The 106,865-nt window shown below is 62.8% G+C and carries 129 protein-coding genes, 2 tRNA genes and 3 pseudogenes (1 of these 134 cut by a window edge); 62 read left to right on the forward strand and 72 right to left on the reverse strand.

All coding sequences use genetic code 11. The features are described 5' to 3' along the window. Positions 1-22 precede the first annotated feature (22 nt). Genes NKI95_RS03485 through NKI95_RS03495 form a run of 3 tightly spaced genes read right to left on the reverse strand, consistent with a single transcriptional unit; the run spans position 23 to position 2,636 of the window. Complete coding sequence (locus NKI95_RS03485; RefSeq protein ID WP_352714234.1) at positions 23-919, reverse strand: HlyC/CorC family transporter; 897 nt, start codon at positions 917-919, stop codon at positions 23-25. Then, the gene (aroB, locus tag NKI95_RS03490; RefSeq protein WP_352714235.1) at positions 916-2,037 is read right to left on the reverse strand and encodes a 3-dehydroquinate synthase; all 1,122 of its coding nucleotides are present in this window, start codon (positions 2,035-2,037) and stop codon (positions 916-918) included. The genes NKI95_RS03485 and aroB overlap by 4 nt, the downstream gene beginning before the upstream one ends. After that, a complete protein-coding gene (locus NKI95_RS03495; protein ID WP_352714236.1) occupies positions 2,034-2,636 on the reverse strand; it encodes a shikimate kinase in 603 nt (200 codons plus the stop codon). Before NKI95_RS03495 ends, aroB begins: the two co-directional genes overlap by 4 nt. Before the next feature lie 162 nt (positions 2,637-2,798). Here NKI95_RS03495 and NKI95_RS03500 point away from each other — a divergent pair, with 162 nt between their 5' ends. From NKI95_RS03500 to NKI95_RS03520, 5 genes are all read left to right on the forward strand, one after another. Continuing rightward, positions 2,799-2,948 (forward strand): hypothetical protein, encoded by a 150-nt coding sequence (locus tag NKI95_RS03500; protein ID WP_023677884.1) that lies wholly within the window; start codon positions 2,799-2,801, stop codon positions 2,946-2,948. Further along, on the forward strand, positions 2,945-3,862 hold the full coding sequence (locus NKI95_RS03505) for a site-specific tyrosine recombinase XerD (RefSeq protein WP_352714237.1): 918 nt from the start codon (positions 2,945-2,947) through the stop codon (positions 3,860-3,862). The genes NKI95_RS03500 and NKI95_RS03505 overlap by 4 nt, the downstream gene beginning before the upstream one ends. A gap of 99 nt (positions 3,863-3,961) precedes the next feature. Then, positions 3,962-4,912: an acetyl-CoA carboxylase carboxyltransferase subunit alpha gene (locus tag NKI95_RS03510; RefSeq protein ID WP_292664002.1), complete on the forward strand. Its 951-nt coding sequence runs from the start codon at positions 3,962-3,964 to the stop codon at positions 4,910-4,912. 211 nt (positions 4,913-5,123) lie between these two features. Next, positions 5,124-6,449 carry a L,D-transpeptidase family protein gene (locus tag NKI95_RS03515; RefSeq protein WP_352714239.1) on the forward strand — a complete coding sequence of 442 codons (1,326 nt, stop codon included), beginning with the start codon at positions 5,124-5,126 and terminating at the stop codon, positions 6,447-6,449. 5 nt (positions 6,450-6,454) lie between these two features. Next, positions 6,455-6,724 carry a sulfurtransferase TusA family protein gene (locus tag NKI95_RS03520; RefSeq protein ID WP_352714241.1) on the forward strand — a complete coding sequence of 90 codons (270 nt, stop codon included), beginning with the start codon at positions 6,455-6,457 and terminating at the stop codon, positions 6,722-6,724. 166 nt (positions 6,725-6,890) lie between these two features. Here the strand turns inward: NKI95_RS03520 and NKI95_RS03525 are convergent, their stop codons facing one another. Then, positions 6,891-8,027, reverse strand: coding sequence for a CobW family GTP-binding protein (locus NKI95_RS03525; RefSeq protein ID WP_352714243.1), 1,137 nt, complete (start codon positions 8,025-8,027; stop codon positions 6,891-6,893). A gap of 4 nt (positions 8,028-8,031) precedes the next feature. Next, positions 8,032-9,210: a D-alanyl-D-alanine carboxypeptidase family protein gene (locus tag NKI95_RS03530; protein WP_352714582.1), complete on the reverse strand. Its 1,179-nt coding sequence runs from the start codon at positions 9,208-9,210 to the stop codon at positions 8,032-8,034. A gap of 270 nt (positions 9,211-9,480) precedes the next feature. Here NKI95_RS03530 and NKI95_RS03535 point away from each other — a divergent pair, with 270 nt between their 5' ends. Further along, a complete protein-coding gene (locus NKI95_RS03535; RefSeq protein ID WP_352714245.1) occupies positions 9,481-10,644 on the forward strand; it encodes a M20 aminoacylase family protein in 1,164 nt (387 codons plus the stop codon). Between the two features lie 9 nt (positions 10,645-10,653). Here the strand turns inward: NKI95_RS03535 and NKI95_RS03540 are convergent, their stop codons facing one another. The 4 genes from NKI95_RS03540 to NKI95_RS03555 all read right to left on the reverse strand — a co-directional run bounded on the left by NKI95_RS03540 (position 10,654) and on the right by NKI95_RS03555 (position 12,308). Continuing rightward, positions 10,654-10,953 carry a hypothetical protein gene (locus tag NKI95_RS03540; RefSeq protein ID WP_292659131.1) on the reverse strand — a complete coding sequence of 100 codons (300 nt, stop codon included), beginning with the start codon at positions 10,951-10,953 and terminating at the stop codon, positions 10,654-10,656. A gap of 124 nt (positions 10,954-11,077) precedes the next feature. Next, complete coding sequence (locus tag NKI95_RS03545; RefSeq protein WP_502896926.1) at positions 11,078-11,602, reverse strand: hypothetical protein; 525 nt, start codon at positions 11,600-11,602, stop codon at positions 11,078-11,080. A gap of 127 nt (positions 11,603-11,729) precedes the next feature. Further along, the gene (locus tag NKI95_RS03550) at positions 11,730-12,056 is read right to left on the reverse strand and encodes a DUF1330 domain-containing protein (RefSeq protein WP_023677873.1); all 327 of its coding nucleotides are present in this window, start codon (positions 12,054-12,056) and stop codon (positions 11,730-11,732) included. 3 nt (positions 12,057-12,059) lie between these two features. Further along, entirely contained in the window at positions 12,060-12,308 is a 249-nt protein-coding gene (locus NKI95_RS03555) for a hypothetical protein (protein WP_352714247.1), read from the reverse strand. Positions 12,309-12,394: 86 nt separating this feature from the next. On the opposite strand from NKI95_RS03555, the gene NKI95_RS03560 reads away from it, so the two are divergent. The 4 genes from NKI95_RS03560 to NKI95_RS03575 all read left to right on the forward strand — a co-directional run bounded on the left by NKI95_RS03560 (position 12,395) and on the right by NKI95_RS03575 (position 15,998). Beyond that, the gene (locus NKI95_RS03560; RefSeq protein ID WP_352714249.1) at positions 12,395-13,087 is read left to right on the forward strand and encodes a winged helix-turn-helix transcriptional regulator; all 693 of its coding nucleotides are present in this window, start codon (positions 12,395-12,397) and stop codon (positions 13,085-13,087) included. A gap of 47 nt (positions 13,088-13,134) precedes the next feature. Further along, positions 13,135-13,211: transfer RNA gene (locus NKI95_RS03565), tRNA-Arg, on the forward strand. 257 nt (positions 13,212-13,468) lie between these two features. Continuing rightward, positions 13,469-14,521 (forward strand): hypothetical protein, encoded by a 1,053-nt coding sequence (locus NKI95_RS03570; protein ID WP_352714251.1) that lies wholly within the window; start codon positions 13,469-13,471, stop codon positions 14,519-14,521. Position 14,522: 1 nt separating this feature from the next. Continuing rightward, on the forward strand, positions 14,523-15,998 hold the full coding sequence (locus NKI95_RS03575; RefSeq protein ID WP_352714253.1) for an FAD-dependent oxidoreductase: 1,476 nt from the start codon (positions 14,523-14,525) through the stop codon (positions 15,996-15,998). Between the two features lie 24 nt (positions 15,999-16,022). Here the strand turns inward: NKI95_RS03575 and NKI95_RS03580 are convergent, their stop codons facing one another. Together NKI95_RS03580 and NKI95_RS03585 are read right to left on the reverse strand one after the other, a co-directional pair. Further along, entirely contained in the window at positions 16,023-16,487 is a 465-nt protein-coding gene (locus tag NKI95_RS03580; protein ID WP_352714255.1) for a YbhB/YbcL family Raf kinase inhibitor-like protein, read from the reverse strand. A 48-nt stretch (positions 16,488-16,535) separates the two neighbouring features. Further along, a complete protein-coding gene (locus tag NKI95_RS03585) occupies positions 16,536-16,973 on the reverse strand; it encodes a DUF2267 domain-containing protein (RefSeq protein WP_352714257.1) in 438 nt (145 codons plus the stop codon). Positions 16,974-17,161: 188 nt separating this feature from the next. Between NKI95_RS03585 and NKI95_RS03590 the strand changes: the two genes are divergently transcribed. Then, positions 17,162-17,719: an Hsp20/alpha crystallin family protein gene (locus NKI95_RS03590; RefSeq protein WP_352714259.1), complete on the forward strand. Its 558-nt coding sequence runs from the start codon at positions 17,162-17,164 to the stop codon at positions 17,717-17,719. Between the two features lie 89 nt (positions 17,720-17,808). On the opposite strand, the gene NKI95_RS03595 is transcribed toward NKI95_RS03590, so the two are convergent. After that, positions 17,809-18,219 (reverse strand): CBS domain-containing protein, encoded by a 411-nt coding sequence (locus NKI95_RS03595; RefSeq protein WP_352458287.1) that lies wholly within the window; start codon positions 18,217-18,219, stop codon positions 17,809-17,811. Between the two features lie 305 nt (positions 18,220-18,524). On the opposite strand from NKI95_RS03595, the gene NKI95_RS03600 reads away from it, so the two are divergent. The 3 genes from NKI95_RS03600 to NKI95_RS03610 all read left to right on the forward strand — a co-directional run bounded on the left by NKI95_RS03600 (position 18,525) and on the right by NKI95_RS03610 (position 20,551). Continuing rightward, positions 18,525-19,241 carry a phosphoribosyltransferase gene (locus tag NKI95_RS03600; RefSeq protein WP_352714261.1) on the forward strand — a complete coding sequence of 239 codons (717 nt, stop codon included), beginning with the start codon at positions 18,525-18,527 and terminating at the stop codon, positions 19,239-19,241. 11 nt (positions 19,242-19,252) lie between these two features. Beyond that, positions 19,253-19,930: a dienelactone hydrolase family protein gene (locus NKI95_RS03605; protein WP_352714263.1), complete on the forward strand. Its 678-nt coding sequence runs from the start codon at positions 19,253-19,255 to the stop codon at positions 19,928-19,930. 120 nt (positions 19,931-20,050) lie between these two features. Then, positions 20,051-20,551, forward strand: a complete 501-nt coding sequence (locus NKI95_RS03610) for a DUF6496 domain-containing protein (RefSeq protein WP_023678569.1) — start codon at positions 20,051-20,053, stop codon at positions 20,549-20,551. Between the two features lie 113 nt (positions 20,552-20,664). On the opposite strand, the pseudogene NKI95_RS03615 reads toward NKI95_RS03610, so the two are convergent. From NKI95_RS03615 to betI, 4 genes and pseudogenes are all read right to left on the reverse strand, one after another. Continuing rightward, a pseudogene (locus NKI95_RS03615) lies at positions 20,665-20,826 on the reverse strand (aspartate aminotransferase family protein); the annotation flags it as partial. Positions 20,827-20,853: 27 nt separating this feature from the next. Then, on the reverse strand, positions 20,854-22,152 hold the full coding sequence (locus tag NKI95_RS03620) for a flavin monoamine oxidase family protein (protein WP_352714264.1): 1,299 nt from the start codon (positions 22,150-22,152) through the stop codon (positions 20,854-20,856). Then, a complete protein-coding gene (locus tag NKI95_RS03625) occupies positions 22,152-22,376 on the reverse strand; it encodes a hypothetical protein (RefSeq protein WP_352714266.1) in 225 nt (74 codons plus the stop codon). The genes NKI95_RS03620 and NKI95_RS03625 overlap by 1 nt, the downstream gene beginning before the upstream one ends. A gap of 26 nt (positions 22,377-22,402) precedes the next feature. Continuing rightward, complete coding sequence (gene betI, locus NKI95_RS03630) at positions 22,403-23,098, reverse strand: transcriptional regulator BetI (protein WP_352714584.1); 696 nt, start codon at positions 23,096-23,098, stop codon at positions 22,403-22,405. Between the two features lie 221 nt (positions 23,099-23,319). Between betI and NKI95_RS03635 the strand changes: the two are divergent. After that, positions 23,320-23,448 (forward strand): annotated as a pseudogene (locus NKI95_RS03635) (aminomethyl transferase family protein); the annotation flags it as partial. Positions 23,449-23,450: 2 nt separating this feature from the next. Beyond that, positions 23,451-23,708 carry a hypothetical protein gene (locus NKI95_RS03640; protein ID WP_352714267.1) on the forward strand — a complete coding sequence of 86 codons (258 nt, stop codon included), beginning with the start codon at positions 23,451-23,453 and terminating at the stop codon, positions 23,706-23,708. A 215-nt stretch (positions 23,709-23,923) separates the two neighbouring features. Here NKI95_RS03640 and NKI95_RS03645 read toward each other — a convergent pair whose 3' ends face one another. From NKI95_RS03645 to NKI95_RS03660, 4 genes are all read right to left on the reverse strand, one after another. Next, a complete protein-coding gene (locus NKI95_RS03645) occupies positions 23,924-24,982 on the reverse strand; it encodes a dipeptidase (RefSeq protein WP_352714268.1) in 1,059 nt (352 codons plus the stop codon). Positions 24,983-25,168: 186 nt separating this feature from the next. Next, a complete protein-coding gene (locus tag NKI95_RS03650) occupies positions 25,169-25,468 on the reverse strand; it encodes a GNAT family N-acetyltransferase (RefSeq protein WP_254816591.1) in 300 nt (99 codons plus the stop codon). Continuing rightward, entirely contained in the window at positions 25,461-26,096 is a 636-nt protein-coding gene (locus tag NKI95_RS03655; RefSeq protein ID WP_352714270.1) for an alpha/beta hydrolase, read from the reverse strand. The genes NKI95_RS03650 and NKI95_RS03655 overlap by 8 nt, the downstream gene beginning before the upstream one ends. A 10-nt stretch (positions 26,097-26,106) precedes the next feature. Further along, positions 26,107-27,039: a VOC family protein gene (locus NKI95_RS03660; protein ID WP_352714272.1), complete on the reverse strand. Its 933-nt coding sequence runs from the start codon at positions 27,037-27,039 to the stop codon at positions 26,107-26,109. A 223-nt stretch (positions 27,040-27,262) separates the two neighbouring features. On the opposite strand from NKI95_RS03660, the gene NKI95_RS03665 reads away from it, so the two are divergent. Then, complete coding sequence (locus NKI95_RS03665) at positions 27,263-28,840, forward strand: alkaline phosphatase family protein (protein WP_352714274.1); 1,578 nt, start codon at positions 27,263-27,265, stop codon at positions 28,838-28,840. A gap of 53 nt (positions 28,841-28,893) precedes the next feature. On the opposite strand, the gene NKI95_RS03670 is transcribed toward NKI95_RS03665, so the two are convergent. After that, positions 28,894-30,237 carry a PRC-barrel domain-containing protein gene (locus NKI95_RS03670; protein WP_352714275.1) on the reverse strand — a complete coding sequence of 448 codons (1,344 nt, stop codon included), beginning with the start codon at positions 30,235-30,237 and terminating at the stop codon, positions 28,894-28,896. A 252-nt stretch (positions 30,238-30,489) separates the two neighbouring features. Between NKI95_RS03670 and NKI95_RS03675 the strand changes: the two genes are divergently transcribed. Continuing rightward, positions 30,490-31,410 (forward strand): diacylglycerol/lipid kinase family protein, encoded by a 921-nt coding sequence (locus tag NKI95_RS03675; RefSeq protein WP_352714276.1) that lies wholly within the window; start codon positions 30,490-30,492, stop codon positions 31,408-31,410. Between the two features lie 59 nt (positions 31,411-31,469). Here NKI95_RS03675 and NKI95_RS03680 read toward each other — a convergent pair whose 3' ends face one another. Further along, a complete protein-coding gene (locus tag NKI95_RS03680; RefSeq protein ID WP_352468959.1) occupies positions 31,470-31,643 on the reverse strand; it encodes a hypothetical protein in 174 nt (57 codons plus the stop codon). 146 nt (positions 31,644-31,789) lie between these two features. Between NKI95_RS03680 and NKI95_RS03685 the strand changes: the two genes are divergently transcribed. Beyond that, positions 31,790-33,316 carry a sensor histidine kinase gene (locus tag NKI95_RS03685; RefSeq protein ID WP_352714277.1) on the forward strand — a complete coding sequence of 509 codons (1,527 nt, stop codon included), beginning with the start codon at positions 31,790-31,792 and terminating at the stop codon, positions 33,314-33,316. Between the two features lie 56 nt (positions 33,317-33,372). Here NKI95_RS03685 and NKI95_RS03690 read toward each other — a convergent pair whose 3' ends face one another. Both NKI95_RS03690 and NKI95_RS03695 read right to left on the reverse strand, forming a co-directional pair. Further along, entirely contained in the window at positions 33,373-33,852 is a 480-nt protein-coding gene (locus NKI95_RS03690) for a hypothetical protein (protein ID WP_352714278.1), read from the reverse strand. Positions 33,853-33,862: 10 nt separating this feature from the next. Then, positions 33,863-34,189 carry an ElaB/YgaM/YqjD family protein gene (locus NKI95_RS03695; protein ID WP_023678546.1) on the reverse strand — a complete coding sequence of 109 codons (327 nt, stop codon included), beginning with the start codon at positions 34,187-34,189 and terminating at the stop codon, positions 33,863-33,865. 227 nt (positions 34,190-34,416) lie between these two features. Between NKI95_RS03695 and NKI95_RS03700 the strand changes: the two genes are divergently transcribed. Next, positions 34,417-34,797: a response regulator gene (locus tag NKI95_RS03700; RefSeq protein WP_352714279.1), complete on the forward strand. Its 381-nt coding sequence runs from the start codon at positions 34,417-34,419 to the stop codon at positions 34,795-34,797. A gap of 30 nt (positions 34,798-34,827) precedes the next feature. Here the strand turns inward: NKI95_RS03700 and NKI95_RS03705 are convergent, their stop codons facing one another. After that, positions 34,828-35,379 (reverse strand): sigma-70 family RNA polymerase sigma factor, encoded by a 552-nt coding sequence (locus NKI95_RS03705; RefSeq protein WP_023678544.1) that lies wholly within the window; start codon positions 35,377-35,379, stop codon positions 34,828-34,830. Between the two features lie 3 nt (positions 35,380-35,382). Beyond that, positions 35,383-35,586: a NepR family anti-sigma factor gene (locus tag NKI95_RS03710; protein ID WP_023720919.1), complete on the reverse strand. Its 204-nt coding sequence runs from the start codon at positions 35,584-35,586 to the stop codon at positions 35,383-35,385. A 215-nt stretch (positions 35,587-35,801) separates the two neighbouring features. Here NKI95_RS03710 and NKI95_RS03715 point away from each other — a divergent pair, with 215 nt between their 5' ends. The 6 genes from NKI95_RS03715 (at position 35,802) to NKI95_RS03740 (ending at position 39,306) form a co-directional block, all read left to right on the forward strand. After that, positions 35,802-36,596 carry a response regulator gene (locus tag NKI95_RS03715; RefSeq protein ID WP_023678542.1) on the forward strand — a complete coding sequence of 265 codons (795 nt, stop codon included), beginning with the start codon at positions 35,802-35,804 and terminating at the stop codon, positions 36,594-36,596. Positions 36,597-36,837: 241 nt separating this feature from the next. Next, positions 36,838-37,002 (forward strand): DUF1328 domain-containing protein, encoded by a 165-nt coding sequence (locus NKI95_RS03720; protein WP_023678541.1) that lies wholly within the window; start codon positions 36,838-36,840, stop codon positions 37,000-37,002. Between the two features lie 191 nt (positions 37,003-37,193). Next, positions 37,194-38,228 carry a sensor histidine kinase gene (locus tag NKI95_RS03725; protein WP_352451150.1) on the forward strand — a complete coding sequence of 345 codons (1,035 nt, stop codon included), beginning with the start codon at positions 37,194-37,196 and terminating at the stop codon, positions 38,226-38,228. A 139-nt stretch (positions 38,229-38,367) separates the two neighbouring features. Continuing rightward, positions 38,368-38,538 carry a hypothetical protein gene (locus NKI95_RS03730; protein WP_352468954.1) on the forward strand — a complete coding sequence of 57 codons (171 nt, stop codon included), beginning with the start codon at positions 38,368-38,370 and terminating at the stop codon, positions 38,536-38,538. A 113-nt stretch (positions 38,539-38,651) separates the two neighbouring features. After that, entirely contained in the window at positions 38,652-38,978 is a 327-nt protein-coding gene (locus NKI95_RS03735) for a hypothetical protein (protein ID WP_352714281.1), read from the forward strand. A gap of 82 nt (positions 38,979-39,060) precedes the next feature. Next, entirely contained in the window at positions 39,061-39,306 is a 246-nt protein-coding gene (locus NKI95_RS03740; protein WP_006328050.1) for a YMGG-like glycine zipper-containing protein, read from the forward strand. Between the two features lie 99 nt (positions 39,307-39,405). On the opposite strand, the gene NKI95_RS03745 is transcribed toward NKI95_RS03740, so the two are convergent. From NKI95_RS03745 to xylF, 4 genes are all read right to left on the reverse strand, one after another. Next, positions 39,406-41,028 (reverse strand): CHASE domain-containing protein, encoded by a 1,623-nt coding sequence (locus tag NKI95_RS03745; RefSeq protein WP_352714283.1) that lies wholly within the window; start codon positions 41,026-41,028, stop codon positions 39,406-39,408. Positions 41,029-41,157: 129 nt separating this feature from the next. Beyond that, positions 41,158-41,952: an ATP-binding cassette domain-containing protein gene (locus tag NKI95_RS03750; protein ID WP_352714285.1), complete on the reverse strand. Its 795-nt coding sequence runs from the start codon at positions 41,950-41,952 to the stop codon at positions 41,158-41,160. A 77-nt stretch (positions 41,953-42,029) separates the two neighbouring features. After that, a complete protein-coding gene (locus tag NKI95_RS03755) occupies positions 42,030-43,397 on the reverse strand; it encodes a sugar ABC transporter permease (RefSeq protein ID WP_352714286.1) in 1,368 nt (455 codons plus the stop codon). A gap of 142 nt (positions 43,398-43,539) precedes the next feature. Then, complete coding sequence (gene xylF / locus NKI95_RS03760; protein WP_352714288.1) at positions 43,540-44,580, reverse strand: D-xylose ABC transporter substrate-binding protein; 1,041 nt, start codon at positions 44,578-44,580, stop codon at positions 43,540-43,542. A 286-nt stretch (positions 44,581-44,866) separates the two neighbouring features. On the opposite strand from xylF, the gene NKI95_RS03765 reads away from it, so the two are divergent. After that, positions 44,867-46,111: an ROK family protein gene (locus NKI95_RS03765; RefSeq protein WP_352714290.1), complete on the forward strand. Its 1,245-nt coding sequence runs from the start codon at positions 44,867-44,869 to the stop codon at positions 46,109-46,111. 9 nt (positions 46,112-46,120) lie between these two features. Here the strand turns inward: NKI95_RS03765 and phoB are convergent, their stop codons facing one another. The 6 genes from phoB to pstS are packed head-to-tail and all read right to left on the reverse strand — an operon-like array spanning position 46,121 to position 51,332. Further along, complete coding sequence (phoB, locus tag NKI95_RS03770; RefSeq protein WP_031212149.1) at positions 46,121-46,810, reverse strand: phosphate regulon transcriptional regulator PhoB; 690 nt, start codon at positions 46,808-46,810, stop codon at positions 46,121-46,123. Between the two features lie 16 nt (positions 46,811-46,826). Further along, entirely contained in the window at positions 46,827-47,534 is a 708-nt protein-coding gene (gene phoU / locus NKI95_RS03775; protein ID WP_254816572.1) for a phosphate signaling complex protein PhoU, read from the reverse strand. A gap of 32 nt (positions 47,535-47,566) precedes the next feature. Next, positions 47,567-48,370, reverse strand: coding sequence for a phosphate ABC transporter ATP-binding protein PstB (gene pstB / locus NKI95_RS03780; protein WP_352468947.1), 804 nt, complete (start codon positions 48,368-48,370; stop codon positions 47,567-47,569). Then, positions 48,367-49,218 carry a phosphate ABC transporter permease PstA gene (pstA, locus tag NKI95_RS03785; RefSeq protein WP_023678532.1) on the reverse strand — a complete coding sequence of 284 codons (852 nt, stop codon included), beginning with the start codon at positions 49,216-49,218 and terminating at the stop codon, positions 48,367-48,369. Before pstA ends, pstB begins: the two co-directional genes overlap by 4 nt. A gap of 3 nt (positions 49,219-49,221) precedes the next feature. Further along, positions 49,222-50,211 (reverse strand): phosphate ABC transporter permease subunit PstC, encoded by a 990-nt coding sequence (pstC, locus tag NKI95_RS03790; RefSeq protein ID WP_352714292.1) that lies wholly within the window; start codon positions 50,209-50,211, stop codon positions 49,222-49,224. Positions 50,212-50,270: 59 nt separating this feature from the next. Beyond that, positions 50,271-51,332, reverse strand: coding sequence for a phosphate ABC transporter substrate-binding protein PstS (gene pstS, locus NKI95_RS03795; protein ID WP_352517601.1), 1,062 nt, complete (start codon positions 51,330-51,332; stop codon positions 50,271-50,273). A gap of 649 nt (positions 51,333-51,981) precedes the next feature. Here pstS and NKI95_RS03800 point away from each other — a divergent pair. Then, positions 51,982-52,335 carry a hypothetical protein gene (locus NKI95_RS03800; RefSeq protein WP_352714294.1) on the forward strand — a complete coding sequence of 118 codons (354 nt, stop codon included), beginning with the start codon at positions 51,982-51,984 and terminating at the stop codon, positions 52,333-52,335. 88 nt (positions 52,336-52,423) lie between these two features. Here the strand turns inward: NKI95_RS03800 and NKI95_RS03805 are convergent, their stop codons facing one another. Further along, positions 52,424-53,395 carry a DUF2865 domain-containing protein gene (locus tag NKI95_RS03805; protein WP_352714296.1) on the reverse strand — a complete coding sequence of 324 codons (972 nt, stop codon included), beginning with the start codon at positions 53,393-53,395 and terminating at the stop codon, positions 52,424-52,426. Between the two features lie 333 nt (positions 53,396-53,728). Between NKI95_RS03805 and NKI95_RS03810 the strand changes: the two genes are divergently transcribed. Further along, the gene (locus NKI95_RS03810) at positions 53,729-53,944 is read left to right on the forward strand and encodes a hypothetical protein (protein ID WP_254816566.1); all 216 of its coding nucleotides are present in this window, start codon (positions 53,729-53,731) and stop codon (positions 53,942-53,944) included. Between the two features lie 137 nt (positions 53,945-54,081). Here NKI95_RS03810 and tolA read toward each other — a convergent pair whose 3' ends face one another. From tolA to NKI95_RS03830, 4 genes are all read right to left on the reverse strand, one after another. Beyond that, entirely contained in the window at positions 54,082-54,468 is a 387-nt protein-coding gene (tolA, locus tag NKI95_RS03815; protein ID WP_352714585.1) for a cell envelope integrity protein TolA, read from the reverse strand. Positions 54,469-54,850: 382 nt separating this feature from the next. Then, a complete protein-coding gene (locus NKI95_RS03820) occupies positions 54,851-55,714 on the reverse strand; it encodes a glutathione S-transferase family protein (protein WP_352714298.1) in 864 nt (287 codons plus the stop codon). A gap of 27 nt (positions 55,715-55,741) precedes the next feature. Further along, positions 55,742-56,323 carry a VOC family protein gene (locus tag NKI95_RS03825; protein WP_292655582.1) on the reverse strand — a complete coding sequence of 194 codons (582 nt, stop codon included), beginning with the start codon at positions 56,321-56,323 and terminating at the stop codon, positions 55,742-55,744. A 399-nt stretch (positions 56,324-56,722) separates the two neighbouring features. Then, positions 56,723-57,163, reverse strand: a complete 441-nt coding sequence (locus NKI95_RS03830) for an SRPBCC family protein (protein ID WP_023678521.1) — start codon at positions 57,161-57,163, stop codon at positions 56,723-56,725. Between the two features lie 115 nt (positions 57,164-57,278). On the opposite strand from NKI95_RS03830, the gene NKI95_RS03835 reads away from it, so the two are divergent. Further along, positions 57,279-58,346 (forward strand): adenylate/guanylate cyclase domain-containing protein, encoded by a 1,068-nt coding sequence (locus NKI95_RS03835; RefSeq protein WP_352714300.1) that lies wholly within the window; start codon positions 57,279-57,281, stop codon positions 58,344-58,346. A 443-nt stretch (positions 58,347-58,789) separates the two neighbouring features. Here NKI95_RS03835 and NKI95_RS03840 read toward each other — a convergent pair. The 3 genes from NKI95_RS03840 to NKI95_RS03850 all read right to left on the reverse strand — a co-directional run bounded on the left by NKI95_RS03840 (position 58,790) and on the right by NKI95_RS03850 (position 59,742). Beyond that, positions 58,790-58,864: transfer RNA gene (locus NKI95_RS03840), tRNA-Glu, on the reverse strand. A 90-nt stretch (positions 58,865-58,954) separates the two neighbouring features. Beyond that, the gene (locus tag NKI95_RS03845; protein ID WP_352714302.1) at positions 58,955-59,362 is read right to left on the reverse strand and encodes a VOC family protein; all 408 of its coding nucleotides are present in this window, start codon (positions 59,360-59,362) and stop codon (positions 58,955-58,957) included. Continuing rightward, positions 59,359-59,742, reverse strand: coding sequence for a fimbrial protein (locus tag NKI95_RS03850; RefSeq protein WP_352714304.1), 384 nt, complete (start codon positions 59,740-59,742; stop codon positions 59,359-59,361). The genes NKI95_RS03845 and NKI95_RS03850 overlap by 4 nt, the downstream gene beginning before the upstream one ends. Before the next feature lie 26 nt (positions 59,743-59,768). Between NKI95_RS03850 and NKI95_RS03855 the strand changes: the two genes are divergently transcribed. The 3 genes from NKI95_RS03855 to NKI95_RS03865 all read left to right on the forward strand — a co-directional run bounded on the left by NKI95_RS03855 (position 59,769) and on the right by NKI95_RS03865 (position 62,879). After that, positions 59,769-60,809 carry an RluA family pseudouridine synthase gene (locus tag NKI95_RS03855; RefSeq protein WP_352714306.1) on the forward strand — a complete coding sequence of 347 codons (1,041 nt, stop codon included), beginning with the start codon at positions 59,769-59,771 and terminating at the stop codon, positions 60,807-60,809. Between the two features lie 187 nt (positions 60,810-60,996). After that, a complete protein-coding gene (rpoH, locus tag NKI95_RS03860) occupies positions 60,997-61,908 on the forward strand; it encodes an RNA polymerase sigma factor RpoH (RefSeq protein ID WP_023678514.1) in 912 nt (303 codons plus the stop codon). A gap of 455 nt (positions 61,909-62,363) precedes the next feature. Next, complete coding sequence (locus NKI95_RS03865) at positions 62,364-62,879, forward strand: hypothetical protein (protein WP_352714308.1); 516 nt, start codon at positions 62,364-62,366, stop codon at positions 62,877-62,879. A gap of 190 nt (positions 62,880-63,069) precedes the next feature. Here NKI95_RS03865 and NKI95_RS03870 read toward each other — a convergent pair whose 3' ends face one another. From NKI95_RS03870 to NKI95_RS03885, 4 genes are all read right to left on the reverse strand, one after another. Then, positions 63,070-63,942, reverse strand: coding sequence for an MBL fold metallo-hydrolase (locus tag NKI95_RS03870; protein ID WP_352714310.1), 873 nt, complete (start codon positions 63,940-63,942; stop codon positions 63,070-63,072). Positions 63,943-64,093: 151 nt separating this feature from the next. Next, the gene (locus NKI95_RS03875) at positions 64,094-64,753 is read right to left on the reverse strand and encodes a peroxiredoxin (RefSeq protein WP_352714312.1); all 660 of its coding nucleotides are present in this window, start codon (positions 64,751-64,753) and stop codon (positions 64,094-64,096) included. 174 nt (positions 64,754-64,927) lie between these two features. Further along, the gene (locus NKI95_RS03880) at positions 64,928-65,293 is read right to left on the reverse strand and encodes a cell division protein ZapA (protein ID WP_292655609.1); all 366 of its coding nucleotides are present in this window, start codon (positions 65,291-65,293) and stop codon (positions 64,928-64,930) included. Between the two features lie 4 nt (positions 65,294-65,297). Further along, on the reverse strand, positions 65,298-65,570 hold the full coding sequence (locus NKI95_RS03885) for a DUF4164 domain-containing protein (protein WP_006200774.1): 273 nt from the start codon (positions 65,568-65,570) through the stop codon (positions 65,298-65,300). Positions 65,571-65,830: 260 nt separating this feature from the next. On the opposite strand from NKI95_RS03885, the gene tkt reads away from it, so the two are divergent. From tkt to NKI95_RS03900, 3 genes are all read left to right on the forward strand, one after another. Continuing rightward, on the forward strand, positions 65,831-67,822 hold the full coding sequence (gene tkt, locus NKI95_RS03890) for a transketolase (protein ID WP_352714313.1): 1,992 nt from the start codon (positions 65,831-65,833) through the stop codon (positions 67,820-67,822). A 158-nt stretch (positions 67,823-67,980) separates the two neighbouring features. Further along, the gene (gap, locus tag NKI95_RS03895; protein WP_352714315.1) at positions 67,981-68,991 is read left to right on the forward strand and encodes a type I glyceraldehyde-3-phosphate dehydrogenase; all 1,011 of its coding nucleotides are present in this window, start codon (positions 67,981-67,983) and stop codon (positions 68,989-68,991) included. A gap of 218 nt (positions 68,992-69,209) precedes the next feature. Continuing rightward, on the forward strand, positions 69,210-71,087 hold the full coding sequence (locus NKI95_RS03900) for a potassium/proton antiporter (protein WP_352714317.1): 1,878 nt from the start codon (positions 69,210-69,212) through the stop codon (positions 71,085-71,087). Between the two features lie 168 nt (positions 71,088-71,255). On the opposite strand, the gene NKI95_RS03905 is transcribed toward NKI95_RS03900, so the two are convergent. Next, a complete protein-coding gene (locus NKI95_RS03905; protein ID WP_352714319.1) occupies positions 71,256-72,173 on the reverse strand; it encodes a polyprenyl synthetase family protein in 918 nt (305 codons plus the stop codon). 79 nt (positions 72,174-72,252) lie between these two features. Here NKI95_RS03905 and NKI95_RS03910 point away from each other — a divergent pair, with 79 nt between their 5' ends. The 3 genes from NKI95_RS03910 to NKI95_RS03920 all read left to right on the forward strand — a co-directional run bounded on the left by NKI95_RS03910 (position 72,253) and on the right by NKI95_RS03920 (position 73,934). After that, the gene (locus NKI95_RS03910; RefSeq protein WP_352540340.1) at positions 72,253-73,011 is read left to right on the forward strand and encodes a biosynthetic peptidoglycan transglycosylase; all 759 of its coding nucleotides are present in this window, start codon (positions 72,253-72,255) and stop codon (positions 73,009-73,011) included. 139 nt (positions 73,012-73,150) lie between these two features. Next, positions 73,151-73,333: a 50S ribosomal protein L32 gene (gene rpmF, locus NKI95_RS03915; protein ID WP_006203806.1), complete on the forward strand. Its 183-nt coding sequence runs from the start codon at positions 73,151-73,153 to the stop codon at positions 73,331-73,333. Positions 73,334-73,532: 199 nt separating this feature from the next. After that, entirely contained in the window at positions 73,533-73,934 is a 402-nt protein-coding gene (locus tag NKI95_RS03920; protein ID WP_023720966.1) for a hypothetical protein, read from the forward strand. 10 nt (positions 73,935-73,944) lie between these two features. On the opposite strand, the gene NKI95_RS03925 is transcribed toward NKI95_RS03920, so the two are convergent. From NKI95_RS03925 to NKI95_RS03935, 3 genes are all read right to left on the reverse strand, one after another. After that, the gene (locus NKI95_RS03925; RefSeq protein ID WP_352714321.1) at positions 73,945-74,376 is read right to left on the reverse strand and encodes a GlcG/HbpS family heme-binding protein; all 432 of its coding nucleotides are present in this window, start codon (positions 74,374-74,376) and stop codon (positions 73,945-73,947) included. Between the two features lie 94 nt (positions 74,377-74,470). Beyond that, the gene (locus tag NKI95_RS03930; protein WP_023678501.1) at positions 74,471-74,701 is read right to left on the reverse strand and encodes a hypothetical protein; all 231 of its coding nucleotides are present in this window, start codon (positions 74,699-74,701) and stop codon (positions 74,471-74,473) included. 76 nt (positions 74,702-74,777) lie between these two features. Further along, on the reverse strand, positions 74,778-75,302 hold the full coding sequence (locus NKI95_RS03935) for a winged helix-turn-helix transcriptional regulator (RefSeq protein ID WP_352714323.1): 525 nt from the start codon (positions 75,300-75,302) through the stop codon (positions 74,778-74,780). A gap of 97 nt (positions 75,303-75,399) precedes the next feature. Between NKI95_RS03935 and NKI95_RS03940 the strand changes: the two genes are divergently transcribed. Both NKI95_RS03940 and NKI95_RS03945 read left to right on the forward strand, forming a co-directional pair. Then, positions 75,400-76,251 (forward strand): alpha/beta fold hydrolase, encoded by an 852-nt coding sequence (locus tag NKI95_RS03940; RefSeq protein WP_352714325.1) that lies wholly within the window; start codon positions 75,400-75,402, stop codon positions 76,249-76,251. Positions 76,252-76,312: 61 nt separating this feature from the next. Further along, positions 76,313-76,969: a glutathione S-transferase family protein gene (locus NKI95_RS03945; RefSeq protein WP_352714327.1), complete on the forward strand. Its 657-nt coding sequence runs from the start codon at positions 76,313-76,315 to the stop codon at positions 76,967-76,969. Positions 76,970-77,111: 142 nt separating this feature from the next. Here the strand turns inward: NKI95_RS03945 and NKI95_RS03950 are convergent, their stop codons facing one another. From NKI95_RS03950 to NKI95_RS03960, 3 genes are all read right to left on the reverse strand, one after another. After that, positions 77,112-77,399 carry an ArsR/SmtB family transcription factor gene (locus NKI95_RS03950; protein WP_023678497.1) on the reverse strand — a complete coding sequence of 96 codons (288 nt, stop codon included), beginning with the start codon at positions 77,397-77,399 and terminating at the stop codon, positions 77,112-77,114. A gap of 31 nt (positions 77,400-77,430) precedes the next feature. Then, complete coding sequence (locus NKI95_RS03955; RefSeq protein WP_352465767.1) at positions 77,431-78,678, reverse strand: MFS transporter; 1,248 nt, start codon at positions 78,676-78,678, stop codon at positions 77,431-77,433. Positions 78,679-78,774: 96 nt separating this feature from the next. Beyond that, a complete protein-coding gene (locus NKI95_RS03960; RefSeq protein ID WP_023678495.1) occupies positions 78,775-78,969 on the reverse strand; it encodes a DUF1192 domain-containing protein in 195 nt (64 codons plus the stop codon). 124 nt (positions 78,970-79,093) lie between these two features. Here NKI95_RS03960 and NKI95_RS03965 point away from each other — a divergent pair, with 124 nt between their 5' ends. The 3 genes from NKI95_RS03965 to NKI95_RS03975 all read left to right on the forward strand — a co-directional run bounded on the left by NKI95_RS03965 (position 79,094) and on the right by NKI95_RS03975 (position 81,438). Beyond that, positions 79,094-80,104, forward strand: coding sequence for an NAD(P)H-quinone oxidoreductase (locus tag NKI95_RS03965; RefSeq protein WP_352714328.1), 1,011 nt, complete (start codon positions 79,094-79,096; stop codon positions 80,102-80,104). 146 nt (positions 80,105-80,250) lie between these two features. Next, positions 80,251-80,391 (forward strand): DUF1127 domain-containing protein, encoded by a 141-nt coding sequence (locus NKI95_RS03970; RefSeq protein ID WP_023720976.1) that lies wholly within the window; start codon positions 80,251-80,253, stop codon positions 80,389-80,391. Between the two features lie 351 nt (positions 80,392-80,742). Beyond that, complete coding sequence (locus NKI95_RS03975; RefSeq protein ID WP_352714330.1) at positions 80,743-81,438, forward strand: DUF1013 domain-containing protein; 696 nt, start codon at positions 80,743-80,745, stop codon at positions 81,436-81,438. Positions 81,439-81,498: 60 nt separating this feature from the next. Here NKI95_RS03975 and NKI95_RS03980 read toward each other — a convergent pair whose 3' ends face one another. The 3 genes from NKI95_RS03980 to NKI95_RS03990 all read right to left on the reverse strand — a co-directional run bounded on the left by NKI95_RS03980 (position 81,499) and on the right by NKI95_RS03990 (position 82,953). Beyond that, positions 81,499-82,218: a helix-turn-helix transcriptional regulator gene (locus NKI95_RS03980; protein WP_023678491.1), complete on the reverse strand. Its 720-nt coding sequence runs from the start codon at positions 82,216-82,218 to the stop codon at positions 81,499-81,501. An 18-nt stretch (positions 82,219-82,236) separates the two neighbouring features. After that, positions 82,237-82,644, reverse strand: coding sequence for a hypothetical protein (locus NKI95_RS03985; protein WP_352714332.1), 408 nt, complete (start codon positions 82,642-82,644; stop codon positions 82,237-82,239). A 141-nt stretch (positions 82,645-82,785) separates the two neighbouring features. Then, on the reverse strand, positions 82,786-82,953 hold the full coding sequence (locus NKI95_RS03990; protein ID WP_254816537.1) for a hypothetical protein: 168 nt from the start codon (positions 82,951-82,953) through the stop codon (positions 82,786-82,788). Positions 82,954-83,156: 203 nt separating this feature from the next. On the opposite strand from NKI95_RS03990, the gene NKI95_RS03995 reads away from it, so the two are divergent. Beyond that, entirely contained in the window at positions 83,157-83,318 is a 162-nt protein-coding gene (locus NKI95_RS03995) for a hypothetical protein (protein WP_008873884.1), read from the forward strand. Between the two features lie 14 nt (positions 83,319-83,332). Here NKI95_RS03995 and NKI95_RS04000 read toward each other — a convergent pair whose 3' ends face one another. From NKI95_RS04000 to NKI95_RS04030, 7 genes are all read right to left on the reverse strand, one after another. Beyond that, positions 83,333-84,064, reverse strand: a complete 732-nt coding sequence (locus tag NKI95_RS04000) for an SGNH/GDSL hydrolase family protein (RefSeq protein ID WP_352714334.1) — start codon at positions 84,062-84,064, stop codon at positions 83,333-83,335. Between the two features lie 86 nt (positions 84,065-84,150). Further along, complete coding sequence (locus NKI95_RS04005; protein ID WP_352714336.1) at positions 84,151-84,888, reverse strand: DUF899 domain-containing protein; 738 nt, start codon at positions 84,886-84,888, stop codon at positions 84,151-84,153. Between the two features lie 151 nt (positions 84,889-85,039). Beyond that, complete coding sequence (locus NKI95_RS04010) at positions 85,040-86,065, reverse strand: class I fructose-bisphosphate aldolase (protein ID WP_352714338.1); 1,026 nt, start codon at positions 86,063-86,065, stop codon at positions 85,040-85,042. 140 nt (positions 86,066-86,205) lie between these two features. Beyond that, positions 86,206-87,402, reverse strand: a complete 1,197-nt coding sequence (locus NKI95_RS04015) for a phosphoglycerate kinase (RefSeq protein WP_352714587.1) — start codon at positions 87,400-87,402, stop codon at positions 86,206-86,208. 162 nt (positions 87,403-87,564) lie between these two features. Further along, positions 87,565-88,419 carry a lytic transglycosylase domain-containing protein gene (locus NKI95_RS04020; RefSeq protein ID WP_352714340.1) on the reverse strand — a complete coding sequence of 285 codons (855 nt, stop codon included), beginning with the start codon at positions 88,417-88,419 and terminating at the stop codon, positions 87,565-87,567. A gap of 4 nt (positions 88,420-88,423) precedes the next feature. Continuing rightward, positions 88,424-89,677, reverse strand: coding sequence for a flavodoxin-dependent (E)-4-hydroxy-3-methylbut-2-enyl-diphosphate synthase (gene ispG, locus NKI95_RS04025; protein ID WP_352714342.1), 1,254 nt, complete (start codon positions 89,675-89,677; stop codon positions 88,424-88,426). Positions 89,678-89,877: 200 nt separating this feature from the next. Then, a complete protein-coding gene (locus tag NKI95_RS04030) occupies positions 89,878-90,057 on the reverse strand; it encodes a YdcH family protein (RefSeq protein WP_023678481.1) in 180 nt (59 codons plus the stop codon). A 240-nt stretch (positions 90,058-90,297) separates the two neighbouring features. Here NKI95_RS04030 and NKI95_RS04035 point away from each other — a divergent pair, with 240 nt between their 5' ends. After that, positions 90,298-90,501, forward strand: coding sequence for a YdcH family protein (locus NKI95_RS04035; protein ID WP_352465789.1), 204 nt, complete (start codon positions 90,298-90,300; stop codon positions 90,499-90,501). 33 nt (positions 90,502-90,534) lie between these two features. Here the strand turns inward: NKI95_RS04035 and NKI95_RS04040 are convergent, their stop codons facing one another. Beyond that, the gene (locus NKI95_RS04040) at positions 90,535-91,338 is read right to left on the reverse strand and encodes an IclR family transcriptional regulator (RefSeq protein ID WP_352714344.1); all 804 of its coding nucleotides are present in this window, start codon (positions 91,336-91,338) and stop codon (positions 90,535-90,537) included. Between the two features lie 127 nt (positions 91,339-91,465). Between NKI95_RS04040 and NKI95_RS04045 the strand changes: the two genes are divergently transcribed. The 12 genes from NKI95_RS04045 to NKI95_RS04100 all read left to right on the forward strand — a co-directional run bounded on the left by NKI95_RS04045 (position 91,466) and on the right by NKI95_RS04100 (position 100,840). Beyond that, positions 91,466-92,347, forward strand: a complete 882-nt coding sequence (locus NKI95_RS04045) for a transporter substrate-binding protein (RefSeq protein ID WP_352465757.1) — start codon at positions 91,466-91,468, stop codon at positions 92,345-92,347. 66 nt (positions 92,348-92,413) lie between these two features. Beyond that, a complete protein-coding gene (locus NKI95_RS04050; RefSeq protein ID WP_352714346.1) occupies positions 92,414-93,079 on the forward strand; it encodes an amino acid ABC transporter permease in 666 nt (221 codons plus the stop codon). A 1-nt stretch (position 93,080) separates the two neighbouring features. Next, positions 93,081-93,731 carry an amino acid ABC transporter permease gene (locus tag NKI95_RS04055; protein WP_292655692.1) on the forward strand — a complete coding sequence of 217 codons (651 nt, stop codon included), beginning with the start codon at positions 93,081-93,083 and terminating at the stop codon, positions 93,729-93,731. A gap of 4 nt (positions 93,732-93,735) precedes the next feature. Next, on the forward strand, positions 93,736-94,530 hold the full coding sequence (locus NKI95_RS04060; protein WP_352465755.1) for an amino acid ABC transporter ATP-binding protein: 795 nt from the start codon (positions 93,736-93,738) through the stop codon (positions 94,528-94,530). A 34-nt stretch (positions 94,531-94,564) separates the two neighbouring features. Continuing rightward, the gene (locus NKI95_RS04065) at positions 94,565-95,026 is read left to right on the forward strand and encodes a RidA family protein (protein WP_292655697.1); all 462 of its coding nucleotides are present in this window, start codon (positions 94,565-94,567) and stop codon (positions 95,024-95,026) included. 26 nt (positions 95,027-95,052) lie between these two features. Then, positions 95,053-96,258 carry an aminotransferase class V-fold PLP-dependent enzyme gene (locus tag NKI95_RS04070; protein ID WP_352714348.1) on the forward strand — a complete coding sequence of 402 codons (1,206 nt, stop codon included), beginning with the start codon at positions 95,053-95,055 and terminating at the stop codon, positions 96,256-96,258. A 162-nt stretch (positions 96,259-96,420) separates the two neighbouring features. Further along, complete coding sequence (locus tag NKI95_RS04075; RefSeq protein WP_352714350.1) at positions 96,421-97,368, forward strand: metallophosphoesterase family protein; 948 nt, start codon at positions 96,421-96,423, stop codon at positions 97,366-97,368. An 11-nt stretch (positions 97,369-97,379) separates the two neighbouring features. Next, positions 97,380-97,727, forward strand: a complete 348-nt coding sequence (locus NKI95_RS04080; protein ID WP_352714352.1) for a cupredoxin domain-containing protein — start codon at positions 97,380-97,382, stop codon at positions 97,725-97,727. A 25-nt stretch (positions 97,728-97,752) separates the two neighbouring features. Beyond that, on the forward strand, positions 97,753-98,313 hold the full coding sequence (locus NKI95_RS04085) for a sigma-70 family RNA polymerase sigma factor (protein ID WP_352714354.1): 561 nt from the start codon (positions 97,753-97,755) through the stop codon (positions 98,311-98,313). Further along, positions 98,310-99,143 carry an anti-sigma factor family protein gene (locus NKI95_RS04090; protein ID WP_352714356.1) on the forward strand — a complete coding sequence of 278 codons (834 nt, stop codon included), beginning with the start codon at positions 98,310-98,312 and terminating at the stop codon, positions 99,141-99,143. Before NKI95_RS04085 ends, NKI95_RS04090 begins: the two co-directional genes overlap by 4 nt. A gap of 126 nt (positions 99,144-99,269) precedes the next feature. Beyond that, a complete protein-coding gene (gene purE, locus NKI95_RS04095) occupies positions 99,270-99,767 on the forward strand; it encodes a 5-(carboxyamino)imidazole ribonucleotide mutase (protein ID WP_352714357.1) in 498 nt (165 codons plus the stop codon). Then, positions 99,764-100,840, forward strand: coding sequence for a 5-(carboxyamino)imidazole ribonucleotide synthase (locus tag NKI95_RS04100; RefSeq protein WP_352714359.1), 1,077 nt, complete (start codon positions 99,764-99,766; stop codon positions 100,838-100,840). The genes purE and NKI95_RS04100 overlap by 4 nt, the downstream gene beginning before the upstream one ends. A 92-nt stretch (positions 100,841-100,932) precedes the next feature. Here NKI95_RS04100 and NKI95_RS04105 read toward each other — a convergent pair whose 3' ends face one another. Beyond that, on the reverse strand, positions 100,933-101,340 hold the full coding sequence (locus NKI95_RS04105; RefSeq protein WP_502909104.1) for a lysozyme inhibitor LprI family protein: 408 nt from the start codon (positions 101,338-101,340) through the stop codon (positions 100,933-100,935). A 265-nt stretch (positions 101,341-101,605) separates the two neighbouring features. On the opposite strand from NKI95_RS04105, the gene ykgO reads away from it, so the two are divergent. Further along, complete coding sequence (gene ykgO / locus NKI95_RS04110; RefSeq protein WP_006327841.1) at positions 101,606-101,731, forward strand: type B 50S ribosomal protein L36; 126 nt, start codon at positions 101,606-101,608, stop codon at positions 101,729-101,731. A 95-nt stretch (positions 101,732-101,826) separates the two neighbouring features. Beyond that, entirely contained in the window at positions 101,827-102,426 is a 600-nt protein-coding gene (locus NKI95_RS04115; protein ID WP_352714361.1) for a tetratricopeptide repeat protein, read from the forward strand. Positions 102,427-102,536: 110 nt separating this feature from the next. Here NKI95_RS04115 and NKI95_RS04120 read toward each other — a convergent pair whose 3' ends face one another. The 5 genes and pseudogenes from NKI95_RS04120 to NKI95_RS04140 all read right to left on the reverse strand — a co-directional run bounded on the left by NKI95_RS04120 (position 102,537) and on the right by NKI95_RS04140 (position 105,698). Continuing rightward, complete coding sequence (locus tag NKI95_RS04120; RefSeq protein ID WP_352714590.1) at positions 102,537-103,169, reverse strand: NAD(P)H-dependent flavin oxidoreductase; 633 nt, start codon at positions 103,167-103,169, stop codon at positions 102,537-102,539. A gap of 68 nt (positions 103,170-103,237) precedes the next feature. Next, positions 103,238-103,474: pseudogene (locus NKI95_RS04125) on the reverse strand (hypothetical protein); the annotation flags it as partial. Then, on the reverse strand, positions 103,383-103,619 hold the full coding sequence (locus NKI95_RS04130; protein ID WP_352714363.1) for a nitronate monooxygenase: 237 nt from the start codon (positions 103,617-103,619) through the stop codon (positions 103,383-103,385). The pseudogene NKI95_RS04125 and the gene NKI95_RS04130, both read right to left, overlap by 92 nt. A 205-nt stretch (positions 103,620-103,824) precedes the next feature. Further along, positions 103,825-105,255 (reverse strand): pyruvate kinase, encoded by a 1,431-nt coding sequence (gene pyk / locus NKI95_RS04135; protein ID WP_352714365.1) that lies wholly within the window; start codon positions 105,253-105,255, stop codon positions 103,825-103,827. Then, entirely contained in the window at positions 105,252-105,698 is a 447-nt protein-coding gene (locus NKI95_RS04140; RefSeq protein ID WP_502909107.1) for a DUF1036 domain-containing protein, read from the reverse strand. Before NKI95_RS04140 ends, pyk begins: the two co-directional genes overlap by 4 nt. A gap of 285 nt (positions 105,699-105,983) precedes the next feature. On the opposite strand from NKI95_RS04140, the gene NKI95_RS04145 reads away from it, so the two are divergent. Next, positions 105,984-106,781 (forward strand): N-formylglutamate amidohydrolase, encoded by a 798-nt coding sequence (locus tag NKI95_RS04145; RefSeq protein WP_352714367.1) that lies wholly within the window; start codon positions 105,984-105,986, stop codon positions 106,779-106,781. A gap of 26 nt (positions 106,782-106,807) precedes the next feature. Beyond that, positions 106,808-106,865, forward strand: the 5' end (the start) of a protein-coding gene (locus NKI95_RS04150; protein WP_352714369.1) for a DUF1244 domain-containing protein. The gene runs 251 nt beyond the window's last position; only the first 58 of its 309 coding nucleotides appear in the window; the start codon lies at positions 106,808-106,810; its stop codon lies beyond the right edge, outside the window.

A 106,865-nucleotide genomic window follows, 5' to 3' on the forward strand; every position in this document is an offset into this window, starting at 1 on the left:
AGTTGCCATGGGGCGCGCACTGTCATTCGCCAAGCATCGCCGGCTTGATCCTCAACCGCGCGATCCGGTTCTTGTCGCGCTTCATGACGACGAAGCGCTTGCCGTGAAACGTAAAGGCCTGCTTTTCGTCCGGGATCGACTGCGCCTCGTGGATGACAAGGCCGGCAATGGTGGTGGCTTCCTCGTCCGGCAGGTGCCAGTCGAGCGCCCGGTTGAGGTCGCGGATCGACACCGTGCCGTCGACGACGACGGAGCCGTCGGCCTCCTGCTTGACGCCCTGGATGTCGATGTCGTGCTCGTCAGCGATCTCGCCGACGATCTCCTCGATGATGTCCTCCAGCGTCACCAGTCCCTCGACCTCGCCATATTCGTCGACGACGATGGCGAAATGCGCCTTGCGGCGCAGGAAGGCGTTGAGCTGCTCCTGCAGCGTCGTGGTGTCAGGCACGAACCACGGTTTCGACGCGATCTTCATCACGTCGATCCTGGAAAAATCATTGCCGACCTCGTTCAGCGCGCGCAGCAGATCCTTCGCGTGCAGCACGCCGACAATGTTGTCGAGCGAGCCCTTCCACAACGGCATGCGGGTGTGCGGGCTCTGCAGGATCTCGCGAACCACCGCTTCGGGCGGGTCGTCGGCGTTGACCGAGCGCATATTGGTGCGGTGGACCATGACGTCGGAGACTTCGAGCTCCTCGAGGTCGAACAGGCCGCCGATGCGGGCGCGGTCCTCGCGCACCACCTGGCCGTCGCGGCGGAAATCGTCGACGGCGCCGCGCAATTCCTCATGCGCCGAGCGCTGCGGCTCGATGCGCTGCAGCTCGTAGCCGAAGGCGGCGAGCAGGCGCCGGCGCAAGACGAAGCCCAGCAGACCGAGGCCGGCGAGCACGGCAGCCGCGATCCAGCCGGCCTGGCTCATCCCGGATGGTTCTCCCTGAGGAACGCCAGCACTTCCGAGGCCGGCACATCCCTGGCGATGAAGGCCTGGCCGACGCCGCGCGTCAGGATGAAGGTCAGCGCGCCGCGCGACACCTTCTTGTCCTGGGTGATGAAGGAGAACAGCGTCTCGGCATCGGGCAGTTCGCCTGGAATGTTGGCCATGCGCCAGGGCAGGCCGACGGCGCGAAGATGCGCCTCGACACGCGCCGCATCGTCGGGGCTCGCCAAATTGAGCCTTGACGAAAAGCGGTGGGCCAGCGCCATGCCGATGGCGACGCCCTCGCCATGCACGAGCCTTGCGCCGTCATAGCCGGTCGCCGCCTCCAGCGCGTGACCGAAGGTGTGGCCGAGATTGAGCAGGGCGCGGTCGCCGGTCTCGAACTCGTCGCGGGCAACGACGTCGGCCTTGGCGCGACAGGCCTCGGCAATGGCCTCTCCCCGCTCCGGCCCGCCGGCAAACACTTGGCGCCAGTTTTCTTCCAGCCAGGCGAAGAACTGCGGCCGGTCGATCAGCCCGTATTTTGCCAGTTCGGCGTAGCCGGCGCGAAACTCGCGGATCGGCAGCGTGTCGAGCACTTCGGTGTCGGCCAGCACCAGCCTGGGCTGGTGGAACACCCCGACCAGGTTCTTGCCGCGCTTGCTGTTGATGCCGGTCTTGCCGCCGACGGAGGAATCGACCTGCGCCAGCAGCGAGGTCGGAACCTGCACGAAGTTCATGCCGCGCCGCGCGATGCCGGCGGCAAAGCCGGCGAGGTCGCCGACGACGCCGCCGCCGAGCGCGATGACGACGTCGCCGCGCTCCAGCTTGGCGGCCAGCACGCCGTCGACCACCTCTTCGAGATGCGCAAAGCTCTTGGTCTTTTCGCCTGGCGGCAGCGTGATGACGGCATGTTGGATGCCTCCGCTTGCCAGGCCGGCCGCAAGCGTTGCGAGATGCGCGGCCGCGACGTTTTCGTCGGTGATGACCGCCGCCCGCGTCCCCGGCAGACGGCGCGAAATCTCGGCGCCGGCGCGTGCCAGCAGGCCGGGACCGATCAAAATGTCGTAGGCACGCTCGCCAAGCCCGACTTCGACAGAGACCGCTGCATCAGCGCTCACGACCGCACCTCGTCAATGTCGGCAACGCCAAGGTGGCCGCGCAGCGCGTCCACCACTTCGGCGGCAATGATCTCCTTGCGGTCGTCGCGGGTCGGCACGGTGACGTCGGCCGCGGCATAAACCGGGTAGCGTTCCGCCATCAGCCGTTCGAGCACGGCGCGCGGTTCGGCGCTTTTCAGCAGCGGCCGATTCTGCTTCTTGGAAACGCGCTCCATCAACAGGTCGATCTCTGCCTTCAGCCAAACCGAAACGCCATGGCTGGCGATCGCCTCGCGCGTCTGCGCGTTCATGAAGGCGCCGCCGCCGGTCGACAGCACCTGCGGCCCGTGCTCCAGCACACGCAGGATGACGCGCTGCTCCAGCGCCCGGAACTCCGCCTCGCCATAGCGCTCGAACAGGTCCGGGACGCTCATGCGCGAAACAGTTTCGATTTCCTGGTCGCTGTCGATGAAGGGCAGCGCCAGCATCGCCGCCACCTTGCGGCCGATCGCCGTCTTGCCGGCGCCCATCAGCCCGACAAAGACGATGGAACGGCCGCCCAGCCGGCCGAGCAGCGCGGCATGGCTCTCGCCCGGAGGATTTGCTGGTAGCGCGTTCATGTTTCTACGGCCTCTTTGCCGGCGTATCGACATCAAAAGCCTGTTTGCGTCAAGCGCGACGCAACCGGGACCTGTTATGGGCTTGGTCCTTGAATTGGCCGGATTGGCGTCTCATAAGGGCACAGGGTTGGAAATGCAGAATAAGACGACGGGCGAAAATTAATGCCAACACTGTTTCGCTTTGTCGTGACGCTCGCGATTCTTGCCGGCATTGTCTATGGCGCAATGTTCGCCCTGGTCATGTTCGTCGAGCCGAGAAAGGCGGAAATGAGCGTGCGTATCCCTCCGGAAAAGCTCAATCCCAAAAAATGAACAGCGCCGCCCGCATCGAAGCCTTCCTGGAGATGATGAGCGCCGAGCGCGGCGCTGCCGAAAACACGCTTTCCTCCTATCGCCGCGACCTCGAGGACGCTTCCGCCGGGATCGGCGGCGGGCTTGCCGCTGCCACCAGCGCCGCCATCCGTGCTTATCTCGACGACATCGCCGCGCGCGGCTTTGCCGCCACTTCGCAGGCGCGCAAATTGTCGGCGATCCGGCAGTTCTTCAAGTTCCTCTACGCCGAGGGTCTGCGCGGTGACGATCCGACCGGCACGCTGGACAGTCCGAGGAAAGGCCGGCCGCTGCCGAAGACGATGAGCGAGGCCGACACCGGCCGGCTGCTCGACCGCGCCGCGCAGGAGGCGATGGACCCCTCCATGCATGACGGCGACAGGCTCGCGGCGCTGCGCCTCCACGCGCTGGTCGAGGTGCTCTACGCCACCGGCTTGCGCGTTTCGGAGCTGGTCGGCCTTCCCGTGACGGTGGCGCAGCGCGACGACCGCTTCTTCATGGTCCGCGGCAAGGGCAACAAGGAGCGCATGGTGCCGCTGTCGGCCAAGGCGCGCACGGCGATGCGGACCTGGCTCGCCGCACGGGCGGCGGTGCCGGCTTTTGCCGACAGCCCCTTCCTGTTTCCGGCCGCCTCGGACAGCGGCTATCTTTCGAGACAGGTCTTTGCCCGCGAGCTGAAAGGGCTTGCCGCGCGGGCCGGCATTGCCACGGCGAAGATATCGCCGCATGTGCTGCGCCATGCTTTCGCCAGCCATCTGCTGCAAAACGGCGCCGATCTCAGGGCCGTGCAGCAGTTGCTCGGCCATGCCGATATTTCAACGACACAGATCTACACGCATGTGCTGGAAGAGCGGCTGGTGCGCCTGGTTAACGATCATCATCCGCTTGCCGACTAGGCGTCATGTCGCTATGTGAGAACGACGTTCCACCGCGCCCAGCCTGCATTTTCAGGCTTGCGTCAGTCATTGCCTTCCGACTTGCCGGTCCGCCCAAGAATGTACAATTACCTCGATTTCGAAAAGCCTGTGCAGGATCTCGAAGGCAAGATCCTCGAGCTGAAGAAGCTTGCCGAGAACGGCGAGGCGGTCGATGTCGGCGATGAGATCGCCCGTCTCGAGAAGCGCTCGCGCGATGCGCTGCGCGACGCTTACAAGGCGCTGACGCCGTGGCAGAAGGTGCAGGTGGCGCGCCATCCGGACAGGCCGCATTGCATCGACTACATCAAGGGCCTGCTTACCGATTTCACGCCGCTCGCCGGCGACCGCAATTTCGGCGAGGACCAGGCGATCGTCGGCGGCTTCGCCCGCTTCCGTGGCGAGCCGGTGGCGATCATCGGCCAGGAGAAGGGTTCCGACACGGCAAGCCGGCTGAAGCATAATTTCGGCTCGGTGCGGCCGGAGGGCTACCGCAAGGCGGTGCGGCTGATGGAACTCGCCGACCGCTTCCAGATCCCGCTGCTGACGCTGGTCGACACTGCCGGCGCCTATCCCGGCGTCAACGCCGAAGAGCGCGGCCAGGCGGAAGCCATCGCCCGCTCGACTTCCGCCTGCCTTGGCCTGAAGGTGCCGTCGATCTCGGTGGTGATCGGCGAAGGCGGCTCGGGCGGCGCCATAGCGATCGCCACCGCCAACCGCGTCTACATGCTCGAACACGCCATCTATTCGGTGATCTCGCCGGAGGGCGCCGCCTCGATCCTGTGGCGCGACACCACGCGGTCCAGGGATGCTGCGACCAATATGAAGATCACGGCGCAGGACCTGCTGGAGCTGAAGATCATCGACGCCATCGTTGCCGAGCCGCTCGGCGGCGCCCATCGCGGCCCCGAGACGGTTATCGCCGCCACCGGCGACCTCATCGCCAGGACGATGAAGGAATTTTCCGGCGCCAACACCGACTTCCGCGAGCATCGTCGCGAGAAATACCTGGCGATGGGCCGCAATCTGTAATCAACGCAGGCACGCGGCCTGAAATGTGACGGCGTGGAGCAATTTCGCCACAAAAATGCCGCTGCATTCGGCTCAGTGAGCTTGCCGTAAGGGGACGCTCCAGCATGCTTGCGGTAAGGAATTTTCAAGGTTAACGGGCTTAGGGTCCGTCAGTGGTCAGTTTAGCAGCTGCGGCATCCGCGGCGCAGAGATGAAGACGATAGCGATATCCATGTTAGCCAAGCTTGCCCGCACCGGAGTTCTGATCGCTGCGATCGGCGTCGCCGGCTGCAACGATGCTTCGATGAAGGATTTTGCGCCGCAAGCCAACAAGCCGCTGCCGGACAAGATCCTGACCGAAATGAAGGCCAAGGGCATGGTCCGCACCTCTTCGGTGATGGCCCGCATCTTCAAGGAAGAAGGCAAGCTCGAAATCTGGAAGGCCAAGACCAACGGCCGCTACGACCTGGTCGCCAGCTATGACATCTGCAAATGGTCGGGCAAGCTCGGGCCGAAGTTCACCGAAGGCGACCGCCAGGCGCCGGAAGGCTTTTACACGGTCCGCCCGGCACAGATGAACCCGCGGTCGAATTATCACCTGTCCTTCAACATCGGCTACCCGAACGCCTATGACCGCGCCAATGGCCGCACCGGTTCCAACCTGATGGTCCATGGCGCCTGCTCGTCGTCTGGCTGCTATTCGATGACCGACGCGCAGATCGAGCAGATTTACGCTTTCGGCCGCGACGCCTTCCAGGGCGGCCAGACCGAGTTCCAGATCCAGGCTTTTCCGTTCCGCATGACCGCCGCCAATATGGCGCGCTACCGCAACGACCCGAACTACGAATTCTGGAAGATGCTGAAGGTCGGCTACGACAATTTCGAAGTCACCAAGGTGCCGCCGAAAGTCGACGTCTGCGAGAAACGCTACGTCTTCAACCAGGTTGCGGCCGACGGCTCGGCCTTCAATCCGACCGGCCCTTGCCCTGCGACCACCCAGCCCGATTCGCTGAAGAGCGCCATCAACGCCTATCAAAGCACCTATGAGGCGGCCTTCAACGGCGCCGTCAAGGCCAGCGTGCCGGCGCCCAAGCCGACCATCGCCGGGATCAAGGAAGCCAGCATCGTTTCCGACTGGTCGAAACGGCGTGCCCGCGGCGAACGCGTGCCGATCGAGCCGCCGTCGCTCAACGCGGACGGCACGGTGACCGAAACGGCGCGCATGGGCCGCGTCGATTCGCCGGCGGGCCGCAAGATGGCGGCGCTCGACGCCGAAAAGGCCGCCAAGCAGAAGGCCGAGGAACAAAGGCTAGCCGCCATAGAAGCGGCGAAGGCCGCGAAAGAGGCAGCCAAGGCGCAGGCCCTGGCCGAGAAGGAAGCTGCCAAAGCCCAGGCACTGGCCGAAAAGGAAGCTGCCAAGACCGCCGCCGAGATGCCTGTCGCCACCGCCACCGTAGCGCCATCGGAGGCCGCTCCGGCAGTCGAAACGCAGGCTGCGGACGCCGAAAGCACGGCGACAAGGTTGAAGAAAAAGCTGCTCGGCATGTTTGGCGGCTGAGCTTCATGCTTGAACAAGAAGATGGGGGCCAAGAAGACAGGCCCTCAACCAACTCCGCCGCCGTCTACGACCTCAAAGGCCTGAACTGCCCGTTGCCCGTGCTCAAGGCAAAAAAGCGCCTGTCCGCAATGCAGCCGGGCAGCCGGCTCTGGCTCGAAACCACCGACCCGCTCGCCGTCATCGACATTCCCGCCTTCTGCGCCGAGAGCGGCCATCGGCTGGTCGAAACGACGGCGATATCGGGCGGCCACCGCTTCCTGGTCGAGCGCGGCTGAGCGGGGGTAATCTCCCCCCTCGAGGGGAGATGTCGCCGAAGGCGACAGAGGGGGTCGCCTCGCGTAAAGCGCCAACCTTGATCTGCCGCAGGAGGCCGCGTCCGGCCGCGCCGACCCCCCTCTGGCCTGCCGGCCATCTCCCCCTCGAGGGGGGAGATCGGCAGCTTCACCCACGCCCGGCAATAGCCAGGGGATTGCTTTCCAGTGCTGCGCGATCCGGGGTGTCGATCGACGGCCGGTTGGTGAAGGCGGCGAACAGCCGGCGGACATAGTCTTCCGGCATGTCGAGCGTGATCAGCACCAGTCTGGTGCCGCGCTGGCCGTCCGGCCAGGCCGGCAGTTGCACCGGCGGATGCAGGATCTTCTGCACGCCATGGATAACCAGCGGCCGCGACGGATCTTCTGCAAGTTCGATGACGCCTTTCATCCGCAACAGGCGCTCGCCATGCGCCGAGCGCAGCAGATCGAGGAACATCTCGATTGCCGAAAACGGCACCGGCCCGTCATGAACCAGCGAATACGAACGCACGCGGGAATCGTGCCTATGGCCATGACCATGGTGATGGTGATCGCCACGGTCATGCCCGTCGTGATCGTGCCCGCTGTGGTCATGCCCGCTGTGGTCATGGTCGTGGCCGGCTTCTTCGCCGAGCCAACGCTGCACATCGACCGATTTGGTGGCCGGATTGTAGAGGCCGCTATCGAACAGGGTCGCCGCGCTTGCCTGGCTCGCGTCGAGCACCACGGCGCCCCGGTTGAGGTGACTGAGCCGCGCCCGCAACGCCTCGACATCGCCTGCATCCGTGGCCAGGTCGGCCTTGCTGAGCACGATGCGATCGGCGACGGCCACCTGCTTCACCGCCTCGACATGCACATCGAGCGTCGCATTGCCGTTGACGGCGTCGACCAGGGTGATGACGCCGTCGAGCCGGAAGGCCTGGACCAGCGCCGGATGCGCCATGATCGACTGCAGCACGGGGGCGGGATCGGCGAGCCCGGTGGTCTCGACGACGACGCGGGCAAGCCGGTCGATGCGGCCGGTTTGCAGGCGGTCGACGAGGTCGGCCAGCGTGTCGACCAACTCGCCGCGCACCGTGCAGCAGAGGCAGCCGTCGGAGAGCTGGATGATGCCGTCGGAGGCCTGCTCGACCAGGAGATGGTCGATCGCCACCTCGCCGAACTCGTTGATGATGACGGCGGTGTCGGCGAGTGCCGGATCCCGGAGCAGCCGGTTGAGCAGCGTCGTCTTACCGGCGCCGAGAAAGCCGGTGAGCACCGAAACGGGGATCGGGAAGCCGACCATGCGGCTAGTTCAGCGCTTTGGCCGGCTGCTGGACCTGCGCGGCGGTGGTGGATCCCGCCACGGCCGGCTCGGCGCCGGCCGGCGGCGCCCGGTCCGGCCGCCATGTCGGCAGCGGCACGTCGGCATATTCCTGCCCGGAGGCGTCGAGCATCGCCTTCGGCTTCGGTCCCGTGGCGCCGCCGAGGCCGACGGCGATCAGCGTCGGCACATGGTCGAGCTTTTCCTGATAGGGCGATTTCGGCACGTCCTTGCCCTTGTCGCCGACGGCGGGTGCTGCTTCCGATTGCTCCTCGGCCGGCTTCTTCTTGCAAATCTCGTCATTCATGTCGTTGGCCGACACGGTGTCGCCATAGGCAGGCAGCGCCGCGACCGTCAGCCAGCTCGGCGCCGGCGTTGCAAAGCCCTGGTCGAGCAGTTTTGCCGCCGCCTCGGCGCGGGTGACGGCCGATTGTTCGCCGAGCACTACGGCGACCAGTGTGCGGCCGTTGCGGGTCGCCGAGCCGATCATGTTGAAACCGGACGAGCAGACGAAACCCGTCTTCATGCCGTCGGCACCCGGATAGCGGCCGATCAGCAGGTTGTAGTTGGAGATCGCCTTCTTGCCGACGGCGAGGCCTTCGATCGAGAACCAGGGAGCATATTGCGGGAATTCCTTGCGGATCGCCATCACCAGCAAAGCGAGATCGCGCGCTGTCGTATACTGGTCCGGCGAATAGAGCCCGTTCGGATTGACGAAATGCGACCCGCTCATGCCGAGCCTCCGCGCCTCGGCGTTCATGCGTTCGGCGAAAGCCGCTTGCGAACCGCCGATATTCTCGCCGACCGCCATGGCGATATCGTTGGCCGATTTGACCAGCATCATCTTCAGCGCATTGTCCAGCCGCATCACCGAGCCCGGCTTGAAGCCCATCTTGCTCGGCGGCTCGCCGGCCGAATGTTTCGTCACCTTGATCGGCGAATCGAGCTGGACCTCGCCCGCGGCAATCGCCCGAAACGCCACATAGGCGGTCATCAGCTTGGTCAGCGATGCCGGGTACCAGCGCCTGAACGCCTCCTGATGCTGCAGGATCTTGCCGCTGTTCAGGTCGAACAGGATGGTCGGATTGGCCAAGGCAGGCCCGGCCAGCGCCGCAAGCACCACCGCGCCCGCCACCAACAGTTTGAGGAAATGCCTGTAGCGCATCATGAAAACCGAAATAGCCTCTTGCCGCAGTCGCACCTGGCTCCGTAAGATTTCGTTACACGATCGCCAGGATAATGGTCCGGCCCTCTGTTCCCGGAGCACAGTCGCGGTGCTATTTACTCTATGTGACGTCAACATGGCAAAGTGCTGCCGATCACAATGTGGAAGCAGCAGCACAATGCAAAGCTGCGTGCATGGTTGCAAGGCAGCAGGCACAATTGCAAAGCAGCAGGCCAAGACCGCCTGCTCCAACAGCGAAATGGAACCATCATGCCGATCCTGAACCGAGCCGCCGAAATGCAGGACGAGGTGGCCGGCTGGCGCCGCCATTTGCACCAGACGCCGGAGCTGAATTTCGACGTCTTCAAGACCGCCGCCTTCGTCACCGAGAAGCTGAAGGCTTTCGGCTGCGACGACATCGTGACGGGTTTGGGCAAGACCGGCGTCGTCGGCATCATCCGCGGCCGCCACGGCGAAGGCTCGACCATCGGCCTGCGCGCCGACATGGATGCCCTGCCGCTCAACGAGATCACCGGCAAATCCTATGCCTCGACCGTCCCCGGCAAGATGCACGCCTGTGGCCATGACGGCCACACCGCGATGCTGTTGGGTGCCGCCAAATACCTCGCCGAAACGCGCAATTTCGCCGGCTCCGTCGCGGTCATCTTCCAGCCGGCCGAAGAGGGCGGCGGCGGCGGCAACGAGATGGTCAAGGACGGCATGATGGAGCGCTTCGGCATCTCCAAGGTGTTCGGCATGCACAACATGCCGGGCCTGCCGGTCGGCCAGTTCGCCATCAGGCCGGGCCCGATCATGGCGGCGACCGCCGAATTCACCATCACCGTCAAGGGCCGGGGCGGCCACGCGGCGATGCCGCACGGCACCATCGATCCGATCGTCATCACCAGCCAGCTTGTCGGCGCATTGCAGACGATCGCCTCGCGCAGCACCGATCCGGTCGAGGCGGTGGTCGTCTCGGTGACGAAATTCCATGCCGGCGACGCCTATAACGTCATTCCCGAGAGCGCCGAGATCGCCGGCACGGTACGCACGCTGAAGAAGGAGGTTGCCAAGAAGGCCGAAGAGCGCATCCGCGCGCTTTGCCAAGGCCTGGGTGCTGCCTTCGGTGCGACGATCGAGGTCGACTACAATGCCAATTACCCCGTCACCTTCAACCATCCGGAAGAAACGGTCTTTGCCAGCGACATCGCGGCCGACGTCGCCGGCGACAGTCATGTGCACCGCGCGATCCAGCCGGTGATGGGCGGCGAGGATTTCTCCTACATGCTGGAAGCGCGGCCGGGCGCCTTCATCTTCATCGGCAATGGCGATACCGCCGGCCTGCACAACCCGGCCTACGACTTCAACGACGAGGTCATCCCGCACGGCATGAGCTATTGGGTGAAGCTGGCGGAGACGGCGCTGGCGGCGTAGCGATTCGGGTCACGGCCCGCTCTTCGGATCCTCGACCTCCAGCGCCTCCATGACTGGCGCCAGTTCACTGTCTTCGATCGGGACCGCATTCTGCGGTTCGTCGCCGGTTCTCGCCTTTTTCAACGCTGCCTCGATCGCCTCCTGGATGTTGCCGAGCTCGTCTTCGCGAACCTCGTGGCCATAGCCGGCAGCGTCGGCATCCTGTTCGAATTGCTGCGCCAGGACGGCGACGCTCACCTCGCTCTCGGCCGGCAAATTGCCGACATTCTCCTGCAGCCAGGTTTCAAAGAACTCTTTGGTGGCGCTCATGCGGTGTCTCCTTCGGGACACTAAAGCGCGCCGGCATCCCGAAGGTTCCGCTATCCCGATCGCTTTGGGGCCTGCCGCCACATTCCAACGGCCAGGCGGCGTTGGCGCCGCCTGGCTCGGCTGCTTACTGGCTGGCAGCAGTCGTCGGTTCGCACGACACGTTCGGGTTCATGTCGGCGAACGCGCCGGTCGGGTTGCCTTTCCAGGCCCAGACATGCAGCTCGTAGAACGGGCCGAGGCCATAGCGATTGGGCGCGCTGTTGAAGTTGAACAGATGCCCATCGAGCGAGGCAGGGCCTTTCGAGGTGATGTATTCGACCGCGATCAGTTTTAGCGTGCCGTCGGCCATCGGCTCGTACATCACCGCTTCCGGCTTGGCGACATCGACAGCGTCGTCCTTGAGGTAGCCGGGATTGACGTAATGGATGCCCATGGCGCCGCCGGTGATGCCGCTGGCGCAAGGAATGGGCGCATAGCCCTCGGCGGTCGCCGCCGCCACATTCTCGAAGCGGCTGTTGGCGGCTCGCACCTTGTCGGCCAGCGGATTGGGACCGGACGCGGGCGCTGCCTGATGCGCCTGCGCCAATGCGGTGCAGGCGGACAGCAGCGCCGCGGCAGCGAGGAACTTGTTGCGAAAGTTGATTGTCATGGTCATTCCATTCTTCTTGAAAAGCACAGCCCGGCCGGCCGCCGGAAGTAAGGGGGTCCGGCAGGTGGGCGCTGTGGCTGTTGTTGCTGGGAGATCCCTATCCCGATGCGACGAATGCCCGGAAGGATCATCCCTTCGGCAGATACGGGATCGTTCCGGCCAGATCGGAGTTGTCGATCAGCTGGAAACGGCTGTCGCTGCCGCCCTGACGGGCCGAAACGAAGGGTGCGTAGGCAGGATCGTCGGTGAAGGCGCGCGCCGCTGCCTCGGTCGGGAACGCCATCAAGGCAATCAGCGTCGTGTCGAGCGGCTTGCCTTCGAGCGTCTTCACATTGCCGCTGCGCGACAGATATCTGCCGCCGTGCTTGTGAACGAGGTCGTGGACCGACGCGGCATAGGCCGGCATCCACTTCGGGTCCCTCACCTTGATGTCTGCGATAACGTAAGCGGTCATGGGTTATGTCTCCTGGTCGTGCACAGGGGTATCCCGTGCAGCGGCAGAGGGGTCGCATGGCAAGGCCGGCGCCTGCCAGTCCGCGATCTGTACTGGTGTGGCGAATCCGAAATTCGCATTCACTTTGGAGCAACGCAGCGAGCGAATTTCGGATTCAAAAGCCACACCAGCAAGTGCTTGGATTTCCAGTGTGGTTTTGGATTTGAAGTTCCTGACGCTGATGCCACCAGAAAGCAGGAACTTCAAATCCACCACACTGGGCCGGTACAGTTTCTGTACTCGCCGTGCCGCGGGGAAAGGCCTATTGTCCCGGCGGAGTTTGAGGGGAAGGCAACATCATGACCCAGTCCGGATACAAGCAGTTCTGCCCGTTATCGATGGCCGCGGAGGTGCTGTGCACCCGCTGGACCATGGTTCTGCTTCGCGAATTGGTGGCGGGCTCGACCCGTTTCAACGATCTGCGCCGCGGCGTCCCCAAAATGTCGCCGACCCTTCTGTCGCAACGCCTCAAGGAGCTCGAGCTGGCCGGGATCGTCGAGCGCAAGGAGGTGCGCGGCGAGAAAGGCATCTTCGAATACCGGATGACAGAGGCCGGCCGGGATCTGCGTTCCGTCGTCGAGGCGATGGGCTTTTGGGGGCAGAAATGGGTCGAGTCGCGGCTGTCGCTGAAGAACCTCGATCCGTCGCTGCTGATGTGGGACATGCGGCGCAACCTCAACGCGTCGCCGCTCCCCGACGGCCGCACCGTGATACAATTTCTATACCAGGAGCTCCCCGCTTCCAAACGGTCGTGGTGGCTGATCGTCGAGAAGCACGGCGAGGTCGACCTCTGCTGGTACGATCCGGGCTTCGATGTCGATCTCTACGTCTCGACCGACCTGCACACCATGACCGAAATCTGGATGGGGCTGATCACCGTCGAGAAGGCAGGGGCGAAAGTTATGTTGACGGGAGACCAGGATATCGCCCGTAAGATGCAGGCCTGGCTGGGCCTGAGCCCGTTCGCTGTCGAACCCAAGCGAGCAGCCTAGCTGCCTCTTGGCGAAACGATCCGAAGCGGTTATGTGTCGGGCGCGATGGTCCCGTAGCTCAGTAGGATAGAGCGGCAGATTCCTAATCTGTAGGTCACAGGTTCGATTCCTGTCGGGATCACCATGCTTTTTCAATGAGTTGCCTGACAGTGCATCGCTACAGCCGCGAGACACGGCAAAAAATGCACTGTCACCGTATTCTCGGCCAGTCCGGGCATGAGTTCGGGCCACGTGGTCCCGGCACCGTCCAAGCCGATTCGCAAACTCATGATCAGGCGGAGGATTCCCGGTCGCGCCGGTGAAAGCGGCCAAGGAACCTGCCGCCGATCAGATCGTTTCGCGATATCTGGCCAGGTCAACCGGAGGAGGCAGATATGCCGCATGCTCGCAATCGCATGGAACCGAACATCGGCACAGTCTGCCGTGGACTCGGGACTTGCCGCGATGCTGCGTGACGTCGACTATGTCCTGCGAAAACTCGACTGGATGCGCGCCGAAGGCATCTGGCCCAACGGCTTGCGGTATCTGTGGACCGATGCATTCGGGGTCGTGCTCTACGTCTCGCTTTACATAGGAACTGGCGAAGAGCGCTGGCTGGACGCGGCCGAGCGGCTGGTGGCCGATGTCGAGCGTGTGCTCGGCCGCCGGCGCGGACTGAGGATCGGCGAAGCGGCCGATCGCAACGGCCAGTATTTCCACTATCTGGCGATGTGGCTGTTCGCCTTGGCGCGTCTCGGCGATCTGAAGCCGGAATACCGCAAGCGCGGCATTGCGCTGGCGCGCGACATTCACCCGGCCTTTGTGGCCCCTGGCCGCGGCGTGATCTGGAAGATGCAGGAGGATTTGAGCGGTCCTTACCCCGGCTACGGCCTCGGCAGCATGGATGCCTATGACGGCTACGTCTCTTACCGGATGCTCGATGACGACGCACTGGCGCCCGAGATCGCGCAGATGCGTGACCTGATGCAGCGCGATTGGCGCACCCTCGACATCGAGCAGGACCTCGGCCTCGGCATGATGCTGTGGCTCGCCCATTTCTTTCCCGACGAACCGTGGGCCGACGCCCAGACGAGGCGTTCGCTGCGAACCCTGGAAACGATGTGGGTCGACCCGCCCGGCTATTTCAGCCGCGCGCCATGGCTGCGCGATACCAAGTTCGCCTTCACCAATTACGGCGTTTCGCTCGGCCTGCAGGCCGCCGGTATCTGGCCGGCGCGTGTCGATAGGCTGAACGCCTTCTTCGAGGAATGGCGCTCGGGCGATGAATACGACCGCGAGGCGATCACCTGGGTGATGGCCTGCACCTCGCATCTTCCCGGTGCTTTTCTGACCCGGGGTGGCGAGACAATGATTGAAAGCGACCAAGCTCGGGAACGTTCCTCCGCCGGCGCGGTTGTCGATGGAAGTGCATCGAGACGCAAGGGACGCGGTTGAAATGGCCATTCTCTTGGGAAAACCGGGAAGCTGTTGGGTGGCGGCAGCCACCTCCACGAACTATCCCCAGCTCGAAGGTTCGATCCGTGCGGACGCCGTTGTCGTGGGTGCTGGAATTGTCGGGCTGACGACGGCGCTTCGGCTTTGCGAGGCGGGCCGGTCGGTGGTCGTCCTCGAAGGCCTGCGCACGGGCGGACAGGTGACCGGCCGCTCGACGGCCAAGATCACCACGCAGCATGCGCTGATCTATCGTCATCTCATCGACAGCGTTGGCCGGGACCTGGCGCAGACCTATGCCGATGCGAATTCCGCCGGCGCCCGACAAATCCGCGATTGGGTTAACAACTGCGCCATCGTCTGCGATTTCGAGAGCAAGGACGCCTATACGTACACCTGCGATGAAAGCCGGCGCGCGAAGGTCGCGGCCGAGGCGGAGGCCGCGCGCCAGGTCGGGCTGGAGGCCGAGGTTCTCGAACGCGCACCGCTGCCTTTCGAAACGGCCGCGGCATTACGGTTCCCCGACCAGGCGCAGTTCAATCCGGCGATGTATCTGGTTGGCCTGGCGGAAGCGGTGACGGCCCGCGGCGGTCGGATCTTCGAAAACAGCCGCGCCACCTCGATCGACGAGGCAAGCCGCTGGCGCGTCGTCACAGATGGCGGCGCCGTTGATGCCGGGCACGTCGTCGTCGCCACCAACATGACGGTGAAGAGCCCCATGGGCATGGCGAACCGGACGCAACCGCGCTGCCACACCGTGATGGCCTTTCGGCTCGATGATCCCCTCCCTGTCGACGGCATGTTCATCGGCATCGACGACCCGACGCATTCCATCCGCACGGGCCGTGATGCCGAAGGTCCGCTGCTGGTCGTGCTTGGCCCCAAATTCAACACCGGCTGGGATGGCGACGTGGCGAAGCGGTTTGTCGAACTGGAAAAATGGGCAAGAAAGAACGTTCCGGTCGGCGACGTCGCGTGGCGCTGGTGCAACGAGGATTATGATACGGCCGACAGGATCCCATATGCCGGCGAACCCGATCCCGCCAAGGCCGCCGGCTTCCACATTGCCACGGGCTTCAACGCCTGGGGCATCACCAACGGGACGGCCGTGGGCACGATGATCGCCGACCTGATTTGCGACCGCCCGAGCCCACTGCAAAAACTCTACGATCCCGCGCGGCCCTATCCCGAGGGCTTCCACAAGAATGGCCGCAGCCAATCGATCGTCTCGAGCACCCACGACATTGCGCCCGGCATGGGTGGCGTGATCGTCAGGGGAGACGAAAAGATTGCGGCGTGGAGAGACACCGAAGGCGCACTCCAGGCGGTTTCGGCGACATGCACCCACAAGGGCTGCACCGTGACCTGGAACAATGCGGACCACACCTGGGATTGTCCCTGCCACGGCTCGATCTTCGCCGCCGACGGTTCGGTCATCCACGGCCCTGCCCGAAAACCGCTTGCCCAGATTACATTGTGAAGGCGGCGACCGGCACGGCCCGCGTCACGCCGGCCGTTCGTAGGTTCCGACCAACTCCGTCTCCTCCAATGCGTGTTTCTGGGCTTGCTTCCAGACCTGATGCACGCCCGCCTGCCCCGGAACGCTGAGGCTCGGCACATCGAGCGCGGCCAGCAGAAAGTGGTAATGGTGGACGCCATGCCCTGCAGGCGGCTGCGGACCATCATAATAGGCATTGCCGAAATCGTTGGTGCCTTGCCTGGATGGACCGGGCTTGCCGTCTTCGGCCTCGGCGAGTCCGCCGGCATCCGGCGGGATATTGAACACCGCCCAGTGCCCGAAAATCCCGCTTGGCGCATCGGGATCCCGCACGACAAGAACAAGGCTCTTGGTACCATCCGGGACATCGGACCACTTCAGCGGCGGCGAGACGTTCTGGCCGTCACGCGCATATTTTTCGGGAATTCTTCCGCCTGCCCGGAACGCCGGGCTGATAAGGGTGAGTGGCATTGCTATCTCCCCAAGAAGGTTGCGACCGAGAAACCCGCGCGGCGCCGTTCACGCCGCTTGCTGAGCTTCAGCGACGCGTCTTATCTCTCCTGGCAGGGATTCCCAGACCTTGTGCATCTGTCCTTCTCCGACGTGATGGGCGAGCACCTTGGACACGACCCTGAATGCATCCTTGGAATCGACCGGACGGGCAAATTCCAGCTCCGCCTTGATCTTGGCCAGAAACTCATCGAGCGACCGCATCTTCTCGGGAGCTTTGGAAGGCTGATATTGGTCATAGAAGGCGCCGCGCACCAGAATCGGCAGCTGCGAGCCAAGGTGGGCTGCAAGATCCGGTTGCATACGGTCGCGCAGGGCGTGCAGCACCGCGCCGAGAACGTGCCAGGCGACCTGCCGATCCGGTCCAATCTCGTCCATGATCTCGTCGAGCCAGATGTTCGTGGTCTGCAGTGTCTTGTCGAATACGTCGAGTCCGGTGGCGTTCATCGAAATCCTCCTTCCATTCAAATCCGACTAGGCTGATATGACCAAACAGCCGTGCCTGCCCGTTGTTCCCCGATGCGCATGTCCTGGTGCGCATTCATTGTCGGAGGTTTCGTCATGAGGGGATTCGGGCCGGCTTTTTGCCGCTGTTTTTTCGACCGCCTTTCTTGGCCGACGCTCGGAACATCCTCATGGGTGGACGAGTTTTGTTTGCCGTCGCCGATCACATGGCGACGAGTGATGCAGACACGAAAAACAGGAGAAAAACCATGGCACATCACGATTTGGCGCCCAGGACGCCATCGCGCAGCCTCTACCCGTCCGCGCGAGACCCACTCACGTCATTCCACCGGCAGATCGATCGCCTGTTCGACGACTTCTTTGCGCCAATGGCCGAAGCGACTACGGCCAGCGATCTTTGGCCGAGCGTCGACGTATATGAAACAGACCAAGCCTATAAGGTCACCGCCGAATTGCCGGGGCTCGAGCAGAAGGATGTTGAGCTCAAGCTGCGCGACAACACCCTCTCCATTACGGGCGAGAAGCGTTCGGAGCACAAGGAAAGCGACCGCGGCCACACCTACAGCGAACGCAGTTATGGCCGGTTTCAGCGGACGATCCCCCTGGAGGCGGAGATCGATGCCGACAAGGTGCAGGCCACTTTCAGGAACGGCGTTTTGACTGTCGAGCTTCCGAAGAATCCCGCTGCAAAGGACAAGACACGCCGCATAGAAGTGAAAGCGCGATAGTAGCCAAACTGAAGGCTGCCTGAGCAGGCTGCGTTCACCCCCGAGGGAGGGAGAACGGCGAGCACGGCGGCAACCGCTCAGGCGAGCGTCTAGCGCCGGGGATCGTCCGTTGCCTCGGAAACGCCTTCGAGAGCGATTTTGGCGGCTTCCTTATCGGTCCGGCCGAGGTCGGCCAGGGCAATGACGCCGACGAGGCGCTTGTCGTGGTTGATCACCGGAAGACGACGCACCTGATGCTTGGCCATGATCTTCGCCGCATCGGTGATATCGGCGTCGTCGAAGCACCAATAGACATGCTCGGACATGACCTCGCGAACGGTCGTGTTGCCGGCTGAGCGCTCCTCGGCGACACCGCGCATCACGATGTCGCGGTCTGTCACCATGCCGACCAGCCTGTCATTCTCGCCGACCGGAAGGGCGCCGAGATTGTCGGCCCGCATTTTCCGGGCGGCATCCCTGATTGTAGTGTTCGGGCCGACCAGTTCGGTCCGACGGCTCATGATCTCCTGAACTTGCATGGGACATTCCTCTCTCTGATTGCTGAGGCAACAAGCCGCCAGACGCGCCTGTTGCCGCGCATCGCGAAATCGCCGGACGAGGCATGTACGGATCGCTATCTTCGATCTTCCCGATCCGCGCTAACCCGTGCCGGTGCCGGCACCTCGCGATCGAAACTATTCTTGGAACGTCCAGGCAGCGAGCGAGTTCCAAAATGGTACCGGTGCCGCAGCCATCCCACGGCATGTGGCCGCAGGCTGGTGACAAAACATCTACCGGGAAAACAGATGCACGCGGATTGAAGGTCATGGCTATCATCTTTTCAGATCGCCGCGAGGCCGGGCGGCGACTCGCCGGGGAGCTCGTTCGCTTTGCCGGCCGCGACGACGTGATCGTATTGGCGCTGCCCCGAGGCGGCGTGCCGGTCGGCTACGAGGTCGCGCGGGCACTCAAGGCACCGCTCGACGTCTTCGTCGTGCGCAAGCTCGGCGTCCCCGGTCACGAGGAACTGGCCATGGGGGCGATTGCGCCCTCAGGCGTACGTGTCCTGAACGACGAAATCGTCAGCGGTCTCGCGATCCCGCCACATGTCATCGACGCGGTCGCCGCAAAGGAGGAAAAAGAGCTTCTGCGCCGCGAGCACCTCTATAGGGACGGGCGCCCCCCACCGCAGTTGAATGGACGGACCATTATCCTCGTGGATGACGGGCTTGCGACCGGATCGACCATGCGGGCCGGGATCAAGGCGCTGCGAAAAAACCACGCCGCCCATATTGTCGCGGCCGTTCCCGTCGGTAGCCCCGACACTTGCGACGCGATGCGGGCGGACGCCGACGAGGTCGTTTGCGCGACGACACCAGAGCCGTTGCTGGGTGTCGGGCGCTGGTACGTGGATTTCTCACAAACGAGCGATGAAGAGGTCCGCGCGCTCCTCGCCAGCTGCGTGCCCAAGCCTGCCGCTTCCGAAGAAGAATTGGCTGGGCGTGCGAGCGCGGGTCCGGCGCCTGGCACCAGATCGACATAGCGGAGGTGGATATGGACCAGGATAGCGAGCACGTCGTGCATGTTCCCGCGGGGCCTGTCACGCTTGAGGGCAATCTTTCGTTGCCCCCGGATGCTCGTGGCCTTGTGCTCTTCGCCCACGGCAGCGGAAGCAGCCGCCACAGCCCGCGCAACCGCCACGTCGCCGAACAGCTGAACGAGGCGAACCTCGCCACCTTCCTCATCGACCTGTTGACGGCCGAAGAGGAGCGGATCGACCAGGTCACGGCCGAGTTGCGCTTCAATATCGGGCTGCTCGCCGACCGGCTGGTCGGCGTCACGGATTGGCTCGGCGCCTCGCCGGACACGTCGGGGTTGCGTCTTGGCTATTTCGGCGCGAGCACGGGCGCCGGTGCCGCCCTGGTGGCGGCGGCCGAACGGCCCGACCAGGCCGCAGCCGTGGTTTCGCGTGGTGGCCGGCCCGATCTTGCAGCGCTCGCCCTGCCGCGCGTCCGTGCGCCGACCTTGCTCGTCGTCGGAGGCGCGGACACGCAAGTGATCGCGCTCAACCGCTCGGCGCTGGCGGCGCTCCGCAGCGAGAAGGAGCTCGCCATCGTCCCTGGCGCGACACATCTGTTCGAGGAGCCCGGCGCCCTGGACGAAGTCGCGGATCTCGCTACCCAATGGTTCTTGCGCCATCTGATTTCGGACAGATCGGCGTCGACGTCCTGACAGCCGGGGCGTGGCTCACCGGTCCCGGGATCATTTGCGTCCTCAACGCGTTATGATCCTCATAAGACTGCGCAGCTGCAACCCGAATGGCTGTCGCAACCCGTATGTGGGAGAAAGACAATGCCGGACAAGAAAACCATCGAGAAGGCCCGAAAGGACAAGCGCGAGGGCAAATCGCCGAGCACGCAGGCCGGCGAGTTCGTGCACGAGGAGATCGACAAAATCCGCCGCGGCGAGCACGGCGCGCGCTCGACCCAGCAGGCCATCGCCATCGGGCTTTCCGAGGCGAGACGCGCAGGCGTAGACCTGCCCCCGCCCAAAAAGGGCAAGGTGAAGGAGAGCACGCGCAAAAGCGCCGAATACGCCTATGAGGCCGGCCAGGGCGAACGCACGCCGAAACGCCGCCCGCGGGTCTCGAAAGCCGTCTCCAAGGTGCTCGAGCACGAGCCGAAGAGCACGGCATCGCACGAGGCGCTGGCGCAGCAGGCCAAGCGTGCGGCTTCGCGCCGGACGGCTGAGGAGCGCTCGGCCGCCGCAAAGAAGGCCGCCGAGACGAAAGGCGCCAGCGGAAGGAAGGCGGCGGCGCAGAAGGCCGCCAGAACGCGGGCACACCACGCATAGTTCAAGACGGCAGTTCGCCTCCAGGAAACCCGATATGGACGCCACGGGCCGCCGCCAGCAAAGGCAAGACGTCGACAAGGCCGCCGGCGATAAACGCCTATTCCTCCCAGACCCCCTTCCCGGCGCAGATCGTCCATCGTGCGCGAAATGCCTTCGCGCAAGATCGACACCATGTCGTCGATCTGCTCGCGCGTGATGATCAATGGCGGCGACATCACGCACATGTTGATCAGTGGCCGGACCAGCAGGCCGAGCTCGTGGCAATGCGCGTCGATGCCGGTCGGTAGCTCGATCCCTCTCGCTTATGACCCTGAGGCTCTGGTCGCGATGGCGGATTGAATTTTTAGCGCAGCAACGCGGCCGCCGACGATGGCGCCCTCGACGTAGCCCGGAAATGATAGCGACAGCTCCGACGAGGCAAAATGGATCGGCGGCGCGCCGGCGCGGATGATGCGTTCGGCGTTGGTTGCCGTCGCATCGACGATAAGATCGCTGTAGCCGCCACCGCTCCAGCGATCGTCCGTCCAGTCACGATAGCTGAGATCGGAGAAGCCGGCCGCCTCGGCGCCGAGCGCTTCCTCCAGTTTTGACGTCACCCTAGCGCGCAGTGCCGCCTCGCCCAGATCGCGCCAGCGCCGGGCCAGCGGCCCGCCGATGAAGACGACAAGTGCTGGATGAGAGTCGTCATTGCTGGCATCGCAGGCAAAAATCCCGTGCGGGTCGCGCCACATCACCATGCCGCTCAAGCCCCTGTCGCGCCAGAAAGCCTTGGGATAGCGCACCAGTATTTTGATCACCGCGCCGCTTCGCCAGACGCCGAGGGCTCTCTCCAGCGCAGCCGGCAGCGGCGGCACGAAATCCAATTTCGAGGCCATCATCGGCGGTACGGCGACCAGTACCGCTCGTGCCTCGATCGCGCCGGCAGGCGAAACGACGCGAACCCCTCCCGGCCCGTCCTCAATGGCCTCGACAGCTGTATTCAGCCGCAGTCGATCGCCGAGATCCCGCGCAAGATCATCCGCCAGCGAATGCATGGTTTCGCGCACGAAATACTGCAGCTCCGACACCTCGTTGGTGACGCGGCGATCATTGTCGATCAGGTACCACAGCGGCAGCCTTTCCATTGCCAGGCACCACAGGCCCTCGATCATCGACCGAAAGGCGGCCTTGGCATCGTCGGGATCGGCCTGGCGATCGAGCCATGCCGCGACCGTCAAGCCGGTAATGGCCGGGTCGTTCGGTGCGATCGCATTCATCCGCTCGCGTATTCGCATCGCGGTGCCGTAAGTACGCCCGGCTTGCGCCTCGCTCATTCGCGGCTGCGTGACGAATTCGCCTGCGACATGGGTCTCGACCAATGTCTTGCCGCGCGCTCGCACCAGCGCCATCAATTCCGGCATGTCTTCGCACAGGAACTGGCCGCCGCTGTCGATCCGCTCGCCGAGCCCGTTCTGCACGGCTTCGACGCGTCCGCCGACACGGTCGCGGGCTTCGAGCACCACGACATCGATGCCGGCCTGGTTCAATTCACGCGCGGCCGACAGGCCGGTGAAGCCGGCGCCGACGATGGCCACATCGGCTCGTTCGATCTTGAACTTCATTAGCCGGCCTTGATCTTCTCGAATTCCGCGACCATCCGCTGCTTGAACTCCGGCGCCACCAGCTGCGGATGGAAGCCGGGATCCTCGTAACAGGACCAGTTAAACACGACGAGGTCCTTGTCCGCCGCCAGCGCCGCGGCCGAAGCCGCCAGCCCCGTCGCCGAAGCCGCCGGTGCTGCAGCCAATGCCACTGTCAGTGTCGGGCGTCGGGTCATTGTCTTCATTGCTGTTCCATCCTCTTTTTGATTGTTCACGCCGGCTTGGCACCGCTGGCTGCAGATTTCGGATAGTGCTTGGGGAATGCCGCGGACAGGAATTCGTTCGCGGCCTGCAGTGCCGTCTCGCGTGTGGTGTCTTCGGTGCCCATCATCAAACGCAGCCACAGACCATCCAGCATGGCGCTGAGCGCCAGCGCCATGACTTGTGGTTCATAGGCATAGAAGCCGCTCTGCTTGAGCGCCGCGCAAAGATCGATGAAGATGTTCTGGTAGACGGCATCGCGTGCGCTGCTCAGCGCCTGATATTTCGGCCGCGATTTGGCCTCGCCCCAGAAGGCACACCAGGCAGCCAGCTTGCGCTTGTTGCAGATCGAGCGGTCGAAATCGGCCGCGACCAATGCCTGCAACTGGCGGGCGGGATCATCGCCGGCCTTTTGCAAGGCGCTGCGCCAATGCGCCGAATACTCGTCATACATGTATTGCAAAGTGGCAACGAGCAGCTTCTCCTTGCTCTCGAAATGGAAATTGACGATGCCGCGCGACAAGCCGGCGCCGTCGGCGACGTCGGCCATAGTCGTTTCCGAATAGCCGCGCTTGGCCAATGAATCGATTGTCGCTTCGATCAGTTGAAGCTGCCTTGTCTCTTTCGACGCCTTGCGGCCGCGCTTTTCGGAATCGCTTTTTCGCGCCGGTTCGAGGAGGGCTTCGCGCGCCTCTGTTGTCTTCATCGGGTGATGGTCTCCAGCATCGCCGGCTAGCCGACCGGCTTCGGCCGCGAAGATCAGTGGGACGGTGCTCGCCACTGTCAAGCACCTTCTGCAGGGCTGCCCGGGTTCGAATGTTCTCGTCGAGATAGGCGTCCTTGGAAAAAACGATGTCGAAGGCACCGTTGGCAAAAGGTGGCGATCCCGGCGTTGCGTGGACCAGATCGGCGCCCCCGCCTGCAGCGGACCTTTGGGTCGAGATCTATGCCAGGCGCGAGCTGCGGTATCACCAGCTGTTGAAGCGTGCCAAACTGGTGCCGCGGCCGTTCGCCAGGCTCGACCGCCGCACCGCCAATCCGCCTGCGGATTTTTAGAGATGACTGACGACACCGACAGTCGCGAAATCGATGCCGAGGCCGCCGAGCAGTGGCAGCTGGTCAACACGCCGCTCGGCGAAAAATGGTCGGGCCGAACCCGCTATGCCGCGGCCATGTTCTTCTACAAGCGCGGCGAGATGGACGCCGAAACGCTGGAAGTCTACCGCATCTGTGCGCGGCTGGATTCCACCGATCCGCTGCCGATCATCCGCGACCGCGGCGTCGGCCAGGACTGGCTGAAGCGCATGGGCGCTTAGTAATTCCCGCCTAGGCCTGTTGAGATTCAGGTCAGGCCGAGTCGAAAACGATGGTTTCCGAGAACCGGAGCGGAGCGTACTTAAGTACGTGAGCACCGGCCTACGCCGGCCGTAGCCTTAACTGCCACGACCGCTCATGAGTGCTTCGGCCGGCGAAGGCCGGAAGCGCAGGAAGCCATCGTTTGCAGGCCGGCCTCACCTGAATATCGACAGGCCTAGCCGATGGTCTTTTCCAGCATGCCGAGCCAATTGCAATAGGCGATCTTCTCGATCAGCGCGCGCCCGAAGCCGCGTGCCGCGAATGCGTCGAGCAGTTTTGGCAGTCCGGCAACATCGCCTATCACGGCCGGGATCATGGCACCGTCGAAATCCGAGCCGAGGCCGACGCCGTCTTCGCCCAGCGCCTGCAGCAGCGAATCGACATGGCGCACCATGATGTCGAGGCTGGTGTCGGCGTTCATCCTGCCGTCCTCACGCAGGAACCCGGTGGCGAAGTTCAGCCCGACCATGCCGCCCGAATCGCGGATCGCGCCAAGCTGCCATTCGGTGAGGTTGCGCGAATGGCCGCAGATCGCATGCACGTTGGAATGGGTCGCGACCAGCGGTGCGTCGCTGATCTCGACGACGTCGCGAAAACCTTTTTCGTTGAGATGCGAAAGATCGATCATGATCTTCAGCTGGTTGCAGGCTTTCACAAGCGCCTTGCCGGCATCGGTCAGCCCTGGCCCTGTATCGGGCGATGACGGGAAGCGGAACGGCACGCCGTGGCCGAAGGCATTGGGACGGCTCCAGACGATACCGAGCGAGCGCAGGCCGGCTGCGTGGAGAACGTCGAGCAGGGTGAGCTCAGGGTCGATCGCCTCAACCCCTTCGATATGGAACACCGCCGCGATCGAGCCTTGCGCCATCGCCTTCCTCACATCGCCGGCGCTGCGGCAGACGGTAAGCGCCGAAGCCCGCTCCAGCCTAAACAGGATCGAGGCCATCGCTACGGTGGAGTTGAGCGCATCGGCGCGCGGAACCTCGGGCGGCAAGGGCTCGCTGTCGCTCGGCGCCAGCGGCACCGCGCTGCGTTTGGATTTCTCGACAGGCGGCGGGAAGATCGCGAACATGCCACCGGCAAATCCGCCTTTCTTCGCGCGCGGCAGGTCGATATGGCCACCCGGCGTCCCCTCGACGAACAGCTTTTCGACGTCCGCATCTTTCGACTGGTAGAGCCTGAGCAGCGTGTCGTTGTGGCCGTCGAAGACGGGAACGAGATCGGATTCGGTCATGGAGGGCCATTCGGTTGAAGTGGTCGGGCCGCAGACGGCGAGCCGTTGCTGGCAATACTTAGGCAAGACTGGCGCTCTGCGCAAATCCCGCATGTTTGCCCTTGTGTTTGTACGCCCCCAATGGCCGAAGGGGCACGCGGTAAAGCCGCGCACCCTTTCTCCTGTCATTCATCGAGGGGCTGCCTCTTACCGCTTCAGCACGTCCGCCCATTCCGGATGGCGGCGGAACTGAGCATTGGCGAACGGGCAAAGCGGGATGATCGTCTTGCCCGCCGCACGTGCATCCTCGACGGCACGGGTGACCAGGCGAAGCCCCGCGCCCTGGCCGCGAAATGCATCCGGCACTTCGGTATGGTCGATGATGATCTGGTGCTCACCGATCTTGGTGAAGGTCATCTCCGCCTCGGCGCCGCCCGGCCCACGCAGGAAGTAGCGGCCCTTCGAGCCGCGGTCCTCCAGTTCGATCTCCGGCAATAGGTCAGACATGGCTTGCGGTCCTTTCATCCGGCGCCACGGCGAACAACCGCCGCGCCGCCTCGATCTCGCTCGGCCGCACCTCATGGCCGCCGTCATGCCACTCGACTGTGACATCGGCGCCATCGGCGCGCAAATAGGCTTCGAGCCGCGCCGTCAAATCAGGCGGACAGATCGGGTCCCGCCTGCCGGCGGTGACCAGGATGCGGCTGCCGCCAAGGCTGCCCTTGACCTCCGGCTCGAACGGGATCAACGGATGCATCAGCACCGTTGCGTCGAACAGCGACGGCTCGGCAAACAGCACCGAGGCCAGGATGTTGGCGCCGTTGGAGTAACCGAGGCCGAGCACCGAAGATGGCCTTGCCGTCTCGACATGTGCCTTGACGAAGCCGGCCATCTTCTCTGTCGCTCGCGTGAGGTCGCCCATGTCGTAAACGCCCTCGCCGGTCCGGCGGAAGAAGCGTGCGGCGCCTTGTTCCGAGACATCGCCGCGCGGAGCGACGACCGTCGCTTGCGGCGCGAGATCGCGTCCAAGCGACAGAAGCTGGGCCTCGTCGCCACCGGTGCCATGGAAGACGAAGAGCAACGGTCCGCCCGGCGAACCGGGCAGCACTTTGTGAATATACGAATCCTTGCTCATGACCTTGCCCTCAGTCTTCCAGTTTCTGCAGATGCTGCTCGAGGTAGGATCGCAAATGCTGATGTTGCGACGGCAGCTTCAGCGCCTCGCCAAGATGGGCGGTATCCTCGTCGCGGTCGAAGCCCGGCTCGTTGGTGGCGACTTCGAACAGCACGCCGCCCGGTGTGCGGAAGTAGATCGCCCAGAAATAATCGCGGTCGATCACTGGCGTCACCTGATAACCTGTATCGAGCAGCGCCTTGCGCACTTCGAGCTGCTTGGCGCGGTTCTCGACGGCGAAAGCGACATGGTGGACCGAGCCGGCGCCGAGATTGGCGAAGCCGGCCCCCGGCAGCGATTCGATGTCGACGACATCGGCGCCGTTGCCGTTCTTCACCGCCAGCCGCCTGACGTTGCCGGACTTGTCGACCTCCTCATAACCCATGAATTTCAGCAGCTCTTCGGTGGCGCCGCCGTCTTTCAGCCTGAGCGACACCGAGTGAAAGCCGCGGATCGCCTCGTCGGTGGGAATGCCACCCTTGGCCCATGGCGCACGGTTGTCCGCTCTGTCCTCGACCAGCGCAAACCCGTCGCCGTCGGGACCGGCGAAGGCAAGACGCTTCTCGCCGAACGTCTCCTCGCCGGACAGCCCGGTGACACCTTGCTCGGCAAACCGTTTCTCCCAATAGCCGAGCGTGCCCTCGGGCACCGAGTAAGCGGTGGTGCCGACTTCGCCGACTCCATGGCGGCCTTTGCCGATGTTCGGGAACGGGAAATAGGTCATCACCGAGCCGGGCGTGCCGACCCTGTCGCCGTAATAGAGGTGGTAGACATCGGGTGCGTCGAAATTGACGGTTTTCTTGACCCGCCGCAGGCCGAGCGTCCCGGTGAAGAATTCATTGTTCTGGCGCGCATCGCTGGCCATCGAGGTGACGTGATGCAGGCCCTTGACCTGGTCGAGCATGTTTCTGCTCCTTTCCTTGTGCCGGTGCGGCCCTTGCCGCTGTCCACGCAAATATGAGCATCCGCCTCCTGGCCGCAAAGGCGGCAAACACAGAATGGACTGTGCTGTTAAAGTGAACGACGAAGCAGGTTTTGTTCACCATTCGGCAAACTGGACCGGCTTGCATACTCGCCGAAATTGCGCTCCATGAGCGACGCATGTAGCCAGCGTGAGGATACCGCGGTTGACGGGAAAACGCCCCAACATTCTCCTGATCACCTGCGACCAATGGCGCGGCGAATGCCTGTCAGCTGCTGGGCACAAGGTGGTAAGGACGCCGAATGCCGACGCGCTGGCTGCCGAGGGCGTTTTGTTCCAGAAGCACTATGGCGGCGCCGCACCTTGCTCGCCGGCGCGCGCCTGCCTCTACACCGGCCTCTACCAGATGAACAATCGTGTCTGCCGCAACGGCACACCGCTCGATGCCCGCCACGGCAACATAGCGCTCTGGGCGCGCGCCCTCGGCTATGATCCGACGCTGTTCGGTTATACCGACATGGCGCGCGACCCGCGCACGCTGGCGCCTGGCGACCCGCAGCTGAAGAGCTATGAAGGCGTGCTGCCCGGCTTCACCGTGCGTCAGCTTCTGCCCGAGCACCAGAAGCCTTGGCTGTCATGGCTCAAGGCGCGCGGAGTCGATGCCGGCGCCGGCTCCCCCGCCATCCACCGCCCGGTGGGCGAAATCCTGGGAAACGACGGCGGGATCAGCAACGCTCCGCCAATCTATTCGAAGGACGAGACGCCGTCGGCCTTCCTGGCCGGCGAATTCATCCGCTGGCTCGGCGAGCAGGAGCGCGATGCCCCGTGGTTCGCGCATCTTTCCTTCATCAGCCCCCACCCGCCCTTCATCGTGCCGGCGCCTTACAACGCCATGTACGATCCGGCCATCGGTCCAGCTTTTGACCGCGCCGAAAGCTGGCAGGCCGAAGCAGCAAGCCACCCTTATCTCGCCTATGAATTAGACCGGCAGGAACGGTCGAAATTCCGCCCCGCCTCGGAGGGCAAGGTGCGCGACTGGGGCGACGATAATTTTCGCCGCATCCGGGCGCTCTATTACGGCATGATCTCGGAGGTCGACGCGCAGCTTGGCCGTGTCTGGCAAGCGGTCAAGGCGGCCGATGCCTGGGACGACACCGTCATCGTGCTGACCTCAGACCACGCCGAGATGATGGGCGATCATTTCATGTTGGGCAAAGGCGGCTTCTTCGACGGCAGCTTCCATATTCCGCTGATCATTCGCGATCCGCGCCGCCGCAAGGCTGCCGGCAGCAGTGTCGACCGCTTCACCGAGGCGGTGGATTTGGCACCGACCTTGCTTGATCTCACTGGGCTCGAGCTCACTGGCGGCGAAGTGCTGCCGCATCTCGACGGCCGCTCGCTGGCGCCTTTCCTGGACGCAACGGAGCCGGACAATTGGCGCGATGCGGCGCATTGGGAGTTCGATTTCCGCTCGATCGCGGATGGTGATGCCGAACGGTATTTCGGCATCGGTCCGCGTCAGTGCAATCTCGCCGTCATCCGCACGCAAAAGTTCAAATATGTGCATTTCGGCGGCGGCCTGCCGCCCTTGCTCTTCGACCTGGAAAAAGATGCCGGCGAGCTGACCAACGTCGCTGACGACCCAGCCTATCTGCCGGCGCGGTTGGAATTTGCCGAGAAGTTGCTCGCCTGGCGGGCCGAGCATCTCGACCAGTCTCTGGCGCTCGCCGAATTGACGGACAATGGCGTTGCCGGCCATGTCGCCGGCTTTCCCTCGACATAAGCAAAGCCCGCGCCGTTGCCGGCGCGGGCTTTCTGTGTCGGCCTGTGTGCAGCTTAGCGCATGATCATGCGCTGTTTGTCGCGATTTTGCGCATAGCTCGCCTTGTCATAGGGGGCCTGCGCCTCAAGCTGCTCCTTGGTGAAGTTCGTGTAGAGATAGCGCTTGCCGTTCTTGTCGGTCATGAATTTCAGGTTGTCCATGCCGACCGCCACCTCCTTCTCGCCGACGCCAAGGAAGCCGCCGACGTCGATGATGACTGCGTCGACCTTCTTGTCGCTGCCCAGCACGATATCGCCAATTTCGCCGACGTTGACATCGTTGGCGCCGTAAACGGTTGTTCCAACCAGATCCTCGGCCCGGATTTCGCCCATCGGCATTTCGGTTAGCGTCGACTTGTCGATCGACCCGGTCTTGGTCTGGTCGGCCGCCGAGTTAGCCGGAGGCGCTGCTGCCGGAGCGTTTTGAGCCGTCTTGCTGGCTTGGTCAGTGTTGTTGGTCGTCGCGGTGTTGCTGGCCGTCACGGTAGGCGTGACGGTGGCAGGCGCAGTAGCCGCGGCATCATTCGACGCAGTGGTTGCCGGGGCCGGATCATAGGGCTTGCGGTCGAACTCCGGCTGCGCCTGCAGCTCTTCCTTGGTCGTTTGCGCGACCAGCCAGCGATCGCCGTTCCTCTCGGCCCACTGCGCCTTGTCGAAATCATAGGCGACGTTCTTTTCGCCGATGCCGAGGAAGCCGCCGACACCGATGATCAGCGATTGCGCCTTGGCTTCCTTGTTGATGACGATGTCGTTCACGTCACCGATGTTTTGGGCGTCGTCGCCGGTGCCGTTATAGACGGTCTCGCCGATGATATTGGTGGCGAGATTGCCTTCGGCGCGCTTCACTGGCTCAGCCGGCGCGGCAGGCGCCGGGGTTGTATTTTGCGCGCTAGTGGAAGGGGCAGGCGCCGCATTATCGGCCGAAGCTGGTGGCGGAGGCGGATCGTAAGGCCTCCGGTCGAAATCCGGCTGAGCCGTCAACTCATCCTTCGTCGTTTGCGCTATCAGCCAACGGTCGCCATTTCTTTCGGCCCATTGCATCTTTTTGTAGTCGAAAGTGACGTTCTTGGTTCCTATGCCAAGAAAACCGCCGACGCCGATGACGACGGATTTTACCTCGCCGCGCTCGTCGAAGACGACGTCGCTGACCTTGCCGATATTCTGGGCATCGTCGCCGGTGCCATTATAGACGGATTCGCCGATGATGTTGGTGGCAAGGCTGCCCTCGGCACGTATCGCCGGAGCGGTATCCTGGGCGGCGGGTGGTTGCGCCGGCGCCGGGGTCGTCGCCGATTGCGCAAATGCACCCGTCGCAATCAATGTTGCGACTGCTGTCGTGGTTAAAAGGGTGCGGATCATCTTAGTGTCTCCTCGTCGGTGATTTCGTGTACGCCCTGCCCGCCTGGCGTCACTGCGGGCGCAGCGTCTTCTGCATGTTCACAACGTTGTGACCACACTGTTGTTCCGAAAAAAGCCGTGGTGCACCCGGTGCGATGTCAATGGTTCTCGGATTCGCCGCGCTGGTCGAAAGGAACATTTTCTCGGCCGCCCCGTTCCACTCCCGGCTGGGACCCTGTCCCGGCCCAATAGGTGCTGGAAAATGGAACGGCCATGCGGTTTGCAGCGGTGCTGAACAAGGACGGGGGCACCCTGCGCACCATCGATCTTGAGGCCTTCGCCAGCCGGATGCGCGGCACGCTTGAGACTGCCGGCCACTCGATCGATATCGAAATCGTCGCCGGCAAGGATATCGTCGCCACGCTGGACGGCATAGCTTCCAGGCGCGGCATCGACGTCGTGCTGGCGGGCGGGGGCGACGGCACTATTTCGGCCGCGGCAGCCCGTTTGATGAATGGGGAGAAGGCGCTGGCAATTCTGCCGGCTGGCACAATGAACCTTTTTGCGCGCGGCCTCGGTATTCCGCAGACCCTCGATGCGGCACTGAAATCGTTTGCGGACGGCGAGGTGATGGCGATTGACATTGCAACAGCCAACGGCCGGCCTTTCGTGCATCAATTCTCAATCGGCATGCACGCCAGGATGGTGCAACTGCGCCAGAAGATGGAATTCGGCTCGCGGCTTGGGAAGATGCGTGCCTCGGTGCGAGCCGCTTGGGCCACGATCAACAATCCACCGGCGATGAAAGTAACGCTGACGATCGGTGAGGCCGAGATCAGAACCCGGATCACCGGTATCGGCATCACCAACAATCTGTTCGGCGAGGGCCACCTGCCCTATGCCGATAATCCGGCAGGCGGCGTGCTGGGCATCTATGTCACCGTGGCACGGCGGCGCGGCGAATTGATCAGGTTCCTCTTTGACGTCGCCCGTGGGAAATGGCGCGGCAACGAGCATGTCGAAATCCATCAGGCAAACCGCGCCGTTTTGAAAATCCATTCGACGAACAGGAAAGTTCAGGCCGTCATGGACGGCGAACTGGTAAAGCTCGATCGCGAGACGACCGTCGAAATCCATCCGCGCGCGCTGAATGTTCTCGTCCCGGCGCGCGCCGCCGAGGCAAAGGTTGCCTGACGTGGGGTAGCGTGATGTGGGGTTGCGTAATGCGAGCTGACACGAGCGATGGAGAGAATCTAGCCGCTGGGCGTGTTGCCCTGCTCGGTCTTCGGCGTCTCGATCATCCAGCCGTAGATTTCGGCGACGCCCCAGGCGATAAAAGCCAGCAACAGGGCGGCGATCAGGATACGAAGGACATGCCGACCCCGCCGCCCTTGACGGGCTTTGTTTTCAGGAATGATTTTTGGCATTGTCTGGCTCCATATTTGGCGCCGGCAGGCGTAACTAGCGGGGCGTTGGCTGGTAACGGTCCCCCGCCGCGAAAGTTCCGGCTCGGCAAGGCGACAAACGGGCCGATTGGCCTGATCAATCAGCGGGGCCGGCCACTGGGGGCATAGTGGACGACAATAGCCAGAAAACGCCGGGCCTGCCGGCCGATATTCGCCGTGTGGTGGGCGCCGCGGACCGCCTTGCCGTGCTGCACGGCCTCGACGCGCTGGACAGGGCTGCCGATCCTGATTTCGATCGTATCGGTGGTCTTGCCGCTTCGGCGATGCAAACGCCTGTCGCACTGATCACGCTGGTCGATGCCGAGCGGCAGTGGTTCAAGTCCTGTATCGGTCTCGACGAGACCGAAATCGCAACCGAGACATCGTTCTGCGCCTATACCATCGCAGCCGGCGACGTGCCGATGGTGGTGGCCGACGCGGCGGCGGATCCGCGGTTCAAAGCCAATCCGCTGGTCACCGGCGAGCATCATATCCGCTTTTACGCAGGCGTGCCGATCGTAGTCGACGGCGCGCTGATCGGCACGCTGTGCGTGCTCGACCGGAAGTCGCACGCACGTCCCTCTTCTGTCCAGCTCGACCAGCTGTCGGCGCTGGCTGGCCTCGCCGCCAGCCTGTTCACGCTGAAGGATGCAACCCGCAGCGCGGCGATTGCCGAGGCCGCACTGGTTCGAGAGGAAAAGCGGCGCGCTATCGCGCTTGACGCGGCTTCGCTTGCCAGCTGGGCATGGGATATCCGCAGCGACATGATCGACTGCGATGTCCTGCTGTCCGAATTGTTCAACCTGCCCAAGTCGAACAGGCTGAGGGCGCGCGACATCCTGACCGCCATCGACCTGCGCGACGTTCACCAGACCGAAACACGCTTTCGCGACGCGCTGACCGGCAGCGACGACTATTTTGGCGAATACCGTGTCAAAGGCCTCGATCCGCCACGATGGATCGCAACGCGCGGCCGCGTCATAGAACGCGACGGCGAGGGCAAGCCGACGCTGATCTTCGGCGTCAACTACGACATTACCGAACGCAAACTTGGCGACGAACGTCAACGGCTGTTGCTGCGCGAGCTCAACCACCGCGTCAAGAACACTTTGGCAACCGTACAGGCGCTGGCGACGCAGACCGTTCGCCATGCCCGCCAGCCAAGCGAATTCCTCCAAGCCTTCAGCGCCAGGCTGCAGGCACTGGGCGTTGCGCACAGCCTGCTGTCGGACCGCGAGTGGCGCGGCATCGGCATCCGCGAGCTGGTGGAGATCGAGCTAAAGCCGTTCCAAGCCGCCGGACAATCGCGGATGGCGATCTCCGGCGCCGATGTCCTGCTCTCACCCGACCAGGCAGTCGGGCTAGGGCTGATCCTGCATGAACTGGCAAGCAACGCACTGCAATACGGGTCGCTCTCGGTTTCTTCCGGAAAGGTCGATCTCGATTGGAGGGTACAAGGCAGGAAGGGTGCACGGCGTCTGTTGCTGGCCTGGCGCGAAAGCGGCGGCCCGCGGGTTGCGCCGCCCGAACGCCATGGCTTCGGCTCGATCCTGATCCGCCGCAGCCTGGCCAAGGTCATTTCCAGCGAGGTGACCCATGAATTCCGGCCGGACGGCGTGGTCGCCGAAATATCGATTCCGCTCGAAGATTTGTGACGCCAACATTTTGCGACCGGCGCAAGAATCGTTTGCCCCGAACTATCCCCTCCGAACTATTCCCGTTTGCCGGTATCCGGATCATCGGAGCCGCGCTTCACGTTCTCGCGGTAGATGGCGTAAGCAGCGAGTGCTATCGCCGGGCCGAGAATCGCGCTCAGTCCAGCCTTTCCCGGGCCACCTTTGCCCTTGAGCAGCGCCGGCAGCAAGGCGAGTGCCGCAGTGATGCCGATAGCCTTCATGTCGGCGTTGCGTCGCTTCGCCCGGCGTCTGGCGCGCGAGCCAGCCGACATCCGGTAGACGAGCAGGATGAGACCGGCGATTGCCAGAAAGCCGATCCCGAAGCTCAGGGAGGCTGCCATCGGCCCATAGCGGGCCGCCGTCCAGATATAGGCCGCCCCGACCAGGAAGCCGAGGCCGCACAGCGCCGCGAGCGCTGCGACCGAATAGACAATCGCAGCGACGCGCGCGCGTTGCACCGCCGCAATGGTTTCGCCCGAGGCGAGGCCCGAGATCAGCGATGCAAGCATTCCCATGCGTGCAGAACTAGCGGCGAGCGAGAAGCGCGAAGAGGAATCCGACGCCTGCGGCGATCGCCAGCGAAGTCACCGGTTTTTCGCGCATATGCGCTATCATCTGCGCCTCGATGTCCCTGGCGTTGCTGCGCAGGCTGTCGAAGGCTGCCTCGCCCTGGGTTCGCAACTGCTCGACGCTTTCGGCGGCGGCTCGCCGTGCTGCCCCGTAGCCATGTTCGCCAGTTTTGGCCAACAGCTTGGTAAGTTGGTCGATGTCGGCCTTCAGTTGTGCGATGTCGGCCTCAATATCGGAATTCGTGCGGGCTTCGTTCGCGGCCTTTCCTGCGGCAGTCGCCATTGCTTCACTCTCCATGCTTTTGCTCGGTCGAAACGCTCGACAGACCCCAAGGTTCCGGCACGAACCTCTTCTAACCCTATCTCCGGCAGCGCGCGTTGCAAATGCCTTGCACGGGCCGAGGCCGACGCATCCGCGCCGGCACGTCTTTTTTAAATGACAGCATGCCAAATAACGATCATGACTTCCCCCGTTTCACGTTAGAGACGCATTCAAGGAGATATTGCTGCGTGCGCGCATCACTTGACGGTTTGCGGATTCTTATCCTGGAAGATGAGTTCCTGATTGCCATGGATATCGAGCAGCTTTGCCGCGACTACGGCGCGCTCGATGTGGTCATCGCCCGTGATCTGACTGAGATCGAACAGCAAGACGTTGCCGCGCAGTTCGATGTGGCCATCGTCGACCTCATGCTGAGCGGCGTTTCGACGCTCCAATTTGCTTCGCGGCTGCGTGAAGCGGGCATCCCGTTCGTCTTCGCCTCGGGCTATTCGGATACCGACGAGATCAAGAAATCCTTTCCCGGCGTCAGACTGGTCACCAAGCCCTATTCGGGAGACGATCTCGTCGAAGCAGTGGCGGCGGCCCGCAGGCGAACGCCTCTCCGCTGAGGCGCGGAGCGGTTCGAACACGGCCACGCTTCACGCAGCCGTCGACCCGGTTACCTGAGCCGAAATTGCGTCCGGGCCATACTCGTCTTCACCGGAGATCTTCAGGATTTCCTGCAGCCGAGTGCGGGCGCGGCTGACGCGGCTCTTGATCGTTCCGACGGCGCAACCGCAGATCTCGGCCGCTTCCTCGTAGGAAAAGCCCGATGCGCCGATGAGGATAATGGCTTCGCGCTGGTCTTCGGGCAGCAACTCGAGCGCGCCGCGAAAGTCTTCGAGGTCAAGCTGGCCGTGCTGGGCCGGATGAACGGCAAGCCTGGCCGTCATGACGCCATCGCTGTCCTGCACCTCGCGGCCGCGCTTGCGCATCTGCGAATAGAATTCGTTGCGCAAGATCGTGAACAGCCATGCCTTCAGATTGGTGCCGGGCTGGAAGCTTTCATGCTTGTCCCAGGCCTTGACCAACGTTTCCTGCACCAGGTCGTCGGCCTTGTCGGCGTTTTGCGTCAGCGACACGGCAAAAGCCCGCAGGCTCGGGATCGAGCCGAGCAAGTCGGTCTTGAAGCCCTGGGAGACGGCCGCCATGCCTCAGTCCTTCTTTTGCACAGGTTCGGCCTTTTCCAACTGGCTGAGCAGTTGGGCGAAGCGATCCGGCACATTGTCGGAGACCAGCTCGTCGTAGTATTGTTTGAGTTTGCGGCCGATTTCCGAGTTCGGCCCAAGCGGGTCGCGGGAAGCAGCCCGGCGCCCGTTGCCAACGCCAGCCGTGGTAGCTTTCGTCATGTTCTTCATTTCGCCCTTTGTCCCAGCCTTAAGCCGCCCTTCAACACATAACGCAAGGCAAGCGGCAGCCTCGTCTGGTTGCCCAACCCCGCCCTAAACGCCAGCCCGCATACTTAGTTCCGCATGACCGGAACTTTTTCGCACAACCCGCGTTTCTAACTTTGGGGTTGCGAGCCGTTTTTAGCTATAACATGCAATCACGTCATATGAGGGAGACGTCCGATATGAGCCTATCAGCAACCATCGCTCCGCACCTGCCGTTCCTGCGCCGCTTCTCGCGCGCCGTATCCGGATCGCAGGAGAGCGGCGACGCGCTGGTCGCCGCAATGCTCGAGGCCATCATTGCCGATGTCGACATCTTTCCGGACGCATCGAACGACCGCATCGCGCTCTACAAGGTCTTTGCCAAGCTCTTCACCTCAGTGGCCATTCGCGTTCCGCAGGAGCATGCCCAGTCGGCATGGGAACAGCGCGCCGCAGCCAATCTGAATGCAATTGCGCCTCGTCCCCGCCAAGCCTTTCTGCTGGTCGCGGTCGAAGGCTTCAGCGAAGACGAGGCGGCGGAGATTCTCGACGTCGACGAACAGGAATTCTCCGAACTTCTCGCGCAGGCGAGCAACGAGATCTCTCGTCAGGTGGCAACCGACGTGCTGATCATCGAGGATGAGCCGCTGATCGCCATGGATATCGAAGAAATGGTCGAAAGCCTCGGCCACCGCGTCGTCGGAACGGCGCGCACCCACGCCGAGGCGGTGGCGATGTTCGGCAAGGCGAGGCCAAAGATGGTGCTTGCCGATATTCAGCTTGCCGACGGCAGTTCGGGCATCGCGGCCGTCAATGAGATCCTATCGTCGACCTCGGTGCCGGTGATCTTCATCACCGCCTTTCCCGAGCGCCTGCTCACCGGCGAGCGGCCGGAACCGGCTTTCCTCGTCACCAAGCCGTTCAATCCGGATATGGTCAAGGCTCTTATCAGCCAGGCCCTGTTCTTTGACCGGCACGCGAAAGCCGCAGCATAAAACAGCTAGCGGCCGAGTTGCGGCCGCCAGGGTGTGGGATAGCCACTCCCCTTGGACCGGATGGGGGCGTGACGCCGGCTTAACACACGACAGCCAACTGCTGCCGAACCTGACGAGGACCTTTTCGCACACACCGCAGCAATTCGGGCCATAACGATTTTCAGCATCGTCTTTTTCGGAAAATGGTGGAACAAACGGAGGCGAATCACGTTTTCACCGCAGCATTGGAAGGAGATGGATCATGCTTTACTGGGCGCTCGTATTTCTCGTCGTGGCGATCATCGCCGGTGCGCTTGGTTTCGGCGGTATCGCTGGCACCTCGGCCGGTATAGCGCAGATATTGTTCTTCATCTTTCTCGCCTTCCTGATCATATCGCTTATTGCCGGCCTGATCAGACGAGCGTGAATGCCAAGCGGCCATTCAAGCGAACACTGGAAGCCGCACCCCTCAAACGGTTTCCAGCCACCGCCGGGCAGTGTCCTCTAACGGGATGCCGCTCGGCGGACCGCTTTTTAAGGCTTGATACGAAGCTCCTCCTTTTGGAACCCATTTTTCCGCGAGCCGTTCAGCCCGACATGGGTTGAGCAAATTGACCGATGCGTTCCAGAGTCGGAAAAATGAAAGACCGCGGCCAGAGTGATGAGATCATCGCTTTGCATCCCGCCGAAAGCGGAATGCAGCTTGGCCGGGCACTTCTCCATGCACTGCACAATGCCGGGATTTCCGTCCTATACCAGGATCGCGAAATGAAGACGGTGTGGGCGCGCAACATGCGCGCCCCATGGACTTCCGATGCCTCCGACAACAACGGCATCTTGCCGCCGGCGCAGGCGGAGCGTATCGGCGCCGCTAAGCACGACGTCATCGTCTCCGGCAATCCTCAACATCTCGAACTCAGCGTGCCGGCCGATGACGGCGCCCGCTGGTTTCAGGTGTGGATAGACGCCGACCGCAGCGAGACCGGCGCGGTGCAGGGCGTCGTGACCACCATGGTCGAAACAACCGAGCAGAAACGCCGGGAGCAGACGTTGAAGGCGCTGCTGCGCGAAGTCAGTCATCGCTCCAAGAACCTTTTGGCCATCATCCAGAGCATCGCCACCCAGACGGGCCGTTATTCCGGCAGCATTGACGATTTCCTGACGCGTTTCCGGGGCCGATTGCAGTCGCTGGCCTCCTCGCAGGACCTGGTTACGTCATCCAATTGGCGGGGAGCGGCGCTGCGCGAGCTGGTTTCCGGTCAGGTCGGCAGGTACGGCGCGGACCCCTTGCACAGCCTACGCTTCCGCGGCGCAAATCCATATCTCAACCCCAATGCCGCCTTGCACATCGGCTTGGCCATGCATGAGCTCGCCGTCAATTCGGTCAGCTATGGCGCACTGTCGCGCAGCGACGGTTTCGTCGAGGTGACGGCCGATCTGACGGCAGCTTCCGCTGGCGAGCCTGCGCTGTCGCTGACATGGGCCGAAGTGATCGGAGCCAACGACAATCAACGTAGCGAGAAGCGTTTTGGCAGCGTCGCGCTTGAACGCGTCGTGCCCACTTCTTTGAATGGAACGGCGACACTTGAGATCACCGGGAACCGCCTCGAATACCGCCTTGTCGTTCCTCACGGCAATTTCGAGACGGATTGAACGAACGGCGGTCGGCGCGAGAAGGCTTGCTACGCATCGCCAACCTTAACCGACTGTTCACCATAAGGTCCGATCCTGTCCGAACGTGCCGATCCACCGGACATCGATTGAGTTTGGCACAATATGAAAGGAATGGGCCTTGACGGCTGCCGACTTGAACAGACTGGAACACGCCGCTCGCGTCTCGATGAGCGGTTTTCAGGATCCCGACGCGTCCGCAGCGCCCGCGCCTCGTGCATCGCCCCTCCGCTTCGCCGCCGTCGCGCTTATGGCCGCTATCGTCCTGACCGCCGCGTCCCAGCTGATCTGATCGAGCTCGCCAAGGTCCGCCGCCGGCTTCCGCTGCTCACGTCTGCTTGATCGCTCTGTCGTCACAGGAACTTTGAGGGATTTTGGCCGTTTCCATGGCGAGAGGGTCCCGCCATGGAGCACATTGCCGCCTTGCTGCTGGTTGTCGGCTGTTCGAATGCCATGACCGCGTGCCGTGAATTGCCGGCGCCGGTAAGCGTTTTCGAAACCACTGCCGAGTGCATGACCGCGCGCCCATTCGCGGTCATCGACCTGCAGGGCCAAGCCCAATATGTCGTCGCCAGATGCCTTGCCGTCGATCCTGCGCTCGAGGACGACTATGACAGCATCATCTGGAACGTGCGTCCCGACGGCACGCTCGATGCGTCCTTGGAGATTTCCGGGTTCGTGGTAGCATCGAACGGCGCACGCCCCGAAAAAGACTATCTTAATCAACAATGAAATCGTGCGGGCAAAGGCCGTACTTTCATGCTAAATGGCGGCTGGAGCTTATTAAAGTGAGGACAAAAGTGAGGATGACTCCATGCGGAAGATGATTATTGCCATGGTTGCCGTGGTTGCGGTCAGCGGCTGCACCACCACGGAAGAGAACGTGGGTATCGGCACTGTGGGCGGCGCGCTCATTGGCGGCGCTGTCGGCGGCGGCAAGGGCGCTTTGATCGGCGCCGGCGCTGGTGCGATTGGCGGTCTGCTCGTTCGCCGTCTGCAAAATGGCTACTGCCAGTACAGAGATCGTCACGGCCGGATCTACACAGCTCGCTGCAACTAGTTTCGAGCTCCAGGCGAACAGCAAACGCGGAGACGGGCCACCTGTCTCCGCGTTTGCCCTTTTAAGGCGCTGTTGCGACGCGGGTCATGAGGCGGCGTTTCAGGCCGGCAGCGGAACCTTGATTTCGACGTTCAAGCCATCTTCGCGAAAATCGCGCCTGATTGTGCCACGCAATTCGCGTGTGACATTGAGATCGATCAGTCTGGTGCCAAAACCGCTCTTTGCCGGTGTCTCGAGCTTCTTCTGACCGGCCTCACGCCAGTTGAGAGCCAATGTCCGGGCGCCGCCGCGGCCTTCGAGCGACCAGTCGACCTTCAGCGCACCGACTGAATTGCCGGCCTCGCCATGCTTCAGCGCATTCGTCGCCAGTTCATGAAAGACGAGGCCGAGTGCCTGCGTCGTCTTTTCGTCGAGAAGAACCTCCGGTCCCGACAACAGCCCTTCAGGAAGCTCGCTGCCGAACACCTGGCCAAGCTCGATGCGCAGCAGGTCGCCGAGATCGGCTTTCTGCCAGCGTGAGCGCGTCAACATGTCCTGGGAAGCCGCCATCGCCTGCAGCCGGGCCGAGAAAGACGTCGAGAATTCCTGGACGTCGGCGGTGTGCGATGCTGTCTGGCGCGCGATTGCCAGCACCCGCGTGATCGAGTTCTTGATGCGATGCTTCATCTCCTGCAGCATCAGGTCTTTTTCCAGCAGGCTCTTTTCGGTCGTTTCGTGAAGCAGCGAGACCGCCTCATAGGCCCGCTCCTGATAGCGGGCCACCAGCGCAATGGCGCCGGCAAGCAGCAGCCCGAACAATCCGAGCATCACCGGGATGGCGCGCGAGGAAGGTTGCGAGAAAGCACTTGTCGGCCTGAACAGGACGACCCACTGCCGGCCGGCGACCGTGATCTTGCGGGTGACCAGCAGCCTGTCGCCGAGGCTCGAAACAGGCGGCGTTTCCGACTGGAACAGCAGGTTGTCGCTGTCCACCGTGCCGTCATAGATCTCGGTGTTGACCGGCAGCAATGGTGCCCGGCTGAGCGCAGCCTGGAACAGGTCACGGGCGCGGAAGGCCGCATAAAGGAAGCCGGCAGTCGAGGATCTCGACGCGTTTACGGCGTCCGGCGCGGTTTCCACATTGAGCCGGACGAAGACGAGGAACCCGGCAAAGGTCTGCGCGGCACCCGTATCCTTGCCGAGCTGCACGAGCCCGCTGGCATGCTGCTGGTCGTCGGCCATCGCCTTTTCGATCGCCTCGCGCTGCACCGGCCCGGCAAACATGTCGTAGCCGATGCTGGATTTATTGGACGGATCCAGCGGTTCGAACAGCACGATGGGCGTACGCCACGGCAAGTTCGTGTCGGGATAGATCGGATGGCTTGCGCCGTGATCGTGCAGGATATCGCGCTCGACCGCCGCCTCGTTTCCCGTCTTCGCCAGGCGGAGGAAGCCGATGCCGCGCAGGCCAGCGAAATTATTGTCGATGTCGAGCGCTTTGAAGAAAGCCTTGAACTCGCCTTGCGAGATACCGCCATTGCGCGCGTCGAACAGCGCCCGGGTTGAGCGCAGCAGCGACAGGTCCAGGTCGATGCGGCTTTCAATCCGGTTAAGCGCGTCGTCGGCCGTCGCCTCGAATTTTATGCGGGCCGCCTCCTGGGTGGCAAAATAGGCAAAACCCGCCATCGTCAGGCTGATCAGCGCGACGGCGATAAAAGCGACGGTCGGAAAAAGCTTCTTCAATTGCTGATACGTCCCGTGGACGGTTCGGCATCTTTATGGGCAAGTCCCGACGCCAACACAATGGCGAGGCCAAAGCATGGTGACGGCTGGCATATTTTGGCGGCTTGTGATTAGCCGGCTAATTCTCATTCATACGGCGATCTTCAGGGCGCCCGGCCCCGGAATGGCGCCGGGTGGGCACTTGCCGAGGATGATCATGCCGAGCACTTCGTCCTGGGTGACGTCGGTCGTGCGTGCCGTGCCGACAACCCGACCGTTCTTCATGACGCAGACACGGTCGGCAAGCTCGAACACGTCATGGATGTCGTGGCTGATCAGGAAGATGCCGATGCCGTCGGCTTTGAGCTGCCTGACCAGTTCGCCGACCTGTGCCGTCTCCTGCGGCCCGAGTGCCGCCGTCGGCTCGTCCATGATCAGGATGCGGGCGTTGAACAGGATGGCGCGGGCGATCGCAACCGACTGCCGCTGGCCCCCCGAGAGCTTTACCACCGGCTCCTTGAAGCGTTGGAAACGCGGATTAAGCCTACCCATCACCTTGCGCGCCTCAGCCTCCATGGCGACGTCGTCGAGCGTACCCCAGGCGGTCATCAACTCGCGGCCGAGAAACAGGTTGGCGGCCGCATCGACATTGTCGGCCAGCGCCAGCGTCTGGTAGATCGTCTCGATGCCGTACTTCTTGGCGTCGCGGGGGTTGGAGATCGAAGCCTCCTCGCCGTTGACGAAAATCTGGCCCGCATCGCGCTTGTAGGCGCCGGACAGGATTTTTATCAACGTCGATTTGCCGGCACCGTTATGGCCGAGCAAAGCCATCACCTCGCCCGGGAAAAGATCGACCGAGGCATCGTCGACGGCGCGAATGCCGCCGAAGGCGATCGAAATGTTGCGCATGTCGATCAGCGGCGTGGGAGCGGTCTTGTCTGCCATGCTTGTTCTTCCTCCCTATAGATCCTGCTTGAGCATGATCTTGTCCGAAAGCCGGTTTCCACCTTGCGGGATCATGCTCAGACCCGTTTGCGATAGACGGTATCGAGCCACACCGCGACCACCAGCACGGCGCCGACAACAATGCTCTGCAGCGGCGAATCGATGCCGAGTAGCACCATGCCGGATTGCAGCGACTGCATCAAAAGCGCGCCGAGCATGGCGCCGAGCACGGTGCCGGAGCCGCCGGCGAGCGACGTGCCGCCGATCACCGCCGCCGCGATAACCAGGAGCTCGTCCAGCGTGCCCAGCGCATTGGTCGACGAGTTCTGCCTGGCTGACGAGATCGCTGCGGCGATCGTCGCCAGCACGCCCATGATCATGAACACCTTCATGGTCACCCAGCGCGTGTTGATACCGGCAAGGTTGGCTGCTTCCGGATTGCCGCCGATGGCGAAGACATAGCGGCCGAAACGGGTACGCTTGGCGATGAAGGTCATGATCAGCCCTACGGCTACAGCCATCAGCACGGGTATGGCGATGCCATGGGCGATGAACAACCCGCCTTCGGGAACGGTTATATTGTTGGCCGCCGCATATCTGTTCACGATGCCGACCGGCCAAGGATAGGAATTGGCGAGCCATATGGCGCCCATGATGACAAGGCAAGTGACGGCCCCGAGGAACGTCTCGGCCCAGATCGGGCGTAACGGGAAGCGGAACCGCTTGCGCTGCACCCGCCCGTTGAGCAGCATGAACATAACCGCAAGGCATGCGACAATTCCGACGATCCAGCTCCATCGCGCGCCGATCGAACCCGCCGGTCCGCCGCCCATCAGCTGGAAAGTGGCATCAAGCGGCGCAATCGTCTGCCCACTGGCGACCCACCATGCGGCACCCCGCCAGACCAGAAGGCCGCCCAGCGTCACGATGAAGGCCGGCACCTCGAGATAAGCGATGATGTATCCCTGGAACGCTCCGATCAGAAGGCCAAGCGCCAGGCCGATGGCCAGCGCCACGATCCAGATCCAGGGGTTGCCTAATTGCAGACCGACCATTCGCACCAGGAAATGCACCTGCGCAAAGCCCATGACCACGCCGATCAGGCCTTCGGCGGAGCCGACCGACAGGTCGATATTGCGCATGACGATAACCAGCACCATTCCGGCGGCCATTATGGTCACGGCGGAAGTCTGCACCGACAGGTTCCAGAGATTGCGTGGCGTCAGGAAGGTCCGGCTGTCGAACTCGAACGGATTGACGCCGAGCCGTACGCTAGAAACGACATGCAGGCCGACCCAGATGACCAGCAGCGCGCCGACCATGCCGAGCATGCGCGTGTCGAGTTCGGTTGCCTTGAGAAATCGGGCAACGATGCCGAGCTCGGATTCCCGCGCCCGGTCTGCGGTCGAGCTGTCGACCGGCGTGTTGGAAGTCGTGTCGGTCATTATGTTTCTCCCGCCGGGTTGCCGTCTGCCGCGGATGCCGGAAGCAGCCTAGAAGTTATCCGCCGGAAGCGGAAAAACAACTCTTGTTGAAAAAACGCCGCGGCGAGCGGCCGCGGCGTTCGGACTTCTCGGAAACGTCGGGTCAGTTGCAGACCGCAACAGTGCCCGCCGCCACACCCGCGCAGACCTCTTCTTTCTTGATCCAGCCGGCATCGATGACGACGTTGAGGTTATCTTTGGTGATGGCGACCGGGGTCAGGAACAGGGATTTTACGGTGTTGCCGCCGGGCGTGGTGAAATCCTTCACGCCGGCAATGTCGGTCATCTGCTTGCCGTCGGCCAGTTGCGAGGCGATCTCGGCGGCGTTCTTGCCGAGCTCGCGCGCATCCTTCCACACCGACACGGTCTGCGTGCCGAGCGCGATGCGGTTCAGCGCGGCGTGGTCGCCGTCCTGGCCCGAAACCGGAACAGATCCGGCCAGCCCTTGCGCCGTCAATGCGGCGACGACGCCGCCGGCAGTACCGTCATTGGCCGCGACCACTGCATCGACCTTGTTGTCGTTCGCGGTCAGGAACTGTTCCATGTTCTTCTGGGCGTTGGCCGGCAGCCAGCCGTCGGTATAGGCCTCGCCGACATTCTTGATCTTGCCGCTGTCTATTGCGTCCTTCAGTACTTCCATCGAACCGGCAAACAGGAAATCGGCATTCGGATCGGCGCCCGAGCCCTTGATGAAGACGTAGTTGCCTTCCGGTTTCACCTTGAACACTTCGCGGGCCTGCATGCGGCCGACTTCCTTGTTGTCGAAGGTCAGGTAGAAGACGTCCTTGTTCTCGATCAGCCGGTCGTAGCCGACAACCGGAATACCTTCGTCCAGCGCCTTTTGCACGGCCGGCCCGACGGCCGAGGCGTCCTGCGCCAGGATGATCAGTGCGTTGGCGCCCTGCGAGATCAGGCTCTCGACGTCGGTGAGCTGCTTGCCGGGGTTGGACTGTGCGTCGGCGGAAATATACTTGTCGCCGGCGGCCTCGATGGCCGCCTTCATTGCGGCCTCGTCGGTCTTCCAGCGCTCTTCCTGGAAGTTCGACCAGGAAACGCCGATGACCTTGTCTTTAGCCTGCGCCACCGACGCCAGCGCCAGCGTCATGGCGACACCCGCCAGAATGGCGGTCGTGAATTTCTTCATCATATCCTCCCTGCGCCGCGTACGGCGTGACCATTGGCCCAAAGACCAGCTTAGAGGCCCCTAATTTTTTCGAGCCTCGAAAAAATACTGGCCCGATCTCCGGCTGCTGTCAACATCGATTCTGATGGATTTTGATGAGTCTGAGAGTTTTTTCGAGCGTCGGAATAAACGATGACAGCGCCACCTGCATCTGACACTATTTGCCTGCATCCGACACTATTTGTCGGACATTACCGACGGCTTCCGGTTCATGAGCGGCCGCGGCAACCGGGAGGAAAGCAAAACGATGTCGGTCGGAATCCGCCATGACGATTTGCGCCGGCGCAACCGGGCGATGGTGATCTCGGCAGTCCGCCGGGTTGGCCAGCCATCGCGTACGGAGATCGCCGCAGCCACCGGCCTCAGCCATTCGACCATATCGGCGATCTCCTCCGACCTGATACGGGAAGGCATCCTCGCCGAGAGCAAGGCAAGCGAGCCCGTTTCGTTGAAACGCGGTCGTCCGCAGGTCGGCCTCGCCCTCAACCCGGAAGCGGCGGCGGTGCTGACCGTGGTGTTGTCGCTGAATTTCCTGTCGGCCGCCATCATCAACTATGCGGGACAGGTGGTCGCCGAGGAACAGCGCCGGCTGGACACGCTGACCATGCCGCGCGACGAGCTGATCCGTGAATGCATGGCCGTCGTCCGGCGCCGGCTGCAGGATCCAGACCTTGACGTCCGCAGTGTCGCCCGCATCGCCCTGGCGATTCAGGGCATTACCGACTCCCCTGCACGCGCCATGCTGTGGTCGCCGATCACGCCGCAGACCGACATCGCCTTTGCCGACATGCTGGAAGACGAATTCGGCATCCCGGCCACGGTGGAGAACGATTGCAACATGATGGCGGTGGCTTTGCGCTGGCGCGATCCGGATCGCTATCGTGACGACTTCATCGCCATCCTGCTTTCGCACGGCATCGGCATGGGGCTGGTGTTGAAGGGCGAGCTGTTCACCGGCACGCATTCCTCGGGCGGCGAGTTTGGCCACATGATCCATCGTCCGGGCGGCGCGCTCTGCCGTTGCGGGCGGCGCGGCTGCATCGAGGCCTATGCCGGCAACTATGCCATCTGGCGCAACGCCAGGCAGATGAGCGAAGACAGCGAACCCATCGCCGACGTCAGCGACGCCGACATGCGCGCACTGGCGGCCCGGGCGCGCGAGAAAGATGGGCCGGAACGCGAGGCCTACCGCAAGGCCGGCGAAGCGCTGGGTTTCGGTCTCGGCTCGCTGTTCGCGCTGATCGATCCGGCGCCGGTCGCGATGGTCGGCGCCAGTGCCGCCGCCTTCGATCTGATCGAGCCGGCCTTGCGCCAGGCCATCGCCCAGACCGCCGGCGGCCAGCATTCGGGCTCGATCTCCTTCGACACCGAACCAAACGAATTGCCGCTGATCCGCGAAGGCTGCGCGATGCGGGCGTTAAGCTTCGTCGACCAGGAGATTTTCGCGCCGGGCGCGCAAATGAGGCCCGGCGTCAGAAAGCACGTAGCCTGACCAGGCGGGTCAATCTTCCCTGATCGCATAACCGGCACCGCGGATGGTGCGGATGACATCCGGCATGCGGCCGTTGTTGACGGCTTTGCGCAGCCGGCCGACATGGACGTCCACTGTGCGTTCGTCGATGTAGATCGTCTCGCCCCAGACATTATCGAGCAACTGGCTGCGCGAGAAGACGCGGCCCGGATGCCGCATCATGAACTCGAGCAGCCGGAATTCGGTCGGCCCGAGCCTGATCTCGCTCTTCTTGCGATAGACCCTGTGCGATTCGCGATCGAGCACGATGTCGCCGACCTTCAGCACGCTGGACAGCACTTCAGGCTTGGCGCGGCGCAGCAGCGCCTTGACCCTGGCCATGAATTCCGGTGTCGAAAACGGTTTGACCAGATAGTCGTCGGCGCCGGTCGAAAGACCGCGCACCCGGTCGCTCTCCTCGCCGCGCGCGGTCAGCATGATGATCGGCAGCCGCTCGGTTTCGGGGCGCACCCGCAACCGGCGGCAGAGCTCGATGCCGGAAACCGCTGGTATCATCCAGTCGAGCACCAGAAGGTCAGGCACATTCTCCTGCAAACGGATCTCGGCTTCGTCGCCGCGTGTCACCACCTCGACCTGGTAGCCTTCGGATTCGAGATTGTAGCGGAGCAGCACACCCAACGGCTCCTCGTCCTCCACCACCATTATGCGTGGTGCGATCATCGGCTGGGCACCCCCATCATGTCACCGGCGCGGACATTGTCGTTTCGTCCTGCTTCGGACGATTGACCGGCAATTGCTCGCCGGTCAGCACATAATACGCATTTTCGGCGATGTTGGTGACATGGTCGCCGATCCGCTCCAGATTCTTGGCGCAGAACAGCAGATGCGTGCAAGCGGTGATGTTGCGCGGATCTTCCATCATATAGGTCAAGAGCTCGCGGAACACGGACGTGTATTTGACGTCGATGCGCTCGTCTGCGGCACGCAGCTTGGCCAACGCGGCCGCATCGCCTGCGGCATATTCCTCAATGACGCCCTGCACCTGGATGAGCACCAGCTGCGCCATCGCGTCGATGGAATGCGACAGGTCGCGCGGCGTGACGCTGAGGCCGACCGCACTCACACGCTTGGCGATGTTCTTGGCAAGGTCGCCGATGCGTTCGAGGTCGCCGGCCATACGGATCGCTCCGACGACATGGCGAAGATCGTGGGCCATCGGCTGGCGTTTGGCGATCAGGGTGATGGCGCGATCGTCCAGTTCGCGTTGACGCGCATCCATGATGGCGTCGTCGGAAACGACGCGTTGCGCCAGCACGTTGTCGGAATTCAACAAGGCCTTGGTCGCCCCGCCGACCATCGAACCGGCGAGGTCGGCCATGTCGCGGATCAGCTTGCTGATCTGCTCGAGATCCTCGTCGAAAGAAGCGACTGTGTGTTCGCCCATGGTCCTGTCCTCATATGCATGATCGGAACGGCTCAGCCGAAGCGGCCGGTGATGTAGTCCTGCGTGCGCTTCTCGCGGGGCGACGTGAAGATCTTCTCGGTCCGGTCGAACTCGACCAGCTCACCCAGATACATGAAGGCGGTCTGGCGCGACACGCGCGCCGCCTGCTGCATGTTGTGAGTGACGATGACGATCGTGTAGTCGGCTTGCAATTCGTCGATCAGTTCCTCGATCTTGGCCGTCGACAACGGGTCGAGCGCCGAAGCCGGTTCGTCGAGCAGAATGACTTCCGGCTTCACGGCCACGGTGCGGGCGATACAGAGCCGCTGCTGCTGGCCGCCGGACAGGCTCAAGCCGCTGGCGTTGAGCTTGTCCTTGACCTCGCTCCACAGCGCGGCGCGCTTCAATGCCTGTTCGACGCGGCCGTCCATCTCGGACTTGCCGAGATTCTCATAGAGCCTGACGCCGAAGGCGATGTTCTCGTAGATCGACATCGGGAACGGTGTCGGCTTCTGGAACACCATGCCGATCTTGGTCCTCAGGAGGTTGAGATCCTGCGACCGGTCGAGAATGTTCTGGCCGTCGAGCAGCACCTGGCCCTCGGCTGTCTGTTTCGGGTAGAGCTCATAGATGCGGTTGAACACACGCAGCAGCGTCGATTTCCCGCAGCCCGAAGGCCCAATGAAGGCCGTGACGCTGCGCTCGGGCAGCGACAGGCTGATGTCCTTTAGCGCCTTGCTCTGGCCGTAGTAGAAGTTGAGGTTCTTGACCTCGATCTTCGTCTTCTCGGCGACCGTTTCGGTCATCGTCATGTCCGGGGACAACATCTGTGTCATCTGTCCTCTCTGCGTCCGGTAAGGCTGCGGGCGAGGATGCTCAAGCCCAGAACCGTCAGGGTGATTATGAGTGCGCCGGTCCACGCCAGCTGCTGCCATTCCTCGTAAGGGCTGAGAGCGAACTGGAAGATGGTCACCGGCAGGCTGGCCATCGGCGCGTTGATATTGCTGCTCCAGAACTGGTTGTTGAGCGCGGTGAAGAGCAGCGGCGCCGTCTCGCCGGAAATGCGTGCTATCGCCAGCAATATACCGGTGACGATGCCGGACAATGCGGCGCGATAGGCGACCGAACGGATCACCACCCAGCGCGGCGCGCCGATCGCGGCACCGGCTTCACGCAACGCGTTCGGTACCAGGTTGAGCATGTCTTCAGTGGTGCGCACGACCACCGGAATGACCAGGATGGCAAGCGCCACGGCGCCGGCAATGGCCGAGAAATGTCCCATTGGCCGCACCATCAGCTCATAGACGAACAAGCCGATGATGATCGACGGCGCCGACAACAGGATGTCGTTGATGAAGCGGACGACGGTGGTGATGCGCGAAAAGCGTCCATACTCGGCCATGTAGGTTCCCGCCAGCACGCCGATCGGCGTGCCGACGACAACGGCGATGATCGTCATCAGCAGGCTGCCCGCGATGGCATTGAGCAGGCCGCCGGCCTCGCCGGGTGGTGGCGTCATCTCGGTGAAGACCGCGAGCGAAAGCCCGGCTGTACCCTTATAGACCAGCGCGCCGAGGATGAGCGCCAGCCAGGCAAGCCCGATGCCGGCGGCGACGACGCAAAGCGCCATCATCACCGAATTCCTGGCTTTGCGGCGGCTGTGGAGCGATGAGGATGTCGACATCGGTCAGGCTCCCGTACGGGCGTCGATCCGCATCAGCATATAGCGGGCGGCGGCAAGGATCAGGAAGGTGATGACGAACAGGATCAGGCCGAGCGAAACCAGCGAGGAGGTGTAGAGGTCGCCGTCGGCCTCCGTGAATTCATTGGCGATGGTCGCCGAGATCGTCGTGCCCGGCGCGAACAGAGAGGCACTGATGCGGTGCGCGTTGCCGATGACGAAGGTCACCGCCATGGTCTCGCCGAGCGCCCGGCCGAGGCCAAGCATGACGCCGCCCATGATGCCGATGCGGGTATAGGGAATGACCACGCGCCGGGTCACTTCCCAAGTCGTGCAACCGATGCCGTAGGCCGATTCCTTGAGCACCGCCGGCACTGTATCGAAGACGTCCTTGGTGATCGAGGTGATGAAGGGCAACACCATGATGGCGAGGATCAGCGCCGAGGTCAGAAGGCCGATGCCGTAAGGAGGGCCGGCGAAAAGGCTGGATAGTCCCGGCACGCCGTGGAAGATGTTGATGATGAAGGGCTGTATCGTCGTCTGCAGGAACGGCGCGAACACGAACAGGCCCCAGATACCATAGATGATCGACGGAATGCCGGCCAATAGCTCGACCGCTATGCCGATCGGGCGCCTGAGCGGGCGCGGGCAGAGCTCGGTGAGAAACACGGCAATGCCGATGCCGATCGGAACCGCGATCAGGATGGCGATGGCCGCCGTTACCAGGGTGCCGTAGATCGGCGCCAGTGCGCCAAATTTTTCCGTGACCGGATTCCAGCTCTCAGTCGTCAGGAAAGAAAAACCGAAGGACGACAGCGCCTGCCATGAGCCAGCAAACAGCGAGATCGCGACACCGCCGAGGATGACCAGCACCAGAATTGCGGAAGCGCGGGTGAGTCCGTGGAATATGGCATCTGTGAGCGCGAAGCGCCGGACCGTAGCTTCCCTCGCCCGGGCTGCTGCAGATGATGGCATGGCATCGGAAGCGATGGTCATTGGGTCCTCGCGATTGAAGGCAACAGGGAGGGCGCCGTCGACGCCCTCCCTGAAGGAGATTACATAGCCGAGTAGAGCGGCTTGCCGTCGCTGCCGACGACTTCCTTGGCCCACATGGCCTTGACGCTCTCGACCACCTTGTCGGGCATCGGAACGTAGTCCAGCTCGCCGGCCATCTCGTCGCCCTTGTCATATGCCCAGGCGAAGAATTTAAGGGCTTCGGCGGTGGTCGCGGCGTCGTCCGGCTTCTTGTACAGGAGGATCCACGTCGCCGCCGTCATCGGCCAGGACTCGGCGCCCGGCTCGTTGGCGAGGATGACGCCATAGCCCGGCTGCGAGCTCCAGTCGGCATTGGCCGCTGCCGCCGAGAACGCCGCCGCGGCAGGCTCGACCTTCTTGCCGTCCTTGTTGATCATGTCGGTGTGGGTGAGCTTGTTCTGCTTGGCATAGGCGTATTCGACATAGCCGATCGCGCCGCCGGTCTGGGAGACGTTGTTGGCAACGCCCTCATTGCCCTTGGCGCCGATGCCAACGGGCCATTCCACGGCCTTGTCGACGCCGACCTTTTCTTTCCAGTCCGCGCTGACGTCGCCGAGGTAGTATGTGAAGTTGAACGTCGTGCCCGAACCATCGGAACGGTGAACGACCGCTATCGCTTGCGAAGGCAGCTTGACGTCGGGATTGAGCTTCTTGATCGCCTCGTCATCCCAGCTCGTGATCTTGCCGAGGAAGATGTCGGCCAGCGTCGGGCCGTCGAGAACCAACTCGCCCGGCTTGATGCCTTCGAGGTTGACGACGGGAACGATGCCGCCCATCACCATCGGGAACTGAGCCAGTCCGGACGCTTCAAGCTCTTCGCCTTTGAGCGGCGCATCCGAAGCGCCGAAGGTGACGGTCTTGGCCTTGATCTGCTTGATGCCGCCGCCGGAACCGATCGACTGGTAGTTAAGGCCAACGCCTGTGTCTTTCTTGTAGGTGTCGGCCCACTTCGCATAGATCGGGTAGGGGAAGGTGGCGCCGGCGCCGGAGATGTCCGCGGCGAGCGCGGCGGACAGGGTGAGGGTGGTCGTCGCCGCAGCCATTGCAATCGCAACGGCCGCCGAGCGGATGAAATGTCTCATGTGGCCTGCTCCTGTTCGGAATATGGTCTCTCGGCGCCATTCCTCCGGCGCCCGCTGAGGCCAATAGCCCCCGATTATTACAGTCGCATGACAGTTTCATGTCGCTCCGGTAACGTCGTCCAGCCGGGTTAAGAAGGAGCGGCCGCGGCCTTTGTCGGCATGGGCCGCGGTTTGCCGCTGGAATCAGCAGCTTGCGTGAATTCCGGCCGGCATCGTCTGCTCGGCGATCGCAGCCACCGGCTTTAAAAGAAAAAAAGCCGGACGGGAGCGCGTTGCATGCAGCCAGAACGTGTCATGGCCGCGCCATCGCCGAAACAGGTCCGTTGGGGTAAATCTGACCCTGTTTCTTGCCGGCGGTCGCTGCTCCCGCCCGTAACTGGAGGAGCGGAACTTCGAATATCCCATTGTCGCCACTGAGCGCGGCTTTGGTATGGTGCGATCGCACCATGGCCTTACGCTGGAAGCGTTGACGAATCGCAAGGTTTAACTCGCGCTGGACCTCCATCCGCGCCCGACCCGGCGCTCGTTCGAGCGGGGCCTTCGACTGGAAGTGCGACGATTCTACCTCACCGTACCTACTCCCTCTGCACTATTCCGCCGGTTGTCGGTTAGGCCGAAGCAGCGTTATAAGCTTGCAGGGGTGTTGCTGATGTTTCGACGGATTCTGCCTGTCTTCCTGTGCCTGGCGCTGCCTCTGGGAAGCGGCTGCGCGCGCAGCTATGACGGCACCGTGATCATTCCCAAGCCGCTCGATGTTCGCCGGTTCTGGGACCGGCCTTCGCCGCAGGCGCAAGCCGAACAGTCGCAGCTGGAGACCGACGTCTTTCCAGTGGCGCCGCAAACGCCGAAAAGGCCGGCGGTGCGCAGGAGCGCAGCTTCCGTTGCAGCGCCACGGAGGAGGGTCGCCAACAATCCGCCCATGCTGTCATCGCAGCCGGCGAAGCCGCTCACCTGCAGGAATGTCAGCGAGCCCGGCAAACGGGCCCGCATGGTCTGCGAATAACCAGCCGATATCGGTCGACGCGCGCCTCCAGGCCTTGAAGCGGCTATCCGGCCAGCCGTTCGCCGTCTCGGAACATCGCCCGCCTAGGTCAGTCCGCCGGGAAAAAGGCCGGGCCGACCACTCTCACCGGCCGCGCTCCGATCGCTCTTTCGATCGACTGATGCTGGGCAGCCCCTTGCACCTCGGCAGCCGGCGTTTTTGCCCCTGCGGGAGCGGCACCGGCGGCTTCGATGCCGGACTCAGGAATTTCCGCGACGACGTCAAAATCCGGCTTTGCCGTCGGCAACGGAATGATGGCGTTGGTCATGTTGGCCGGTGTCACGGTTCGTGCCCTGAGTTCGGCGACGCGCCGGTAATAGCGCTTGACGTCGCAGGCCTTGAAGTTCGCGTCGTCGCGGTACCGGAATGCGCCCGGAAGCTCCACATAGGGTTTTCCCGACTCGAGTGCGATCATCTCTTCGGTCTCGCGAGTGGCGTCGCTCAGCGTATAGAGGTCGACGCCGGCATCGTCGCAGATATAGCGGCACTGATCGACCGTTTCCTTCAGATCGTCGCTCTTGGCGAACTGCGATTTTGGCGCGGGGAAGAAATATCCGTCCGACAAGCGAACGCAAAACAGCATCCGGTTGCCGCCTATTGTTGCGCCTGCGGACTGGGTTTTGGGTGCTGTGCGCTGCTGCGCCGGCTGTTTCTTGGCAGCGGGGGCGGCGCAGCCCAGCGCGACAAACCTGGCCTTCAATCCGGACGTGTCCCTGCCCGAATTCGACAGTCTGGCGATCTGCCGTTGCACCTCCGCCTTGCTGGCGACCAGGTCGGCGCAAGGGTTGAAGAAGAAGCCGGCCGTTTTCGCCGTGCATCGGCGCTGTCTCTCCAGCCTTTGAATCGCGGCGAGTTGCCGGCGCAGTTGGGCAAGCTCGGGGCTGGTCCCGGCGCTGCGCCCCGCCGAAAGCAATTGGCTCCTGATGGCGCCGCAGCTATCCGCATAGGAGGAGGACGTACCGAGCGCAACGGCTATTGCCAACACCAGCATCAAAATCGTGAGAGGCCAGAAGCGTGTCATTGGAACGACCATTGTCCTTGTTGCGCCGAGAACAGGGTTTCTTTGTCGACTATGGATAAGTACTGGCTAAATCAGTTTTATCCAATTAAAGTAGACCACACCGCCGGCAGAGACTTTAGTTCTAGTGTATTATATCCACTGACGTAAATTCAATATTATATTTTTATTTCAAGATTGAGACGAACCGGCAGCAACGCCGGCGGACGCCCGCGACGGCGAAGTTTGATGCGCGCGGCTGGTTCCGCAGCGCGATCAATCCGGCGTTACCGGCCGGCCGTTGCTGAAACCTTAGCCCCAAGTTCGGCGTTGAACGGCCAAAGGAGGAGACCGCAAATGTCGATCCACTTCACTGTCGCGGGCCTGACCAGGAATCTGTTCCATTCACTTGGGTTGGACCATGAACGCGCACCGAGGCCACTCGACCACGAGCAGAGGCTTTTGCTGGAGTGCTATCTCGCCGGCCAGATACCGGAATCGGCCTGGAGCGACTATGTCTTCGAGATGCCGGAACTGGCGCGACATGTCGAGGCCAGACGAAGCCGCCACTAAAGCGCATCGCGGTCGACCGGGCCTCATGCGACGCGCTTAGGTTCTTGTCTAATGCATGTCGTTGTCTCAAAACCGCTGCACACTTTGCGCGACATGCATTAGGTCCCGAAAAAGTGGAATCCGGATGTCGGAAAAGATCAAGGCGAAGCCTGCACTCGCGTTGCAGGCTGTTTTTGTTTAGGCGAGTTGAATTGCAGAGTGAACACCTTGCCCGGGATGCCTTCAGCCAGCGCCGGTGAAAGGCTCAACGGCAGGCAATGGTCCACGGCCGCAATCGCCGCATCGACAAAAGCCTGCCGTGCCTTCTCGTCGCCGGCCACGCGGATGGCGGTCGGCTTGGGCCGGCCGATCAGCGTGCCATTGCGCCTGAAGCTGAAGCTCAGGGTGACGGTGGAATTCCCGGCATTCGCCGGCGGGGTCCAGCACGCCTGGATGGCAGCCCCGACCTCGGGCATGGTGTTGAGCGTCGCTGCATTCGATTGACCGGCTGCACCCGCCAGCATGGCGCCTGCAATCACCACCATTCCAGCAATGCTTTTCATGACAGGGCCTCTGTCCTTGAACCGCCCTCGAGGACGTGACTAACTTCGATGGTAGGGCCGACATCGGCGATGACAAGATGGCGGCAACGCGCTTCATCAGCCATGCAGGCGTCGTGAAGCGCCGTCAGCCGCAACTTCGGCAGGCTGCAACAAGCAAAAGGCCGGCGAGTAGCCGACCTTTGCTTTCCATCCGCGCCAGTACATCCGTGGTCGCGGGCTGGAGGTAAATACCAGTAGAAAGGGTTTCGGTTAACGAAACCTTAAGCTCCCCACATCGTGCAAACAGGGGAGAGCAAAAAAGAATTACCCCAGATCATTACCGGCTCCTGCAGAACGTGCGCACAATCGCCGGCCTGCAGGTGCCTCAGGCGTTGGCCTGCGACCGCACATAGGCGATATAGCCGCGTACATCGCCGGCCGGCTCGGCATAGGCCTTGCCGAGCTTCTTCTCGATCGCCGCCATATAGTCTTTTGCCCATTGGGGCAGCGCATAGTCGATGACGGCGAGGAATTCGAGCGTCGCCGCCAGGCGGATGTCGGCGATCGACGGGTTCTTGCCGCCGATGAACGGCTTGCCGTTCCTGAAGAAGCTGTGAAACACCTCCAGCGGCTCGGCTATCGCTTCTATAGCGGCCTTTTGGGCTTCCGACTTCTTGTCGGGATGAGCGTCGCTGTGGCCGACCTCGCCGGCATATTGCGGGAAATTCAGTGCAGGATAAGTGGCGCGCGCCACGTAGGGGTAGAGCGTCCCGATCAGGTAGAACATGGCACTGTCGATCATTGCCCGCTTGGCCGGCGCCTTGGGATATAGTTTCTCCAGCCCGTGCTTGTTGGCGAGGTACTGCATGATGGCGCAGCTTTCCCACAAGACACCTCTCGGCAGGCCCTTGTCCTCGATCATCGGCGTCAAATGGGCCGGGTTTCGCGCCATATATTCGGGCGAGCGCGTATGGCCCCATACGTCGGTCTCGGAATGGTCGAGCCCGGCGGCGCGTGCAAACACCCGAACGCTCATATTGTTGACGCTCGGCTTCAGCATGCTGAGCATCAGCGCCGGCTTTTTCGCCGGTTTCGCCTTGGCCTTCGCGGCCTTTTTGGCGGAGACCTTTGCCGCCGGCTTTGCCACTTTCGCCGCTGACTTGACGGCAGCTTTGGCCGCCGGCTTCGCTCCTGGCTTGGCTGCCTTGGCGGCGGGCTTTTTCGCACTCTTCGTTGCTGTCTTTGCCATTATGTCCTCCCTTTGTTTGGCGTGTCGTCAGTATGGATTTTTCGGTGCGCGATCCTCCGACAAGGTTGCGCGCGAGCGCTCGACAAGCGCTTGGATCGCATCGGCAAGGTGCACTTCGGCGATGTTGTAGTCGCCGCGCGCGAGGCGGATCTTGTGCGCCTGCATCAGCACGTCGGCATGGGTGAAGCCCGCCGGCGGCTCGAAACGGTAGGAGGCGAGCTCAATCAGCAGGCCGAGCGGATCCTCGAAATAGATCGAGTCCATGAAGCCGCGATCCTTGACGCCGCTGTGCTTGATGGCGCGCTCGTCGAGCCGGGCGACCGCCTGCAAAAAGGTGACGCGCGACACCGCAAACGCGATGTGATGGACGCAGCCCGTATCGGTCGGCGTGCGCCGCTTGACCGGCGTGCGGCTTTCGTCGGTGAAGACGGTGATCAGCCGGCCGTCGCCCGGATCGAAATAGAGATGGCTTTCGCTGGCTTTGTCGAGATTGGGCTGCTCGAAGATGAAGGGCATGCCGAGCACGCCTTCCCAGAAATCGATGGAAGTCTGGCGCCCGGCGCCGACCAGCGTGATGTGATGGACGCCTTGCGATTGCAGTTTTTGCATTGCCTTCCTCCCGGCCACGCCGTCTTGCCGCCGAACGGAAGTTCGGATGCCCAGTCGCGCTTGGATCAGCGCCCGGCATGTGACCACGCCCGGCCTCGCCTGCGCTCCGCATTCCGCATCCTGCAGGAGTGCGGCCGGAGCTTTGATGAACGGATGCTAATTCAATCCGAGGCGTTGCGCCAGAAGCGCTGAGTTTCAAGAACTCCACGCAGGCACCAAGAGCGGCACCTTCGCCGAGCTCGCCGAAACGATCCGTCGCCGGCAGCTGTAATGGTGCGGTAGCCCGCAGGTCGCTGGGTTTCCCGAGCGGCCGGTTTGGCGACGGCAGGTCAAAGGGGCCTCGTTGACGCATGCCGCGCCTGGTTCGGATTACGAGCATCTGCGGCCCTTAGAGGAAAATCACATATTCTTCATCGGCACGTCGGGATCGACATGTCCCCCATCGGCAGTGATCTTCAGCCTTGAGAGGTAGTGCTCCCATCCCCTTCGGTGGCTGTCACGCTCCTTTGCGTTCGGCAGTCCGCTGTGCGTGAAGCGGATCAGTGTCCCCGCATCCCTCGCGATCAGGTCGATCTCGACATGGCTGGAGCCGGGCGGCACGGTCTCGTTGTCTTCCCAACCAAAACTGTAGGCAAGACGGTGGACCGGGATCACCTCGGTGAACTCACCGCGCGCCATATGGCGACCACCGACATTGACGAGGAACAGACCGCCCGGCGATGCATCCAAATTCGCTTCGGTCCCGATCCATCGCACGATCTGGTCCGGATCCGTCAAAAGCGCGAACACGGTCGCTTGTGGCGCGGCGACCTCAATCTCTGTGTAAACCGATTCCGCCATCGCTCACTCCAGGTCACATCCACTCCGAATGCCGTGCATGATTGAAGCGAATGTGGGGGTTGCAAGAAGATGTTCGAGGCGTAAGCATAAGCCGGTGCCGAGTGACCTTCTACCGATGCTTCTCGCAAACTCGCTTTCATTCCTTCTGGACGACGCCGCGCATATTGGCGACGGTGGGCGACTTCTATTGCAGCTCTCAACGCATTTGATGGAAGACGGCTTGCCGATCATCGCCGGCGCGCTGGCGCAGGACGCTCCCGACCCGATCATTTCACGCCGCATCTGGCTCTGGCGAGCGCCTGGGGGTGAAGTGGTCGAGGCTTTGGGGATAGGCGCCGACCGCCAGAATGCCGATCCCCGGCTCGTGCTGCGGGAGTGGCTTGGCACGACGCGGGCGATCGTGTTCGACGAGCGAGCGGGCGGTGTCGCACCGACTTTGGTGTGGGCGTTCGATCATACTCCAGATGAGGCGCAGTCAGAGCTGCTGCGGCAAATCTCCCGGTTTGCTGCGGCTCCGATGACCGCACTCGCAGAACGGTCCGCGAAACGCGCATTGCTCGAAGCATATTTGGGAAAGCGCAGTGCAGCACATGTGCTCAACGGTCATTCTCGTCGAGTAAAGGGAGAGACGATACGGGCTGCGCTTCTGTGCGCGGACCTTCGAGGTTTCACCGATCTATCCGAGATTCATGATGCAGACGAGATCGTATTGGTACTTGATGCCTGGTTCGATTGCGTCGCCGGCGCGGTGCACGCATTTGGTGGTGAGGTTCTCAAGTTTATAGGTGATGGCGTCCTCGCGATTTTCCCGATTGGCGAGCGCGATGCAAATGCCGCATGTGACGCTGCGGTACGCGCCGTGAAGGCCACGCGCGCCGGGATAGATCATCTCAACCAAACTCGGCGCCGCAATGGCGGCCCTGAGCTCGGATATGGCATTGGTCTGCATGTCGGCGAGATACTCTGGGGGAATATCGGCACTGCCGGCAGGTTGGACTTCACCGCGATCGGCAAGGCTGTAAATCTTGTCAGCCGCATCGAAGGGCTGTGCAAGCCGTTGGGACGGACGGTGCTCGCGTCGACAGTGTTCGAGGCAGAAACTACCGAGCCGATGATCGCCATGGGCAGTCACCCGCTCGGAGGAATAGCAGGCGCGCAAACACTTTTCGGCTTGCCGGAATAGATCGAATGATTGAGCGCGCCGTGGATGTGTCGTTCGCAGCATATCTTGGTATCGTGCGAAGCCATGACTGAGAGAAATTCGAACGGCAAAGAAGCTACAATACTGCAACTGGAGTATGGCGCGTTTAGAGCCCAGCCATGCGCGTCGCGCGCAGCTTCGCTGGCCGGTGCTAAGGGCCGAGTATTCCCGGCATCCACCCTTCGAGGGAGAGGCGCCTTCGCCGAGCTCGCCAAAACGATCCGCCGCCGGCAGCTGTAGCTCAGGTCGGCTCCAGGCAGTGCCGACCAGCGTGATGGACGCCTTGCGATTGTAGTTTCTGTCTCTGGCTCCTCCCCGCGTGGCATCGACTGCCCTCCGCTGCGCCAGGAGCGGCAATGAGCCAAACCCGCCGCGACCCAAGGCGATGGATCGGATTGATGGTTTGCCGAGAGCTTGGAGAGACTTGGTACGCCCAAGGGGAATCGAACCCCTGTTCCCGCCGTGAGAGGGCGGTGTCCTGACCGCTAGACGATGGGCGCGTTCAAGAACCGGCGATATAGGCTGACGGCTGGCAAAAAGCAACTAGGCTTAAGGCAGCCTGTCGCGCCGGTGAAATATCCGCTGCAAGCCTAGCGTTTTGACTCGATCAGGTCCCAGAGATTGCCATAGAGATCAGCGAAAACCGCCACAGTGCCATAGGTCTCGTGCCGGGGCGCCTCACGGAATTCGACGCCCTTTTCGAGCATCAGCGCATGGTCACGGGCAAAATCGTCGGTTTCGAGGAACAAAAAGACTCGCCCGCCGGTCTGGTTGCCGACGGCGTGCCTTTGCGCATCGCCGGACGCCTCGGCGAGAAGCAGCCGCGCGCCCTGCCCGTTGCCCGGCGTGATCGTGACCCAGCGTTTGCCGCCGCCAAGATCGACATCTTCGGTGAGGACAAAGCCCAGCCGGTCGACATACCACGAGATCGCCTCGTCATAATTTGCGACGATAAGCGCGACGGTGGCAATGCTGCGGTGTTCGGCAAAACCGGTCATTTGTTCCTGATCGAAAAACGGCCGATGATGCGGCGCTCGGTGATGTCATAGACGAAGATGGCGCGGCTGCCGTCGGCCAGCTCGGCGTCGATCGAGAGGTGATTGCCGGAGAGCGATTGGCTGACCACCCTGGCGCCGACCGGCAGCACGATGTCGCCGTTGACTGGCTCGCCGATCGGCACCTGGATGTCGCTGCTCAGCGGAGGGGCGGCAGGCGGCGCGTTGCGCGCTTTGTAGACAAGCGCCGCGATCACCACCATAAGGGCGAGGAACAGCAGGCCGAGATTGATGGCGACGAAGCGCACGAGCTTCCTCCGCACCTTTTCGACCTCGGGGTCGAGCGGCTTTTCCTCGTCTTCGTCGGCAAGCGGCCGGGCCATGGCAGCAGATTCCGGAACTGTTTTCGATGAGCGCTCATAACGAAGAGGTCAGACAATTAATAGGGGCCGGACCGATCGTGCTGGATGCGGGCGCCGATGCCGCCGGCCAGCGGCTCGACCAATGGCTGGCGGCCAGGCTCGGTCCCGACATGTCGCGCAGCCGCGTGCAGATGCTGATAAAGCAGGGCGCCGTCAGGATCGGCGGCAGGCAGGTAGAAGAGACGAAGCGCAAGATGGTACAAGGTGACAGCGTGTCGGTCGACATGCCGGAGCCGGGACCGGCGGAGCCGCAAGGCGAAGAAATTGCGCTGGACGTCCTCTACGAGGACAGCGCGCTGATCGTCATCGACAAACCGGCCGGGCTGGTCGTGCATCCCGGCGCCGGCAACTGGACCGGCACGCTGGTCAACGCGCTGATCCATCATTGCGGCGACAGCCTGTCGGGCATCGGCGGGGTGAGACGGCCGGGCATCGTCCATCGCCTCGATAAGGAGACCAGCGGCGTCATGGTCGTCGCCAAGACCGATCGCGCCCACAAGGCGTTGTCGGAGGCCTTTGCCGACCACGGCCTGACCGGCGATCTCAAGCGCGCCTATCTGGCGTTGGTCTGGGGCATACCGGCGAGGCCAACCGGGACGGTCGACGCGCCGCTCGGCCGCGCCGCCGACCGGGTACGCCGTGCCGTGGTGCCGCAAGGCCGCGACGATGCGCGCCATGCCATAACGCATTTCACCGTCGTCGAGCGCTTTGGCGAGCAGCAGCAGGAATTCGCCACGGCGAGCCTGGTCGAATGCCGGCTGGAGACCGGTCGCACCCACCAGATACGCGTCCACATGGCCCATATCGGCCACCCGGTGGTTGGCGATCCCGAATACGGCCAGGCTTTCCGCACCAAGGCCAATCGGTTGCCCGAGCCGCTAAGGAGCAAGGTAAAGGCGTTTCCGCGACAAGCTTTGCACGCCCGCCTCCTTGCATTTCGGCATCCGGATACCCATTTAACGATGAGGTTCGAAGCGCCGATACCGTGGGACATGGAGGAACTCGTCGACGGCTTCCGCAAGCTCTGAACCAACCACCTGAAAACCTGACCAGCGTTGTTCACTTCAACGTGACACACTGTTTCGTGTTGAACAAATGCCTGTCTTTCTGGTTTTGTTCCTATATATGTCGGTTGGCGCGAATGTGCCTTTGGCATTCGCGCCACATGCCCGCCGCGTTTCGGGGGCATCACTCCAATAGAGAGGGGGCGCTATCATGGCCCAGTCATTACCCAGTATCGTTTCCGGCGAAGGCGGTCTCAGCCGCTACCTGGAAGAAATCCGCCGCTTTCCGATGCTTCAGCCGCAGGAAGAGTACATGCTCGCCAAGCGCTACGCCGAGCATGAGGACACCACGGCTGCGCACAAGCTCGTCACCAGCCACCTTCGGCTCGTCGCCAAGATCGCCATGGGCTATCGCGGCTATGGGCTACCGATCGGCGAGGTGATCTCGGAAGGCAATGTCGGCCTGATGCAGGCCGTCAAGAAATTCGAACCGGAGCGCGGCTTCCGTCTCGCCACCTATGCGATGTGGTGGATCAAGGCCTCGATCCAGGAATACATCCTGCGCTCCTGGAGCCTGGTCAAGATGGGCACCACCGCCAACCAGAAGCGCCTGTTCTTCAACCTGCGCAAGGTGAAGGGCAAGATCCAGGCGCTCGACGAAGGCGATTTGAAGCCCGACCAGATCACCGAGATTGCCACCCGGCTGAACGTCTCGGAAGCGGAAGTCGTGTCGATGAACCGCCGTCTGTCGGGCGACGCCTCGCTCAATGCGCCCATCCGGGCCAGTGAAGGCGAGTCCGGCGAATGGCAGGACTGGCTGGTCGATGACCACGAGAGCCAGGAAGAGATGCTGATCGAGCAGGACGAGCTGGAAAACCGGCGCGGGATGCTGTCGGGCGCTCTTGCCGTGCTCAACGACCGCGAACGCCGCATCTTCGAGGCGCGCCGCCTCGCCGATGAGCCGTTGACGCTGGAAGAGCTGTCGGCCGAGTTCGATATCAGCCGCGAGCGCGTGCGCCAGATCGAGGTGCGCGCCTTCGAGAAGGTGCAGGACGCGGTCAAGGCGGCGGCCAAGCGCCAGACGCAGGCGCTGCGCACCATCGAGGCGCAGCCGGCGGCGTAAGGCCTTCCAAGAGAAACAAATAACGGCGGCGTCAGGTAACTGGCGCCGCCGTTTTTTTCTAAAGCGCGTCGCGTTCGACCGGCCTTGTGCGACGCGCTTTAAATTCTTGTCTTTATGCATGTCGTTTCATGCATGTCGTTATCGCAAAACCGCTGCGCACTTTTGCGCGACGGCATTAGCGGGTTGCCGGTTCCGCGGCGCCTTCGCGGATGTCCGATCCGCCGCCATAACTGCTCAGTAGCCTTGCCATGGCGTCCGCAGACGATCGCATTGATAGCGGCATTGTCGCAATTTTCCCCAAGCCCTGAAAACCGCAAGGCTGCAAGCTGTGGCGGCAATGTTCCGGCGCCGACCGGGGCATTTCACAACCCGGCGCTTGCGGCAGGCGGGCGCGACGACGGTCCGCCGGGGCTGGGCCGGGCAGTTGAGTTCGTCTATTGGAAACGAAAGGCAGTATGACGATGACAATTTCTCCGTTTCTGGCCGCTCTCGGATCCGAAGGTCCGCCAGCCGATCGAGCGAAAGACATGGCCCTGTATGGATGGCTAATTGGAAGCTGGGAAATGGACTCGGTCCACTACCTCGACGACGGCACAATCCAGAAATGGGATGGCGAATGCCATTTTGGCTGGGTGCTCGAAGGCCGCGCGATTCAGGACGTTTGGATCAGGCCCAAGCGCCCTGCGCCGTCGACGATGTATGGCACGACCTTGCGCATCTTCGATCCTGGGATCGATGGCTGGCACATCATATGGAACGACCCGCTCAACCGGGATCACTCGCGGCAGATCGGCCGGGCCGAGGGTAAGGACATTGTCCAGCTCGGCAATGACTCGCGCGGTCTGAAAACTCGATGGCGTTTCACTGAGATCACTGCCAACAGCTTCCATTGGATCGGCGAGGAAAGATCTTCCGAGAGCGACCCTTGGCAAATCACGTATGAACATTTAGCCCGCCGAACAAAACCCTAACGCTGGACTAAACTCTTAGCTGGCGTCTGCGCCGCTCCTCATCCGGCTGCCGCCACCGTCTTCCCGCATGGACCTCTCGGATTCAAACATCGCAAAAATCGAATCAGGATCAATAACTTGGATGACCATCGCAGAACGATGAGGGCGGCGCCGAGTCTGAATGGCATTGTAGTGCCAGCGACCCATCTCCTCACAGGCAATCGAGCGGAAATTTCAGATAGCGCCGCCCGTTGGATTCCGGTTCCGGCAGGCGTCCGCCATTCATGTTCACCTGCAGCGCGTGCAGGATCAGCCGCGGCATCGGCAACGTCCTGTCGCGGGCTTGGCGGAGCGCGACGAAGTCGGCTTCCGTCTTGCAGCCGGCAACATGGATGTTGCCGGCTTTCTGCTCCGCGACCGTGCTTTCCCAGCGCGCTTCGCGGTCACCCGGCTGGTAGTCGTGACCGACGAACAGACGTGTCTCGTCCGGCAGTGCCAGAATATCCTGGATCGAGTGCCAGAGCCGCTCGGCGCTGCCGCCGGGAAAGTCTGTCCTTGCGGTGCCGCTGTCCGGCATGAACAGCGTGTCGTGGATGAAGGCGGCGTCGCCGATGACGTAAGTTATCGAGGCCAGTGTGTGGCCCGGCGAAAACAGCACTCTTGCCGGAAGGCCGCCGACCGAAAAAGTTGCGCTGTCGGCGAACAGCCTGTCCCATTGCGAACCGTCGGCGGGGAATTCCGGCCAGTTGTAGATCACCTTCCACAATTTCTGGACGTCGATGACCTTTTCGCCGATTGCCGTCGGCGCTCCGGTTCTCCCCCTCAGATAATGGGCGGCGGAGAAATGATCGGCATGCGGATGGGTGTCGAGGATCCACTCGACCTCCAGTCCGCTTTCCCTGACGAAGTCGAGCAGGGCGTCGGCGTTTTTCGTCGCCGTTGCACCGGACCTTTCGTCGAAGTCGAGCACCGGATCTATGATGGCGCATTTGCGGGTCGCCATGTCGGCGACCACATACTGGACGGACCCGCTCGGCTTGTCATAGAAGCCGGTGACCTGCGACCTGGCCGATAATGCGTCCAATCCCAGCCTCCTTCGCCCCTCACCACGGCAGGAAGGATTTTCTCTGCCACGGCAAATTAAAGGCATGGTTGTCCGTCAACCAGGCATCGTCAAGCACCTCATGCTCACACGGCCAGGAAAACCAAAAATTCTCTGTGCCGCCTCTGCCGGCTCAGGCAGAAGGCTGCTTGGTTTTCCTGAGATATGGCAGGATCGTCTCAAAGGCGCCGAAGCGCTTGATGGCATCCTCATTCGAGACGGCAGCGGTGATGATGACGTCCTCGCCCTGCTTCCAGTTCGCCGGCGTCGCCACCTGGTGCTTGGCGGTCAGCTGCATGGAATCGATGGCGCGCAGGATTTCGTCGAAGTTGCGTCCCGTCGTCATCGGATAGGTGAGAACCAGCTTGATCTTCTTGTCGGGCCCGATGACGTAGACCGATCGCACCGTGGCATTGTCGGCGGGCGTGCGGCCTTCCGAGCTCTCGCCGGCACCCGCCGGCAGCATCTCGTAAAGCTTGGCGACCTTGAGATCCTTGTCGCCGATCAGCGGGTAGTTCACCGAATGGCCGGTCGCGGTCTTGATGTCGTTCTGCCACTTCCCATGGCTTTCGACGGGATCGACCGAGATGCCGATGATTTTGACGTTACGCTTCCTGAACTCGCCTTCGAGCCCGGCCATCGTGCCGAGTTCGGTCGTGCAAACCGGCGTAAAGTTCTTCGGATGGCTGAACAATACCGCCCAGCCGTCGCCGATCCATTCATGGAAGCTGATCGGCCCTTGCGTGGTCTCAGCGGTGAAGTCCGGTGCGATGTCGTTGATACGAAGGCTCATGGCGTGTCCCTACCTTGTGAGTGCAGATCGCAGCCGGCGTTGACCGGCGCTGCTTTTGCCTTTCTACCACTCCGGCGTCATCCTTCAAACGGCTGTTGCGCCGGCATCAAGGCCGGCGGCGAAATATTTTCATTGCTTCTCGGCAAATGCAGCAGGAATCTTCGCTGCGCTGGCTCAGGCCTTGCTCACTGCCAGCGTCGTCGCCAGGTCTTCCATGCGCTGGGCCAACGCGCCAAGTGCCCCGGTCAGCACGGAATCGTTCTTGTCGGCCTTGGTCAGTGCGTCGTCGCGCGTCTTGCGCAGCGTCAGCACTTCGCTTTCCATGCCCTTGACCCGCTTTTGCAGTTCTGAAAGCTCGTCCATGACCATGATGCCGGCCATCACGGTCAGCCGCTGGTCGCCGATCTCGCCAAAAGAATCCTTCAGATGCGAGACATAGCGGTCGAAGCGCTCGGCAAGATCGATCAGATGCTCTTCCTGGCCCTCGTCGCAGGCCATACGATACTGCTTGCCGTCGATGGAAACCGTGACTTGTGCCATTGGCCTACCTGTCCAGTACCGCGCGGATGGTTTCCATGGCTGTCACCAGCCTTCGCGACACTTCCTTGTTGGCATCTTCCAGCCGTTCGGCACGAGCCTCGGAATTGTCGAGCTCCTGCGCCAGCCGCGAGCGGTCGGCGTTCATCCGCTGCACTTCGGCCTCGGCTTCCGAATAGTCCCGCTCATGCTCGAGCTTGGCCGCGACGGCGTTTTCCAGCCCTTCGATGGCCTTACCCAGCCTGGCAATGACTTCCTTGAGGGTCGTTTCCCCGGTCATGGTTTTCGTCCTGCGCCCTGCCCATCACCGAATCATCCACGTTCAGAACGCGTTATCCCTGAAACATTACGCGCCGTGTGAACCGCCCGTCAATAAAGCTGTCGCGACTGTCCCCTGCTAACACTAATGTAAGTGCTGCATGGCCATCACAAGACCGGCAAAAGCACACCGATTTGTTGACTAAAAGGCCGCGCCTGCTATGTGTCGCGCACCCTTTTCAAGGGCTCTCCCAAGGCCCACACCCCCATTTTGGAGGAAGCATGACCTCGCGCGAACAACATGACCGGATGGCCAATGCGATCCGTTTTCTCGCCATGGACGCCGTCGAGAAGGCAAATTCCGGCCACCCCGGGCTGCCCATGGGCTGCGCCGACATCGCCACGGTGCTGTTCACCCGCTTTCTCAAATACGATCCGAAGAACCCGCATTGGCCGGACCGCGACCGCTTTATCCTGTCGGCCGGCCACGGCTCGATGCTGCTTTACTCGCTGCTCTATCTGACCGGCTACGAAGACATCACCATCGACCAGATCAAGCAGTTCCGCCAATTGGGGTCGAGGACGGCGGGCCACCCGGAATACGGCCATGCCGCCGGCATCGAGACGACGACCGGCCCACTCGGCCAAGGCCTTGCCAACTCGGTCGGCTTCGCGCTCGGCGAGCGCATCATGAATGCCGCTTTCGGCAACGACCTCGTCGACCACTACACCTATGTGCTGGCCGGTGACGGCTGCCTGATGGAAGGCGTATCCCAGGAAGCCATTGCGCTTGCCGGACATCTGAAGCTGAACAAGCTGATCGTCTTCTGGGACAACAACAACATCTCGATCGACGGCCCAGTGTCGCTGGCCGACAACACCGATCAGGTCGCCCGCTTCCAGGCGTCCGGCTGGAACGCCAGCCATATCGACGGCCAGGACCCGGAAGCGATCGCCTATGCCATCGAGGCGGCCCGCCACTCCGACAAGCCGACGATGATCGCCTGCAAGACGACGATCGGCTTCGGCGCGCCGACCAAGGCAGGCACCAACAAGGCGCATGGCTCGCCGCTCGGCGCCGAGGAAATCGCTGGCGCCAGAAAATTCTTCGGCTGGGATTATCCGCCGTTCGAGGTTCCGGCCGATATCCTTGACGCATGGCGTACCGCCGGGCGGACCGGCGTCAAGGCGCGCGCCGACTGGGAAAGCCGCCTTGCCAAGGCCGACGCCCAATTGCGCGCAGAGTTTGAACGTCGCATCAGCGGCACGTTGCCGGCCAACTTCGACGCTGTCATTGGCGATTACAAGAAGAAGCTCGCGGCCGACAAGCCGAAGGTCGCCACCCGTAAGTCATCGGAAATGGCGCTGGAGGTCATCAACGGCGCCGTGCCCGAAACCATCGGCGGCTCGGCCGATTTGACCGGCTCCAACAACACCAAGACCAGCCAGACCAAGAACATCACTGCCGACGATTACGGCCAGCGCTACGTCCATTACGGCGTTCGCGAGCACGGCATGGCGGCCGCGCTCAACGGGCTGACATTGCATGGCGGCATTATCGCCTATGGCGGCACCTTCATGTGCTTTTCCGATTATGCCCGTCCGGCGATGCGGCTTGCTTCGCTGATGGGCATCCGCTCGATCTTCGTCATGACCCATGATTCCATCGGCCTTGGCGAAGACGGCCCGACCCATCAGCCGGTCGAGCATCTGGCAGCACTTCGCGCCATTCCAAACCACAATGTCTTCCGCCCGGCTGACGCGGTGGAAACCGCGGAATGCTGGCAGTTGGCCATTGAATCGGAAAAGACGCCTTCGACATTGGCGCTGACCCGGCAGAACCTGCCGACGGTACGCAACGACTTCGTTGCGGAAAACCTCTCCAGCCGCGGTGCCTATGAACTTGCCGCCGCCAGTGGCGAGGCGGCGGTGACGATCTTCGCTTCGGGCTCCGAGGTCGAGATCGCGCTGGCCGCCCGCGAGGCCTTGGAAAAGCACGGCCACGCGACCCGCGTCGTCTCAGTGCCGTGCTTCGAATTGTTCGACAAGCAGAGCGCCGACTATCGCAGCAGGACGATCGGCAATGCGCCGCTCAAGATTGCCATCGAAGCCGGCATCCGTCAGGGCTGGGATCACTTCATCGGAACCGACGGCATCTTTGTCGGCATGACCGGCTTCGGCGCCTCAGGCACCATCGAACAGCTCTACCCGCATTTCGGCATCACCGCCGAGGCAACGGTGAAGGCGGCGGAAGCCCGTCTGCACGGCAAATGAAAGTGAGCCCCGCCCGGCAAAGGCTGGCATAGCGGTTTTGCCGGGCGGCGCAGCACTAATCGATTTAAATCCGCGCCTCGGCGGCTGGATTCTTTGCCCGTCCGCCGTTATGAAGCTGCGGACTTGATCTTCGGCCTCCAACTCCCAGGGAGAGAACAATGACCGTCAGAGTTGCCATCAACGGATTCGGCCGCATCGGCCGCAACATCCTGCGCGCCATCCATGAATCCGGCCGCAGGGATATCGACGTCGTCGCGGTCAACGATCTCGGCCCGGTCGAGACCAACGCGCATCTGCTGCGCTTCGACAGCGTGCATGGCCGCTTTCCGCATGAGGTGACGGTTGACGGCGACCAGATCATCGTCGGCAAGGAAAAATTCAAGGTCACCGCGATCAAGGATCCGACGCAACTGCCCTGGAAGGAGCTCGGCATCGACATCGCGCTCGAATGCACCGGCATCTTCACCGCCCGCGACAAGGCCGTCGCCCATCTGACCGCCGGTGCCAAGCGCGTTCTCGTCTCCGCTCCGGCAGAGGGCGCCGATCTCACCGTCGTCTATGGCATCAACCACGACAAGCTGACCAAGGACCACATCGTCATCTCGAACGCCTCCTGCACCACCAACTGCCTGGCGCCGCTGGCGGCCGTACTGAATGAGGCCGTCGGCATCGAGAAGGGCATGATGACCACGATCCATTCCTACACCGGCGACCAGCCGACGCTGGACACCATGCACAAGGACCTCTACCGCGCCCGCGCCGCCGCGCTGTCGCAGATTCCGACCTCGACCGGTGCTGCCAAGGCCATCGGCCTGGTACTGCCCGAGCTCAAGGGCAAGCTCGACGGCATCTCCATCCGCGTGCCGACCCCGAACGTCTCGCTCGTCGATTTCAAGTTCATCGCCAAGCGGCCGACCACCGTCCAGGAAATCAACGACGCGGTGATCACTGCCTCGAACGGCAAGCTGAAGGGCATCCTCGCCATTACCCGTCACCCCAATGTTTCGATCGACTTCAACCACGATCCGCATTCCTCGATCGTGGCGCTCGACCAGACCAAGGTCATGGACGGCAACTTCGTTTCGGTGCTGTCGTGGTACGACAATGAGTGGGGCTTCTCCAACCGCATGGGCGATACCGCCGTCGCCTTCGGCAAGACCATCGCCTGATCGCAGAACCATCTTCTCGACCTGGAAGACGCCCGGCTCAGTCCGGGCGTTTTTCGTTGCAGCACCAACCGCCGAGGCACGCTCCGCCGCTCGGGGATGCCAAAACTTTCGACGATCGGCAGCGTGGGGCAAAAAGCCACGCTGCTGCCTTGCAGCGGCCATGTCTTCGCCCCACTCTCCCGTGATGCCGGAGCATATCGACTAGGGGCGACCAACGAATGGAGCATGGTATCTATCTGGTGACGCTCGTTGGCGCAGCTCTTGTCGTTGCCGCCGCGTTTTCGAGCCTGATCGCCTTCCGTTTCGGCGCCCCTCTCCTGTTGCTGTTTCTCTGCATCGGCCTCGCCACCGGAACCGACGGTCTCGGCATCCATTTCGACAATGCCCGAGTTGCTTATTTTGCCGGCTCATTGGCGCTGGCGGTCATCCTTTTCGATTCCGGCTTCGGCACGCCGCTCAACGCCTTGCGGCAGGCGGCCGGGCCGGCGCTGTCGCTGGCGACCTTCGGTGTCCTTTTGACCACCGGCCTGTTCGGCGCCGCCGCCTATTATCTGCTCGACCTGACCTGGCTGGAATCCTTCCTGCTCGGTGCCGCCGTTGCCTCGACCGACGCCGCGGCGGTGTTCTTCCTGCTGCGCGCCGGCGAGATCAATTTGCGCGAGCGCGTGCGTTCCACGCTCGAGGTGGAATCCGGCACCAATGACCCGATCGCCATCTTCCTGACCATCACGCTGGTCGAGGTCATCGCCGCCAATACCCACCCCGAGGCCAAGGTGCTGGTTACCGATCTTGCCGTCGGCTTCCTTGTCAACATGGGGCTCGGCGCAGTCATCGGCATTCTCGGCGGCATGGCCATCGTGCGCCTTGTCGATCGCCTCAATCTCGATCACGGCCTGCTGCCGATCTTCGTGCTGACGCTGTCGCTGATGGTGTTCGCTGCCGCCGGCGCCATCGGCGGCTCCGGCTTCCTGGCGGTCTATCTCGCAGGCCTGATTGCCGGCAATTCCGATATCCGGGCCGTCACCATCCTCAAGCGCTTCCAGGACGGCATGTCGTGGCTGGCGCAGATCATTATGTTCCTGATCCTCGGCCTGTTCGCGACGCCTTCGCAATTTCCGGCAATCCTGGTGCCGGCGGTGCTGCTTGGCCTGTTCCTGATTTTTGTGGCACGGCCAATCGCGGTCTGGCTCTGCCTGATGCCATTTCGTCTGCCACGCCCGGAAGTCGCCTTCGTCTCATGGGTCGGCCTGCGTGGCGCCGTGTCGATCCTGCTTGCCATCACGCCGCTGCTCGGCGGCCTTGAGAACGGCCGCCTCATCTTCAACACCGCCTTCATCATCGTGCTGGTCTCGCTGATCATCCAGGGATGGACCGTCGGCCCGCTGGCGCGCCGCCTCGGCCTTATCGTGCCGGCCCGCCTGGGACCGCTCGACAAGGTCGAATTGGAGCTGCCGGGCTCCGCCCATCATGAGCTTCTCGCCTACCGCGTGGCACCCGGCAGCCCGGTGGCGCGCGGCGAACGCATTCCGCGCTGGGCGCGGCCGTCGCTTGTGTTGCGCGACGGACGCTCGATGCGCTTCCAGGACATGGGCCGGCTGGCGGCCGGCGACCATGTCTACATCTTCGTGCCAGACCGCTATCCGCGCCTGCTCGACAAACTGTTCGCCAGCCGTGCCGTGGTCGATCCCGAGGATGCGGACTTCTTCGGCGCCTTCGCCGTCGATCCGTCACGCTCCGCCGAGGAACTGGAGACCGCCTATGCGCCGGGCCTGACCGAAGCGGAACGCAAGCTCAGCATTGGCGACCTGGTCACTACGCGGCTCGGCGGCCACGCCGAATACGCTGACCGCGTGCTGCTCGGTCCGATCGAGCTGATCGTCCGCGACGTCGACGACAAGGGCAGGATCACCGGCCTTGGCCTGTCCTTTGAGCCGACCGCGCCGGTGGCGCGCGTTCCGGTATTCCTCAGCGCCGGTGAAATCCGCGACCGCATCGCCGCGTTCATCCGCAACCGGCGTAAGCCGGCTGAAGCGCAGGCGGTCGAGATGGAACCGGTCCCGCAGCCCGTGGTGGAAAAGACAGCTGGCGAAGGCTGACCGCTGTCCACCCGAGCCGCGGAACCCTGCCGCGAGGCTGAAGAATGGCTCGGCAACTGGCGTGGCGGGCCCATGTGGTCCGACATCGCCGGAAAGGATCCCGATCGGTCGGCTGCGAGGGCATCCGGCCTATCAGTCGCCAATTCTCCGGCGCGCCATAGGGGCGCTTTAATTGTTGCGGGCCGCGACGAACTCCGCCGCTTGTTTCAGAAGCGCGGCTTGTTCGCCAAAAGGCTCGAGCAGCGCATGAGCCTGGTCGACGAGGCCATGGAGCTGGTCCCGCGCCCAGCCCGGTCCGTGCAGCGCGACCAGCGTCGCCTTGCCGGCCGCGGCATCCTTGCCGGTCGCCTTGCCCATCTGATGCGCGTCGGCGGTCAGGTCGAGCAGATCGTCGGCAAGTTGAAAAGCAAGCCCGATCGCCGAACCAAATTCGGCCAGCCTTTCGCGGTCGCCCGACGGCGCGCCGGCAAGGATGGCTCCCGCTTCGCAGGCAAAGCGGATCAGCGCACCGGTTTTCATCGCCTGAAGCCGGATGATGCCGGCCTCGTCCGGCCGGCCTTGTTCGGCCTCGAGATCGAGCATCTGGCCGCCGACCATGCTTCCCGCCCCGGCGGCGCGGGCCAGTGCCAGCACCAGCGCTGCCCTGCGCTCGGCCGGCAGCATTGTCGCCTCGTCGGCAAGGATGTCGAAGGCAAGCGTCAGCAAGGCGTCGCCCGCAAGAATGGCAGTCGCCTCATCGAAAGCCCTGTGTACGGTCGGCTGGCCGCGGCGCAAATCGTCGTCGTCCATGGCCGGCAGATCGTCATGGATGAGCGAATAGCAGTGCACGCATTCGAGCGACGCCGCGACGCGCAGCGCTGCCTCGCCATCGGCTGAAAACAGTGCAGCACTTTCCATGACCAGGAAGGGACGCAGTCGTTTGCCGCCGTTCAGCACGCCATGTCGCATTGCCGCCATCAGGCGTTCGGGCCGCGCGACCTCGCCTGAAAGCGTCCGTCCGTCGAGCAACCGCCTTAGCAGCGCCTCGAGCGGAACTGCCCGGGCAATAAGTGCGGCTTCGAACGCCATTTGGTCGTCTTTCGTCATGGTCGGGAGCGGTAGCCGACACTCAGACGTTGCGCAAGAAGCCAAGCGCCATTATGCCGGGGGCAGGGAGTAGCGCGGACTGGGTGGCTTGGCGGAACCGATCGTCGATCACGAAACCGAAGGGTTGGACATGGCGAGACCGAGACGCGGCAGCCGCATCGGTCTTCAACGCTGGGTCCGGCGCGGCATCGCCGTCGCCGTCGTGCTGGCGCTGGTGCCGGTGGTGCTGACCTTCCTATACCTGCCGTCATTCGTGCATCCCGTGTCGACATTGATGCTGAAGGACCTGGCGACGTTTTCCGGCTACGATCGGCGCTGGGTTTCCATCGACGATGTCGCGCCGGTGCTGGCATATTCGGTCATCATGTCGGAGGATGGGCAGTTCTGTTTCCATCGCGGCGTCGATCTGGGCGAGTTGCGCGGCGTCGTCGACGATGCGCTCGCCGGCGAGATGACGCGTGGCGCCTCGACCATCACCATGCAGACGGTAAAGAACCTTTATCTATGGTCGCGGCCGTTGGGCTCGGTCCGTAAGGTCGTCGAACTGCCGCTGGCCGTCTATTTCGATGCGGTGCTGTCGAAACGGCGGATCATGGAGATCTACCTCAACATCGCCGAATGGGGACCGGGCATCTACGGCATCGAGGCCGCCGCCCAGCATCATTTCGGCGTCTCGGCAAAACAGCTGTCGCGCCGGCAGGCAGCGCTGCTTGCCGTCACCTTGCCGAACCCGATCGTGCGCAATCCGGCGAAGCCCGGGCCGGGACTGAGGCGGCTTGCCGCGTTGATCGAACGGCGCGCAGGCCGCGCCGGCGCCTATGTCGGTTGCCTGCGATAGTGTCAAAAAAAAACACGGCGACGCTGGCCAAAACGCCATCGGGCGTGTATAGGCAGCCGACTTTCTCAGATTCCGGCCCCTGATGTGGCCCTTTCACGAGGGCCGCCGGGGCGTTTTGACCATGTAGTGGAGCATATCCATGGCCGTTCCGAAACGAAAAACCTCTCCGTCGAAGCGCGGCATGCGCCGTTCTGCCGACGCACTGAAGGCCCCGACCTATGTCGAGGACAAGAACTCCGGCGAGATGCGCCGTCCGCACCATATCGACCTGAAGACCGGCATGTATCGCGGTCGCCAGGTTCTGGAGCCGAAGGAAAGCTGAGAGAGCTTTCGACGGTTTATGGGTTGCGAAACGACCGGCCATTGGCCGGTCTTTTTGCGTTTGCGACAACTGATCGTATCAGCCGGGCCTGGCATTGTTGTTTCACGCCGTCTTTGTCCGTGTTTGCTGGCCACACGAAAATTCTTGACGGCGAACGCCGGGCGCACTCTACAAAGATCAGTCCAACCGGAGCCGCCACATGTTCGGTGCCATCCCGCTGCTGATCGTGCCTTTCATCCTCTACAATCTCGGGCTTCTGGGAATATTCGGCAGCGGCGACGATCCGTGGGCGACCGAAATGTTTTCGGTCCGGATGATGTCGGGTGGGGTGTTCTCGATGACCCTCGGCGATCTCATCGTGCTGATTGCACTGATCTTCTTGTTCGTCGAAGTGGTGAAATCGACGCGCACGACAAATGCCTCGATCATGGACCACCTTTTGTCGACCTTCGTCTTTGTGGCCTATCTGGTCGAGTTCCTGCTGGTGAAGGGCGCCGCCCATTCCGTTTTCTTCACACTGATGGTCATAGCGCTGATCGACGTGCTGGCCGGCTTTTCGGTGTCGATGCGGTCGGCCAGCCGCGACATCAACATGAATTAAGGATCCCGGCTCAGCCCGGGTCGGCGCTAAAGCCAGCCGCCTCGATGCCGGCGATGGCTGCCGTTTCGTCATTGTCGGACGTGTCGCCAGAAATGCCGACGGCGCCGATGATCGTGCCGGCCTCGTCGCGGATCAGCACGCCGCCGACGACCGGCAGGACGCGCCCGCCCGACACGTCGGAGATGCCGGCGATCAGATGCGGGCGCTCCTTGGCGAAAGCTTCGACCCGGCGCGAGCCCATGCCGATAGCGAGCGCGCCATAGGCCTTGCCGGCCGACATTTGCGGACGCAGGAACGAGGCGCCGTCCTGACGCTGGAACGCGACCAGATGGGCGCCGGCGTCGAGCACCGAGACGCCAAGCGGCCTGAGCTTGAGCTCGGCACCCTTGGCAAAGGCGGCGGCGATGATTTCAAGGGCTTTGTCGAGCGTCAGTGCGGTCATGGCGGTCTCCTAAACGCGCCAGTTATCAACCGGCAGAAAGATCCCGGTGAACTATTTGGCGTGCGAAATGAAGTATGCGTCTGGGCGCGCCGGCTTATTTTTTCTTGGCGCGAGGCTTCTTCACCGGGGCCGGAGGCGCATTGGCCAGGTCTTCCGCTTCCTTGGCGAGGCGCAGCGCCCGCAGCTTGTTGGTCTTGGCCTGGCGAGCGTCGCTCTCGGCGACATATTCCGCCATCGCCTTCTGGCGAACCGTGGCTGCCTCTTCCTGTTTCTTGAAACGCAAATCGGCCCGCGCACGGGCAGTGTCCTTAGAGTTCTCGACCAAGAGCGTTATCCAATCCCGTGAATTATCTTCAGTCCCTTGATAGCAGAGCCAGCCCGCAATTGGGAAAATAAGTTGGTCATCGCACCGGATCGCAGCCGATGCCCCGCGCGTTGCGGGCGATCACCGCATCGTATCCGGCCTGCAAAGTCGCGCGGACGGTGGGCTCGAATGGGGCAGGAGACGCACCCAGATGCTCGTGGCGCAACTCGTTCATGAACTTATCCCACATCGGCGGGCCGCCCTTTTCCAGAAGTTCGGCACGGATAGAGAGCTCTTCGCTGACCGGCAGCCAGACGCGGCCCCAGGCGCCGAGATGCGCCAGGATCGGCACCAGCGTGATCGCCATTTCGGTCAGACTGTAGATCGCCTTCTGCTTGTGGGAGGGATCATCCGCCTTGGTCAGCATGCCGAGCCCCATCAGCCGCTTCAGCCGGTCGGCGAGGATGTTGGAGGCGATGCCCTCCTTCGAGCCGTTGAGCAGTTCGCGAAAGTGGCGTCTGCCGCCGAAGATGATGTCGCGAAGGATGATCAGGCTCCACCGGTCGCCGAACACTTCGAGCGACAGGTTGATGGGGCATCCGGACCGACGATCGATGTTCATGCGAATCTCCAAAAACCGGTTGCATTATCGTATCGGTTTTAATATCGTGCAACTGATTGCAAATTGCAATCGGATTGGAAGCCCAAGGAGGAAGGCCATGAGAAACGCCGAACACCCCGAAATCGTATCCCAGACCTTCGGCGATCCGGCCCATCCGGCGGTATTGTTGATCATGGGCGCCATGGCTTCCATGCTCTGGTGGCCGGAAGCGTTTTGCCGGAAGCTGGCCGGCGAGGGTCGCTTCGTGATCCGCTATGACAATCGCGATACCGGCCGTTCGACCAAATACGCGCCGGGCGAGCCGCCTTATACATTCGACGACATGGTGGACGATGCCATCCACGTCCTTGACGACCACGGAATCCGAACGGCGCATGTGGTCGGCATGTCGATGGGCGGCATGATCGCGCAGCTCGTTGCGTTGAAATATCCGTCGCGTGTCACTTCGCTGACGGTGATCAGCAGCTCGCCCCTGGGCATCGACACATCGCATCTGCCCGGAACCACCGAGGCCTATAGGAAACATTCGGCCGAAGGCGCCAAGGTCGACTGGGCGGACCGGGGCCAAGTGGTCGATTTCATCGTCAAGGACGCGCATGCGCTCACCGGTGCCGCGCACTCTTTCGACGAGCAGCGAACGCGGGCTTTCGTCGAACAGGATTATGACCGGTCCGGCGGTTTTCTAAGTGCGACCAATCATTTCATGCTCAAGAGTGGCGAAGATGGGAGCGGCGAAGACTGGACGGGTCGGCTGCGCGACATGAAAACCCCGCTCCTCGTTATCCACGGCACCGACGATCCCATCTTTCCAGTCGAGCATGGCGCCGCTCTTGCCGACGCGGTCGCCGGTGCAAGGCTGCTCCGGATCGAGGGCGGCGGCCACGAGCTGCATCCCGACGACTGGGCCGCGATCATCGATGCCATCGTCACCCACAGCCAGGCCAAATAGGGCCGAGCGTGACCCCGACACCGAATTTCCGCGAGACGAACCCCCTAAGGAACGACAAACAATGTCCCTTACTATGCATCTTCATCCACTGGCCTCCTTCTGCTGGAAGCCGCTGATCGCGCTCTATGAGAACGGCACGCCATTCACATCAGTCGTTGTCGATCTCGGCAATGAACAGTCGCGCGCGGCGTTCCTGAAATTGTGGCCGCTCGGCAAGATGCCGGTACTGCGTGATGAAGCGCTGGACCGGACCGTACCGGAATCGACGATCGTCATCGAATATCTCAACGCGTATTATCCTGGGCCGGTCGAACTGATCCCCGCCGATCTCGATCTCGCTCGCCAGGCCCGGCTCGCCGACCGCTTCTATGACTTCTACGTCCAGGAACCGATGCAGAAGATCGTCGGCGACCGGCTGCGGCCGGAGGGCAAGACCGATCCGTTCGGCGTCGAGCAGGCCCGCGCCCAGCTGCGCAGCTCCTACACCATCATCGAACGGGACATGCCGTCGAGGACATGGGCGGTGGGTGCGAGCTTCACCATGGCCGACTGCGCTGCCGCCCCCGCGCTGTTCTACGCCAACAAGGTCGAGCCGTTCGGAGACGAATATCCTGCGGTTAGGCGCTATCACGACCGGTTGCTGCAACGCCCCTCGGTTGCCCGTGTGATCGAGGAAGCGCAGCCTTATTTCAAGCTCTTCCCCTACAACAATGGCTAGAGTAGTCCATCGTTTCACGGAAACGCCGAACCGCTCTATCTCTTTGTTTTTGCGCAATTCCGGACGGAAAACCGTTTCACACTTTTCCGGGAATTGCTCTAGGCCCGAAGCTGCACAGTTGCCGACGCGCTGATGACGCCCCTCAGCTTCCGGGTGAGCCGAGCTGCTCCGCGTCCCAGAACTGGTCGAGCCAGATGTTGAGCTTCAGGAAGCCGGCATTGCTGACCGTATAGACGCGCCTGGTGCCTTCCGGCTTGGCGTTGACCAGCCCGGCATCAAGCAGCACCTTCAGGTGCTGCGAAACGGCCGGGCGGGACACCGGCAAGCCGGATGCCAATTCGTTGACGGTCTTCGGTCCGCGCCGGAGCTCTTCCAAGAGATGGCGCCGGTTGGGATCGGCAATCGCCATGAAGGCGTCGGAAAGCATCATGCCTTATTTGTGGGGCAAAGCGCCTCGAATCTCAACCGTCGGTTTCAGCTTTTCTGCGCGGGTCGAGCCGCAACGCTTCCGGCGTCACCGAGCGATCGGCCGGCTGGGTCTTGAAGGCATCGCGGCCTTCGATCGGCACCGGCGCACGACGGCTGATGCGCAGCAGCGTATAGCCGGCCAGGCTGAGATGCGCGAGCGCAGTAGCCAGGAACAGCCCTTCGGGGCGCATCCAGCCCATCAGGCCGGCGGCCACCAGCGGACCGATCATCGTGCCGAAGCCATAAAGCAGCAGCAGGCCGCCCGACACTTTGACGAAGTCCTCCGATCGGGCATGGTCGTTGGCATGCGCCACCGCGATCGAATAGAGCGTGTAGGCAAAGGCGCCGTAGGCGGCGGTGCAGACGATGACGAAGACGCCGGAGCGCGGTTCGAACAGGAAGATGGCGATGGCAAACAGCGCAGCGCCGAAAGCCGCGCCCGCCAGCACGAAACGACGGTCCGTCGTGTCGGAGAGCCGTCCGGCCGGAAGCTGCATGGCGGCGCCGGCAATGACCACGAGGCTCATCATCAGCGCGATCTCGGCTGTCGAGATGCCGATGCGCGCTCCATAGACGGCACCAAGTGTACCCCAGGCGCCGTTGGCGATGCCGATCAGCACGCAGGCGATCGCCGAGACCGGCGAATTGATGTAGAGCCCTTTGACGTCGAGCGACACGTCCTGCAGCGGCTTGGGGTGCGACGCCGTCGAGACCGCCGTCGGGATCAGCGACAGGCAGAACAGAATGCCGGTGATCATGAACAGCGACGCCGATTTCACATCGCCGCCGGCAACGATCATCTGACCGCCCATGATCGAGGCATAGGTGACCATCATGTAGAGGCCGAAGACGGTGCCGCGGTTTTCGTTGGTGGCCTTCTCGTTCAGCCAGCTTTCGATGACCATGAAGGCGCCGGCCATGGTGAAGCCGGTGAAGGCGCGCAGCAGGATCCAGGTATATTCGTCGATGATCAGGCCGGTGAGCAATGCGACGATCGCTCCCGATGCGGCAAAGGCACCGAAAGCCCTGACATGACCGGCGCGGCGCACGATGCGTGGCGCAAAGAAGCAGCCGGTGACGAAGCCGCCAGCCCAAGCCGTGCCCATCAGGCCGAGCGATGCCGTCGAGAAGCCCTCCACCTGACCGCGCAGCGGCAACAGCAGCCCATGCAGCCCAGATGCCGCCAACAGGAACGCGGTGCCGCGCAGCAGCGAGAGGATCGGTCTGTAGCTTGCGAACATTTTTCAATCCGGCTGGGGGGTTGGGGCACAAGTCTGGAGACAGCGGCATTCGGGCTTTTCGGCGGCGTGCCCGAGCTTTTGGAATTACCCGCAGTACTATCCGCGGCGAAACAGCGCCTCTGCCGCCGACTTGGTGGAGCCCTTGGTCTTGAGCTCGGCTTCCAGCCGGGCAATCTCGTCGCGCAGGATGCCGATCCGCTCGGACAATTCATCGACGGAAAGCAGCGACAGATCCTGCCCGATCTCGTGCGGGCGCGCTTTCTTCTTGGGTTCGTCGTCGAAGATCGCCATCGTCGCTCCTCCGTGATTGCCCATTTGCCTGATTTGCCAATGAGCATACATAGGGCAAGGATATGGATGCAAATGGCCGGCAAGAGCTGGCACGAGAAACCGGCGAAGCACGACGGGAAAATTCATGGCGAACGCACAGAAAATTCCGGCAAAGATGATGGCGATCGCCATATCGGAACCGGGCGGGCCGCGGGTGCTGAAACCGGAAACCCGCGACGTACCGGTTCCCGGTCCCGGCGAGATCCTGATCCGGGTGCGGGCCGCCGGCGTCAACCGGCCGGACGTGCAGCAGCGCAAGGGCGCCTATCCGCCACCGCCGGGAGCATCGGATCTGCCGGGCCTGGAAGCGGCAGGCGAAGTCGCTGCCCTTGGTGACGAGATATCGCGCTGGCGCGTCGGCGACCGGGTCTGTGCGCTGACGGCGGGCGGCGGCTATGCAGAATATGTCAAGGTTCATGCGGGCAGCGTGCTGCCGCTGCCCGCCGGCTTTACCTACACCGAAGCGGCGGCGCTGCCGGAAAACTACTTCACTGTTTGGCACAATGTCTTCGAGCGCGGCGGCCTGAAGAGCGGCGAGACGCTGCTCGTGCATGGCGGCTCGTCGGGTATCGGCACCACGGCGATCCAGCTTGCTGCCGCTTTCGGCGCCTATGTCATCACCACCGCCGGCAGCAAGGAGAAATGCGAAGCCTGCCTCAAGCTCGGCGCCGACCGGGCGATCAACTACCGCGAGGAGGATTTCGTCGCGGCGGTCAAGGAGGCGACCGAGGGCCGCGGCGCCAACGTGATCCTCGACATGGTCGGCGGCGACTATGTGGCCCGCAACTACGAGGCTGCGGCGCTGGAAGGCCGCATCGTTCAGATCGCCACGCAGGGCGGGGCGGTTGCCAGCGCCGATTTCTCGAAACTCATGGTCAAGCGCCTCGTCCACACCGGCTCGACGCTCAGGCCGCGCACCGTCGAATTCAAGGCGGCAATCGCCGCAGCACTCGAGGCGCAGGTGTGGCCGTTGCTCGGCAGGCGCAAGGTGGCGCCCGTCATGGATATGATCTTCCCGCTCAAGGAGGCCTGGCGGGCGCATGAGCGGATGGAGGAGGGTGAGCACATCGGCAAGATTGTGCTCGATGTCGCCTGACGGCCGGCAAACAGGCTGAACGAAAGCTTAATGGTGCAATGCAACAAACGCATTGCGGCCATGCAAAAGCGTCTGTTCAATTCCTGAGCAGCGATGCCTATTTACGCGTCATCGAAACGAATGATCCAACGAAATGGAGGACTACCATGAACCCGATCCGCGCTTTCCGTAATTGGCGCATGTACAACGAAACCGTGCGCGAACTGAACCGGCTGAACGCTCGTCAGCTCAACGACCTCGGCATCAACCGCGGCGACATCGAGAGAATCGCTCGCCAAGGGCTTTGATCTCGAGCACGATCCGGCCCGAAGACCGGGCGCTGCTTTTCCGCAACGCCGAGCCGCGGTTCGGGATCACGTCTTAGAAGCCAGAGCCGTAGCAGACGGATTTCCGTCGCCGGTTCCGAGCCCGCCCGACCTTGGTCTGGCGGGCTTTGTCTTTTTGAAGCTTCGATTGCATGGCGTCATGTGCCGACCCTTCGCGGTCTGCTGGTCGCGCTGCCACGCCGTCCTTGACGCGCCTGCCAAAAACATTGCGAAACGGCGAGCGAGCGGTTATATAGACCGCGATTTTCCCATTTTGGTGGCTCTAAACCACCGCCCGCGCGGGAACGCGGGCGAACGAGAAGGATTTTTGTAATGGCCAATACGCTGCTGATGCCAAAGGCGACCGCCGTCTGGCTGGTTGACAACACAGCGCTTTCTTTCGAGCAGATCGCGCAGTTCTGCGGACTGCATCCGCTTGAGGTCAAGGCGATCGCCGACGGCGAGTCGGCGCAAGGCATCAAGGGCATGGACCCGATCATGACCGGCCAGCTCACTCGCGACGAGATCGCGCGCGCCGAGAAGGACCCGAACCACCGGTTGAAGCTCTCCGATCCCAAGGTGCGGGTGCCGGAATCCAAGCGCAAGGGTCCGCGCTACACGCCGCTGTCGAAGCGCCAGGACCGGCCCAACGCCATCCTCTGGCTGGTGCGCAATCATCCCGAGCTCAAGGATGCGCAGATTGCCCGCCTTGTCGGCACGACGAAGTCGACGATCGACCAGATCCGCGACAGAAAGCACTGGAACTCGGCCAATCTCCAGCCGATGGATCCGGTGACGCTCGGCCTGACGTCGCAGATCGACCTCGACATGGAAATCAACCGTGCTTCGCGCGGCCGCGAGCAGGCGCAGCCGGTCGGCGATACGCTGCTGCCGGCCGCCTTGACCGAACGGCTGGTGCCGGCGCCGGAAAAACCAAAGGACGAGGACCGCGAACTCGACGCCAACGCCGTCTTCGCCAAGCTTTCGGCGCTGAAGTCGAAGGACAAGGATACGGACGAAGAGGAATAGAGGTCTCGCATCCAAAACAAAAAGCCCGCTTTCAAGCGGGCTTTTTTGCGATCTTCCGTGTCAGCTTCGCGCTGCCCGGTCCGGCGCCATGCCATAATCCTCGCTGCGCTCCACCGCGCGATAGAAATCGGCGAGCTGTTTGCCGCGCTCCGGCTTGAAGGTGCGGCCGGCGATCACCACCGAAGCGATGCGGTCGATGCGGAAGGCGCGGAAATCGCCGCGCATCTCGCACCAGGCGACCAAGGTCCACACCTTGCCCCAGAACCACAGGCCGAGCGGGCGGATATCGCGCGCTGTGCTGCGGCCGGCCTCATCCGAATAGTCGATGGTCAGCACCTGGCGTTTCTCGATGGAGCGCTCGATCAGGTCGATGGCTTCGCGGGCGGCATCGCTTACCACCCACATCGGCGTGTGGATCTCGGTACGGGCGATGCGGTCCTTTTCGGCGTCGGGCAACACGGCGCCTATCTTGACCAGCGCCTCGTCGGCGGCTCGCGCCATGGCCGCGCCGCCAAAGGCGCGCACCATGCGGGCGCCGGCGACCAGCGCGACGATCTCGTCACGCGTGAACATCAACGGCGGAAGGTCGAAACCCTCCCTCATCATGTAGCCGACACCGGCCTCGCCGTCGATCGGCACACCGGTCGACTGCAGGTCGGCGATGTCGCGATAGATCGTCCGCTCGGAAACCTCGAGCCACGTGCCCAGCTTCTGGGCAGTGACCAGACGGCCACCACGCAGATGCTGCACGATCTGGAAGAGCCTGTCGGCGCGGCGCATCGTATGGTCCCTCGGCGTCTATCGTTCCAGCCCTTCGCGCTTGCGCTGCGCGGCGACGAATGCCGCGCCGAAGGACAGTTTCCTCGTTGTCGGCGTGCTTGCATCGAGCATCCGCCAGAACGGCGCAATGTCGCTCAGCGCCATGCCACGCTCAAGATCCTCGTTGGCGGCCTCGGCGACGGTGCGCAGATGATAGCCGATGGTGACCGGACATGTCACCTCGGCACCGTGCTCGATGCCGAGAGCGGTGCGCAAAGCGCGGATATCCATGTCCATGCCTTCGGGGATGGAGCGGATGAATGCATCGACCTGGCGAGCTGTAGGAACCAGCATTGGCTGGCCTTCGACGACGTCACCGATGGTGCGCGGCGACAGTTTTTTGCCGTTGATGCCAGGCGTGTTCAGCCTGTCGTTCCAGCTTTTCATCGATCGTCCTCTCGGCCATCCGGCTCCGGCGGCCATCGCACTATGGCACGAGCCTCCTGACACCATACTGTCAGGAGGCTTCAGCATGTCCATTTCAGCTCGTCGCCAGGTCGCATCCAAACGCCACGCAGAAAGCTTGCCTCAATTGCCGCCATTGCGGCGGTCGCCATACATGTCCGGCCAACCAATATCCTTGCGGATGTCCGCCGGCAGGGTATTCATGAACCGCTGGGTGCGGATCTCATTGCGCATCGTCCGGATCTTGCCGACATAATGCTGCACGCTACGCAGAATGGTAAAACCGTTCATTGCTGGTCTCCTCTCTTTCGATGCAGGCACTATCGCACACCCCTGCTGACAGCAGTCTGTCAGGAGGGTGCAGCTCTCGTGACCGGCATCCCGATTTGTCCACCGACCTGATCAGGCAGTGCCGAAAAAGAGCCTGCCGCAGTGGAAAGACGGCGATCGCGGAGCCGCTTTGACAGCCAGCCGAGATGCTGATCAAAGGCGGCATGTCGAAACTTCTCGCGCTCGTCATCATCGCCATGATGGTCATCCAGCTCATCAAGCCGCTCGGCTGGCCCGGGCTGAAGCGGCGCAGCGATTTCTGGAAGCTGGCGCTGCTGGCGATGGCGGCGATTTCGATTACGGCGGTGCTCGGGCACTGGACGTAGTGCCGGCGGCCCCGCTACGCGACGCCCGGTTCGTTGGCGACCACCAGGCTGACCAGATGTTCCGCCCAGGCTCGGTAGCCGGCTTCCGAAGCATGAAATCCATCCGATGCGAAGCCGGCATCGGCATCGGTGATCGGCAGGCGGGGCGCCGGTATGGCGCCGCGCTCGAGGCAAAGGCGCTCGCCCATCCGGTTCATTTCGGCGGCGCGGATTTCGAGGATGTTGCCGAGCAGCGGCGGCATTGCCGGCGCCCGGGTGAACTCCAGCACCGGCGACCATACGACGCGCGCCTCCGGCCATTTGGCGCGCAGCGCGTAGAGCAGGCCGCCAAACTCGCGCTTGAAGCGCGGTACCGAATGAAAATTCTTGGTGTCGTTGGTGCCGATCGCCAGCACGATATGCGTCCACGGATCGGCCGATAGATTGGGCAGCACATGATCGCGGATCTGGCCAGAGGTTGCCGAGTTGAAGCCGGCCGCCCGCCAGCGCACGGTGCGGCCGGTGCGTTGCGCAATCAGAACCGCCAGTTGCGCGGCCAATCCGTTTTCGGAATTGCCGATGCCTACCGAGGCGGCGGAGGAATCGCCAAGCACCAGAACCGAGATTGCTGGCGCCACGCCAGATATCTCGTGCATGACCGGACCTTGTGCCGGCAGCATGCGGGTGGTGCGGCGACGCACGCCAAGTCCTTGCCAGACATAGACCGGAAAGGCGAGCCAGGTGAGAAGGGTCGGAATGCGCCGCATGGCAAGTCCCTTTTAGGGCATAGCGAACAGCACTTAGCGCATGTTGCACTGAAGGTGAACGACCTTGCAGCGACACCCTTGTCGCCTCAATGGCAACCGTCATGCGTCCCGGATTGGTCTTCGTACTCGTCATGCAGCCGCACCCAGTCGCCGAGGCTATGATGCGGGCCAGTTTCGTTGCGGCCTTTCGGCGTCAGGTCGAGATAGTGATAGGCGCCGATCAGCGGATCGCCGCCTCGGGAGCGCGAGATGAAAGTCAGGAAGATGTCGCCTTTCTCGTCGCGATAGAACACGCTGGTGCCGGGAAGGTCTTTCGATCTCCGCGCGCGCCGCTCGAAATTGTAGGTCGTGTCGCCGGCCGCGATCTGCTTGTCCGTGAATGACACCTGCATATCGAAGTTGAAGTCCGAGGCGTAGGACGACACCCAGTCGAATTTCCAGCCCATGCGCTGCTTGTAAGGCAGCAATTCGGCCAATGGCGCCCGTGCTACCACGACAAGTGAGACGTCGTGGTGCCTGAGATGCTGGTTGGCGCCGTCGATATGATCGGCAAGGAATGAGCAGCCTTCGCAGCGATAATCGGCGCCCGGCCCGAACATGAAATGGTAGACGATCAGTTGGCTGCTGCCGCCAAACAGGTCAGGCAGTTTCTTTGGCCCTTGCTCGGTCTCGAAGACGTAGTCCTTGCGGATCTTCAGCCACGGCAATTCGCGGCGTTCGGCGGCGACGCGGTCGCGAAAGCGCGTCAATTCCTTTTCGCGCGCCAGATGCGCCTTGCGCGCCTGAAACCACTCTTCCTGCGATACGGTCTTGTTGTTTGGCATCGGTCTGCTCCTCTTTTCACGGAGGACGTTCGGCCGCGAGGAATGCCGACACCGAGCTGCATTTCAGTTGCAAGAAATTGCAGGCCTTGCTGCTTTCAAACAAAAACCCGGGCACGTGGCCCGGGTCGAGAGAAACGCAAGATGTTTTCGGTCAGGCGGCTTGCTCAAGCGTCGGCTGCCATTGTCCAAGCGCTGCCAGATGGTTCATGTGGGCGCGATGGGCGAAGGCGGCCTGCGCGGCGGCGACATTCGCCGCCTTACCGCTCCAGGCCTTCTGCGGAGCGGCCTGCAAGGCGCGGCCATAGGAAAAGGTCAGCTTCCAGGGATGCGGGCCGATGGCGTTGATGGCATTGAGGTTGGCGGTCGCCTCCTCGTCCGATTGTCCCCCTGACAGGAAGGCGATGCCTCCGATCGCGGCCGGCACCGTCTCGCGGAACAGTTTTATGGTCTTTTCGGCGACTTCCTCCGGGCTGCTGACCTTGCCCGATTTCTTGCCGGCGAGGACCATGTTCGGTTTCAGGATGGTGCCTTCGAGCACGACGCGGGCCGCATAGAGCTCGGTGTACAACTTTGTAAGTGTCGCCTTGCTGATCTCGTAGCACGTGTCGATGTTGTGGGCGCCGTCCATCAGCACCTCCGGCTCGACGATTGGCACGATGCCGGCTTCCTGGCAAAGCGCGGCGTAACGGGCGAGCGCATGGGCGTTCGAGCCGATCGACGTGGCGGAAGGCACGCCCTTGGCAACATCGATGTCGATCACCGCGCGCCATTTGGCGAAGCGGGCGCCAAGCTTGTAATAATCGGCGAGGCGTTCGCGCAGGCCGTCCAGGCCTTCGGTGATGGTGTCGCCGGGAAAGCCCGCTAGCGGTTTGGCGCCGGCGTCGACCTTGATGCCGGGGATAGCGCCTGATGCCTTGATGATGTCGACCAGCGGTGTGCCGTCGGCGGCCCTCTGGTGAATGGTCTCGTCGTAGAGGATGACGCCGGAAATGTACTTGGTCATTGCATCGCTGGCGCGGAACATCATCTCGCGATAGTCGCGGCGGCTGTCGGCGGTCGACTCGACGCCGATGACGTCGAAGCGCTTCTTGATGGTGCCGGAGCTCTCGTCGGCAGCCAGCAGGCCCTTGCCATTGGCCACCATCGCGGCGGCAATGTCCTCGAGACGTTCGCTCATCGTGCTTCTCCTGAAAGAATTGATCCGCGCCCAGCAGACCACCAGAGCAACGCAGGTTCAAGTCGAACCATTTCGCCGGAGAAGCGCGAATCGATTGAAAGTCGCGGGCGCACTCCTTCGCACTGCTATTGCTGCCGCAGTTAGCGCTTCAAGACGTCGACGCCGGGCAAGGGCTTGCCTTCCATCCATTCGAGGAAAGCGCCGCCGGCCGTCGAGACATAAGTAAAATCGTCGCTGACGCCGGCATGGTTGAGCGCCGCCACCGTGTCGCCGCCGCCAGCGACCGAGACCAGTCTGCCGGCCTTGGTGCGCGCTGCCGCGTGCCTGGCCGTCGCCACCGTTGCATGGTCGAACGGCTCGATCTCGAAGGCGCCGAGCGGCCCGTTCCAGACCAGCGTCGCGGCACGGTCGATCCATTCGGCAATGGTTTTCACGGTCTTTGCGCCGACGTCGAGGATCATGCCGTCGGCCGGCACGTCTGCTATGGCGACGGTCTCGTTGGTGGCGCCGGCCTTGAACTCCCTGGCGACAACGCCGTCGGCGGGCAGGATGATGGCGCAGCCGGCCTCGGCCGCCTCGATCATGATCTGCTTGGCGGTGGTCGCGAGATCATGCTCGCACAAGGATTTCCCGACGTCGGTGCCGCGTGCCGCGAGAAACGTGTTGGCCATCCCGCCGCCGATGACCAGCGCGTCGACCTTCTTCACCAGATTCATCAACAGGTCGATCTTGGTCGAGACCTTGGCCCCGCCGACGATGGCGACAACCGGACGGACGGGATTGCCAAGACCCTTTTCCAACGCGTCGAGCTCGGTCTGCATGGTACGGCCGGCGAAGGCCGGCAGCACATGCGCCAGCCCTTCCGTCGACGAGTGGGCGCGGTGCGCAGCGGAGAAGGCGTCGTTGACGAAAATGTCGCCGTTGGCGGCGAGCTTTTCGGTGAAGGCCGGGTCGTTCTGCTCCTCGCCCCTATGGAAGCGGGTGTTCTCGAGCAGCAGTACGTCACCGCTGTCCATGGCGGCGACGGCGCTCGCCGCCTTGTCGCCGATGCAGTCGGCGGCAAAGCCAACCGGACGGCCGAGCACGTCAGCCGTCGCCTTGGCGATCGGCCCGAGCGAGAATTCCGGCGCCGGTCCATCCTTGGGCCGGCCGAAATGGGCAAGCAGGATCACCTTGGCGCCCTTGCCGGAGAGCTCGGTGATAGTCGGCGCAATTCGCTCGATGCGGGTGGCATCGGTGACCTTGCCCTCGGTGATGGGAACGTTGAGGTCGACACGCACCAGCACACGCTTGCCGCTGATATTGCCGATGTCGTCCAGTGTCTTGAAGCCGGCCATGCTGATCCCTTTCACGAAAAATCGCGGGGACCTTACCCCGCATCGACGACGATGCAAGACCTGCCTAACGGTTCACGGAAAATATGATTCACGTGTCGAGGACGAAGTGCCCACGGGGAGCGAGATGGGGCAGCAATGGCGCGAAACGCACCGACATATGGCTTACCGATTGCGCACCACGATGCATGCGCCGCCCACACTGTGCAGTTTCTGGCAAATATCGTCGGCCTTGGCTTTGGTGTCGGCGCCGATCCGCACCGCATAGATGCCGCGCCTGCCGATCGGTGTGCGCACCCGGCTGACCACCGGATCGCGACCGCTGAGCAAGGCTGGAAACCGGCGCTTCACGTTGCTCCACTGATTGAGCGCCGCGGCCCGGCGGAAATTGCCGGCCACCTGCACGCCCCACGGCTTGATGTTGATCGACGACATCGGCACGGTTCTGGACATGATCACCGGCAGCTCGCGGCAAGCGGCAGAGAAACTCGCCTTCTTGTCGAGCGGCCGGATGACGCCGGCATACGCGGCATCGGTGAACTTGTCGGCCGGCTCGCCCATGACGTCCAAAACGTAGCTTTCGGTCTCCATCGGCAGGAAGCCGCCGGAATTCAGCCAGCGCGTCACCCGGCTCTCGCCGGCATTGTAGGCTGCGGCGGCGAGGCCGAGATTGCCGAAACCGGATTTCATTTCGGCGAGGTATTTTGCCGAGGCCGGGATCGCCTGTTCGATGTCGAAGGAATTGGCGAGCCTGCGCATCTTGGCGGTACCCGGCATGAATTGGGCGATACCCTCCGCGCCGACGGGGCTGACCGCATTGGGATCGAAACGGCTTTCCTTCCAGATCAGCCGGGCAAAGAAATCCCTGGGCAGGCCGTTCTGGTCGGCATGCGTCTCGATAAGATCGCAAACGCGATCGATCAGCTTCTGCTTGGCGGGCCGCGGCGGATCGGCCTGGACGGCTGTCGCCCAGCCCAGCCCGCAAATGACAACCAGCGTCGCCCCAAGCAAACGCCGCATCGAACTACTCCGCCGCGGCTTTGCCGTGTTGCCCAAACCGCCGTTCGATGTAGTCGGAAACCATTTTCTCGAAATCCGCGGCGATAGACGGGCCGCGCAGCGTCGCCGCCTTCTTGCCGTCGACGAACACCGGGGCGGTCGGCGTCTCACCGGTGCCGGGCAGCGAAATGCCGATATCGGCATGTTTGGATTCGCCCGGACCGTTGACGATGCAACCCATCACCGCGACCTTGAGGTTCTCGACGCCGGGATATTGTTCGCGCCACACCGGCATGTTCTTGCGCAGGTCGGCCTGAATGTTCTGGGCAAGCTCCTGGAACACGGTCGAGGTCGTGCGGCCGCAGCCCGGGCAGGCGGCGACGATCGGCACGAACTGCCGGAAGCCCATGGTCTGCAACAGCTCCTGCGATACCTGCACCTCGCGCGTGCGGTCGCCGTTCGGCTCCGGCGTCAGCGAGATGCGGATGGTGTCGCCGATGCCTTGCTGGAGCAGGATGCCCATGGCGGCGGACGAGGCGACGATGCCTTTCGAGCCCATGCCCGCCTCCGTCAAGCCGAGGTGCAGCGCATGGTCGGAACGGGTGGCAAGCTCGGTGTAGACGGCGATCAGATCCTGCACGCCGCTGACCTTGGCCGATAGGATGATTTTCTCGCGGGCAAGGCCAATCTCTTCGGCCATTTCGGCCGACAGGATCGCCGACTGCACGATTGCCTCGCGCGTCACTTCCTGCGCGGTAAGCGGAAAGCCCTGGGCCTGGTTGTCGTCCATCAGCCGGGTCAGCAGTTCCTGGTCGAGCGAGCCCCAGTTGACGCCGATGCGCACCGGTTTGTGGTATCGGATCGCCATCTCGACGATCGCCGCGAACTGCCGGTCTTTCTTGTCCTTGAATCCGACATTGCCGGGGTTGATACGGTATTTGGCCAGTGCCTCGGCGCAGGCCGGATGATCGGCCAGGAGCTTGTGGCCGATATAATGGAAATCGCCGACCAGCGGCACGTCGATGCCGAGCCGTTCCAGCCGCTCGCGGATGGCCGGTACGGCGGCAGCGCTTTCGTCGCGATCGACGGTTATGCGCACGATCTCGGAGCCGGCGCGATGCAGCGCCGCCACCTGCGCGACCGTCTGGTCGACATCGGCCGTGTCGGTGTTGGTCATCGACTGAACGACGACCGGCGCGCCGCCACCGACCATCACGCCGCCGACATCGACACCGACCGACCTGCGGCGTGGGAAGGGTGAGGAAAAATATCCGGTCATGCCGGCTGCCTTTAATCTTGAAGGTCCGGGCATGAGGTGGAGGAGCAAAGATGGCTTGTCAATGGCGACTGGCGCGCAGACCTGGCAAATCGGTAATGACAAGACGGCAGCTTGCCGCAAATCCACGAGTGTTTCCGGCAGCATAGCGATGCCACCGGAAAGATCGCGCGCCGGGCGGCGCTGCTAGTCCTGGAAGGGCTTCAGTGCGTCGTCGGTTTCGCCTTCAGTTTTTCAATCTCGTCCTTGAGCGCCAGCTTGCGCCGCTTGAGATTCACGATTTCGAGGTCGTCTACCGATGGATGGGTCATCGCATCGTCGATTTCCCGTTCGATGTCGCCGTGTTTCCGCTGCAGCTCATCAAGATGGGATGCAAGAGACATGATTGGTTCTCCCTTTCATGGTTTCCTCGATTGCAGCCGCCAGGGGCGCGTCCACCGCAGGCTCGCTTTCTGTGACGGCATAATGACAGTCTGCCACCATCGAGCACCGATGTCGAATGCTGCGTGGTAGCATTCCACGACAATATGAAATGTGGTATGGGCTGCGCGCCGGTGCAAGAAGACCCGGTCCCGCCCAATCAGGCCCATAGTTTGGGCGCCGCAGACGTGCAGACGGTAAAAATGTCCGATCAGGAACAGGCAGATATCCGCCTTGAATATTCCCGGCTGAAGCAGGAACACGCCGATTTCGACGCGGCCATCAATGCGATGATCGCCGTGAATTGCGACCCGCTGCAGATCCAGCGCATGAAGAAAAAGAAGCTTTTCCTGAAGGACAGGCTGATGGCGCTGGAAGACAAGATCATTCCAGACATTATTGCTTGAACGAACGCCGGCGCCGGCCTGTTGGAAGGCGACCTATGCCGCGATCGAAAGCCGTGCGGCGCGCTCGCGCAACAGCGCTATCAGATCGTCGGTCTTTACGGGCGAGGTATCGATGGGAACCACCAGGCACATCGTCGCCTCGACCCTGCCCGGCGCTGAAAAGACCGGCGCGGCCAGGCATTTTGTGTAGGCATCGACAAGGCCGGAGGTGACGCAGTAGCCGGCCGATTTGGCGACGGCGATGTCGGCTATGAAGTCGTCGAGCCGCAACCTGCGGCCGTCCGGCAGTACGAGATCGTCTTCCGAGACCATATCCTCGATCGCCGCCCTGTCGAAGCCGGCGAGGAGCAGCCGCCCGGACGCTGTCCAGGGAAGCGGTATTTGCAGACCCGTCGCCGAGCTGATCCTGAATGGCCTCGTTCCCGGGCTTGAATGGACGATGGTGTAGCGGCCGCTCTGCAACATGCACAACTCCGAGGTCTCGCCGGTCTCGCGCGACAAATGGTCGACTTCCTGGCGCCCTCGCCTGAGCAGGTCGTTGCCCCGTACATAGTCCATTCCGTAGAGATAAAGCTTCTTTCCGAAATAGACCCGATTGCCGTCTCCGGCCATCTCCAGCAGGCCAGCGTCGACCAGTGAGCGCACAAGCGTGTAAGTCGTCGAACGCGGCGCGTTCACCCCCTTGGCAAGATCGCCAATGCCGATTGCGCGCTGGGTCGCGTGAAGAAACTCCAGAATCTGCAGGACCCGGTTGAGGCCCTTCTCCCGGGAACCCGAATTCTTGTCCTCGTCCAGACCGACGTCCGATCGAGCGGCCAAGGCATTGCCATCTTGCATTATCGATTCCTGATGTTAATCTGTCTTGTACAGAGTACAGCAGTCTCTTGTAAGGGACAATGATGCCAGTTGCAACCGATGCTGTATTGCTGGTCCAAAGGGGAACACAACACGAGAGGAGGTCGTCGTGAACGACACATCCAAAAGGCGTGAATTTCTGAAACTGGGAATGGCCGGGCTTGCAACGGCCGGAGTGATGAGCGTCGCTACCGCGGTCGACGTTCGGAAAGCGGCGGCCCAGGCAGCGCCCGACAGCCTGCTGCGCACCGTTCTCGAGCGCGGCAAGGTGATCGTCGGCACCGGCAGCACCAACGCGCCCTGGCACTTCGAGAACGACGCCGGCGAACTGGTCGGCATGGACATCACCATGGGTCGCATTCTCGCCAAGGGGCTTTTCGACGATCCGACCAAAGTGGAATTCGTCATGCAGGATCCGGCTCAGCGCATTCCAAACGTGACCACCAACAAGGTCGACATCACCATCCAGTTCATGACCATGACCGCCCAGCGCTCGCAGCTGATCCACTTCTCCCGGCCCTACTACGTCGAAGGCATCGCCTTGCTGACCCTTCCGAACGCCGAAAACAAGACCTTCGACAAGCTGCTTGCCGGCGGTTCGGCGACCCGGATTTCCATCCTGCAAAACGTCGATGCCGAGGCAAACGTGCATATCGTCCTGCCGGAGTCGCAGGTGATGCAGATAGACACGCAGGCCAATGTGCTGCAGGCACTGGAATCGAAGCGAGTCGACGCCGCCGCGGTCGATCTGTCAACGGTGCGCTGGCTCGCCTCGCGCAATCCGGATAAGTACTTCGATGCCGGCAAGAGCTGGTTCTCGATGCTTTATGGTGCTGCGCTGCGGCAGGGCGACCTCGACTGGCTGACCTTCGTCAACCAGACCTTCACCATCGCCATGTTCGGCCATGAAACGGCACTCTACGACGCTGCGTTCAAGGATTATTTCGGACAGGAGCCGCCGGCGCGCCATCCCGGTTTCCCGGTCATCTGATGCAAGCAGGCGGAAGGACAACGTCCTTCCGCCTTCTCTCATCACAGCCCTCCATGACGAGGACGCATGGGTTATACCCTCAACTTCAACCTGATCTGGCGGCATTTCGACAAGCTCTGGGGCGGACTGCTGCTAAGCCTCGAACTGGCCGTCATCTCGATCGCGATCGGCATCGTCATCGGGCTCGTTCTGGCGGTCTGGTACGTGTCGGCCGGACGTGCGGTGCGGACCATCATCGCGGGCTATGTCGAGTTCATCCGCAACGTGCCGCTGATCCTGCTCGTCTATCTGGTCTTCTACGGCTTGCCGACGGTGGTCGACATTGCCTACAGCGCGCAAACCTCATTCATTGCCACGCTGTCGCTCTACAGCGGCGCCTACCTGGTCGAGGTGTTTCGCTCGGGGCTCGAGGCGGTGCCGCGCGGGCAGCTCGACGCCGGCAAGGCAATCGGCCTGACGCCATGGCAAAGGCTGCTCCATGTGCGCCTGCCGACGATGCTGCGCATAACCCTGCCGGCGCTTTCCAACACATTCATATCGCTCTTCAAGGATACGTCCGTGGCGTCGGTCATCTCGGTACCTGAACTCACCTATGGCGCCCAGTGGATCAACTTCAACACGTTCCGCATTGTCGAGGTCTATCTGGTGGTGACTGCGATGTACCTGTTGACCGGCTACGCGCTGCTTTTCGCGCTGCGGCTGGTCGAGCGCCGGTTCAAGGCGGCGCGCTGACATGCTGAGCCAGATCATCTACGCCTTGCCGTTCCTCGCCGAAGGCTTTGCCGTAACTTTGTGGGTGTCGCTGCTGGTCGTGGTGTTATCGCTCATCGCCGGCGTGCTGATGGGCGTCGGCCTTGTCTACGGTCCGGCTCCGCTGCGCTGGGCAGTGCGCATCTTCAGCGACACCATACGCGGCATTCCGATCCTGGTGCTGATCTTCTTCGTCTATTACGGCCTGCCCGCGGTGGGGCTGCATCTGGAATCCTTTTGGGCGGCCGTACTCGCCCTCACCCTGTTCAAGACCGCACAGGTCGTCGAATATTTACGCGGCGCCGTCGGCTCGATTCCCAAGGGTCAGTCCGAGGCGGCGATGGCGATCGGACTGACCTTTCGCCAGCGGCTGGCCTACGTCATTTTTCCGCAGGCGTTCAGGCGCTTCCTGCCACCCTGGATCAATGGCGTCACCGACGCGGTGAAGGGCAGCGCGCTGGTCTCGCTGCTCGGCATCACCGACCTCATGCAGGCGATCAACCAGGTCATCGGCCGCACCTATGAGGCGATGCCGCTCTACATTCTCGGCGCGCTCGTCTACTTCGCCGTCAACTACGCCCTCTCCTTGGCCAGCCGGCGCCTGGAGCGGCGTTTCTCCTTCATCCGGGAATAGCAAGATGTCCAACGCCTCGCACCAGAATCCGGCACTTCTCGATGTCACCGAGGTTTCCAAAGCCTTTGGATCCGTCGAGGTCCTGCGCTCCGTCAGCCTGCAGGTGACACGCGGCGAGGTGGTGACGGTCATCGGCCCCTCCGGCAGCGGCAAGACCACGCTGCTGCGCTGCGTCAACTTCCTGGAGAGCTACGACAGCGGCTCGATCCGTATCGATGGCAAGGAGGTCGGCTATCGCGAGACGGGAACACACCAGCGACGCAGCGAGCGCGACCTGGCTGCGATGCGAGCCGAGACCGGAATGGTGTTCCAGAGCTTCAATCTGTTCCCGCATTTGACTGCGGCCGGCAACATCATGCTTGGCCTGCGCAAGGTGCGCGGCAAGAGCAATGCCGAGGCCCGCACCATTGCCGAGCACTGGCTCGGCCGGGTCGGCCTCGCCCACAAAGCCGACAGTCTGCCGGCCGAGCTTTCCGGCGGCCAGCAGCAGCGCGTCGGCATCGCCCGCGCCGTGGCGATGGAGCCGAAGATATTGCTTCTCGACGAGATAACTTCGGCGCTCGACCCCGAACTGGTTGGCGAGGTGCTCGAGGTCGTGCGCAGCCTCGCCGAAGACGGCATGACGATGCTGATGGTCACGCATGAAATGGCTTTTGCGCGCGACGCATCGAGCCGCATCGTTTTCATGGCGGATGGCGGCGTCAGCGCCGTCGGACCACCCGCCGAGATTCTGGCGGCGGGGTTCGACAATGAACGCCTTCGCAGTTTCCTGGCGCGGTTTCGCGCCTCGCATTTTTGACATCGGACGGCGAAAGCTGTCGCAAGGAGCTTTTATGACGCCTTACATCCGGCTCGCGGAATTGGGCCTGACACTGCCCGAGCCGCCGAAGCCCATCGCCAACTTCGTCACTTATGCCGAGAGCGGACGGCTGATCTTCCTCTCCGGCCAGGGGCCGTTGCGCGCCGATGGCGCGCTCTGCACCGGCAAGGTCGGCGAGGATGTCAGCGTGGAGGAGGCCTATGATCATGCCCGTCTGACCGGCCTGAACCTGCTCGCCGTCATGCATGCGGCGGCCGGCGACCTCGGCCGCATCGTGCGCGTCGTCAAGCTGCTTGGCTTTGTCAATGCGACGCCGACATTCAGCGAGCACCCCAAGGTGGTCAATGGCTGTTCCGATCTTTTCGCCGCCGTCTTTGATACGCTTGGCGGACACGCCCGTTCGGCAATCGGTGTCGGCTCGCTGCCGGGCAACATCACAGTTGAAATCGAGGCGGTCGTCGAGATCGCCGCCTGAAATCTTTCGAAACAGGATCTACAGAGATGACGACCTATGCCGCTGACCGTTCCAACACGACAATCCGCGAACGGCTTGGCCTTCGCCCGATTATCAATGTTTCCGGCACGATGACGGCGCTCGGCGCTTCGATCATCGTACCGGAAGCAATTGCTGCAATGTCGGAAATCGCCTCGCAATGGGTCGAGATGGACGATCTGCAGCGCGCCGCAAGTATTGTGATTGCACGCCTCACCGGCGGCGAGGCCGGCTTCATCACCGCGTGCTGCGCCAGCGGCATAACCATGGCGATTGCCGGGGCGATGACCGGAACCAGCCTTCTTGCGATCGAGCGGCTGCCGGACGACACCGAGGGCCTCAAATCGGAGGTCATCGTCCAGCTTGGCCATATCGTCAATTATGGCGCGCCGATCGACCAGTCGATCCGGCTTGCCGGAGCCAAGGCAGTGCCTGCCGGCACGGTCAGCGTCACCCAGGATTATCATGTTGCCGACGCGATCCGGGACCGGACGGCGGCAGCCCTCTACGTCGTTGCGCACCACACCGTGCAATACGGCATGCTCTCGCTCGAGGAGTTCTGCGAGATTTGCCACGCCAGGGGCGTGCCGGTGATCGTCGACGCCGCCTCGGAATACGATTTGCGCGGCTTTCTGGCGCGCGGCGCCGACATTGTCGTCTACAGCGGGCACAAATTTCTCTCAGGGCCGACAAGCGGCATCGTGGCCGGCCGCAAGGATCTGGTGCGGGCCGCCTATCTGCAGAATCGTGGCGTCGCGCGCGCCATGAAGGTCGGCAAGGAGAGCATTGCCGGCACCATGGCGGCCCTGGAAGCCTGGGAACGGCGCGACCATGCCGGCATCCGCCGGCGGGAAGAAGCCGCACTGCATCTGTGGCAAACCGCATTGCAGGGCCTGCCCGGCATCGCAGCAAACATCATTCCCGATCCGACCGGAAATCCTCTCGACCGCCTGCAGGTGTTTGTTGCGCCCGAAAGCCGGTTCACCGCAGCCGGGCTGGCCTCGGCACTGGCGGCGGGCTCGCCACCCGTCATCGTTCGCAACCACGAGGTCGAGCGCGGTCACTTCTTCCTTGATCCGTGCAATCTCCATGCCGGCGAGGCGGAGATCGTCGCCGAACGCCTGCGGGCTATATTGAGCGCTGCCGATCGGCCCGCGGATGCGATGAAACCCGCTCGCAAGCAGTCCGCCGGCGCGTTGCGCTGGCCTGACTAGCCACGACGGCTCACCTGGCCTCCTTCTCCAGTCCGGCTTCGCCAACCACCCGCCGCACCATCACGGCACTGTGAATGACTGCCTTGTCCTCGAACGGGAATAAACCACCTCCTTCGCAGGTCTCCCAAGCAGACGCCATTTCCGGCGTTGCAGGAGACCGGTATGACCCACCACCACGACAATGAAGCTGACGGCATCAGCCGCCGTCATGCACTGGAATGCATGATCTGGGCCGGCACGGGAGTGCTGTGGACCATTTCGGCCGGCGTGCCGGTTTCGCTCAGCCTGCTCGGCGCGGCGCAAGCCGCCGAGGCCTTGGCCACCGGCTTCACTTTCCTCCAGATCTCCGACAGCCACATCGGCTTCGACAAGGCTGCCAACCCGCACGCTATCGACACGCTGAAGGAGGCCATGGGCAAGATCCAGGCGCTGCCGCAAAAGCCCGCTTTCATGATCCACACCGGCGACATCACCCATCTGTCGAAGGCCGCTCAGTTCGACAACGCTGCCCAGATCATCGGCGGCGCAGGCTTCGACGTGCATTATGTGCCAGGTGAGCACGACCTGATCGATGACGGCAATGGCCAGGCCTATCTCGACCGCTACGGCAAGGGCACCAAGGGCGCCGGCTGGTATTCGTTCGACCAGAACGGCGTCCATTTCATTGGGCTTGTCAACGTCGTCAACCTGAAGGCTGGCGGGCTCGGCAATCTCGGCGCCGACCAGTTGGCATGGTTGGCCGATGATCTGAAGGCGGTCACCGCCTCGACGCCAATCGTCGTCTTTGCCCACATCCCGCTATGGGCTGTTTATCCCGAATGGGGCTGGGGCACCGACGACGCGGCGCAGGCCTTGGCCCTGCTCAAGCGCTTCGGCTCTGTCACCATACTCAACGGCCATATCCACCAGATCATGCAGAAGGTCGAAGGCAACGTTACCTTTCATACCGCGCGCTCGACCGCTTTCCCGCAACCGGCGCCGGGCACCGCAGCCTCACCCGGGCCGATGACGGTACCTGCCGGCCAGTTGCGCAGCCTGCTCGGCACAAGCAGCGTGACGGTCAAGCAAGGCGGGCAGGACCTCGCCATCATCGACAGCACGCTGGCCTGAGGGGAAATGCAATGATCCGCTTTCCAGCCCGCCTCTTCGTCGTATCCCCTGTCGCGTTCGGTTTGGCGGCGATCCTGATAATGGTTGCTATGCCACTGAACGCAGCAGACCAGCCAATGGTCAAGATCGAGAACTTTGCCTTCACACCGGCGGTGCTGACGGTAAAGCAGGGCACTACTGTGACCTTCGAGAATGACGACGACATCCCGCATCTGGTGGTCGCCAACGATGCCTCGTTTCGCTCCAAGGCGCTTGACACCGGTGACACATATGCCTTCACCTTCACCAAAGTGGGCGACTATGCCTATTTCTGCGGGCTTCACCCGCACATGCAGGGCAGGATCACCGTCGCTCCGTGAGGATGTTCGGAAGGTTCTGCCCGGGATGCCGGGCGATGCGACGGTGTTGAACCAAGAGGCCGCGGCCGAGCGCTTTCGCGAGGTGGTTCTACCCCATCTCGCGGATGCGCTTGCGCTTGCCCGCTGGCTGACCGGCAACGCCGCCGACGCCGAGGATGTGGTGCAGGAGGCATGTTTGAAGGCGCATGCGGGCATCGCCGGCTATGCCGGCGGCAATGGCCGGGCCTGGCTGCTGGCGATCGTGCGCAACGCCTGTTACTCCTGGCTGGCGCGCAACCGGCCGCGCAGTATCGTCGCCGTCGGCGACCTGAACGATCTCGACGACATGACGGCTGCGTACGGCGTCGGCCTGCCGGATACCGACAGTCCTGAGGCAAGCCTGATCGCCAAGGTCGATGCGGCGGCACTCGAGGCGGCAATCGCCGCGCTGCCGCAGCAATTTCGCGAGACCCTGGTGCTGCGGGACATCAACGGCCTCAGCTATCGCGAGATCGCGACGCTGCTTGGCGTCCCGCTAGGCACGGTGATGTCGCGCCTGGCGAGGGCGCGCGGCCTGCTGATATCCCAACTTGGGAGGGCGCCATGAGCGCGCACAATGATGGACTGCCCGATGACCCGGCGGGCATGGAGCTGATGATCCATGCATTGGTCGATGGCGAGCTCGACGCAGCAGCGGCATTGGCCGTCGAGCGACGCATCGCCGCCGATCCGGCGCTCGCCGCTGAGCATGCCCGCATCGTTGCGCTGCAGAACGCCGTCGGCGGGCTGCCGAGGCCCGACGCCCGTGAGGATTTCAAGGCTCGCATCGCTGCAATCGGGACAGCCGGTACGGAGAAAGTGCTGTCGGCGCCGGCGCCCGCCGCTCGAGTGCTGCCGGCGCACAGAGCGGTGCACCGATTTGGCGCGTTCGACTGGCGCGCGCTGGCGGCGTCGATCATCGTTACCGCCGTGCTGGCCAGCGGCGCGACGCAATGGATGATGCTGAGCAGGGCGCCCGACAGCTTTGCCGCCGCGGTCGCCAGCGGCCACCGCCGCAGCCTGCTGGCAGCCAGTCCGGTGGACGTCGTCTCGTCGGACCGGCATACCGTAAAACCTTGGCTCGATGCCCGGGTCGGCCTGTCGCCACCGGCGCCCGATCTTGCCAATGACGGTTTCACATTGCTCGGCGGCCGGGTCGAGGTGATCGCCGATCGGCCGGTGCCGGCACTGGTCTACCGGCACCGCGAGCACCTGATCACTCTCGTCGCCGCGCCCGAGGAAAGCGGCTCGACAGCCGGACCGGTCGATCTTTCTGCTGGTGGCTTCTCGCTGGTCCACTGGAGCGACAGTGCCTTTTCTTACTGGGCGATTTCCGATACCGAACGGCCTGAACTTGACGACTTCGTCAACCGCTTCCGAGCAGCGGCCGCCCGATGACCACCGCCGCCCGTTAGCCATTTGCGTAGCGACCGAAACGGCACAAGCGGCTTTCCCTTTCTGGCCATCCTTGCGGCTCCCGACGAATTCCGCTAATGCGCGCCTTTGCCGCCGGGGAGCAGAAGCTTGAACGATCAACGCGCCGACGTCGCCATCATCATGGGCAGCCAGTCCGACTGGGCGACGATGCGCCACGCCGCCGAAACGCTTGACGCGCTTGGCGTTCCGCACAAGCGGCTGATCGTCTCGGCCCACCGCACTCCCGACCGGCTCTATGACTTCGCCAAGGGCGCCAAGGCGGCCGGCTACAAGGTGATCATCGCCGGTGCCGGCGGTGCGGCGCATCTGCCCGGCATGACGGCGGCGATGACGCCGCTGCCGGTGTTCGGCGTGCCGGTGGAATCGAAGACGCTGTCCGGCCAGGATTCGCTGCTTTCGATCGTGCAGATGCCGGCCGGCATTCCGGTCGGCACTTTGGCCATCGGCAAGGCCGGCGCTGCCAACGCCGCCCTTCTGGCTGCCGCGGTGCTGGCACTGAGCGACGAAAAGCTTGCCGCCCGGCTGGATAGCTGGCGCGCCGCGCAGACCGCCAAGGTCGCCGCAGAGCCCACGGACGCGCCGTGAGTCTGCTGGCGGGATCGACCATCGGCATCATCGGCGGCGGCCAGCTTGGCCGCATGCTGGCGATGGCTGCGGCCCGCCTCGGCTACCGCATCGTCGTGCTGGAGCCGCAGCCGGATTGCCCGGCGGCACAGGTCGCCAACCGGCAGATCGTCGCCGCCTATGACGACGCGGCCGCGCTTGGCGAGCTGGCTGCGGCCAGTGCCGTCGTGACTTATGAATTCGAGAACGTTCCGGTCGCGGCCGCCGCGGCACTGGCCTCTACGGTGCCGGTCTATCCGCCGGCACGCGCACTGGAAGTGGCGCAGGACCGGCTGGCGGAAAAGAAATTCCTTAACGGCATCGGCATACGGACCGCGGATTTCGGCCCCGTCGACAATGACGACGAACTGACGGCTGCGCTGAAAAAGTTCAACGGCAGCGGCATATTGAAGACGCGCCGCATGGGCTATGACGGCAAGGGCCAGCGTGTCTTCCGCAACATGGAAACAGGCGGCTTTGCCGGCACTTGCGAGGCGATGGGCAACGTGCCGTTGATCCTGGAATCCTTCGTCACCTTCGAGCGCGAGATTTCGGTGATCGCTGCGCGCGGCATCGACGGCTCGCTCGCCGCCTACGATCCAGCGTGGAATGTCCATCGCAACGGTATTCTTCACAGCTCGACGCTGCCGGCCGAAGTAAAGTCCGAGACGGCGGCTGCGGCTCAAACGGCGGCGGCAGAGATCCTTGCGGCGCTCGACTATGTCGGCGTCATCGGCGTCGAATTCTTTGTCCTTGCCGACGGTTCGCTGCTGGCCAACGAGATAGCGCCGCGCGTCCACAATTCCGGCCACTGGACGGAGGCCGCCTGCACCGTCTCGCAATTCGAGCAGCACATCCGCGCCGTCGCCGGCCTGCCGCTGGGAAATCCCGCCCGGCAGTTCGACTGCGTCATGGAAAACCTGATCGGCGACGATGTCCGGCGCGTTCCTGAGCTGCTCGCCGAGCCCGATCTGATGCTGCACCTCTATGGCAAGGCCGAGGCGCGGCCCGGCCGCAAGATGGGCCATTTTACGCGCGTGAGCCGCCGCAGCTAGAGCATGATCCCGAACCGAAGGTCCGCGCTAGCGAAAGGTGGAATCCGGTTTTCGGAAGAGATCATGCTCAAACAAAAAGTTAGAACCTACGCTTACTGGATGTCGCCGCTCTCGTCCTCGTCGGGACTGGCGCAACTCACATCGCCTTCCGCGCAGGTCGAATCGGCGGTGAGCTGCTTGGTGCGGTCGTCGGTCAGCCGTGTCAGGCATTCCGATACCAGCATCGGATAGATCGAGCCGCCTTCGCTGTCCGCGGCGGAATAGCTGCATTCCGCGTCGCGAAAGGCGATCCAGGCGCGCTGCGCCGTCTGCAACAGCCTCCTGGCTTTTGCATCGCTTCCGCCGATGAGATCCTGGTAGGCCTTGTTGAGCTTAACGTCGGCGGATTTGGTGTCCTCGTCGGCGCAGATGTTCATCATCTGCTGGCTGTCGTCGTTGCGGTCGCATTCCTGCGCATGGGCAACAGAACCTGCCGCAAAGACGACAAGACAGGCGGACACAAGAATTCGGCGCTGATGATCTCCAATTCGCGGCAACCGCATCATTCCAGCCGTCTCAAGCCCGCGCAATGCCGCAGGCCCCAGCGGCGGATACTTTGATGATACGAAACGGTCCGTATCGTTTAGGCAACACGCTCACGGCAAGCACTTGCGGTTGACACGGGCAAGGCTCCTCGTCTATGAGCCACACACAGTTCAAAGGCGCGTCTGTGGGCGCGCCTTAATAATTCGGCCCGGGACCGGGCCCAGACCGACGGGCAAGACCATGAAGATCAAGAATTCGCTCAAGGCGTTGAAGGCGCGTCACCGCGACAACCAGCTGGTTCGTCGCAAGGGCCGCGTCTACATCATCAACAAGACGGCGCCGCGCTACAAGGCGCGCCAAGGTTGAGTTTTCGACCGGAGGCTACGTGCCTCCGTGCGCATGATACGCCTCTCACGCTAAATTCAGTTTGACGATCCGGCGTCGGGGGCTAGATTCCCGCGATGCGGATTCTTTTTGCATTTTTCACGGCTTTCCTCGTTTCCGGCGCTGTCTCGCTGCCGGCGTGGGCTGAAGATCCGACAACAGCTCCGCCGACAGCCCCTCCGGTCGTCAAGACGAAACAGGCGCGGCTCGATCAGCTGTTTGCCGATCTCAAGCGCGAACGTAATGAAAAGGCGGCCGAGCGCATCGCCGGACGCATCGGCAGCGAGTGGTCCCAGTCGGGCAGCGCCTCTATCGACCTGATGATGCAATGGTCGCAAAAGGCGATTGAAAACCAGAAATTCGATGTTGCACTCGATTTCCTCGATCAGGTGGTGACTTTGCAGCCGACCTATGCGGAAGGCTGGAACCGGCGCGCCACTGTTCATTTCATGATGAAGAACTACGGGAAGTCGATGGCGGACATCGACCGCACCCTGCAGCTCGAACCACGCCATTTCGGCGCGCTTTCGGGCCTGGCCCAGATCATGGCCGAAACCGGCCACAAGCAGTCGGCGCTCGAGGCCTGGCAGCGCGTTCTCGGGATCTATCCGATGATGCGCAGCGCCCAGGACCAGGTCGCCGCACTTTCCGAGGAGCTTGCCGGCGAAGGCATTTGAGACCAGTAAGGGAGTAGGGGAATAGGGGAGTGAGGCAGTATGTGAGAGGTGCAGATTGCACTGTGGAACACATGCGCCCTACTCCCCTACTCCCCTATTCCCCTATTCCCCTATTCCCCTATTCCCCTACAGGCCCGATCTATGCCGCTTGCTTCCGTGACGAGTTTCTCCACAAGGGCGGCGGCCGGCATTTCCCGCAGCTTCGCAACGCCCTGCCCGGCCCAAATAGGCAAGAAGTCAGCCCGCTTGCTTTCATCCTTTGCCATCGAAAGCGGCATGACCAGACTCGCCTGTAGCGGAAACGCCAGCGCAGCATCTTCCTCACCAGCCATTTCCATCACAAACCGGTTGCGCACCACGCGCGCTGGGCGGCCAGTGAAGCAGCGAGTCACCGACGTGCTCTCGTCGTTGGCCGAGCGCAATGCTACGCGATAGACTGGCTGCACATTGGCTTCAGGACAGGCCAGGAAAGCCGTGCCGATCTGCACACCAGATGCACCAAGTGCAAAGCTGGCAGCAATGCCGCGACCGTCGAAGATACCGCCGGCGGCAATTACAGGCACCCCCACGGCATCAACAATCTGCGGTACGAGTGCCATAGTGCCGGCTGTGCCGATAGCAGGGTCGCCAGTGAATGTGCCGCGGTGCCCACCCGCCTCGTATCCCTGGGCGATAATGGCGTCCACCCCTCCTGCCTCAAGCTGGCGCGCTTCCGAGACGGTGGTAGCCGAACAAAAGACAATACTGCCGGACTGCCGGCCGCCTTCAACTGCTGCACAATTGCGGTGTCGGGTAGACCGAAGTGGAAGCTGACCACCTTCGGGCGCAGCTCGAGCACAATTTCGAGACGCTCACGATCGAAGGTGGGGAAGGGCTCGCCCGGCTCGGGCACCGGTCCGAGACCGACCTCCTCATAGCAGCCGCGAAGGCGGTCGCGCATGCTGTGGGCTGCCGCATCATCGCGTGCCGGCGCCGGGTGCGCAAAGAAGTTGACGTTGATCGGACGATTGGTGGCGTGCTGTGTCGCCGTCGCGGATAGCCGCCGCAGGCAGAATGCCGCATCCGAGCGAGCCAAGCGCCCCGGCATTGCTGACTGCCGCCGCGAGTTCCGGCGTGGTGATGCCGCTCATCGGCGCCTGGATTATCGGGTGCTCAATGCCGAGGAGTTCCAGAAGATCAGTGCGCATCCACATTGGATCACCCTCCTCTTTCTCCCAGGAGAGATTACCTTAACTGACTTCCAGCTCAAGTCGGATAGGGCCTTCGAACCGCTTCACGGCCGGCCACAGGCTGGTGCAAGCTGGCGGAGTTCGGCGTCGATCTACCGTCGATGCGCCGGGCTGGCGCCGCGTTTACGACGCGCCATGCAGCCGGTCCATCCGGCAGCCGCCGCCGACATTAGCGGCCGACTTCCGATCCGACATAGGCGATGCGCAGCATGTTGGTCGATCCCGGCGTCCTCAGCGGCACGCCGGCCGTGATGATGACGCGGTCGCCCGGCTTGCCGAAGCCCTCGTCGAAGGCGATGCGGCAGGCGCGGTCGACCATGTCGTCGAGGTCGCTGGCATCGGGGGAGACGACGCAATGCGTGCCCCACAACAGCGACAGCCGCCGCGCCGTGTTGAGGATCGGCGACAGCGCCACGATCGGCACTTGCGGCCGCTCGCGCGCGGCGCGCAGGCCGGTTGTGCCGGACGCGGTATAGGTGATGATCGCCGACAGCTTCAGCGTCTCGGCTATTTCGCGGGCGGCGAGCGAGATCGCGTCGGCTCCGGTCGCTTCCGGTTCCGAGCGCTGCGCGTTGATAATGCCGGCATAGGTCGGGTCGGTTTCGACCTTGGTGGCGATCCGGTTCATCATCGCCACCGCCTCGACCGGATAGGCGCCGGCGGCGGACTCTGCCGAAAGCATGATCGCGTCGGCGCCTTCGAACACGGCGATCGACACGTCCGACACCTCGGCGCGCGTCGGCACCGGCGCGGTGATCATCGATTCCAGCATCTGCGTGGCGATCACCACCGGCTTGCCGGCGCGGCGCGCGGCGCGGGTGATCTGCTTCTGGATGCCAGGCACGGCTTCGAGCGGCATCTCGACGCCGAGATCGCCGCGGGCGACCATCAGCGCATCCGAAAGCTCGATGATCTCGGCCAGCCGGGCGACGGCCTGCGGCTTTTCGATCTTGGCCATGATCAGTGCCCGGCCGCGTGCGATCTTGCGCGCCTCGGCCAGGTCCTCGGGCCGCTGCACGAAGGACAGCGCCACCCAGTCGACGCCGGTCGCCAGAACCGCGTCGAGATCCCGGCGGTCCTTTTCCGTCAGCGCGCCGACCGGAAGGTCGGTGTCGGGCAGGCTGACGCCCTTCTTGTCGGAAATGGTCGTGCCGGCGACGACGGTGCAGACGATCGCCTTGCCGTCGCTGCTGACCGCCTTGAGCTCGAGCTTGCCGTCGTCGATCAGCAGGCGATGACCAGCCTCGACCGAACGCAGGATTTCGGGATGCGGCAGGTAGACCCTCGTCGAATTGCCGGGCTCGGGATTGTCGTCGAGCGTGAAGGTCTGGCCTACGGTCAGCACCTCTTTGCCGTTGGCGAACTTGCCGACGCGCAGCTTTGGCCCTTGCAGGTCTGCGAGAACGCCGATCGGCCGGCCGACGGCCTCCTCGACGGCACGAATGCGGCCGACGAGCGTCCGCATCAATTCATGGTCGGTGTGGCTCATATTGATGCGGAACACGTCGGCGCCGGCTTCGAACAGCTTCTTCAGCATCTCCTCGGACGAGGAGGCCGGACCGATGGTGGCGAGTATCTTGACCTTGCGGCTGCGTCTCATTGACTGTTTGTTCCCGGGGCGGCTGGAGCGCCTTCCGTTGCGGGCTCGTCAGTCAGCTGGACCATCCAGCTTGCCTGCTCGCCCGTGTCATATTCCTGGAATCCGGCGCGCTGAAAGCCCCGGGCGACGCAATCGGTAACGCCGGCGATCTTGAACTCTTTTTCGGCCACGCACATGTTGATCGGGCCATCCCAGCGTCCGCCGCGCTCGGCGTCTTCTGCATAAAGATAGTAAAATCTTGATGACAACGGTCCCTCGATCAGCGTCTTGCAGCTCGACCCTTCGATGTGCCACCAGCCTTCGGTGATCCAGCCGGCCTTGGCGCGATAGCCGATGCCGACGCCGACCAGGTTCTGCGTGGCGTTGCAGACCCGGAAATCGGCCCGTGCCGGCGAGGCCGAAATCACCGCGAAAAGGCCCATGGCCGGTATCAGGAGCGGCATGGCCAAGGCATGGCGCACACGCAGCCTGCCGGCGAAACCCATCCCGAAACCCCTCAAGAACCACATTTGCATCTCTCAACGCCCCTTTTCGGAAAAGTCCGCACGCATGTCAACGCGCCGATCTGTCCAATTCCAATCGATTTAGAAGGCTCTGGCGCGCCTGCGGTCGCCCCTGCTCAGTTTTTTGGCAGAAACCGTGGCCAAACAACGGCATTGCGCGAGCGTTCTCTTCATGGAATGACATACCACCCTCCCCGGAAGCCAGCGAACAGACCTTTCCCGCCAATGACCCGATCCACAGTTTTCGCGCCTTTCGACATCGTCGAAGGCGACCGCAAGCGCGGCATGGTGCTTCTGGCCGATCACGCCCGCCGCGACCTACCGGAGGAGTATGGCAGCCTCGGCCTGCCGGCAGCGGAGTTCGACCGCCATATCGCCTACGACATCGGCGTCGAGACTGTAACCCGCGAACTCGCAAGTCTGCTCGGCGTTCCGGCGGTGCTTGCCAATTTTTCGCGACTGCTGATCGACCCCAATCGCGGCGAAGACGATCCAACGCTGATTCGCCAGCTCTATGACGGCACCGTCATCCCGGGAAATTATCCCATGGTGCCGGAGGAGCGCGAAAGACGGCTGGACCGCTTTTACCGCCCCTATCATGATGCCATCGGCGCCATGATCGCCTCTGTGGCGCAAGCATCCGCGCAGGCACCCTTCATCTTTTCGGTGCATTCCTTCACACCGACCATGCAGGGCTTCGTGCGGCCGTGGCACGTCGGCATATTGTGGGACATCGACGACCGCGTGGCACGGCCGCTGATCCACATGCTCTCAGAGGACAACACCCTCATCGTCGGCGATAACGAACCCTATGACGGCGCACTGCGCGGCGATACCATGTTCAGGCACGCCATCGTCAACGGCTTTGCCCATGCGCTGCTCGAGATCCGCCAGGACCTGATCGCCGACCGCAAGGGTGCCCTCGACTGGGCCGAACGGCTGGCGCCGATCGTTGACGCGATAGATCGACGTGCCGATATACATGCGGTGAAAATATTCGGCTCGCGCACCGGGCCGGTATGATGGAGGCCCAAGGGAGGCAACAGAACATGACCGAACTCAGCGACGAACAAAAGCGCGATTTCGAAGCCGCTGCCTTCCGCCGGC

This window comes from Mesorhizobium sp. M0306 (genome assembly GCF_040321655.1).
Classification (GTDB): domain Bacteria; phylum Pseudomonadota; class Alphaproteobacteria; order Rhizobiales; family Rhizobiaceae; genus Mesorhizobium.

Coding starts and splice junctions, on each gene's coding strand:
- NKI95_RS03545 (WP_502896926.1), bottom strand. CDS start 11,602: ATGACAATCAACTTTCGCAACAAGTTCCTCGCTGCCGCGGCGCTGCTG.
- NKI95_RS03595 (WP_352458287.1), bottom strand. CDS start 18,219: ATGAGCCGTCGGACCGAACTGGTCGGCCCGAACACTACAATCAGGGAT.
- NKI95_RS04085 (WP_352714354.1), top strand. CDS start 97,753: ATGCCGGGCGATGCGACGGTGTTGAACCAAGAGGCCGCGGCCGAGCGC.
- NKI95_RS03720 (WP_023678541.1), top strand. CDS start 36,838: ATGCTTTACTGGGCGCTCGTATTTCTCGTCGTGGCGATCATCGCCGGT.
- NKI95_RS03540 (WP_292659131.1), bottom strand. CDS start 10,953: ATGAGCGCCACCAAAGAGTTCTTTGAAACCTGGCTGCAGGAGAATGTC.
- NKI95_RS03500 (WP_023677884.1), top strand. CDS start 2,799: ATGCCAACACTGTTTCGCTTTGTCGTGACGCTCGCGATTCTTGCCGGC.
- NKI95_RS03535 (WP_352714245.1), top strand. CDS start 9,481: ATGCCGATCCTGAACCGAGCCGCCGAAATGCAGGACGAGGTGGCCGGC.
- NKI95_RS03725 (WP_352451150.1), top strand. CDS start 37,194: ATGCGTTCCAGAGTCGGAAAAATGAAAGACCGCGGCCAGAGTGATGAG.
- NKI95_RS03575 (WP_352714253.1), top strand. CDS start 14,523: ATGGCCATTCTCTTGGGAAAACCGGGAAGCTGTTGGGTGGCGGCAGCC.
- tkt (WP_352714313.1), top strand. CDS start 65,831: ATGACCTCGCGCGAACAACATGACCGGATGGCCAATGCGATCCGTTTT.
- NKI95_RS03715 (WP_023678542.1), top strand. CDS start 35,802: ATGAGCCTATCAGCAACCATCGCTCCGCACCTGCCGTTCCTGCGCCGC.
- pstS (WP_352517601.1), bottom strand. CDS start 51,332: ATGAGACATTTCATCCGCTCGGCGGCCGTTGCGATTGCAATGGCTGCG.
- phoU (WP_254816572.1), bottom strand. CDS start 47,534: ATGGGCGAACACACAGTCGCTTCTTTCGACGAGGATCTCGAGCAGATC.
- NKI95_RS03925 (WP_352714321.1), bottom strand. CDS start 74,376: ATGACCGCACTGACGCTCGACAAAGCCCTTGAAATCATCGCCGCCGCC.
- NKI95_RS03590 (WP_352714259.1), top strand. CDS start 17,162: ATGGGTGGACGAGTTTTGTTTGCCGTCGCCGATCACATGGCGACGAGT.
- NKI95_RS04010 (WP_352714338.1), bottom strand. CDS start 86,065: ATGAGCGAACGTCTCGAGGACATTGCCGCCGCGATGGTGGCCAATGGC.
- NKI95_RS03735 (WP_352714281.1), top strand. CDS start 38,652: ATGGAGCACATTGCCGCCTTGCTGCTGGTTGTCGGCTGTTCGAATGCC.
- NKI95_RS03980 (WP_023678491.1), bottom strand. CDS start 82,218: ATGCGCCGCGCCGACAGGCTCTTCCAGATCGTGCAGCATCTGCGTGGT.
- pstC (WP_352714292.1), bottom strand. CDS start 50,211: ATGACCATCGCTTCCGATGCCATGCCATCATCTGCAGCAGCCCGGGCG.
- NKI95_RS03560 (WP_352714249.1), top strand. CDS start 12,395: ATGACCCAGTCCGGATACAAGCAGTTCTGCCCGTTATCGATGGCCGCG.
- tolA (WP_352714585.1), bottom strand. CDS start 54,468: ATGGTGGTGATTGCAGGCGCCATGCTGGCGGGTGCAGCCGGTCAATCG.
- NKI95_RS03525 (WP_352714243.1), bottom strand. CDS start 8,027: ATGGTCGGCTTCCCGATCCCCGTTTCGGTGCTCACCGGCTTTCTCGGC.
- NKI95_RS03920 (WP_023720966.1), top strand. CDS start 73,533: ATGTTCGGTGCCATCCCGCTGCTGATCGTGCCTTTCATCCTCTACAAT.
- NKI95_RS03950 (WP_023678497.1), bottom strand. CDS start 77,399: ATGATGCTTTCCGACGCCTTCATGGCGATTGCCGATCCCAACCGGCGC.
- NKI95_RS03625 (WP_352714266.1), bottom strand. CDS start 22,376: ATGAAGACAATGACCCGACGCCCGACACTGACAGTGGCATTGGCTGCA.
- NKI95_RS04005 (WP_352714336.1), bottom strand. CDS start 84,888: ATGCCAAACAACAAGACCGTATCGCAGGAAGAGTGGTTTCAGGCGCGC.
- NKI95_RS03830 (WP_023678521.1), bottom strand. CDS start 57,163: ATGGCGGAATCGGTTTACACAGAGATTGAGGTCGCCGCGCCACAAGCG.
- NKI95_RS03940 (WP_352714325.1), top strand. CDS start 75,400: ATGAGAAACGCCGAACACCCCGAAATCGTATCCCAGACCTTCGGCGAT.
- NKI95_RS03905 (WP_352714319.1), bottom strand. CDS start 72,173: ATGACGAAAGACGACCAAATGGCGTTCGAAGCCGCACTTATTGCCCGG.
- xylF (WP_352714288.1), bottom strand. CDS start 44,580: ATGAAGAAATTCACGACCGCCATTCTGGCGGGTGTCGCCATGACGCTG.
- NKI95_RS03640 (WP_352714267.1), top strand. CDS start 23,451: ATGACTGACGACACCGACAGTCGCGAAATCGATGCCGAGGCCGCCGAG.
- NKI95_RS03585 (WP_352714257.1), bottom strand. CDS start 16,973: ATGAACGCCACCGGACTCGACGTATTCGACAAGACACTGCAGACCACG.
- NKI95_RS03600 (WP_352714261.1), top strand. CDS start 18,525: ATGGCTATCATCTTTTCAGATCGCCGCGAGGCCGGGCGGCGACTCGCC.
- ykgO (WP_006327841.1), top strand. CDS start 101,606: ATGAAGATCAAGAATTCGCTCAAGGCGTTGAAGGCGCGTCACCGCGAC.
- NKI95_RS03645 (WP_352714268.1), bottom strand. CDS start 24,982: ATGACCGAATCCGATCTCGTTCCCGTCTTCGACGGCCACAACGACACG.
- NKI95_RS03705 (WP_023678544.1), bottom strand. CDS start 35,379: ATGGCGGCCGTCTCCCAGGGCTTCAAGACCGACTTGCTCGGCTCGATC.
- NKI95_RS03690 (WP_352714278.1), bottom strand. CDS start 33,852: ATGGGAATGCTTGCATCGCTGATCTCGGGCCTCGCCTCGGGCGAAACC.
- NKI95_RS03825 (WP_292655582.1), bottom strand. CDS start 56,323: ATGCAAAAACTGCAATCGCAAGGCGTCCATCACATCACGCTGGTCGGC.
- NKI95_RS04145 (WP_352714367.1), top strand. CDS start 105,984: ATGACCCGATCCACAGTTTTCGCGCCTTTCGACATCGTCGAAGGCGAC.
- NKI95_RS03495 (WP_352714236.1), bottom strand. CDS start 2,636: ATGAACGCGCTACCAGCAAATCCTCCGGGCGAGAGCCATGCCGCGCTG.
- NKI95_RS03875 (WP_352714312.1), bottom strand. CDS start 64,753: ATGAGCCTTCGTATCAACGACATCGCACCGGACTTCACCGCTGAGACC.
- NKI95_RS03900 (WP_352714317.1), top strand. CDS start 69,210: ATGGAGCATGGTATCTATCTGGTGACGCTCGTTGGCGCAGCTCTTGTC.
- NKI95_RS03520 (WP_352714241.1), top strand. CDS start 6,455: ATGCTTGAACAAGAAGATGGGGGCCAAGAAGACAGGCCCTCAACCAAC.
- NKI95_RS03865 (WP_352714308.1), top strand. CDS start 62,364: ATGACGATGACAATTTCTCCGTTTCTGGCCGCTCTCGGATCCGAAGGT.
- NKI95_RS03960 (WP_023678495.1), bottom strand. CDS start 78,969: ATGGCGATCTTCGACGACGAACCCAAGAAGAAAGCGCGCCCGCACGAG.
- NKI95_RS03605 (WP_352714263.1), top strand. CDS start 19,253: ATGGACCAGGATAGCGAGCACGTCGTGCATGTTCCCGCGGGGCCTGTC.
- NKI95_RS03765 (WP_352714290.1), top strand. CDS start 44,867: ATGTCGGTCGGAATCCGCCATGACGATTTGCGCCGGCGCAACCGGGCG.
- NKI95_RS04115 (WP_352714361.1), top strand. CDS start 101,827: ATGCGGATTCTTTTTGCATTTTTCACGGCTTTCCTCGTTTCCGGCGCT.
- NKI95_RS03955 (WP_352465767.1), bottom strand. CDS start 78,678: ATGTTCGCAAGCTACAGACCGATCCTCTCGCTGCTGCGCGGCACCGCG.
- NKI95_RS03945 (WP_352714327.1), top strand. CDS start 76,313: ATGTCCCTTACTATGCATCTTCATCCACTGGCCTCCTTCTGCTGGAAG.
- NKI95_RS03680 (WP_352468959.1), bottom strand. CDS start 31,643: ATGCCAAAAATCATTCCTGAAAACAAAGCCCGTCAAGGGCGGCGGGGT.
- NKI95_RS03820 (WP_352714298.1), bottom strand. CDS start 55,714: ATGGCAAAGACAGCAACGAAGAGTGCGAAAAAGCCCGCCGCCAAGGCA.
- NKI95_RS04055 (WP_292655692.1), top strand. CDS start 93,081: ATGCTGAGCCAGATCATCTACGCCTTGCCGTTCCTCGCCGAAGGCTTT.
- NKI95_RS03810 (WP_254816566.1), top strand. CDS start 53,729: ATGTCGATCCACTTCACTGTCGCGGGCCTGACCAGGAATCTGTTCCAT.
- NKI95_RS03580 (WP_352714255.1), bottom strand. CDS start 16,487: ATGCCACTCACCCTTATCAGCCCGGCGTTCCGGGCAGGCGGAAGAATT.
- NKI95_RS03710 (WP_023720919.1), bottom strand. CDS start 35,586: ATGAAGAACATGACGAAAGCTACCACGGCTGGCGTTGGCAACGGGCGC.
- NKI95_RS03655 (WP_352714270.1), bottom strand. CDS start 26,096: ATGAGCAAGGATTCGTATATTCACAAAGTGCTGCCCGGTTCGCCGGGC.
- NKI95_RS04015 (WP_352714587.1), bottom strand. CDS start 87,402: ATGGCCGGCTTCAAGACACTGGACGACATCGGCAATATCAGCGGCAAG.
- NKI95_RS03530 (WP_352714582.1), bottom strand. CDS start 9,210: ATGCGCTACAGGCATTTCCTCAAACTGTTGGTGGCGGGCGCGGTGGTG.
- NKI95_RS03850 (WP_352714304.1), bottom strand. CDS start 59,742: ATGGCCCGGCCGCTTGCCGACGAAGACGAGGAAAAGCCGCTCGACCCC.
- NKI95_RS03485 (WP_352714234.1), bottom strand. CDS start 919: ATGAGCCAGGCCGGCTGGATCGCGGCTGCCGTGCTCGCCGGCCTCGGT.
- NKI95_RS03695 (WP_023678546.1), bottom strand. CDS start 34,189: ATGGCGACTGCCGCAGGAAAGGCCGCGAACGAAGCCCGCACGAATTCC.
- NKI95_RS03650 (WP_254816591.1), bottom strand. CDS start 25,468: ATGTCTGACCTATTGCCGGAGATCGAACTGGAGGACCGCGGCTCGAAG.
- NKI95_RS03845 (WP_352714302.1), bottom strand. CDS start 59,362: ATGACCGGTTTTGCCGAACACCGCAGCATTGCCACCGTCGCGCTTATC.
- NKI95_RS04140 (WP_502909107.1), bottom strand. CDS start 105,698: ATGCCGCTCCTGATACCGGCCATGGGCCTTTTCGCGGTGATTTCGGCC.
- pstB (WP_352468947.1), bottom strand. CDS start 48,370: ATGACACAGATGTTGTCCCCGGACATGACGATGACCGAAACGGTCGCC.
- betI (WP_352714584.1), bottom strand. CDS start 23,098: ATGAAGACAACAGAGGCGCGCGAAGCCCTCCTCGAACCGGCGCGAAAA.
- NKI95_RS04080 (WP_352714352.1), top strand. CDS start 97,380: ATGATCCGCTTTCCAGCCCGCCTCTTCGTCGTATCCCCTGTCGCGTTC.
- NKI95_RS04060 (WP_352465755.1), top strand. CDS start 93,736: ATGTCCAACGCCTCGCACCAGAATCCGGCACTTCTCGATGTCACCGAG.
- NKI95_RS03970 (WP_023720976.1), top strand. CDS start 80,251: ATGAACCCGATCCGCGCTTTCCGTAATTGGCGCATGTACAACGAAACC.
- NKI95_RS04130 (WP_352714363.1), bottom strand. CDS start 103,619: ATGTGGATGCGCACTGATCTTCTGGAACTCCTCGGCATTGAGCACCCG.
- NKI95_RS03515 (WP_352714239.1), top strand. CDS start 5,124: ATGTTAGCCAAGCTTGCCCGCACCGGAGTTCTGATCGCTGCGATCGGC.
- NKI95_RS04020 (WP_352714340.1), bottom strand. CDS start 88,419: ATGCGGCGTTTGCTTGGGGCGACGCTGGTTGTCATTTGCGGGCTGGGC.
- phoB (WP_031212149.1), bottom strand. CDS start 46,810: ATGATCGCACCACGCATAATGGTGGTGGAGGACGAGGAGCCGTTGGGT.
- NKI95_RS04040 (WP_352714344.1), bottom strand. CDS start 91,338: ATGCAAGATGGCAATGCCTTGGCCGCTCGATCGGACGTCGGTCTGGAC.
- rpoH (WP_023678514.1), top strand. CDS start 60,997: ATGGCCCAGTCATTACCCAGTATCGTTTCCGGCGAAGGCGGTCTCAGC.
- NKI95_RS03995 (WP_008873884.1), top strand. CDS start 83,157: ATGTCGAAACTTCTCGCGCTCGTCATCATCGCCATGATGGTCATCCAG.
- pyk (WP_352714365.1), bottom strand. CDS start 105,255: ATGAGACGCAGCCGCAAGGTCAAGATACTCGCCACCATCGGTCCGGCC.
- NKI95_RS04070 (WP_352714348.1), top strand. CDS start 95,053: ATGACGACCTATGCCGCTGACCGTTCCAACACGACAATCCGCGAACGG.
- gap (WP_352714315.1), top strand. CDS start 67,981: ATGACCGTCAGAGTTGCCATCAACGGATTCGGCCGCATCGGCCGCAAC.
- NKI95_RS03740 (WP_006328050.1), top strand. CDS start 39,061: ATGCGGAAGATGATTATTGCCATGGTTGCCGTGGTTGCGGTCAGCGGC.
- NKI95_RS03975 (WP_352714330.1), top strand. CDS start 80,743: ATGGCCAATACGCTGCTGATGCCAAAGGCGACCGCCGTCTGGCTGGTT.
- NKI95_RS03550 (WP_023677873.1), bottom strand. CDS start 12,056: ATGACCGCTTACGTTATCGCAGACATCAAGGTGAGGGACCCGAAGTGG.
- NKI95_RS04035 (WP_352465789.1), top strand. CDS start 90,298: ATGTCCGATCAGGAACAGGCAGATATCCGCCTTGAATATTCCCGGCTG.
- NKI95_RS03855 (WP_352714306.1), top strand. CDS start 59,769: ATGAGCGCTCATAACGAAGAGGTCAGACAATTAATAGGGGCCGGACCG.
- NKI95_RS04000 (WP_352714334.1), bottom strand. CDS start 84,064: ATGCGGCGCATTCCGACCCTTCTCACCTGGCTCGCCTTTCCGGTCTAT.
- NKI95_RS04065 (WP_292655697.1), top strand. CDS start 94,565: ATGACGCCTTACATCCGGCTCGCGGAATTGGGCCTGACACTGCCCGAG.
- NKI95_RS03800 (WP_352714294.1), top strand. CDS start 51,982: ATGTTTCGACGGATTCTGCCTGTCTTCCTGTGCCTGGCGCTGCCTCTG.
- NKI95_RS03660 (WP_352714272.1), bottom strand. CDS start 27,039: ATGCTCGACCAGGTCAAGGGCCTGCATCACGTCACCTCGATGGCCAGC.
- NKI95_RS03835 (WP_352714300.1), top strand. CDS start 57,279: ATGCTTCTCGCAAACTCGCTTTCATTCCTTCTGGACGACGCCGCGCAT.
- NKI95_RS03510 (WP_292664002.1), top strand. CDS start 3,962: ATGTACAATTACCTCGATTTCGAAAAGCCTGTGCAGGATCTCGAAGGC.
- NKI95_RS03755 (WP_352714286.1), bottom strand. CDS start 43,397: ATGACCGACACGACTTCCAACACGCCGGTCGACAGCTCGACCGCAGAC.
- NKI95_RS03885 (WP_006200774.1), bottom strand. CDS start 65,570: ATGACCGGGGAAACGACCCTCAAGGAAGTCATTGCCAGGCTGGGTAAG.
- NKI95_RS04050 (WP_352714346.1), top strand. CDS start 92,414: ATGGGTTATACCCTCAACTTCAACCTGATCTGGCGGCATTTCGACAAG.
- NKI95_RS03965 (WP_352714328.1), top strand. CDS start 79,094: ATGGCGAACGCACAGAAAATTCCGGCAAAGATGATGGCGATCGCCATA.
- NKI95_RS03675 (WP_352714276.1), top strand. CDS start 30,490: ATGCGGTTTGCAGCGGTGCTGAACAAGGACGGGGGCACCCTGCGCACC.
- NKI95_RS03670 (WP_352714275.1), bottom strand. CDS start 30,237: ATGATCCGCACCCTTTTAACCACGACAGCAGTCGCAACATTGATTGCG.
- NKI95_RS03750 (WP_352714285.1), bottom strand. CDS start 41,952: ATGGCAGACAAGACCGCTCCCACGCCGCTGATCGACATGCGCAACATT.
- NKI95_RS03880 (WP_292655609.1), bottom strand. CDS start 65,293: ATGGCACAAGTCACGGTTTCCATCGACGGCAAGCAGTATCGTATGGCC.
- NKI95_RS03610 (WP_023678569.1), top strand. CDS start 20,051: ATGCCGGACAAGAAAACCATCGAGAAGGCCCGAAAGGACAAGCGCGAG.
- rpmF (WP_006203806.1), top strand. CDS start 73,151: ATGGCCGTTCCGAAACGAAAAACCTCTCCGTCGAAGCGCGGCATGCGC.
- NKI95_RS04075 (WP_352714350.1), top strand. CDS start 96,421: ATGACCCACCACCACGACAATGAAGCTGACGGCATCAGCCGCCGTCAT.
- NKI95_RS03935 (WP_352714323.1), bottom strand. CDS start 75,302: ATGAACATCGATCGTCGGTCCGGATGCCCCATCAACCTGTCGCTCGAA.
- NKI95_RS03990 (WP_254816537.1), bottom strand. CDS start 82,953: ATGAACGGTTTTACCATTCTGCGTAGCGTGCAGCATTATGTCGGCAAG.
- NKI95_RS04030 (WP_023678481.1), bottom strand. CDS start 90,057: ATGTCTCTTGCATCCCATCTTGATGAGCTGCAGCGGAAACACGGCGAC.
- NKI95_RS03505 (WP_352714237.1), top strand. CDS start 2,945: ATGAACAGCGCCGCCCGCATCGAAGCCTTCCTGGAGATGATGAGCGCC.
- NKI95_RS04090 (WP_352714356.1), top strand. CDS start 98,310: ATGAGCGCGCACAATGATGGACTGCCCGATGACCCGGCGGGCATGGAG.
- ispG (WP_352714342.1), bottom strand. CDS start 89,677: ATGACCGGATATTTTTCCTCACCCTTCCCACGCCGCAGGTCGGTCGGT.
- NKI95_RS03805 (WP_352714296.1), bottom strand. CDS start 53,395: ATGACACGCTTCTGGCCTCTCACGATTTTGATGCTGGTGTTGGCAATA.
- NKI95_RS03570 (WP_352714251.1), top strand. CDS start 13,469: ATGCTCGCAATCGCATGGAACCGAACATCGGCACAGTCTGCCGTGGAC.
- NKI95_RS03620 (WP_352714264.1), bottom strand. CDS start 22,152: ATGAAGTTCAAGATCGAACGAGCCGATGTGGCCATCGTCGGCGCCGGC.
- NKI95_RS03985 (WP_352714332.1), bottom strand. CDS start 82,644: ATGAAAAGCTGGAACGACAGGCTGAACACGCCTGGCATCAACGGCAAA.
- pstA (WP_023678532.1), bottom strand. CDS start 49,218: ATGTCGACATCCTCATCGCTCCACAGCCGCCGCAAAGCCAGGAATTCG.